This window comes from Cellulomonas denverensis (genome assembly GCF_012396125.1).
GTDB classification, from domain to species: Bacteria; Actinomycetota; Actinomycetes; order Actinomycetales; family Cellulomonadaceae; genus Cellulomonas; species Cellulomonas denverensis.
Genome location: NZ_JAAXOX010000012.1, coordinates 1 through 114,740, shown reverse-complemented (window position 1 = coordinate 114,740; position 114,740 = coordinate 1). Strand labels below are relative to the sequence as shown.

General features: G+C 73.4%; 102 protein-coding genes and 2 tRNA genes (1 of these 104 running past the window's edge). 35 read left to right on the top strand and 69 right to left on the bottom strand.

The genetic code is table 11. The features are described 5' to 3' along the window. From HGA03_RS16120 to HGA03_RS16105, 4 genes are all read left to right on the top strand, one after another. Positions 1-703 carry the 3' portion of an ABC transporter substrate-binding protein gene (locus HGA03_RS16120; protein ID WP_168631321.1) on the top strand. It extends 572 nt beyond the left edge of the window, so the window shows 703 of its 1,275 coding nt (coding positions 573-1,275); its start codon lies off the left edge, out of view; the stop codon is at positions 701-703. Further along, positions 693-1,670, top strand: coding sequence for a carbohydrate ABC transporter permease (locus HGA03_RS16115; protein WP_168631320.1), 978 nt, complete (start codon positions 693-695; stop codon positions 1,668-1,670). The genes HGA03_RS16120 and HGA03_RS16115 overlap by 11 nt, the downstream gene beginning before the upstream one ends. 95 nt (positions 1,671-1,765) lie before the next feature. Then, on the top strand, positions 1,766-2,533 hold the full coding sequence (locus HGA03_RS16110; RefSeq protein ID WP_168631319.1) for a carbohydrate ABC transporter permease: 768 nt from the start codon (positions 1,766-1,768) through the stop codon (positions 2,531-2,533). Next, complete coding sequence (locus HGA03_RS16105; protein ID WP_168631318.1) at positions 2,530-4,695, top strand: hypothetical protein; 2,166 nt, start codon at positions 2,530-2,532, stop codon at positions 4,693-4,695. Before HGA03_RS16110 ends, HGA03_RS16105 begins: the two co-directional genes overlap by 4 nt. Here HGA03_RS16105 and proB read toward each other — a convergent pair whose 3' ends face one another. The 5 genes from proB to HGA03_RS19460 form a co-directional block, all read right to left on the bottom strand. After that, positions 4,696-5,847: a glutamate 5-kinase gene (gene proB / locus HGA03_RS16100; RefSeq protein ID WP_168631317.1), complete on the bottom strand. Its 1,152-nt coding sequence runs from the start codon at positions 5,845-5,847 to the stop codon at positions 4,696-4,698. A gap of 58 nt (positions 5,848-5,905) precedes the next feature. Beyond that, entirely contained in the window at positions 5,906-7,426 is a 1,521-nt protein-coding gene (obgE, locus tag HGA03_RS16095) for a GTPase ObgE (protein WP_168631316.1), read from the bottom strand. Positions 7,427-7,528: 102 nt separating this feature from the next. After that, positions 7,529-7,783: a 50S ribosomal protein L27 gene (rpmA, locus tag HGA03_RS16090; RefSeq protein ID WP_168631315.1), complete on the bottom strand. Its 255-nt coding sequence runs from the start codon at positions 7,781-7,783 to the stop codon at positions 7,529-7,531. Positions 7,784-7,839: 56 nt separating this feature from the next. Then, complete coding sequence (gene rplU, locus HGA03_RS16085) at positions 7,840-8,148, bottom strand: 50S ribosomal protein L21 (RefSeq protein WP_203767404.1); 309 nt, start codon at positions 8,146-8,148, stop codon at positions 7,840-7,842. 238 nt (positions 8,149-8,386) lie between these two features. Beyond that, on the bottom strand, positions 8,387-12,025 hold the full coding sequence (locus HGA03_RS19460) for a ribonuclease E/G (protein WP_239073562.1): 3,639 nt from the start codon (positions 12,023-12,025) through the stop codon (positions 8,387-8,389). A 466-nt stretch (positions 12,026-12,491) separates the two neighbouring features. On the opposite strand from HGA03_RS19460, the gene HGA03_RS16075 reads away from it, so the two are divergent. Genes HGA03_RS16075 through HGA03_RS16055 form a run of 5 tightly spaced genes read left to right on the top strand, consistent with a single transcriptional unit; the run spans position 12,492 to position 20,469 of the window. Next, on the top strand, positions 12,492-13,985 hold the full coding sequence (locus tag HGA03_RS16075; RefSeq protein ID WP_168631312.1) for a cytochrome ubiquinol oxidase subunit I: 1,494 nt from the start codon (positions 12,492-12,494) through the stop codon (positions 13,983-13,985). A 16-nt stretch (positions 13,986-14,001) separates the two neighbouring features. Beyond that, positions 14,002-15,057: a cytochrome d ubiquinol oxidase subunit II gene (gene cydB / locus HGA03_RS16070; protein ID WP_168631311.1), complete on the top strand. Its 1,056-nt coding sequence runs from the start codon at positions 14,002-14,004 to the stop codon at positions 15,055-15,057. 17 nt (positions 15,058-15,074) lie between these two features. After that, positions 15,075-16,880, top strand: coding sequence for a thiol reductant ABC exporter subunit CydD (gene cydD, locus HGA03_RS16065; protein ID WP_168631310.1), 1,806 nt, complete (start codon positions 15,075-15,077; stop codon positions 16,878-16,880). Further along, a complete protein-coding gene (gene cydC / locus HGA03_RS16060; protein ID WP_168631309.1) occupies positions 16,877-18,721 on the top strand; it encodes a thiol reductant ABC exporter subunit CydC in 1,845 nt (614 codons plus the stop codon). Before cydD ends, cydC begins: the two co-directional genes overlap by 4 nt. Next, positions 18,706-20,469: a GAF domain-containing sensor histidine kinase gene (locus HGA03_RS16055; protein ID WP_168631308.1), complete on the top strand. Its 1,764-nt coding sequence runs from the start codon at positions 18,706-18,708 to the stop codon at positions 20,467-20,469. The genes cydC and HGA03_RS16055 overlap by 16 nt, the downstream gene beginning before the upstream one ends. Before the next feature lie 61 nt (positions 20,470-20,530). On the opposite strand, the gene HGA03_RS16050 is transcribed toward HGA03_RS16055, so the two are convergent. Beyond that, positions 20,531-21,160: a response regulator gene (locus tag HGA03_RS16050; RefSeq protein WP_168631334.1), complete on the bottom strand. Its 630-nt coding sequence runs from the start codon at positions 21,158-21,160 to the stop codon at positions 20,531-20,533. A 136-nt stretch (positions 21,161-21,296) separates the two neighbouring features. Here HGA03_RS16050 and HGA03_RS16045 point away from each other — a divergent pair, with 136 nt between their 5' ends. After that, positions 21,297-22,247 (top strand): NAD(P)-dependent oxidoreductase, encoded by a 951-nt coding sequence (locus HGA03_RS16045; protein WP_168631307.1) that lies wholly within the window; start codon positions 21,297-21,299, stop codon positions 22,245-22,247. On the opposite strand, the gene mutM is transcribed toward HGA03_RS16045, so the two are convergent. The 11 genes from mutM to HGA03_RS15990 form a co-directional block, all read right to left on the bottom strand. Further along, complete coding sequence (mutM, locus tag HGA03_RS16040) at positions 22,244-23,134, bottom strand: bifunctional DNA-formamidopyrimidine glycosylase/DNA-(apurinic or apyrimidinic site) lyase (protein ID WP_168631306.1); 891 nt, start codon at positions 23,132-23,134, stop codon at positions 22,244-22,246. The two genes, HGA03_RS16045 and mutM, sit on opposite strands and share 4 nt — an antisense overlap. A 13-nt stretch (positions 23,135-23,147) precedes the next feature. After that, entirely contained in the window at positions 23,148-23,849 is a 702-nt protein-coding gene (gene rnc, locus HGA03_RS16035) for a ribonuclease III (protein ID WP_168631305.1), read from the bottom strand. 41 nt (positions 23,850-23,890) lie between these two features. After that, the gene (gene rpmF, locus HGA03_RS16030; RefSeq protein ID WP_168631304.1) at positions 23,891-24,085 is read right to left on the bottom strand and encodes a 50S ribosomal protein L32; all 195 of its coding nucleotides are present in this window, start codon (positions 24,083-24,085) and stop codon (positions 23,891-23,893) included. Positions 24,086-24,087: 2 nt separating this feature from the next. Then, on the bottom strand, positions 24,088-24,669 hold the full coding sequence (locus HGA03_RS16025; RefSeq protein ID WP_168631303.1) for a YceD family protein: 582 nt from the start codon (positions 24,667-24,669) through the stop codon (positions 24,088-24,090). Positions 24,670-24,769: 100 nt separating this feature from the next. Further along, the gene (locus HGA03_RS16020) at positions 24,770-25,243 is read right to left on the bottom strand and encodes a hypothetical protein (RefSeq protein WP_168631302.1); all 474 of its coding nucleotides are present in this window, start codon (positions 25,241-25,243) and stop codon (positions 24,770-24,772) included. A 16-nt stretch (positions 25,244-25,259) separates the two neighbouring features. Further along, complete coding sequence (gene coaD, locus HGA03_RS16015; RefSeq protein WP_168631301.1) at positions 25,260-25,736, bottom strand: pantetheine-phosphate adenylyltransferase; 477 nt, start codon at positions 25,734-25,736, stop codon at positions 25,260-25,262. A gap of 4 nt (positions 25,737-25,740) precedes the next feature. After that, on the bottom strand, positions 25,741-26,316 hold the full coding sequence (gene rsmD, locus HGA03_RS16010; RefSeq protein WP_168631300.1) for a 16S rRNA (guanine(966)-N(2))-methyltransferase RsmD: 576 nt from the start codon (positions 26,314-26,316) through the stop codon (positions 25,741-25,743). Then, positions 26,313-27,917 (bottom strand): DUF6297 family protein, encoded by a 1,605-nt coding sequence (locus HGA03_RS16005; protein ID WP_239073561.1) that lies wholly within the window; start codon positions 27,915-27,917, stop codon positions 26,313-26,315. Before HGA03_RS16005 ends, rsmD begins: the two co-directional genes overlap by 4 nt. After that, a complete protein-coding gene (locus HGA03_RS16000; RefSeq protein WP_168631299.1) occupies positions 27,914-28,606 on the bottom strand; it encodes an ABC transporter ATP-binding protein in 693 nt (230 codons plus the stop codon). The genes HGA03_RS16005 and HGA03_RS16000 overlap by 4 nt, the downstream gene beginning before the upstream one ends. Before the next feature lie 42 nt (positions 28,607-28,648). Next, the gene (locus tag HGA03_RS15995; RefSeq protein ID WP_168631298.1) at positions 28,649-30,880 is read right to left on the bottom strand and encodes an ATP-dependent DNA helicase RecG; all 2,232 of its coding nucleotides are present in this window, start codon (positions 30,878-30,880) and stop codon (positions 28,649-28,651) included. After that, positions 30,877-32,292 carry a DAK2 domain-containing protein gene (locus HGA03_RS15990; protein WP_168631297.1) on the bottom strand — a complete coding sequence of 472 codons (1,416 nt, stop codon included), beginning with the start codon at positions 32,290-32,292 and terminating at the stop codon, positions 30,877-30,879. Before HGA03_RS15990 ends, HGA03_RS15995 begins: the two co-directional genes overlap by 4 nt. A 209-nt stretch (positions 32,293-32,501) precedes the next feature. Here HGA03_RS15990 and rpmB point away from each other — a divergent pair, with 209 nt between their 5' ends. Next, on the top strand, positions 32,502-32,693 hold the full coding sequence (gene rpmB / locus HGA03_RS15985; protein ID WP_168631296.1) for a 50S ribosomal protein L28: 192 nt from the start codon (positions 32,502-32,504) through the stop codon (positions 32,691-32,693). Positions 32,694-32,776: 83 nt separating this feature from the next. Next, positions 32,777-33,295: a GNAT family N-acetyltransferase gene (locus HGA03_RS15980; RefSeq protein WP_168631295.1), complete on the top strand. Its 519-nt coding sequence runs from the start codon at positions 32,777-32,779 to the stop codon at positions 33,293-33,295. Between the two features lie 11 nt (positions 33,296-33,306). Here the strand turns inward: HGA03_RS15980 and HGA03_RS15975 are convergent, their stop codons facing one another. Then, positions 33,307-34,290: a thiamine-phosphate kinase gene (locus HGA03_RS15975; protein WP_168631294.1), complete on the bottom strand. Its 984-nt coding sequence runs from the start codon at positions 34,288-34,290 to the stop codon at positions 33,307-33,309. Positions 34,291-34,326: 36 nt separating this feature from the next. Between HGA03_RS15975 and HGA03_RS15970 the strand changes: the two genes are divergently transcribed. Then, positions 34,327-34,857 (top strand): DUF3515 family protein, encoded by a 531-nt coding sequence (locus HGA03_RS15970; RefSeq protein WP_168631293.1) that lies wholly within the window; start codon positions 34,327-34,329, stop codon positions 34,855-34,857. A gap of 1 nt (position 34,858) precedes the next feature. Here HGA03_RS15970 and HGA03_RS15965 read toward each other — a convergent pair whose 3' ends face one another. Next, complete coding sequence (locus HGA03_RS15965) at positions 34,859-35,989, bottom strand: D-alanine--D-alanine ligase family protein (protein WP_168631292.1); 1,131 nt, start codon at positions 35,987-35,989, stop codon at positions 34,859-34,861. 69 nt (positions 35,990-36,058) lie between these two features. Here HGA03_RS15965 and HGA03_RS15960 point away from each other — a divergent pair, with 69 nt between their 5' ends. Further along, positions 36,059-37,210, top strand: a complete 1,152-nt coding sequence (locus tag HGA03_RS15960; RefSeq protein ID WP_168631291.1) for a trans-sulfuration enzyme family protein — start codon at positions 36,059-36,061, stop codon at positions 37,208-37,210. A 3-nt stretch (positions 37,211-37,213) separates the two neighbouring features. Here the strand turns inward: HGA03_RS15960 and HGA03_RS15955 are convergent, their stop codons facing one another. From HGA03_RS15955 to leuC, 5 genes are all read right to left on the bottom strand, one after another. Beyond that, positions 37,214-38,215 (bottom strand): NAD(P)H-dependent glycerol-3-phosphate dehydrogenase, encoded by a 1,002-nt coding sequence (locus HGA03_RS15955; RefSeq protein ID WP_168631290.1) that lies wholly within the window; start codon positions 38,213-38,215, stop codon positions 37,214-37,216. After that, on the bottom strand, positions 38,212-38,922 hold the full coding sequence (locus HGA03_RS15950) for a lysophospholipid acyltransferase family protein (RefSeq protein ID WP_239073560.1): 711 nt from the start codon (positions 38,920-38,922) through the stop codon (positions 38,212-38,214). The genes HGA03_RS15955 and HGA03_RS15950 overlap by 4 nt, the downstream gene beginning before the upstream one ends. A gap of 32 nt (positions 38,923-38,954) precedes the next feature. Then, a complete protein-coding gene (gene murA / locus HGA03_RS15945; RefSeq protein ID WP_168631289.1) occupies positions 38,955-40,271 on the bottom strand; it encodes a UDP-N-acetylglucosamine 1-carboxyvinyltransferase in 1,317 nt (438 codons plus the stop codon). A gap of 164 nt (positions 40,272-40,435) precedes the next feature. Continuing rightward, positions 40,436-41,101 (bottom strand): 3-isopropylmalate dehydratase small subunit, encoded by a 666-nt coding sequence (gene leuD / locus HGA03_RS15940; RefSeq protein WP_168631288.1) that lies wholly within the window; start codon positions 41,099-41,101, stop codon positions 40,436-40,438. 26 nt (positions 41,102-41,127) lie between these two features. Then, positions 41,128-42,582, bottom strand: a complete 1,455-nt coding sequence (gene leuC, locus HGA03_RS15935) for a 3-isopropylmalate dehydratase large subunit (protein WP_168631287.1) — start codon at positions 42,580-42,582, stop codon at positions 41,128-41,130. A gap of 86 nt (positions 42,583-42,668) precedes the next feature. Here leuC and HGA03_RS15930 point away from each other — a divergent pair, with 86 nt between their 5' ends. Further along, the gene (locus HGA03_RS15930; protein ID WP_168631286.1) at positions 42,669-43,388 is read left to right on the top strand and encodes an IclR family transcriptional regulator; all 720 of its coding nucleotides are present in this window, start codon (positions 42,669-42,671) and stop codon (positions 43,386-43,388) included. 105 nt (positions 43,389-43,493) lie between these two features. Here the strand turns inward: HGA03_RS15930 and HGA03_RS15925 are convergent. The 7 genes from HGA03_RS15925 to HGA03_RS15895 form a co-directional block, all read right to left on the bottom strand. After that, positions 43,494-43,566 (bottom strand) — tRNA-Glu (locus HGA03_RS15925). A 101-nt stretch (positions 43,567-43,667) separates the two neighbouring features. After that, positions 43,668-43,739: transfer RNA gene (locus HGA03_RS15920), tRNA-Gln, on the bottom strand. Between the two features lie 153 nt (positions 43,740-43,892). Continuing rightward, on the bottom strand, positions 43,893-44,666 hold the full coding sequence (locus HGA03_RS15915) for an HAD family hydrolase (protein WP_168631285.1): 774 nt from the start codon (positions 44,664-44,666) through the stop codon (positions 43,893-43,895). Continuing rightward, the gene (gene gltX / locus HGA03_RS15910) at positions 44,663-46,147 is read right to left on the bottom strand and encodes a glutamate--tRNA ligase (RefSeq protein ID WP_239073559.1); all 1,485 of its coding nucleotides are present in this window, start codon (positions 46,145-46,147) and stop codon (positions 44,663-44,665) included. Before gltX ends, HGA03_RS15915 begins: the two co-directional genes overlap by 4 nt. Positions 46,148-46,157: 10 nt before the next feature. Next, positions 46,158-47,636: an alanine/glycine:cation symporter family protein gene (locus tag HGA03_RS15905; protein ID WP_168631284.1), complete on the bottom strand. Its 1,479-nt coding sequence runs from the start codon at positions 47,634-47,636 to the stop codon at positions 46,158-46,160. A 51-nt stretch (positions 47,637-47,687) separates the two neighbouring features. Continuing rightward, positions 47,688-48,470, bottom strand: a complete 783-nt coding sequence (locus HGA03_RS15900; RefSeq protein WP_168631283.1) for a fumarylacetoacetate hydrolase family protein — start codon at positions 48,468-48,470, stop codon at positions 47,688-47,690. A gap of 36 nt (positions 48,471-48,506) precedes the next feature. Further along, on the bottom strand, positions 48,507-49,325 hold the full coding sequence (locus HGA03_RS15895) for a methyltransferase domain-containing protein (protein WP_168631282.1): 819 nt from the start codon (positions 49,323-49,325) through the stop codon (positions 48,507-48,509). A gap of 84 nt (positions 49,326-49,409) precedes the next feature. Between HGA03_RS15895 and HGA03_RS15890 the strand changes: the two genes are divergently transcribed. After that, positions 49,410-50,468, top strand: coding sequence for a heparan-alpha-glucosaminide N-acetyltransferase domain-containing protein (locus HGA03_RS15890; RefSeq protein WP_168631281.1), 1,059 nt, complete (start codon positions 49,410-49,412; stop codon positions 50,466-50,468). Here HGA03_RS15890 and HGA03_RS15885 read toward each other — a convergent pair. From HGA03_RS15885 to HGA03_RS15865, 5 genes are read right to left on the bottom strand one after another with little or no spacing between them, the layout of a single operon-like run. Beyond that, positions 50,437-51,090, bottom strand: coding sequence for a pyridoxine/pyridoxamine 5'-phosphate oxidase (locus HGA03_RS15885; protein WP_168631280.1), 654 nt, complete (start codon positions 51,088-51,090; stop codon positions 50,437-50,439). The genes HGA03_RS15890 and HGA03_RS15885 overlap by 32 nt on opposite strands. Before the next feature lie 42 nt (positions 51,091-51,132). Then, positions 51,133-51,594, bottom strand: coding sequence for a PTS sugar transporter subunit IIA (locus HGA03_RS15880; RefSeq protein WP_168631279.1), 462 nt, complete (start codon positions 51,592-51,594; stop codon positions 51,133-51,135). After that, positions 51,594-51,824 (bottom strand): PTS sugar transporter subunit IIB, encoded by a 231-nt coding sequence (locus HGA03_RS15875; RefSeq protein WP_168631278.1) that lies wholly within the window; start codon positions 51,822-51,824, stop codon positions 51,594-51,596. Before HGA03_RS15875 ends, HGA03_RS15880 begins: the two co-directional genes overlap by 1 nt. A 35-nt stretch (positions 51,825-51,859) precedes the next feature. After that, entirely contained in the window at positions 51,860-52,129 is a 270-nt protein-coding gene (locus HGA03_RS15870; protein ID WP_168631277.1) for a PTS sugar transporter subunit IIB, read from the bottom strand. After that, a complete protein-coding gene (locus tag HGA03_RS15865; RefSeq protein ID WP_239073558.1) occupies positions 52,126-52,881 on the bottom strand; it encodes a GntR family transcriptional regulator in 756 nt (251 codons plus the stop codon). The genes HGA03_RS15870 and HGA03_RS15865 overlap by 4 nt, the downstream gene beginning before the upstream one ends. Positions 52,882-53,000: 119 nt before the next feature. On the opposite strand from HGA03_RS15865, the gene HGA03_RS15860 reads away from it, so the two are divergent. Continuing rightward, complete coding sequence (locus tag HGA03_RS15860; protein WP_168631275.1) at positions 53,001-54,347, top strand: PTS transporter subunit EIIC; 1,347 nt, start codon at positions 53,001-53,003, stop codon at positions 54,345-54,347. Here HGA03_RS15860 and rnhA read toward each other — a convergent pair. Beyond that, complete coding sequence (gene rnhA, locus HGA03_RS15855) at positions 54,344-54,799, bottom strand: ribonuclease HI (protein ID WP_168631274.1); 456 nt, start codon at positions 54,797-54,799, stop codon at positions 54,344-54,346. The two genes, HGA03_RS15860 and rnhA, sit on opposite strands and share 4 nt — an antisense overlap. A gap of 35 nt (positions 54,800-54,834) precedes the next feature. On the opposite strand from rnhA, the gene HGA03_RS15850 reads away from it, so the two are divergent. The 6 genes from HGA03_RS15850 (at position 54,835) to HGA03_RS15825 (ending at position 60,009) form a co-directional block, all read left to right on the top strand. Then, the gene (locus HGA03_RS15850; RefSeq protein WP_168631273.1) at positions 54,835-57,390 is read left to right on the top strand and encodes a DEAD/DEAH box helicase; all 2,556 of its coding nucleotides are present in this window, start codon (positions 54,835-54,837) and stop codon (positions 57,388-57,390) included. Positions 57,391-57,504: 114 nt separating this feature from the next. Further along, positions 57,505-58,083: a VIT1/CCC1 transporter family protein gene (locus tag HGA03_RS15845; RefSeq protein WP_168631272.1), complete on the top strand. Its 579-nt coding sequence runs from the start codon at positions 57,505-57,507 to the stop codon at positions 58,081-58,083. A 23-nt stretch (positions 58,084-58,106) separates the two neighbouring features. Next, positions 58,107-58,604 carry a Cys-tRNA(Pro) deacylase gene (gene ybaK, locus HGA03_RS15840; protein ID WP_168631271.1) on the top strand — a complete coding sequence of 166 codons (498 nt, stop codon included), beginning with the start codon at positions 58,107-58,109 and terminating at the stop codon, positions 58,602-58,604. Between the two features lie 3 nt (positions 58,605-58,607). Then, positions 58,608-59,309: a YggS family pyridoxal phosphate-dependent enzyme gene (locus tag HGA03_RS15835; RefSeq protein WP_168631270.1), complete on the top strand. Its 702-nt coding sequence runs from the start codon at positions 58,608-58,610 to the stop codon at positions 59,307-59,309. Then, positions 59,306-59,671 (top strand): YidH family protein, encoded by a 366-nt coding sequence (locus HGA03_RS15830; RefSeq protein WP_168631269.1) that lies wholly within the window; start codon positions 59,306-59,308, stop codon positions 59,669-59,671. Before HGA03_RS15835 ends, HGA03_RS15830 begins: the two co-directional genes overlap by 4 nt. Beyond that, positions 59,668-60,009, top strand: coding sequence for a DUF202 domain-containing protein (locus tag HGA03_RS15825; protein ID WP_168631268.1), 342 nt, complete (start codon positions 59,668-59,670; stop codon positions 60,007-60,009). Before HGA03_RS15830 ends, HGA03_RS15825 begins: the two co-directional genes overlap by 4 nt. Before the next feature lie 49 nt (positions 60,010-60,058). Here HGA03_RS15825 and lplAB read toward each other — a convergent pair whose 3' ends face one another. The 11 genes from lplAB to HGA03_RS15770 form a co-directional block, all read right to left on the bottom strand. Further along, entirely contained in the window at positions 60,059-61,135 is a 1,077-nt protein-coding gene (gene lplAB, locus HGA03_RS15820) for a lipoate-protein ligase LplAB (RefSeq protein ID WP_168631267.1), read from the bottom strand. Between the two features lie 10 nt (positions 61,136-61,145). Beyond that, positions 61,146-61,955, bottom strand: a complete 810-nt coding sequence (erm, locus tag HGA03_RS15815; protein WP_168631266.1) for a 23S ribosomal RNA methyltransferase Erm — start codon at positions 61,953-61,955, stop codon at positions 61,146-61,148. 228 nt (positions 61,956-62,183) lie between these two features. Continuing rightward, on the bottom strand, positions 62,184-63,836 hold the full coding sequence (cimA, locus tag HGA03_RS15810) for a citramalate synthase (protein ID WP_203767398.1): 1,653 nt from the start codon (positions 63,834-63,836) through the stop codon (positions 62,184-62,186). A 390-nt stretch (positions 63,837-64,226) separates the two neighbouring features. Further along, positions 64,227-65,330 carry a branched-chain amino acid aminotransferase gene (locus tag HGA03_RS15805; protein WP_168631265.1) on the bottom strand — a complete coding sequence of 368 codons (1,104 nt, stop codon included), beginning with the start codon at positions 65,328-65,330 and terminating at the stop codon, positions 64,227-64,229. A 122-nt stretch (positions 65,331-65,452) separates the two neighbouring features. Beyond that, positions 65,453-66,496, bottom strand: a complete 1,044-nt coding sequence (locus tag HGA03_RS15800) for a 3-isopropylmalate dehydrogenase (protein ID WP_168631264.1) — start codon at positions 66,494-66,496, stop codon at positions 65,453-65,455. 43 nt (positions 66,497-66,539) lie between these two features. Continuing rightward, positions 66,540-67,106: a hypothetical protein gene (locus HGA03_RS15795; protein WP_168631263.1), complete on the bottom strand. Its 567-nt coding sequence runs from the start codon at positions 67,104-67,106 to the stop codon at positions 66,540-66,542. 23 nt (positions 67,107-67,129) lie between these two features. Beyond that, positions 67,130-67,750, bottom strand: coding sequence for a hypothetical protein (locus tag HGA03_RS15790; RefSeq protein WP_168631262.1), 621 nt, complete (start codon positions 67,748-67,750; stop codon positions 67,130-67,132). Further along, complete coding sequence (locus tag HGA03_RS15785; RefSeq protein ID WP_168631261.1) at positions 67,747-68,283, bottom strand: ASCH domain-containing protein; 537 nt, start codon at positions 68,281-68,283, stop codon at positions 67,747-67,749. Before HGA03_RS15785 ends, HGA03_RS15790 begins: the two co-directional genes overlap by 4 nt. Positions 68,284-68,453: 170 nt before the next feature. After that, positions 68,454-69,482 (bottom strand): ketol-acid reductoisomerase, encoded by a 1,029-nt coding sequence (gene ilvC, locus HGA03_RS15780; protein WP_168631260.1) that lies wholly within the window; start codon positions 69,480-69,482, stop codon positions 68,454-68,456. 41 nt (positions 69,483-69,523) lie between these two features. Next, complete coding sequence (ilvN, locus tag HGA03_RS15775) at positions 69,524-70,048, bottom strand: acetolactate synthase small subunit (RefSeq protein WP_168631259.1); 525 nt, start codon at positions 70,046-70,048, stop codon at positions 69,524-69,526. A 5-nt stretch (positions 70,049-70,053) separates the two neighbouring features. Then, positions 70,054-71,907, bottom strand: coding sequence for an acetolactate synthase large subunit (locus HGA03_RS15770; protein ID WP_168631258.1), 1,854 nt, complete (start codon positions 71,905-71,907; stop codon positions 70,054-70,056). 332 nt (positions 71,908-72,239) lie between these two features. Between HGA03_RS15770 and HGA03_RS15765 the strand changes: the two genes are divergently transcribed. Further along, positions 72,240-72,905, top strand: coding sequence for an AMIN-like domain-containing (lipo)protein (locus tag HGA03_RS15765; RefSeq protein ID WP_168631257.1), 666 nt, complete (start codon positions 72,240-72,242; stop codon positions 72,903-72,905). On the opposite strand, the gene HGA03_RS15760 is transcribed toward HGA03_RS15765, so the two are convergent. From HGA03_RS15760 to HGA03_RS15745, 4 genes are all read right to left on the bottom strand, one after another. Next, positions 72,894-74,627: a glycoside hydrolase family 13 protein gene (locus tag HGA03_RS15760; RefSeq protein ID WP_168631256.1), complete on the bottom strand. Its 1,734-nt coding sequence runs from the start codon at positions 74,625-74,627 to the stop codon at positions 72,894-72,896. The two genes, HGA03_RS15765 and HGA03_RS15760, sit on opposite strands and share 12 nt — an antisense overlap. A 52-nt stretch (positions 74,628-74,679) precedes the next feature. Then, complete coding sequence (gene ilvD / locus HGA03_RS15755; RefSeq protein WP_168631255.1) at positions 74,680-76,371, bottom strand: dihydroxy-acid dehydratase; 1,692 nt, start codon at positions 76,369-76,371, stop codon at positions 74,680-74,682. 28 nt (positions 76,372-76,399) lie between these two features. Further along, a complete protein-coding gene (gene ilvD, locus HGA03_RS15750; RefSeq protein WP_168631254.1) occupies positions 76,400-78,259 on the bottom strand; it encodes a dihydroxy-acid dehydratase in 1,860 nt (619 codons plus the stop codon). A gap of 102 nt (positions 78,260-78,361) precedes the next feature. Then, a complete protein-coding gene (locus tag HGA03_RS15745; protein ID WP_168631253.1) occupies positions 78,362-79,012 on the bottom strand; it encodes a VOC family protein in 651 nt (216 codons plus the stop codon). A 71-nt stretch (positions 79,013-79,083) separates the two neighbouring features. Between HGA03_RS15745 and HGA03_RS15740 the strand changes: the two genes are divergently transcribed. From HGA03_RS15740 to HGA03_RS15730, 3 genes are all read left to right on the top strand, one after another. Further along, complete coding sequence (locus HGA03_RS15740; RefSeq protein ID WP_203767392.1) at positions 79,084-79,890, top strand: MerR family transcriptional regulator; 807 nt, start codon at positions 79,084-79,086, stop codon at positions 79,888-79,890. A 257-nt stretch (positions 79,891-80,147) separates the two neighbouring features. Beyond that, the gene (locus HGA03_RS15735) at positions 80,148-81,506 is read left to right on the top strand and encodes a cryptochrome/photolyase family protein (RefSeq protein ID WP_168631252.1); all 1,359 of its coding nucleotides are present in this window, start codon (positions 80,148-80,150) and stop codon (positions 81,504-81,506) included. A gap of 247 nt (positions 81,507-81,753) precedes the next feature. After that, on the top strand, positions 81,754-82,332 hold the full coding sequence (locus tag HGA03_RS15730) for a DoxX family protein (RefSeq protein WP_168631251.1): 579 nt from the start codon (positions 81,754-81,756) through the stop codon (positions 82,330-82,332). A gap of 95 nt (positions 82,333-82,427) precedes the next feature. Here the strand turns inward: HGA03_RS15730 and HGA03_RS15725 are convergent, their stop codons facing one another. The 5 genes from HGA03_RS15725 to HGA03_RS15705 all read right to left on the bottom strand — a co-directional run bounded on the left by HGA03_RS15725 (position 82,428) and on the right by HGA03_RS15705 (position 86,842). Further along, positions 82,428-82,973, bottom strand: a complete 546-nt coding sequence (locus HGA03_RS15725; protein WP_168631250.1) for a GNAT family N-acetyltransferase — start codon at positions 82,971-82,973, stop codon at positions 82,428-82,430. A gap of 108 nt (positions 82,974-83,081) precedes the next feature. Next, positions 83,082-84,584 carry an Asp-tRNA(Asn)/Glu-tRNA(Gln) amidotransferase subunit GatB gene (gatB, locus tag HGA03_RS15720; protein ID WP_168631249.1) on the bottom strand — a complete coding sequence of 501 codons (1,503 nt, stop codon included), beginning with the start codon at positions 84,582-84,584 and terminating at the stop codon, positions 83,082-83,084. Continuing rightward, positions 84,581-86,095 carry an Asp-tRNA(Asn)/Glu-tRNA(Gln) amidotransferase subunit GatA gene (gene gatA / locus HGA03_RS15715; protein ID WP_168631248.1) on the bottom strand — a complete coding sequence of 505 codons (1,515 nt, stop codon included), beginning with the start codon at positions 86,093-86,095 and terminating at the stop codon, positions 84,581-84,583. The genes gatB and gatA overlap by 4 nt, the downstream gene beginning before the upstream one ends. Position 86,096: 1 nt before the next feature. Beyond that, positions 86,097-86,393, bottom strand: a complete 297-nt coding sequence (gatC, locus tag HGA03_RS15710) for an Asp-tRNA(Asn)/Glu-tRNA(Gln) amidotransferase subunit GatC (protein ID WP_168631247.1) — start codon at positions 86,391-86,393, stop codon at positions 86,097-86,099. Between the two features lie 35 nt (positions 86,394-86,428). Beyond that, positions 86,429-86,842: a pilus assembly protein CpaE gene (locus HGA03_RS15705; RefSeq protein ID WP_168631328.1), complete on the bottom strand. Its 414-nt coding sequence runs from the start codon at positions 86,840-86,842 to the stop codon at positions 86,429-86,431. 362 nt (positions 86,843-87,204) lie between these two features. Between HGA03_RS15705 and HGA03_RS15700 the strand changes: the two genes are divergently transcribed. Further along, positions 87,205-90,099 carry a helix-turn-helix transcriptional regulator gene (locus tag HGA03_RS15700; protein ID WP_168631246.1) on the top strand — a complete coding sequence of 965 codons (2,895 nt, stop codon included), beginning with the start codon at positions 87,205-87,207 and terminating at the stop codon, positions 90,097-90,099. On the opposite strand, the gene HGA03_RS19650 is transcribed toward HGA03_RS15700, so the two are convergent. From HGA03_RS19650 to HGA03_RS15655, 9 genes are all read right to left on the bottom strand, one after another. Continuing rightward, the gene (locus HGA03_RS19650; RefSeq protein WP_168631245.1) at positions 90,100-90,915 is read right to left on the bottom strand and encodes a GNAT family N-acetyltransferase; all 816 of its coding nucleotides are present in this window, start codon (positions 90,913-90,915) and stop codon (positions 90,100-90,102) included. Then, complete coding sequence (ligA, locus tag HGA03_RS15690; RefSeq protein WP_168631244.1) at positions 90,912-93,317, bottom strand: NAD-dependent DNA ligase LigA; 2,406 nt, start codon at positions 93,315-93,317, stop codon at positions 90,912-90,914. The genes HGA03_RS19650 and ligA overlap by 4 nt, the downstream gene beginning before the upstream one ends. Before the next feature lie 34 nt (positions 93,318-93,351). Then, complete coding sequence (locus HGA03_RS15685) at positions 93,352-93,690, bottom strand: DUF6907 domain-containing protein (protein WP_168631243.1); 339 nt, start codon at positions 93,688-93,690, stop codon at positions 93,352-93,354. A 103-nt stretch (positions 93,691-93,793) separates the two neighbouring features. After that, entirely contained in the window at positions 93,794-94,009 is a 216-nt protein-coding gene (locus HGA03_RS15680; RefSeq protein ID WP_168631242.1) for a helix-turn-helix domain-containing protein, read from the bottom strand. Between the two features lie 300 nt (positions 94,010-94,309). Further along, complete coding sequence (locus HGA03_RS15675) at positions 94,310-94,552, bottom strand: helix-turn-helix domain-containing protein (RefSeq protein WP_168631241.1); 243 nt, start codon at positions 94,550-94,552, stop codon at positions 94,310-94,312. Positions 94,553-94,614: 62 nt separating this feature from the next. Continuing rightward, positions 94,615-95,016: a hypothetical protein gene (locus HGA03_RS15670; RefSeq protein ID WP_168631240.1), complete on the bottom strand. Its 402-nt coding sequence runs from the start codon at positions 95,014-95,016 to the stop codon at positions 94,615-94,617. Position 95,017: 1 nt separating this feature from the next. Then, positions 95,018-96,046, bottom strand: a complete 1,029-nt coding sequence (locus HGA03_RS15665; RefSeq protein WP_239073557.1) for a uroporphyrinogen decarboxylase/cobalamine-independent methonine synthase family protein — start codon at positions 96,044-96,046, stop codon at positions 95,018-95,020. Next, a complete protein-coding gene (gene mnmA / locus HGA03_RS15660; protein ID WP_168631239.1) occupies positions 96,043-97,149 on the bottom strand; it encodes a tRNA 2-thiouridine(34) synthase MnmA in 1,107 nt (368 codons plus the stop codon). Before mnmA ends, HGA03_RS15665 begins: the two co-directional genes overlap by 4 nt. Continuing rightward, on the bottom strand, positions 97,149-98,324 hold the full coding sequence (locus HGA03_RS15655) for a cysteine desulfurase family protein (RefSeq protein WP_168631238.1): 1,176 nt from the start codon (positions 98,322-98,324) through the stop codon (positions 97,149-97,151). The genes mnmA and HGA03_RS15655 overlap by 1 nt, the downstream gene beginning before the upstream one ends. Before the next feature lie 38 nt (positions 98,325-98,362). Here HGA03_RS15655 and HGA03_RS15650 point away from each other — a divergent pair, with 38 nt between their 5' ends. Further along, positions 98,363-99,355, top strand: coding sequence for a phosphotransferase family protein (locus HGA03_RS15650; protein ID WP_168631237.1), 993 nt, complete (start codon positions 98,363-98,365; stop codon positions 99,353-99,355). A 13-nt stretch (positions 99,356-99,368) separates the two neighbouring features. Here the strand turns inward: HGA03_RS15650 and HGA03_RS15645 are convergent, their stop codons facing one another. Then, complete coding sequence (locus tag HGA03_RS15645) at positions 99,369-100,325, bottom strand: electron transfer flavoprotein subunit alpha/FixB family protein (RefSeq protein WP_168631236.1); 957 nt, start codon at positions 100,323-100,325, stop codon at positions 99,369-99,371. Continuing rightward, complete coding sequence (locus HGA03_RS15640; RefSeq protein ID WP_203767389.1) at positions 100,322-101,128, bottom strand: electron transfer flavoprotein subunit beta/FixA family protein; 807 nt, start codon at positions 101,126-101,128, stop codon at positions 100,322-100,324. Before HGA03_RS15640 ends, HGA03_RS15645 begins: the two co-directional genes overlap by 4 nt. Before the next feature lie 78 nt (positions 101,129-101,206). On the opposite strand from HGA03_RS15640, the gene glgX reads away from it, so the two are divergent. Next, a complete protein-coding gene (glgX, locus tag HGA03_RS15635; protein WP_168631235.1) occupies positions 101,207-103,372 on the top strand; it encodes a glycogen debranching protein GlgX in 2,166 nt (721 codons plus the stop codon). Positions 103,373-103,418: 46 nt separating this feature from the next. On the opposite strand, the gene glgP is transcribed toward glgX, so the two are convergent. Continuing rightward, entirely contained in the window at positions 103,419-105,986 is a 2,568-nt protein-coding gene (glgP, locus tag HGA03_RS15630; protein WP_168631234.1) for an alpha-glucan family phosphorylase, read from the bottom strand. A gap of 106 nt (positions 105,987-106,092) precedes the next feature. Here glgP and HGA03_RS15625 point away from each other — a divergent pair, with 106 nt between their 5' ends. The 5 genes from HGA03_RS15625 (at position 106,093) to glgB (ending at position 114,463) form a co-directional block, all read left to right on the top strand. Next, positions 106,093-108,171, top strand: a complete 2,079-nt coding sequence (locus tag HGA03_RS15625) for an alpha-1,4-glucan--maltose-1-phosphate maltosyltransferase (protein ID WP_168631233.1) — start codon at positions 106,093-106,095, stop codon at positions 108,169-108,171. A gap of 29 nt (positions 108,172-108,200) precedes the next feature. Beyond that, positions 108,201-109,943: a maltose alpha-D-glucosyltransferase gene (gene treS, locus HGA03_RS15620; protein ID WP_373307677.1), complete on the top strand. Its 1,743-nt coding sequence runs from the start codon at positions 108,201-108,203 to the stop codon at positions 109,941-109,943. Further along, entirely contained in the window at positions 109,943-111,550 is a 1,608-nt protein-coding gene (locus HGA03_RS15615; RefSeq protein WP_168631231.1) for a maltokinase N-terminal cap-like domain-containing protein, read from the top strand. The genes treS and HGA03_RS15615 overlap by 1 nt, the downstream gene beginning before the upstream one ends. Before the next feature lie 48 nt (positions 111,551-111,598). After that, a complete protein-coding gene (locus HGA03_RS15610; RefSeq protein WP_239073556.1) occupies positions 111,599-112,192 on the top strand; it encodes an SGNH/GDSL hydrolase family protein in 594 nt (197 codons plus the stop codon). Between the two features lie 93 nt (positions 112,193-112,285). Next, positions 112,286-114,463: a 1,4-alpha-glucan branching protein GlgB gene (gene glgB / locus HGA03_RS15605; RefSeq protein ID WP_168631229.1), complete on the top strand. Its 2,178-nt coding sequence runs from the start codon at positions 112,286-112,288 to the stop codon at positions 114,461-114,463. The last annotated feature ends 277 nt before the right edge of the window (positions 114,464-114,740 follow it).

Here is a 114,740-nt window from a genome sequence, read left to right as displayed (position 1 = left end):
GCAGGCCGCCCAGGCGGTCACCGAGCAGACCGACGCGACCGGCACGGTGCTGCTGGACTCGCTGTTCCACATCAGCCAGTACCTGTACGCCTTCGGCGGCGGCTACGACTACGGCCGCACCATCGACTCACCGGAGAACGTCGCCGGCCTGACCTATCTGGTGGACCTGTTCAGCGAGGGCTGGGCGCAGACCGCCAAGCAGCTCGGTGCTACCTGGGACGGCGAGGCCTTTGCCGCCGGCTCCGCCGCTCTGTCCGACGCCGGTCCCTGGTACGTGTCGTTCATGGCGGCCACTGCGCCGGATGTCGACTACGACCTGCTGCCGCTGCCCGGCCCGGACGGCGAGCAGACGGTGGTGACCTACAGCGGTGGGTACTCGATCAACGCGCGATCCGAGAACACGGCTGCGGCTCAGGCAGTCCTGGAGATCCTCACCGACGACCAGGCACAGGCCGACCTGCTCGAGTCGGGCACCCAGGTTCCGGCAATGACCAGCTACATCGATCAGTACCGGGATGCCACGCCCGCCTATGCCGCCTTCACCGACGAACTGATCGAGTCCGGGCGCACGCTCGACTACCCGCTGCAGACCACGGAGTTCGGCAACGCGCTCGTCGCGGGCTTCCAGGACCTGGTGTTCAACCCCGGGAACCAGACGCCGGAGGAGCTGCTCTCGCAGCTCCAGGACACCTATGGGCAGTGACCTGACCGCCCGGCCCGGCAGCACCGCCGGGCCGGGTGGTCCGCCCACGAGCCGGCCCCGGGCCACGGACTGGCGCACCCGGCTGCGCGCCCGGCTGCCGGAGAATCTCACTGCCTGGGCGATGGTGGCTCCGGCGGTGGCCCTGCTGTTGTGGTGGTTCGTCTGGCCGATCGTGCAGTCGGTGCTGCTCAGCTTCCAGCAGGTGAACAAGTTCCACTTCGACGAGCGCGAGTTCGTCGGGCTGGCCAACTACCAGGCGCTGTTCGCCGACCCGGCGTTCGGCCGCTCGCTCGGGATCACCGCCACATTCATCGCCCTGGTGGTGCCGGCGCAGACCCTCCTGGCGATCCTGATCGCCGCGATGCTGGTGTCCGCCAGCAGGGGGCGGACCGCGCTGCGCACGGCGGTCTTCGTCCCGTACATGACCTCCACCGTCGCGGTGACCACGATCTTCATGCAGTTGTTCGTCTCCGGCGGCCCGGTGTCGGCCTCCCTGGAAGCGCTCGGCCTGCCGGGCGGGACCTGGTACGCCGAACCGTCGACTGCGCTGTACTTCCTGGTCCTGGTCTACGTGTACATGTTCGTCGGTCTGTACATCGTCATCTTTGTCGGCGGGATGGAATCCATCGACGCGTCCCTCTACGAGGCCGCCGAGGTCGACGGCGCCGGGGTGCTGCGCCGGTTCTGGTCGGTGACCGTGCCCGGGGTGCGGCCATTCACGGTCTTCGTGGTCCTGACCGGGTTCATCCAGGCGGTGCAGGTCTTCGATCAGGCCTACGTGATCTCGGGTGGCACCACGCTGGGCAGCCCGGCCGGTGCGACCTCCACCATCGTGATCTTCATCTATCAGCAGGCATTCCGGCTGAACGCCGTCGGTCTCGGCAGCGCCGCCACCGTCATCCTGCTGGTCGCGATCGTCGCGGCCGGCATCCTCAGCCGGCTTGCGGCACGGAGGACGAACTCATGAACTCCCCAGGTGCGACCGCCAGGCAGCCAGTACGTGGGCCACGCCGGGGCCGGCGGTCCCGGATCGCCCGCAGCGTCCAGTACACGACACTCACCGTGATCGCCCTGGTGATGGTCGCACCACTGGTCTTCGGGCTGTACGTGTCACTGCTTCCGCCGGAGCGCTATCTCGACCTGGTCGGGCCGGGCGACCTCACGCTGGCGAACTACGCCTACGTCGTGCAGCACGCATCGATCGGCACCTGGTACCGCAACACGCTGGTGGTGACCGCGCTGGTCGTCGGCGGAGCGGTGCTGGTGAACACGCTGGCCGGATACGCACTGGCCCGGTTCCGGTTCGCCGGCCGGCGGTGGCTGCTGCTCGGGGTGATCGCGATCCTGCTGGTCCCGCTCCAGGCCTACCTGATCCCGCTGTACCTGCAGATCGCCTCCTACGGGTGGCTGAACAGCCTGATCGCCCTGGTGGTGCCGTTCTTGGTGAACCCGCTGCTGATCTTCCTGATGCGCCAGACCTTCTCCACCCTGCCCGCCGAACTCGACGAGGCAGCCGCGCTGGACGGTGCGGGGCGGTTCCGGACCTTCCTGCAGATCGGGGTGCCGCTGGCGATGACCGGCATCGCGACCCAGGCGATCCTGGCGGGGACCTGGACCTGGAACAGCTTCCTGATCCCGGTCACGATGGTGAACGATCCGGACAAGTTCGTCCTCACCGTGGGACTGAACAGCCTCCAGGCGCAGAACTACACCCTGCCGACGGTGCAGATGGCGGGGGTGGTGCTGCTGACGATCCCGGTCGTGCTCATGTTCGTGGTGTTCCAGCGGTTCATCGTGCCGAGCCTGGCCAGCTCCGGCATCAAGGGATGAACACCCACGCCGTCGACCGGCGCCCGGTCGCCGACGGCTCCGGGATCGAACTGTCCTGTCCCGCCGGGCGCTGGCGGGCAGCCGCCCCGGTGCAGATCCTCGTCGTGGCACCAGGCCAGGCGGTGCCACGGACCGTCGCCGTGCCGTACACCGCGATCCGCCGGGATCGGGCCGGCGGGATGCACGGCACGGCGACCGTTCGGGTCAGCCCCGGCTGCACCGTGCAGGTCGAGGATCACTGGTCCGGCGGCACCCAGCTGACCCTCCGGCGCTCGGTGCGGGTCGAGGGGACGGCACCCGGTGGTTTCGCGAGCGCGGTCGGTCTGGCCCGTGTCACGGCCGAGGACTGGCCCGAGCTGGAGATCACTGCGCCGGGTCTGGTCTACGGCCACGCCCGCCCGGTGAGCGCCTGGACGCTGGGCGGGCCGGAGGCCCTGTGCTCCGGCCTGCGGGACGTGCTGATCCGGGAGGACCGGCTGTCGGCACCGCACCTGACCGTGCGCTACCCGGACGGCGTCGCCCTCACCGTGCACCGGGAGGGCGGCACCCGCGCCACCGTCGCCGCCGACGGCCTGGACGAGCACGGCGGGATCGTGATCGATCCGCGGGTGGACCTGGTGGCGCTCGGCGGCCGCAGCACCGCCGGCGGTGTCGAGGTCGGTGGCGCCTACCCGGCGGCCGAAGGCGAGTGGTCCTACACCAGCGGTGGCCTGCCACTCACCGGGCTGCCGGGCTGGCGGATGACGCTGCACCCGCTGCGCGACGGCCTGCGCCACGGGGTGACGCTGGCCTGGACCGTCATGCCCCCCGCCGACCGCGCCACCCACCTGGCGCAGGCCCGCGAGGCGGCATGGCGACGGCACCGGCCGACCGCTGAGCCGGTGGCGGCCCGGGAGTACCTGCTCCCGGTCGCGCGGGTGCTGGCCGGCCAGGTGCGCACGGCACCGACCGGAGGCGCCGGCGTCGGGCTGGAGTCCGACCCGCGGACCGGGCTACCGGTGCCCGGCGCGACCGCAGCCGTGATGGGGTTCGTGGGCGCGGGGACCGACGTCGGTGCCTGCCTGCTCCGGATCGCGGACCTGATCCGCGCGGGCGACCTGCCCCGACCGGACGCCACTGGGCCCACTGGACCTGCCGAGGCCGACCTGCTGGCGGCAACCGGCAGCGCCGTGCTCGACACCTTCGCCGCGCTGCCGCTGAATCCACCGGCCGGTGAGGGCTGGGACCTTGCGACCGGAGCCGTCACCACCTACCGCGACCTGAACGGGATCCCCGCCGTGTTCGCCCGTGCCCTGGCCGAGGGTGGCCGCGCCGCGCTCGCCGCCGCTGCCGGACGTACCGGACCGGCGGCCGACCGCTGGCGAGCGTGGGCCCGGTCCGGGGCAGCATTCCTGCGCGGCCAGCAGCGGGCTGACGGTTCATTCCCCAGAGCCTGGCGAGCCGGGACCGGGGACGTGCTGCAATCCTCGCCGACCGCCACCGCGAGTGTGGTGCCGTTCCTGATCGAGGCGGCAGGTCCGGACCCGGCCGGTCTGGAGGCGGCGGTGCGGGCCGGCGAGGAGGTGTGGGCCCGGGTCGGCGAGCGGCTGGCCTATGCCGGAGCGACCCTGGACAACCCGGACGTGGTGGACAAGGAAGGCGCCATCCTCGCGGCCCGGGCGTTCCTGGCCCTGCACCGTCGCACCGGTGAGGACGCCTGGTTGGACCGGGCGCTGCATGCCGGACGGGTGGCCGAATCCTGGGTGCACCTGGTCGATCTGCCGATGCCCGCCGATGCCCCCTGGCCGGACCTGCACTGGAAGCCGGGACGCTCCACTGTCGGCCTGCAACTGATCACGTCGGGGGTGACGATGTCGGACGGGTTCCTGGTCGCGGACGCCGCCACTTTCGCCGACCTGGCGCTGCGATCCGGCCAGGCGTGGCCCGGGCGGGTGGCGCGACTGGTGCACCACGGCTCACTGGCCATGCTGGCGACAGCCGACCGGACCTGGGACCTCGCGGGGCCAGGCTGGCAGCAGGAACACTGGGGGCTGGGCCCGCGCCGGGGCTACGGGCTGAACCGGCACTGGTTGCCCTGGACCGCGGTCGCGGTGCTGGACGGTTACCTGCGCCTGCACGATCTGGGGCCCGCGGCCGAGGCATTGGTCGGCCTGGACGGCTGATCAGTGCGGGCGACGCCGCACCAGCACCAGGTCGTCGCGGTGCACCAGTTCCCGGTCGTAGCCCTTGCCCAGGTCGGCCCGCAGGTCGGAGGTGGACCGGCCGAGCAGGTCGGGCACCTCATCGGCCGAGTAGGCCACCAGCCCGCGGGCGATCACGGCGCCGTCCGGGTCGACCAGCTCCACCGGGTCACCGGCGTGGAAGTCGCCGTGCGCGGCGGTCACCCCGGCCGGCAGCAGCGACTTGCCGCGTTCCAGCACGGCGTGCACCGCACCGGCGTCCAACACCAGCCGGCCCCGGGTGCGCGCGGCGTAGGCCAGCCACAGCAGCCGGGTGGAGGTCCGGCGACCGGTCGCGGCGAACCAGGTGCCGACGTCCTCCCCCGCCAGCGCACCGGCCACCTGGGCCGCGGAGGTCAGCACCACCGGGATGCCGGAGGCGGTGGCGATCGCGACCGACTCCAGCTTGGTCACCATCCCACCGGTGCCGACCCGGCTGCCCCGGGCGGTCACGTCGATGCCCTCCAGGTCCTGCGGGCCGCGCACCTGGGCGATCCGCTCCGATCCCGGGTGGGTCGGCGGGCCGGTGTAGAGCCCGTCGACGTCGGTGAGCAGGGTCATCGCGTCGGCGTGCACCAGGTGCGAGACCAGCGCGGCGAGGCGGTCGTTGTCGCCGAACCGGATCTCGTCGGTGGCGACGGTGTCGTTCTCGTTCACGATCGGCACGATGCCCAGGTCCAACAGCCGGTCCAGGGCGCGCTGGGCGTTGCGGTACTGCCCGCGGCGCATCGTGTCGTCGGCGGTGAGCAGTACCTGCCCCACCCGCAGTCCGTGGTCGGCGAACGCCCGGGTGTAGTGCGCCACCAGCAATCCCTGGCCGACCGAGGCGGCGGCCTGTTGGGTGGCCAGGTCCCGGGGCCGGCGGGACAGACCCAGCGGGTCCATCCCGGTGGCGATCGCACCGGAGGACACCAGCACCACCTGGTGGCCGGAGTTCACCCGGGCGGCCAGCACGTCCACCAGGGCGCGCAGTCGCTGCGGGTCGAGCCGGCCGTCCGGGTCGGTCAGGGACGAGGACCCGACCTTCACCACCACCCGGTGCACCTCGGGCAGCAGACGGCGGTCGGTCAACGGGGCGGCGCTCACGCGGGACATCATCCCGCGTCCGTGCCCCGGGCCGTCACCGGCATCCGGTCGGCGGACGCCCGGGCGGTCACTCCGCCTCGGGGTCGGACCAGTGCCCGGCCTCGCGCTCCTGCCACAGCTCCTCGCGGGCCTCCGCCTTGGCGTCCATCCGCTCCTTGTACTCGCGGCGCTTCTCCCCGCGGGTCGGGCGGCTGTGGTCGTCCAGGCGCATGTCGGTGCCGCGCGGGCCACCGAGCAGCTCGGAGCCGGTGGTCAGGGTGGGCTCCCAGTCGAAGACCACCGCCCGGTCGCCGTCACCGATCACGACCTCGGCACCGGCGACCGCACCTGCCTTGAGCAGCTGGTCCTCCACACCAAGCCGGGCCAGCCGGTCGGCCAGATAGCCCACCGCCTCGTCGTTGGTGAAGTCGGTCTGGCGCACCCAGCGCTCCGGCTTGCTGCCCCGGACCTGGAAGTACTCGTGGTCACCGTCCTGGCGGCGGGTCACGGTGAAGCCACCGGCGTCGACCGCCTTGGGCCGCAGCACCACGCGGGCCGCCTCCGGCTGCGGAGCCTCCCGGCGGGCCTGCTCGACCAGTTCGGCCAGCGCGAAGCTCAGCGGGCGCAGCCCTTCGTGGCTGGCGGTGGACACCTCGAACACCCGCAGGCCGCGGGCCTCCAGGTCGGGACGGACCATCTCGGCCATGTCCCGGGCGTCCGGCACGTCGATCTTGTTCAGCACCACCAGGCGCGGACGCTCGTTCAGCGGCACCCGGCCGCCCTCGATCTGCAGGTCCCCGCTGTACGCGGCCAGCTCGGCCTCGATCACATCCAGGTCGCGGACCGGGTCGCGGTCCGATTCCAGCGTGGCGCAGTCCAGCACGTGCACGATCACCGCGCAGCGCTCGATGTGCCGGAGGAACTCCAGACCCAGGCCCTTGCCCTCGCTGGCGCCCGGGATCAACCCCGGCACGTCGGCGACGGTGTAGCGCGCGTCGCCGGCCTGCACCACGCCCAGGTTCGGCACCAGCGTGGTGAACGGGTAGTCGGCGATCTTCGGCCGGGCGGCGGACATCGCGGCGACCAGGCTGGACTTGCCGGCGCTCGGGAACCCGACCAGCGCGACATCGGCGATCGTCTTGAGCTCCAGCACCACGTCCGCGGCGTCGCCCGGCTCACCGAGCAGCGCGAAGCCGGGGGCCTTGCGCCGCGGCGAGGACAGGGCCGCGTTGCCCAGCCCGCCGTGACCGCCCTCGGCGATCGTGTAGGTGGCACCGACGCCGACCAGGTCGGCCAGCACCTCGCCCTCGGGGCTCTTGACCACGGTGCCGTCCGGGACCGGCAGCAGCAGATCCGCACCGGTGGCGCCGTTCCGGTTGTCGCCCATCCCCTGGGTGCCGGAGGGCGCGTGCCGGTGCGGCGAGTGGTGGTAGTCCAGCAGCGTGGTGACCTGCGGGTCGACCACCAGGATCACGCTGCCGCCGTTCCCGCCGTTCCCGCCGTCGGGGCCGGCCAGCGGCTTGAACTTCTCCCGCCGGATCGAGGCACAGCCGTGGCCGCCGTCACCGCCACTGGCGTGCAGCACCACCCGGTCGATGAAGGCGGCCATCGTTCACTCCTCTGCTCCCCGGGTCGTTGCCCGGGACCTACTGAAACATGCCGAAGGGGCGCACCGCCGACGCGGTACGCCCCTTCGACCGAAGAACCGAGGTCAGTCCGCCGTGACGACGTCGATGACCTTGCGGCCGCGGCGGGTGCCGAACTGCACCGCACCCGGGGCCAGGGCGAACAGGGTGTCGTCCCCGCCACGGCCGACGTTCACGCCGGGGTGGAAGTGGGTGCCACGCTGCCGCACGATGATCTCGCCCGCGCCGACCACCTGGCCGCCGAAGCGCTTGACGCCCAGACGCTGGGCGTTCGAGTCACGACCGTTGCGCGAGGAGCTCGCGCCCTTCTTGTGTGCCATCTCAAGGCCTGCTTTCTAGATCCGGGTTTTCACGACGCGGGCGGACCCGCGGCAGGTCACTTGATGCCGGTGACCTTGAGACGGGTCAGCGCCTGGCGGTGACCCTGGCGACGGCGGTAGCCGGTCTTGTTCTTGTAGCGCAGGATGTCGATCTTCGGGCCCTTCTCGTCCCGGACGACCTCCGCGGTGACGGTGATCTTCGCGAGCGCCGCGGCGTCGGAGGTCACCTTCTCCCCGTCGACGAGCAGCAGCGCAGGCAGCTCGACGGTGGCGCCGGCACCGGCCGCGAGGCGGTCGACCACGACGACGTCGCCAACGGCGACCTTCTCCTGACGGCCGCCGGCCTTCACGATCGCGTACACCACGTTGCTGCTCATCTCTGCTCGTCGAACTACAGGTTCTGGGGCGTGTGCCGGAGCCGACGACCCCCGCACGCGCCGGTTGTCGGCGGCGGACCGGGAGAGCTCAACGGCTTCACACACGAACGGCGCTCTCCGACAGGTCCTGCCGAAACGGGACCACGCGCCAGAGCGCACCGACGTTCAAGGATACGCGGGCCGCTCGGTAGGGGTCAAACCACCGGGCGGCCCGCGCACCCGTCGTTCACTGTTCCGGCTGCTCCGGGGACTCGGTCAGCTCGTCGATCGCCTGATCCGGCATCGGCTCGCCGTCCTCGAACACGCTCGGGTCGACCTGGGCCAGCGCCAGCTCCGGCTCGGCCCCACCGTCCGCACCGGAGGTCTTCTCCCCGGTGCCGAGCTCACCCAGCGCGGCGAACACGTCCAGGTACGGACGCTCACCGCCCTCGGCGGCCGGCGAGGTGACCTCGGCCGCGGCCGGCTCGGCGGTCGGCGCCTCGTCCTCGCTCTGGTGTGCGTGCGCCGCGGCGGCCGCGATCGTCGCCAGGGTGGCGTTCACCTGCTCGCGCGCCTCCGGCAGCACCGGCACTGCGGTCTCCTTCTCCGGCGCCGGAGTGGCCGAACCGGAGCCGCCACGCTTGCGCCGCGACCGCTTCGACTCGCCCTCGCCGGAGGAGGACTTCTCCTGCTGCTGGTGCTGGTGCTGACCGCCACCACCGTTGCCGCCGGACTTCTCCACCGGCTCGGTGTGCACGATGAAGCCGCGGCCGTGGCAGTGCTCGCAGGTCTCGGAGAACGCCTCGACCAGGCCCTGGCCCACCCTCTTGCGGGTCATCTGCACCAGGCCCAGCGAGGTGACCTCGGCCACCTGGTGCTTGGTCCGGTCCCGGCCCAGGCACTCGACCAGCCGGCGCAGCACCAGGTCGCGGTTCGACTCCAGCACCATGTCGATGAAGTCGATCACGATGATGCCGCCGATGTCCCGGAGCCGGAGCTGGCGGACGATCTCCTCCGCGGCCTCCAGGTTGTTCCGGGTGACCGTCTCCTCCAGCGTGCCGCCCGCACCGGTGAACTTGCCGGTGTTGACGTCGACCACGGTCATCGCCTCGGTGCGGTCGATCACCAGCGAACCGCCGGACGGCAGCCACACCTTGCGGTCCATGCCCTTGGCGAGCTGCTCGTCGACCCGGTGGTCGTGGAAGACGTCACCGGTCCCGGTGTACTTGCTCATCTTCTCGACCAGGTCGGGCGCCAGCTCACCGATGTAGCCGGAGATCGTCGACCACGCCTCGTCACCCTGGACCACCAGGGAGCTGAAGTCGTCGTTGAAGATGTCCCGGACCACCCGGATCGCCATGTCCGGCTCACCCTGCAGCAGCGACGGCGCCGAGGCGGTCTTCGCCTTCTTCTCGATCGCCTCCCACTGCGACTGCAGCCGGGCGATGTCCGCACGCAGCTCCTCCTCCGAGGCACCCTCCGCGGCGGTGCGCACGATCACGCCCGCCGAGTCCGGCACGACCTCGCGCAGGATCTTCTTCAGCCGGCTGCGCTCGTTGTCCGGCAGCTTGCGGCTGATCCCGGTCATGCCACCACCGGGCACGTAGACCAGGTAGCGGCCGGCCAGGGTGACCTGCGAGGTGAGGCGGGCGCCCTTGTGCCCGATCGGGTCCTTGGTGACCTGGACCAGCACCGAGTCGCCGGACTTCAGCGCCTGCTCGATCCGGCGGGTCTTGCCGCCCTCGACCCCGGCGGCGTCCCAGTTGACCTCACCGGCGTACAGCACGGCGTTGCGGCCACGGCCCACGTCGACGAACGCCGCCTCCATGCTGGGCAGCACGTTCTGCACCCGGCCGAGGTAGACGTTGCCCACCATCGACGCCTGGGCCTGCTTGGACACGTAGTGCTCGACCAGCACGCCGTCCTCGAGCACCGCGATCTGGGTGCGCCCGTCCAGCTCGCGCACGATCATGCTGCGCTCGACCGACTCGCGGCGGGCCAGGAACTCGGCCTCGGTGATGATCTGGCGGCGGCGACCGGCGTCCCGGCCCTCCCGGCGGCGCTGGCGCTTGGCCTCCAGCCGGGTGGACCCGCGCAGGGCGGTCACCTCGTCCCGGCCGGTGCCACGCCCCGCGGACGACGACGACGAACCGGAGTCCCCGTCGCCACCCCGGGAGCGACGACGGCGGCGGCGGCGACGGCTGCTGCCGGACCCCTCGCCCTCGTCGTCGGAGTCGCCGTCCTCGGCGGACTGGTCCTCGGCCGACTCGTCCTCCGCGGACTCGGCGGAGTCGTCCTCGCCACCGTCCTCGGACTCACCCTTGGCGCGGGAACGACGGCCACGGCCACCACGACGGCGGCGGCGACGGGGCGAACCCTCGCCGTCCTCGGCCTCGTCGCCCTCGGACTGCTGCTCGTCGGTCTGGTCGTCGGCCTGCTCGTCCTCGGCGGGCACCTCCGGCTGCTCCTCGGCGGTCTCCTCCACCTCGGACTGCTGGCCGGAACGCTTGCGACCACCGCGGCGGCCACGGCTGCGGCGACCGCCACCGGTGGACTCCGGCTCGGTGGACTCCGACTGCTCGGCCGGCTCCTCCGCGGCGGGCTGCTCGGCCTCGGCCTCCGCGTGCGCGGCGGCGGCGATCTCCTCCGGCGACCCGGCGGGGGCCTGGGCACGACGGCGGCGACGGGGGGTGGGGTCCGGCGCCTGGAACAACAGCGCGGTGGTGGCCAGGCGGCCGGCACCGGCGGTCGGCTTCTCCGGCTCGGGGGTGACACCGGAGAAGGCGGCCAGCACGTCCAGCGCGGCGCCCTGCCCCTCGGTGGTCTCCTCGGTGGCCTCCTCGTCCTCCTCCGCCTCGTCGGCGGGCTCGGTGGCCGGAGCGGAGGGCTCGGGGGCGGGCGTGGCGACCGGCTCGGCGGCCGCGGCGGCCGGGCGGGTGGCGCGGCGGGACCGGGTGCGGCGGGCCGGGGCGGCGGGGGCCTCGGTGGCGCTGGTGGCGGGCTCGTCGGCCGCGGACCCGGTGGTGGCGGACCCGGTGGTGGCCGACTCGGGGGTGCTCGCGGTCCGGGCAGTGCCGCCGGCGGCCTCGGCCGGTGCGTCAGCGGTGGTCGCAGCAGCGGAGGCCGGCGCGTCGGTGGGCGCGGCGGCCTTGCGGGTGGCGCGTCGGCGCTTGGGTGCGGCGGGGGCGTCGGCCGCGGACGCAGCGGCGGTGGCGTCCGTGGCGGACACGTTCGTGGCGGCGGTCGCGGCAGGAGTCTGCGGGGCGTCGGCCTCGGTACCGGACGGGGCCGGCTCGGTGGTGGCGGCCTTGGCCGGGGCCTTCTTCTTCGCCGGGGCGCGGGTGGCGCGCTTCTTGGGGGCAGCCTGGTCGGCGGGCGCATCGGCGGCCGACGCGGCAGTGTCGGCGGGCGCGCCGGTCCGGTCTGCGGTGTCCGCAGCGGCGGTCCGTGCGGTGGCGGTCCCGGCGCGGGCACCGGTCTCGGCAGCGGCGCTCTCGACGGCCGGGGCGGTCTCACCCTCGACCGGGGCGGCGACCGCCTTCTTCCGGGTGCGGGTGGCCTTCTTCGCCGGGGCCTTCGCCGCGGCGGGCTCGGCGACCGGGGCAGCCTCGGCGGTCGCGGCACCGGCGTCCGGCACCTCGGTGGCCGTCGTGGCGGTCGCGGTCTTGCGGGTCCGGCGGCGCGGGGCGGCGACCGGGGCCTCGGCGGCGACCTCGGGGGCGGCGGTGCCGGTGGTCGGCTCGGTCGCCGGGGTGGCCGAGGGTGCCGCGGCGGTAGCGGGGGCCTCGGCCGGCGTGGCGGCGGGGCGGGTGGCGCGGCGCGGGCGCTTGGCGGGGGTGGTCCCGCCGGTCGCAGCGGTCACGGCGTCGGTGTTCTCGGATGTCACGTGCGTGTGCTCCTGGGTGCCGCGGATCCGCCGGTCACACCGCCGGCGCCCCACGGGCTGTTCGGTCGTCGCTCGCGTCCCCGCGGCGACGGAAGTCGATGTCGGTCGCCCACCCCGTGCGCTCGGCGCCATCGCCTGCCCTCGCCCGCCGTCATCTCGACGGGGGCGCACGGGCGGCGGCTGGCGTGCTCGGCGCGCCGGAGAGGCGTACTCGCAAAAACCAGCGCAGGCCGTGTGAGTTCCTGCTGCCGCAGCGAGTATCGCACAGTGCCCTACGTCACGCGCGGAGGACCGTCCCGGGCCCCGTGTGCGACACATCACCACACGCGACGAAGCGACAGGGTGTCAGATCGCGGGACCTTCGTCCTATGCTTGTGAACACAGGCGCAATAGCGTCGGCGACGGGTCACACCCCCGGACCTTCGGCCCTCCCACACCCGCCTCGCACCTCGGACGGAGCCCCCCAGTGGAAGCCCTCGACCTGGCACGGTGGCAGTTCGGTATCACCACCGTCTACCACTTCATCTTCGTGCCGCTGACCATCGGACTGTCGCCGCTGGTCGCCATCATGCAGACCATCTGGGTGCGCACCCAGAACGAGACCTGGCTCAAGCTGACCAAGTTCTTCGGCAAGCTGTTGCTGATCAACTTCGCGATCGGCGTGGCCACCGGCATCGTGCAGGAGTTCCAGTTCGGCATGAACTGGTCGGAGTACTCCCGCTTCGTCGGTGACGTCTTCGGCGCACCCCTCGCCATGGAGGCCCTGGCGGCCTTCTTCGTGGAGTCGACCTTCCTGGGCCTGTGGATCTTCGGCTGGGACAAGCTGCCGAAGAAGATCCACCTGGCCTGCATCTGGGCGGTCGCCATCGCCACCAACCTGTCGGCCTACTTCATCCTGGCCGCCAACTCCTGGATGCAGCACCCCGTCGGCGCCGAGTTCAACGTCGAGACCGGCCGCGCCGAGATGACCGACATCTGGGCGGTGCTGACCAACAACACCCTGCTCGCCGCGTTCCCGCACACCATCACCGCCGCCTTCCTGACCGCGGGCACCTTCGTCGCCGGCATCGCCGCCTGGTGGATGGTGCGCCTGGTCCGCAAGGGGCAGGAGGACAAGGCCCGCGAGATCTACCGTCCCGCGGTCAAGCTCGGTGTCTTCACCATGCTGGTCGCCGGTGTCGGCCTGGCCATCTCCGGCCACGCCCAGGGCCAGCTGATGTTCGAGCAGCAACCGACCAAGATGGCCGCAGCCGAGGCGTTGTGCGAGACCGAGGACGGAGCGGCGTTCTCGCTGCTGGCCATCGGTGACCTCAGCAACAACTGCGAGGGCGTCACGCACTACCTGCAGATCCCCGGCCTGCTGTCCTTCCTGGCCAACAACGACTTCTCCTCCGAGCTGCGCGGGGTCAACGACCTGCAGGCCGAGTACGAGGCCCGGTACGGCGACGGTGTCACCGACGTCAACTACATCCCCGACCTGACGGTGACCTACTGGTCGTTCCGCCTGATGATCGGCTTCGCCCTCGGCTCGGTCGCACTCGCCCTGACCGCGCTGTGGCTGACCCGCAAGGGCCGGGTCTCCGGCAACAAGTGGCTGGCCCGGATCGGCATCTGGGCGATCCCGACCCCGTTCCTGGCCTCGGCCTTCGGCTGGATCTTCACCGAGATGGGCCGCCAGCCCTGGGTGGTGGCGCCGAACCCGAGCGGCATCGACGAGGTCCGGTTGCTGACCATGCGCGGTGTCTCCGAGGTGGTCAGCCCGACCGAGGTCATCCTGTCGTTGGCGCTGTTCACCCTGCTGTACGGGGTGCTCGCCGTGGTCTGGTTCCGCCTGATGAAGCGCTACGCCTCGGAGGGTGTCGCCGACACCGAGAAGGACGTCTCCCCCGACAACCCGGACAACAAGCCCGACCCGAACGACCCCGCATCGGCCGACCGGCCGCTGTCGTTCGCCTACTGAGGCAGGAGTCAGCGACATGGACCTCTCGATCCTCTGGTTCCTGCTGATCGCGGTGCTCTGGACGGGTTACCTCGTCCTGGAGGGCTTCGACTTCGGCGTGGGCATGCTCCTTCCGTTCCTCGGCCGGAACGAGAAGGACCGCCGCGTCATGATCAACACCATCGGCCCGGTCTGGGACGGGAACGAGGTGTGGCTGCTCACCGCCGGTGGCGCCACCTTCGCGGCCTTCCCGGAGTGGTACGCCACCCTGTTCTCCGGGTTCTACCTCCCGTTGTTCCTGATCCTGCTGGCGCTGATCGTCCGGATCGTCGCCTTCGAGTGGCGGGGCAAGATCAACACCCCCGGCTGGCGGGCCTGGGCCGACCGGGCGATCGTCTTCGGCTCCTACGTGCCGGCGATCCTGTGGGGCGTGGCCTTCGCCAACCTGGTGCGCGGTGTCGAGCTGGACGCCAACTACCAGTACGTCGGCGGGTTCTTCGCCCTGCTGAACCCGTTCGCCCTGCTAGGCGGGCTGTGCCTGGCGTCGATCTTCCTGACCCACGGTGCGGTGTTCCTGGCGCTCAAGACCTCCGGCGACATCCACACCAAGGCCGCCAAGCTCGCCGAGACCTCGTCGGTCGTCACCCTGGTGGTGGCCGCGGCGTGGGCGATCTGGGCCCAGCTGGCGTACTCGGTCGCCTGGACCTGGGCTGCCGTGGCGGTCGCCGCGATCGGACTGCTCGTCGTGGTCATCACCACCCGGCAGCGGCGTGAGGGCCGGGCGTTCGTCGCCTCGGCCGTGGTGATCGTGGCGGCGGTGGTGCTGATCTTCGGCTCGATGTACCCCGACGTCATGCCCGCCCTCAACCCGGACTACTCCCTGAGCATCGCGGCGGCGTCCTCCACGGACTACACGCTGACCGTGATGACCTGGGTGGCCGTGATCCTCACCCCGATCGTCCTGCTCTACCAGGGCTGGACCTACTGGGTGTTCCGCAAGCGGATCTCCGCCGACCACATCCCGGAGCACACCGGTCTCACCTTCGCGCAGGTCACCGCGCGCAAGGACGAGGCCGGCGCCGCTCAGGTCTGAGGGAGACACTCTCCTCCGTGAAGCCGCTCGATCCGCGTCTGCTGCGTTATGCCCGTGCCGCCCGGGGCTATCTGGCCCTGACGGTCGCGCTCGGGCTGGTCACCGCCGGACTCGTCATCGCCCAGGCGATCCTGCTCGCGCAGGTGCTCGCCGAGGCCGCCCATGACGGTGTCCCGCTGGCCGACCTGCTGCCGCGGATCGGGTGGCTCGCGGTGGTGATCGCCGCCCGTGCGCTCGCCACCGGGGTGCAGGAGCGGTACGCGCACCGCGCGGCCACCCGGGCGGTGACCGAACTGCGCGAACAGGTGGTGGCCCGGGCCGCGGAGCTCGGGCCGCGCTGGCTGGCCGAGGGTGCCGGTCCCCGGGTGGTCACGCTGGCCACCCGGGGGCTGGACGCCCTGGACGCCTACTTCGTGAAGTACCTGCCGCAGCTGGTGCTGTCGGCGACGGTCACCCCGGCCACGCTGGTGGTGATCCTGCGGCTGGACTGGGTCAGTGCTGCGATCGCCGCCGGCACCCTGCCGCTGATCCCGATCTTCATGGTGCTGATCGGCCAGCTCACCCAGGGCCGTTCCGAGCGCGGGCTGACCGTGATGCAGCGGCTCGGCTCCCAGGTGCTCGACCTGATCGCCGGGATCGCCACACTGCGTGCCTTCGGCCGGGAGCGCGGTCCGGCCCAGCGGGTCCAGGCGCTCGGCGACGCGCACCGCAAGGCCACGATGGGCACGCTGCGGATCGCCTTCCTGTCCGGCATGGTGCTGGAGCTGCTGACCACGCTGTCGGTCGCCCTGGTCGCGGTCAGCATCGGTCTGCGGCTGGTCTACGGCCAGATGACCCTGGTCGACGGGCTGGCGGTGCTGATCCTGGCGCCCGAGGTCTACTGGCCGCTGCGCCAGGTCGGTGCCCAGTTCCACGCCTCCACCGACGGGGTCGCCGCGGCGGAGCAGGTCTTCGAGGTGGTGGAGACGCCGCTGCCCGCCACCGGCACCCGCCCGGCCCCCGACCTGCGCCGGACCACGATCCGGCTCACCGACGTCACGGTCCGGGCACCCGGCCGCGACCAGCTGGCCCCCGCGCACCTGGACCTGGAACTCCCGCCCGGCAGCACCGTCGCCGTCACGGGTCCCAGCGGCGCCGGCAAGTCCACCACCGTCGACCTGCTGCTCGGCCTGCTGCGGCCCGACTCCGGGGCCGTGGAGTTGGTGCCGCAGGGCGAGGACCCGGTGCCGCTGGCCGAGATCGACCTGCACGGGTTCTGGCCGCAGATCGCCTGGCTCCCCCAGCGGCCGGTGCTGGAACCGGCCGCCCTGGACCAGCTGGTCCGCGGCGACGGCACCGATCCCGCTCGCCGGGACGAGGCCGCCCGGCTGACCGGCCTGGACGCGGTGGTCGCCGGGCTGCCGCAGGGCTGGGACACCGACCTGGGCCGCGGCGGCGCCGGGCTGAGCGTCGGACAGCGCCAGCGGGTCGCTCTGACCCGAGCGCTGCTGTCCCCGGCGCCGCTGGTGGTGCTGGACGAGCCCACCGCCCACCTGGACGCCGCCGGTGAGCGGGTGGTGCTGGACACCGTGCGCCGGCTGCGGGCCGACGGCCGGACCGTGCTGCTGGTCGCCCACCGCCCGTCGCTGATCGCGCTGGCCGACCGGGTGGTGACCGTCCGGGCGGAGAACGTCCCGGCAGCCCTCACCCCCTCGGAGACCACCCCGCCGGACACCGTGCCCACCGGAACCGCCTCGGCCGACCCGGACGGCTCGGACGGCTCGATCCCCTCGGCCGGCCCGGACGGCACCATCCCCTCGACCAGCCAGGAGGCCGGCCGATGAGCGCCACCCGCACCGCACCGGCCGCTGCCGCGGGCACCCTGACCCCCGCCGGTCGCCGCCAGGACCCGCTGTGGCGGGCGGTCGCCCTGCTGGACGTGGACCGGCGCCGGTTCGCGCTCGCCGCCCTGCTCGGCACCCTGGCCCTGGGCTGCGCGGTCGCCCTCGCCGCGGTCTCCGCCTGGCTGATCACCCGGGCGGCCCAGATGCCGCCGGTGCTGCAGCTGTCGGTGGCGACGGTGGGGGTGCGCGCCTTCGGCATCGGCCGCGGGCTGTTCCGCTATCTGGACCGGCTGGTCTCGCATGATGTGGCGTTGCGCGGGATGGCCACCCTGCGCACCACGCTCTACACCCGGCTGGCCGGCGGCCGTCCGGAGGCGACGCTGTCGGTGCGCCGCGGCGACCTGCTGGCCCGGGTCGGCGCGGATGTCGACGCGGTCGGCGACGTCGTGGTCCGTGGCCTGCTGCCCGCGACGGTGGCGCTGGCGCTCGGGGTCGGCACGGTCGCCGCGATGTCCGCCTTCCTGCCGGTGGCCGGGGCGATCCTGGCCGCCTGCCTGGTGCTCGCCGGCGTGGTCGCCCCCTGGCTGGCCCAGCGTGCCGCCCGGGCGACCGAGGAGCGCGCCGCCGACGCCCGGGGCCGGATGGCGGCCGCCGCCCTGGGGCTGCTGGACGATGCCGGGCCGCTGGCGGTGCAGGGCCGGACCGGTGCGGAGCTGGCCCGGCTGCGGGAGGCCGACGCCGACCTGGCCCGTGCGACCGATGCCGGGGCCGGACCGGCCGCGGTGGCCGCCGCCCTGGGCAATCTGGCGATCGGGATCGCGGTGCTGGGTGCGCTGCTGACCGGCATCCCGGCACTGGCGGCCGGGCAGTTGGCCGCGGTGGAGCTGGCGGTGATCGTGCTGACCCCGCTGGCCGCGTTCGAGGCGACCAGCGTGCTGCCGGCCGCCGCGATCCAGGTGCACCGCTCCCGCACGGCGGCCCAGCGGCTGATGGCCCTGCTGGACGCCGCCGACGCCCCCGAGGACGACGCCGCCGCGCGCCCCGCCCCGGTGGCCGACCCGGTCGACATCCCCGCCTGCGGCCCGGTGATCACCGCCCGCGGGCTGGCGGTCGGCTGGCCGGGCCGGGCGCCGGTGCTCACCGGGTTGGACCTGGAACTGCGGCCGGGCCGGTCGCTGGCCGTGGTCGGACCGTCCGGCATCGGCAAGACCACCCTGCTGCTCACGCTGTCCGGCTTCCTGCCGCCCCGCGGCGGCGAGCTGCTGCTGGACGGTGTGCCGCTGACCGACACCGATCCGGGCGCCCGGCTGGCCCGGCTGTCACTGACCACCGAGGACGCGCACGTCTTCGAGACCACCGTGCTGGAGAACCTGCGGGTCGCCCGCGGCGACGCCACCCCGGAGGAGGCCCGGGCGGCGCTGGTCACCGCCGGGCTGGGCGACTGGCTGGCCGGGCTGCCCGACGGGGTGGACACCGCCCTGGGCGCCGACGGCCGGAGCGTCTCCGGTGGCGAGCGCCGACGGCTGCTGCTGGCCCGGGCCCTGCTCTCCCCCGCCCCACTGCTGCTGATCGACGAGCCGGCCGAGCACCTGGACCCGGGCACCGCCGACCGGCTGGTGGCCGATCTGCTGGACCAGTCCGAGGACACCACCCGCGGCGTGCTGGTGGTGACGCACCGACTGGCCCCGCTGGCCGCCGCGGACGAGGTCCTGTTGCTCGATCGGGGCACGGTCGCGGCACGCGGCACCCACCAGCAGCTCCTGGCGGCCGATGCCCAGTACCGTGAGGCGCACGCCGCAGAGCTCGACGAGGGTGGGAACGACGAATGGCCGACAACCTGACGAACCGGCATCCCGGGCACGGCGTCACGACCACGATCCACCTGACCGACCCCGACGGTCGCCCGCGGGTGGAGATCGGCGCCGAGGACGAGTTCGGCGACCACCTGAGCGATCTGCTGGACGCGGTGCTCTCGGTCGCCTCCGACCTGGAACTGCCGACCGTGCTGGAGCGGTTCGTCCGGGTCTCGGTGGAACTGACCGGGGCCACCTACGGCGCGATCAACGTGCTGGACTCCCGCGGCGAGTCGACCACCTTCGTGCAGGCCGGGGTCCCGGCGGAGCTGGCCGCGATGATGGGCCACCCGCCACACGCCCGCGGGGTGCTGAGCAAGATCCCGGACCACGGGGTGCTGCACCTGGCCGACCTCACCGAGCACCCGGCGTTCGAGGGCTGGCCGAACAACCACCCGTCGATGGGCTCGTTCCTGGGTGCGGCGGTCCGGGTCCGCGAGCAGGTCTACGGCTACCTGTACCTGGCGGACAAGGCGGGCGGCTTCACCGAGCAGGACGACAACACCGTGATCGCGCTGGCCGCCACCGCCGGTGTGGCGGTGGCGAACGCCCAGCTGTTCTCCGAGGGCGCCCGGCGCGAGCACTGGCTGCGGGCCGGCCAGGAGATCACCACCATGCTGCTGTCCGGTGCGGACGAGGAGGAAGCGCTGGCGCACATCGCCGCCACCGCCCGGGACGTCGCCGACGCCGACGCCGCGGCCCTCGCGCTGCCCGGGCTGGGCGGGGAGTTGCTGGTCGAGCTGGCCGACGGGCACCGGGCGGACGAGCTCATCGGGTCCGTCCTGCCCCAGTCCGGCAGCTCCTGGTCCGTGATGACCGAGGGCTCCGGGATGCTGGTGGAGTCGATCTCCGCCTCCCGGCAGGTCAAGGTCCCCGCGATGCGCGCCTTCGGCTCCGGCATCTTCGCGCCGTTGCAGACCTCCGGCCGCGGGGTCGGCGTGCTGATCCTGCTCCGGCGGGTCGGGGCACCCGTGTTCGCCCCGCACGACCTGGCCACCGCCGAGTCCTTCGCCTCCCAGGCCGCGCTGGCCTTCGTGCTCGCCGAGGCCCGGCACGCCCAGGACGTCGCCGCCCTGCTGGACGAGCGGGAGCGGATCGCCCGGGACCTGCACGACCTGGCGATCCAGCAACTGTTCGCCACCGGCATGCAGCTGGAGACCGTGCGCCGCCGGGCCGCGCGCGGGGTGGATCCGGCCGAGCTGACCAGCATCGTCGAGGAGGCGCTGGACAACGTCGACGAGTCGGTCCGCCAGATCCGGCAGATCGTCTACGCGCTGCGCGACCCGGACGCCGCCACCGGCATCATCGAGCGGCTGCGCCGGGAGGCCTCGCTGGCCCGCACCGGGCTGGGCTTCGCCCCGTCGCTGGTGGTGGAGCTGGACGGGGAGACCGTCTCGGACGGCGACTACATCGTCGCGGACCTGGTGGACGAGCGGATCGGGCCGGACAAGACCGACGACGTGGTCGCGGTGGTGCGCGAGGGTCTGGCGAACGCCGCCCGGCACGCGCACGCCTCGTCGGTGTCGGTGAAGGTCAGCGTCACCGGGCAGGGCCCGACCGGCACCGTGCAGGTCGAGGTCCGCGACGACGGCCTGGGGCTGCCCGTGGTGCGGGACCGGCGCTCGGGCACCGGCAACCTGGCCACCCGGGCACGGCAGCACGGCGGGACGTTCTCGCTGGGGGCGGCTCCGGACGGGCCGGGCACGCTGCTGAGCTGGGAAGTCCCGCTCGGCTGAGAACGGCGGGACGGCCCCGACCGGGAGGTCCGGTCAGGGAGCCGGGGTCAGGCAGCCGGGGTCAGGAGTGCTGGCCGGTGTCGGCGCGCCAGCTGGAGTGCCGGCGGGCCGCCACCCAGGCCGCGACCTGGGTCCGTCGCTGCAGGCCCATCTTGGACAGCAGCGAGGTGATGTGGTTCTTGACGGTCTTCTCCGCCACGCCCAGCTTCTCGGCGATCTCCCGGTTGGACATGCCGTCGCCGATCAGATCCAGCACCTTGAGCTCGCTCGGGGTGAGGTTCTCGGTCGGGTCCTCATGCCCGGCGCGGCGGCGGGTGACCGTGCGCTCGTCCAGCAGGGTCCGGCCGGCGTGCACCGCGCGGATCACGTCGGTGATCTCCGCGCCGCGGACACTCTTGAGCAGGTAGGCGGCGGCACCGGCCTCCAGCGCGGCGGCCAGCGCGTCGTCGTCGAAGCTGGTCAGCACGATCGCCCGCGCCTCCGGCAGCAGCGACTTGACCTGGGTCATCAGGTCGATGCCGGTGCCGTCGGGCAGCTGCAGGTCGACCAGCAGCACCTGGGGGTGCACCAGTCCGGCCCGGCGGACGCCGTCCGCCACCGACCCGGCTTCGGCCACCACCTTCATCCCGTCGGCCCGCTCGACCACCTCGGCGATGCCCCGCCGGACGACCTCGTGGTCGTCGACGATCATCACGGAGATCGGCGCGGTGCGTGCGGGCTCAGGGGCGGCATTCGTCGCGGACACCTGGTCATCGTAGCCACTGTCCGGGACCAAAAGCCCGAACCTGCCACTGGCGTCCCGAACCCGGCTGCGCCAGTCTCCTGCCATGACGCTGGTGCTGCTCCCCGACACGATCCCGTTGGACCCCCGCCTGCCCGAGGGTGTTCGTGCCGCCCGGTACGACGTGCACCAGCCGATCCCGCCCGAACTGCGCGGCGCCGAGGTGCTGGTGGCCTGGGGCAATCCCGCCGACCGATTGGCCGAGGCCGCCCGCGACCTGACCGCCCTGCGCTGGGTGCAGTCTCTGGCGGCGGGGCCGGATGCGGTGCTGGCGGCGGGCTTCGATCCCGCGGTGGTGGTGACCTCGGGCCGCGGGCTGCACGACGGGCCGGTCGCCGAACACACCCTGGCCCTGCTGCTCGCGCTCGCCCGGCGGTTGCCGGAGGCGGTACGGGCCCAACAGCGCCGGGAGTGGTCCAGCGAGATCGGCGGGCTGCAGCCGATCCCGGGCAGTGACGGTGCCGGCTTCGGGTCGCTGTCCGGGGCGCGGGTGCTGATCTGGGGCTTCGGGTCGATCGCCGCCCGGCTGGCCCCGGCGCTGACCCTGCTCGGCGCCGAGGTGGTCGGGATCGCCTCCACGGCCGGACGCCGGGCCGGCTACCCGGTGGTGACGCTGGACGAGGCGCTGGACCTGCTCCCCCGCACCGACGCCCTCATCGACATCCTGCCCGCCACCACCGCGACCCGGCGGGTGGTGGACGACGGCATCCTGCGCCGGCTGCCGGCCCGCGCGGTGTTCGTCAACGTCGGCCGGGGCAGCACCGTCGACGAGGGTGCGCTGCTGCGCGCGTTGCAGGAGGGCCGGCTGGCCGCGGCCGCGGTGGATGTGACCGCCACCGAGCCGCTGCCCCCGGACTCGCCGCTGTGGGACCTGCCAAACCTGCTGATCACCCCGCACGCCGCCGGTGGCCGGCCGGTGGGCGCGGACACCCTGCTGGCGGACAACCTGGCCGCGTTCCAGCGCGGGGAGCCGCTGCGGAACACCGTGACCCGCTAGCGCGGCTGGCACACCGGGCAGAAGTGGCTGGACCGGTTCATGAACTTTTCCCGCACCACCGGCGCCCCGCAGCGCGGGCAGGCCCGGCCGCCCTGGCCGTAGACCGCCAGCGACCGGTCGAAGTACCCGCTGGCGCCGTTCACGTTGACGTACAGCGCGTCGAAGCTGGTCCCGCCCTGGCGCAGCGCGTCGCGCATCACCTCGGTGACGCCGTCCAGCACCCGGTGCGCCTGCTCGGCGGTCAGGTCGGGGGTCGGGTGCTCGGGGTGCACCCGGGCGCGCCACAGGCCCTCGTCGGCGTAGATGTTGCCCACCCCGGACATCAGGGTCTGGTCCAGCAGCGCCCGCTTGACCACGGTGCGCTTGCGGCGCAGGGCCCGGGCGAGCGCCTCCCGGTCGAGGGCGGGGTCGAGCAGGTCGCGGGCGATGTGCGCGGCCGGGCCGGGCACCAGGGCGGCAGCGGAGCCGGCGCCACCCGGGCGTCCGTCGGCGGTCGGTTCCAGGTCCACCACCGCCAGGTGCCCGAAGGTGCGCTGGTCGACGAAGTCCAGCGCTCCCCCGTCGTCCAGCAGCAGCCGCACCCGCAGGTGCCGGTGGTCGCCGCCCTCGGCCGGGTCGGCGCGGACCAGCAGCTGGCCGCTCATGCCGAGGTGGGCCAGCAGCGCGTCGTCGGACTCCGGGGCGCCCAGCGGCAGCCAGAGGAACTTGCCGCGCCGGACCGCGGCGGTGAACTCCCGGCCGACCAGGCGGCCGGTCAGGTCGGCGGCACCACCCAGGTGGCGGCGGATGCTGGCCGGCCGGCGCACCTCGACCCCGGTGACCCGGCGGCCGACCACATGGCGCTCCAGGCCGTCGCGGACGGTCTCGACCTCGGGCAGTTCGGGCACGGAGGTCTCCGGCTCAGTCGACGGGGGCGGTGGCCTGCTCGGACAGCGTGGTCCAGGCGCGCTCGGCGGCCTGCTGCTCGGCGAGCTTCTTGGCCGACCCGGTGCCGGTGCCACGGACCTGGTCGGCGACCACGACCTCGGCGGAGAACACCCGCGCGTGGTCCGGCCCGTCGCTGGTCACGTGGTAGCTGGGCGCACCGAGTCCGAGGTGGGCGGTCAACTCCTGCAGGCTGGTCTTCCAGTCCAGCCCCGCACCCAGGTGCGAGGCGGCGGTCAGCGTCGGGCCGACCAGGCGGAGCACCAGCTCCCGCGAGGGCTCCAGCCCGTGCGCCAGGTAGACGGCGCCGAACAGCGCCTCCAGGGTGTCGGAGAGGATCGAGTCCTTCTCCCGGCCGCCGGTGGCGATCTCACCCTTGCCGAGCAGGGTGTACGAGCCCAGGTCCAGGGTCCGGGCGACCGCTGCCAGGGCGCGCTGGGACACCGAGGCGGCGCGCATCTTCGCCAGCTCGCCCTCGGAGAGGTCGGGATACCGGCGGTACAGCTCCTCGGTGACCACCAGTCCGAGGACGGTGTCGCCGAGGAACTCCAGCCGCTCGTTGGTGGGGATGCCACCCGCCTCGTGGGCGAAGGAGCGGTGGGTCAGGGACAGCACGAGCAGCTCGGGGTCCAGATGGATCCCGAGCTGCTCGGCAAGCTGTGCTGCGGTGGTGCTCATGCGGTGCTACGACCGTGCGGGCACGGTCGTCGACGGGGCAATCAGCCCGCGTGCTCGGTCCGCATGGCGTCCGCGTACACCCGGCCCTTGTAGGTGCCGCAGGTGGGGCAGGCCTGGTGGGGCCGGTTCACCGCGTTGCAACGGGGGCAGGTGCTCATCGTCGTGGCAGTGGTCTTCCACTGCGACCGACGCGCACGGGTGTTGCTGCGCGACATCTTGCGCTTCGGAACAGCCACGGCTAGCTCTCTTTCTGATCGTCAAGCGTGCTCTGCAGGCCGCCAAGCGCAGCCCACCGAGGGTCTAGGGTCTCATGCCCGTGGTCCGGGTCATCAGCCAGGTGCGCACCACAGATGGAGCACAAGCCCGGGCAGTCGTCCCGACACAACGGCTGGAACGGTAGCGCAACCACCACCGCATCCCGCAATGCGGGCTCGACGTCGATCAGCTCGCCGTCCAGCTCGCGCAGGTCCTCGTCCTCCTCGTCCCCGGCGTCCGACGCGGCCTGGGCACGCTCGGGGTAGACGTAGAGCTCCTGGATGGCGACGTCGACGTCCTCGACGACCTCATCCAGGCAGCGCACGCACTCCCCGACCGCCCGGGCCTTGGCGGAGCCGGACACGAACACCCCCTCCATCACGGCCTCGAGCTGGAGGTCCAACTCGACATCCGATCCGGTGGGAACGCCGATCACCTCGGTGCCGAGATCCTCCGGGGCCGCGACCGTGCGCTGGACACGACGCATCGATCCCGGACGTCGGCCGAGCTCGTGGGAATCGAGCACGAACGGCGAACGGGGATCGAGGTGAGTCGCGCGCTCCACGGTCCACGGTCCTTTGACGAGGGGGTCTCGGTCCGCGGTAACCCGGCAGGACCAGCGACCAATGCTACGGCACCCGGGGCGGGTTACCGAATCGAGTGCGTCACACCCCGTCGTCGAGCCGGTGCGCCAGCTTGGCCCGCCCGGCCTGGACCTGGGCGACCAGCTTGCCCAGGTCGATCTCGAAGTCGGCCAGCCGCCGGTCGCAGTAGTCGTCGGCCTCCCGGCGCAGCTCGGCGGCCCGGTCCTCGGCGGCGGCGACGATCTCGGCCGCACGCTGCTCAGCCTGGGCCACCACCGCCTGCTCGCCGACCAGTTCCTCGGCCCGGCGGCGGGCGGCTGCCTCGATCCGCTCGCCCTCCTCCCGGGCGGCGGCACGTGCCTGGGCGGCCTCGGCCAGCACCCGCTCCGCATCGGCGATCTCGGTGGGCACGGCGGCGCGGGCCTGGGCGACCAGGTCCAGCAGCTCGGCGCGGCTGACCAGCACCGAGGACGACATCGGCATCGGCCGGGCATGGGTGATCGCCTGCTCCAGGGCGTCCAGCACCCCGGTCAGGCCGTCGGTCCGTTCGGTCATCGGGCCCCTCCTGTGCTCAGTTGCTCAGTGCCTCGCGCACGGCGTCCCCCACGCCGGCCGGCACCAGGTCGTCGATCGGGCCGCCGTGCCCCGCCACGTCCTTGACCAGCGAGGAGGCCACGTGCGCCAGCGCCGGGTCACCGGGGACGAACACGGTCTCCACCCCGGACAGGTGCCGGTTCATCAGGGCCATCGGCAGTTCGGCGTCGAAGTCGGCGCCGCCACGGATGCCCTTGACCACCAGATCCGCACCCAGGTCGCGCAATGCGTCGGCCAGCAGCCCGGAGGTCGCCTGCACCCGCACCCCGTCCAGGCCGGCCACCGCCGACCGGATCAGCTCCACCCGCACCTCCACCGGCAGCAGGGCGCGCTTGGCGGCGTTGTGCGCCACCAGCACCACGACCTGGTCGGCCAGCGACCGGGCGCGGCGGAAGACGTCCAGGTGCCCGAGGGTGACCGGGTCGTAGGAACCGGGGCAGACGGCGAGGGTCACGCCCTCAACCTACCGTCGCCGGCTCCGTCGGCATCCGCTCGGCCAGGTGCACCACGGTCTCGCCGTAGGTCTTGGCGCTCAGCTCGGCCAGCCCGTCCGGCCAGGTGGGTGCCGCGCTGCGGGCGGAGCGTTCCACCACCACCACCGCCTCGGCGGCCAGTGCGGGCACCAGGTCGGCCAGGATCCGGTCCACCGTCTCGCCCGGCACGTCGTAGGGCGGGTCGAGCAGCACCAGGTCCCACCCCGCGGCCACCGGCCGGGTCACGAAGGTCTCCACCCGGTCTTTGACCACCTGCACCCGGTCCCGCAGGCCGAGCTGGGCGACGTTGCGGCGGCACACCTCGGCGGCGGCCTTGCCGAGCTCCACCAGGGTCACCGACGCCGCACCCCGGCTGGCCGCCTCCAGGCCGAGCGCACCGGAACCGGCATACCCGTCCAGCACCCGGGCACCGGCCACCACGCCCAGGTGGTCCAACCGGGAGAACAGCGCCTCCCGGACCCGCTCCGAGGTCGGCCGGGTGCCCGCGGGCGGCACGGCCAGCACCCGGCCACCGAGCGACCCGGCGACGATCCGGGTCACCGCTGCGCCTCCAGGGCCTTCTGCTGGTCCAGCATCCGCTCCATCAACGGCTTGGTGTTGGTGCTGGCACCGACCGTCCAGGCGATCAGCGAGAACACCAGCTGCACGGCGAGCACCGGCAGCAGCACCCGGCCGAGCGCGACCGAGATGATCACCGGGATCAGGCCCAGCACCGCGACGTCCGGGCCGCGGGCCAGCACCGCCAGCACACCACCGGGCAGCGCACCGGCCGGGGTGGAGACCAGCGGGCCCTGCCAGTTCGGCGCCGGGCGGAACGCACCGCGCAGCGCGGCACCCGCCCACACCGGGGTCGACGCCACGCCGAGGGCGATCCAGCCGGCCGGGTCGCCGTGCCAGAGCCCGATCGCGGTGAAGGCGACCAGCGACCAGAGCAGCATCGCCAGCGCCGGCACCAGCAGCCGGGTGCGCCGGGTGGCCTGGGCGGACATCGGCAGCAGCCGGTCCAGGATCGGGGCCATCTCCGCCCGCCGGGCGCCCTCCGCGGTGGCCAGCATGCCGACGTAGCCGCTGACCAGCACCGCCAGGCCGACGCCCAGCGCCCCGGCCAGCCGTGGCGTGATCACCACCAGCACCGGCACCAGGGCCGAGACCACCAGCTGCACCAGATGCCGGGGCGAGCGCACCAGCACCGTCAGGTCGGCTATCACGATCGCCGACTTCGGGCCGCGGACCGCGCGCAGCCGCCGCGACCGGCGCCGGCGCTGCCGGGCCGCGGCGTCGGAGAGCGCACGGCCGAGTTCGCGGGAGTCCAGCGAGACCACCGCACCGGCGGCCTGGGAGGCGACCGAGCCGCTCTCACGCAGGTCCCGGCCGCGGATCCGGCCCAGTCGCCGGTCCTGGGTCCAGCCGAGGGCCAGCACCGCGAGCGCCAGCAGCACCAGCGCCCACTCCGGCAGGTCCGGCAGCGCGGACAGCCGCCAGCCGGTGAGCGCTGCGACCAGCGCCAGCAGCGGGGCCAACGCGATCACCAGGTCGCCGATCAGCGCCACCGAGCGGCGCGGGAACTGCACGGTCTGCGCCAGTCCGGCCAGCAGCACCACCGCCGCACAGCACAGCGCCGCCAGCGCCCCGAGCCGGAGCACGTGCCCGATCCCGTGGTCGGCCAGCAGCCCGCCGTCCAGCAGTGCGAGCAGCACCCCACCGACCAGAGCCGCCAGCACCGGGATGCGCAGCGAGGCGGGGCGCAGCAGTCCGCGGCGGTCCACCGGCAGCCCGAGCCACCAGGTGGCCTCCGCGCCCTCTGCGCCCACCGGCCCCAGCCGTCCGGCCAGGGAGAGCACCGCGCCGAGCACCGCCACCGCGCACACCGCGACCACGGTGGGCAGGCTGATCCCTTCACCCAGTGAGGCGGCGTCCTGCGGCGGCAGCGACGAGCGCAGTTGCCCGGCGACACCGAGGGCCACGCCCATCCCGATCGCCATCATGATCACGGCGTAGTAGGCGTCGTTCAGCACCGAGCCCAGGCTGGCGCCGGCCTTGGTCCGGGCGACCGCGGCGGTGAACCGGCGGATCGAGCGCGGTCCGGGGATCGAGCCGATCCCCTCCCCGGGTTGCAGGACCGGGGCGTCCAGGGTGGTCACAGCACCCCCGGACGCAGGGCCTCGGCGGCCTGGTCCGGGCTGAGCAGGCGGCACACGTCGTCGGCGATCAGCACCGCGCGGTCGGCACAGGCCCGCAGCAGGTCGGGGTCGTGGGTGGCCAGCAGCACCGAGCCGCCGGCCTGCTTCTCCGCGACCAGGCGGTCGGCGAGCCGGTCGCGCATCGCCACGTCCAGCCGCTGCTCCGGCTCGTCCAGCACCAGCAGCGAGCGCGGCCGGACCAGCCCGGCGGCGAGCAGCAGGCGGCGGCGCTGCCCGGAGGACAGGGCGACCGGCAGCGAGTCGGCGTGCTCGGTCAGCCCGAACTCGGCCAGCAGGTCGGCGACCACCTCGTCCGCACCGGCGACGCCGTGCCCCCGGGCGGTCAGGTACAGGTGCTCGGCGACGGTCAGTGCCGGGAAGTAGGCGTCGTCGTCCAGCACGCTGGACACCCGGGTGCGGAAACCGATCTCGCGCTCGTCGACCTCGCGGCCCAGCACCTGCAGGCTGCCGCCGGCCGGTTCGAGCAGGCCGAGGCAGGCGCGCAGCACGGTGGACTTCCCGGAGCCGTTGGCGCCGACCAGGGCGAGCACCCGTCCGGGCGGGAGGGCGAAGGACACCGGGGCGCACACCGGCTCCCCGCCGTACCCGACGAGCAGATCGACGGCACGGATGACAGGCGGCTTGGACACGGGGGTCAGCCTACGCACGCCGATCGGGGCCGGCGTACGACCTCAGGTCCGGTCCAGGAACTCCTCGCGCTCGCCGTCCAGCAGCAGGTCGATCGCCACCCGCAGGTCGGGGTGACGCTCCAGCTCCGGGTCCTCCCGCACCACCGCACGGGCCTCGGCGCGGGCCTCGGTGATCACGTCGGCGTCCCGGGTCACCCGCAGCAGCCGCAGCGAGGTCGCCCCGCCGGACTGGGCGGCGCCGAGCACATCGCCCTCCCGGCGCAGCTCCAGGTCGACCGCCGCCAGCCGGAAGCCGTCCCGGGTCTCGGCCAGCGTGCTCAGCCGTACCTCGGCGGGGCTGCCCGGGAACACGTCCGCCACCAGCAGGCACACCCCCGGCTTGGTGCCACGCCCGATCCGGCCGCGCAGCTGGTGCAGCTGGGAGACCCCGAACCGGTCGGCGTCCAGCACCACCATCACGGTGGCGTCCGGCACGTCCACGCCGACCTCCACCACGGTGGTGGACACCAGCACCGGCACCGTCCCGGCCGCGAACTCGGCCAGGGCGCGCTCCTTCTCCTCCGGGGTCATCCGGCCGTGCAGCACCCCGACCGGCAGCCCGCCGAGCTCCGGGGCGGCGGCCAGCTCCTCGGCGACCTCGAGCACCGCGCGCAGCGGGCGCTTGGCCGGGCCCTCGTCGGCGACCAGCTCGGCGCCGTCGTCGTCCTTGGCATCCGGGTCGATCCGGGCGCAGACCACGTAGGCGCGGCCCCCGGCGGCGACCTCCTCCCGGACCCGCTGCCAGGTGCGCCGCAGCCACCGGTCGTTCCCGGCCGGCACCACGTGGGTCACCACCTCCGCCCGGCCGGCCGGCACCTGGTCCAGCACCGAGGTCTCCAGATCGCCGAACACGGTCATCGCCACGGTGCGCGGGATCGGGGTGGCGGTCATCACCAGCAGGTGCGGGGTGCTGCGGCCCTTGGCGCGCAACAGGTCGCGCTGTTCCACCCCGAACCGGTGCTGCTCGTCGACCACCACCAGCCCGAGATCGGCGAACTGCACGTGCGCGGACAGCAGCGCGTGGGTGCCGACCACGATCCCGGCCGCACCGGAGGCCGCCTCGGCCAGCGCCTGGCGCCGGGTCGCTGCGGACTGGGAGCCGGTGAGCAGGGTGATCCGGGTGGCGTCCTGGGCGGCGCCGAGCATCCCGGCCTCGGCCAGGTCGCCGAGCAGGGCACGCAGGGTGCGCTCGTGCTGGGCGGCCAGCACCTCGGTCGGGGCGAGCAGCGCGGCCTGACCGCCGGCGTCCACCACCTGCAGCATCGCCCGCAGCGCGACCACGGTCTTGCCCGAACCGACCTCGCCCTGCAACAGCCGCTGCATCGGGCGTTCACCGGCCAGCTCGGCGGCCAGCTCCGCGCCGACCCGCTTCTGCCCGTCGGTCAGGGTGAACGGCAGCCGGGCGTCGAAGGCGTCCAGGATCCCGCCGGGCCGGGCGGGCCGGGCGACCGCGCCCTCGCGGGCCACCCGGGCGCGCCGCCGGGCCAGCTCGGTCTGCAGGACGAAGGCCTCCTCGAACTTCAGCCGGTCCTGCGCCCGGCGGATCTCGGCGTCGTCCTCGGGGCGGTGCAGCTCGCGCAGGGCGCCCAGCAGCTCCGGCATCCGGCGGCGGGCCAGCAGCTCGGCGGGCAGCGGGTCCGGCACGTCGGCGGGGGTCAGCAGCGGGAACAGCGCCTCGACCGCCTTCTGGATCTTCTCGGTGGGCATCTGGGCGCTGGCCGGATAGAGCGGGATCGGCCGCCGGGTCGCCTCGACCCCCTCCGCCTCGTCCTCGACGTCGACGCCGATCAGCCGGTAGGTCGGGTGGGCCAGCTGAAGGCGGCGGTTGCGCGGGTCGATGCCGACCTCGCCGGAGAACAGGCCCTCCACCCCGGGCTTGAGCCGGCCCTCGTGGTAGCGCAGTGCGCCCTTGCGCTTGGCGAAGAACACCAGGCTGAGCGTGCTGCGGCCATCGGTGATCTCGACATTCATCAGTGCCCCGCCGGTGCGGGTGGTCCGGACGGTGGCCTGCGCCACCCGGGCCATCACCGTGACGTGCTCCTTGGGGGTGAGCGAGGCCAGGTCGGTCATCTCGCCCAGGTGGGCGTAGCGCCGCGGGTAGTGCCGCAGCAGGTCGCCGACGGTGTGCAGGCCGAGCTTGTCCAGCTTGGCGCCGGTGGCCGCACCGAGCACCGACGCCACCGGCCGGCCCAGCAGCGGCCCGGGCCGCACCACCGCGTCCTCCAGCCCGGTCATGCCGGCACCTCCCCCGCCAGGGCGCGCACCACCGCGAGCACCCGGTCCTCGTCATCCGCCTCGGCGATCAACGTGGCGCCCGGCGGCAGGGCTGCGGCACACTCGCCGGCCCACGCGCCGGGGAGCACCGGCACCGGGTCGGCCCCCGGGCCCGGGTCATGGGCGGGCGCTGGGTCGGGAGCGGAAGCTAGGTCGCGGGCGGGCGCTGGGTCGTGGGCGGGCGCAGCGTCGCCGCCGTGGACCGCGTCGGGCACCCGATGTGCACCCCCGGCCCGCGCATCCCGCACCGCCCGGTCCAGCGTGGGCCGCCACCGCCCGGCGGGCACTCCCGGCCCGGCGACCAGCACCACGGCACCGCACCGGGCCAGCTCCGGCACCCGCTCCGGCGATCCGGTCACCGCCACCGCGGTCGAGGTCCGGCCGTCCAGGGCCTCCACGACGACCAGCACCGGCTCCGGGTCGGCCGCGCCCTGCACCACGGCCACCGCGGCGGCCGGATCGGCGGTGTGCACATGGGACTGGCGCAGCCGCCCCGGGCCGTCACCGGGTTCGGCGACCACCGCCACCGAGTCACCGATCGAGGCCAGCCGGGCGCGCAGGGCGTCGTCATCCCCGGCGGGGAGCACGGCCATCACCTCGAAGCCGGACATGCCGCGCTCCGGGAGGGCGGCGGGGGCCGACTCGGGCAGCCAGCTCAGGTCCAGGGCGGTGGCGAGTCGGAGGTCACCAGTGGCGTCTGGGCCCTCGGCCCCGAGAGTCCCGGGAGCCCCGAGCGTCTCATCCGCGGCGGCCACCCAGGCGGCGAGCACCACCAGCAGCGCACAGGCGCCCGCGTCCAGCACCCGGGCATCCCGCAGCACCGGGTGCCGACCACTGATCGCGGCCAGGGCATCCTGCCCGGCGGCCAGGGCGGAGGCCAGGGCCTCGCGGTCCTCGTCAGCGGCCGCGCCGGCCGGGAGTCCTCCGGCATCGCCGTCCTCACCCCGCCGGGCATCCCCGGCGGCGCGCGCCACCTCCGCCGCCAGGTCCAGCACCGTCCCGTCCTCCGGGGCCAGCACCGCCGACCGGGCCGACCGGGCCGCGGCCGCCAGCGCGGGCACCACCCCCTCCGCGGCGCCGCGGGCCAGCCCGGCGAACCAGTGGCTGAGGATCATCCCGGAGTTGCCGCGGGCGGCGAGCAGGGAGCCACGGGTCGCGGCGGCCAGCACGGCCGGGCCGTCGGCGGCGGGGTCCAGCGCGGCGACCTCCTCGACCGCACCGCGCAGGGTGAGCAGGCAGTTGGTGCCGGTGTCCTGATCGGCGACCGGGAAGACGTTCACCGCGTCGATCCGCGGCCCCGCCTGCTCCAGCGCCTGCGCCGCGCGCACCAGCCACCGGCGCAGCACCGGCCCGTCCAGCAGTCGACCCACCACGTCCCTCGACAATTCCTCTCGCCTGTCACGCCGGGGTCTACTGTGCCGTACCGGGCCCGTTTGGGTCCTGACCCGCTCGTGGGCTAATCTGTCCCGGTTGCCCGACCGCGATCCGTCGCGTGCGAGCACAGGTGGCAGCTCCGCCCCGGCCCCGGGCCAGCGGTGCGGACCGCCCCAACCGACGCCTCATGAGATTTCAGGAGAAGACCGTGGCTGCCAACTGCGAAGTCTGCGCCAAGGGCCCGTCCTTCGGGCACAGCATCTCGCACTCGCACGTGCGCACGAAGCGGCGCTGGAACCCGAACATCCAGCGCGTGCGCGTGGTGGTGGCGGGGACCCCGAAGCGGATGAACGTCTGCACCTCGTGCCTCAAGGCCGGCAAGGTGCAGCGCGCCGTCTGACGCGACAGATGTGACGAAGGCCCGCCCGGATCCGTCCGGTGCGGGCCTTCGCGCTGTCCAGGGGCTGTGGCACGCTGGTCGGCATGTCCGATATGCGCCCGGAGTTCACCGTCCGCCCCGCCACCGTCGCGGACGCCGACGCGATCGCCGGGGTCCACATCCGGTCCTGGCAGAGCGCCTACCGCGGGATGCTGCCCGACGAGTACCTGGACACCCTGGACCCGGCCGAGCGGGCCACCCGCTGGCGGCGTCAGCTCGAGCACCCGGACTGGGGCACCACCTGGGTGGCGGTGGAGGGCGACACCGTGGTCGGTTTCCTCTCGATCGGGCCGTCCCGGGACGAGGACGCCGACTCCCGGACCCTGGAGATCTACACGGTGTACCTGGAGCCCGCGGTGCTCGGCAGCGGCGCCGCCCGGGCCCTGATGCGCACCGCCCTGGCCGAGGTCCCGCCGCGCAGCACCGTCACGCTGTGGACCGCCACCGGGAACGAGCGCAGCCGGCACTTCTACCGCCGGCACGGATTCGCCCCGGACGGCACCGAGCGCACCGAGGACATCGGCGGCACCGAGCTGCCCGAGGTCCGCTACCGCCGGGGCTGACCGCCCGGGTCTCAGCCCCGGAAGTGGTCCCAGCCGGGGCTGATCGCCTCCGGCGGCATGCCGTCGACCAGCACGCCGGGCTCGCCCGCCCGCACCCGGCCGATCACCCGGAACCCCTCCGGCACCGGCCCGCCGAAGGTGGCCAGCAGCCCGTGGTCCTCGCCGCCGGTCAGCAGCCAGCGCACCGGGTCGGCGCCGAGCTGGTCGGCGGCCTGCGCCACGGCCGCCAGATCGTCCGCCAGCGCCTCCCGCGGCCGCCCCAGGTCGATCTGCACCCCGGAGGCCCGGGCGATCCGGCCCGCGTCCCGCAGCAACCCGTCGGAGACGTCCAGCATCGCCGTGGCACCCGCGTCGGCGGCGGCCGGTCCCGCGGCCAGCGGCGGGCGCGGCGACCGGTACAGCTCGACCAGCTCGGCCGGCCCGTCCTGCCCGGCGGCCAGCAATGCCCAGCCCGCCGCGGACCGGCCGACCGTCCCGGCCAGCGCGACCAGATCGCCGGGCCGGGCACCGGAGCGCAGCACCGGGTCGCGCCCGGCCAGGTCGCCGTGCACGGTCACCGCGACCACCACCGCGTCCCCGCCGGACAGGTCGCCGCCGACCACCCCGGCACCCACCGGCCCGGTCAGATCCGCCAGTCCGCGCGCCAGGTCCTCCACCCAGGCCACCGGCAGCGTCCCGGGCACCACCAGCGACACCACCAGCGAGGTCGGCCGGGCGCCCATCGCGGCCACGTCCGCCAGGTTCTGCGCGGCGGCACGCCGGCCCACCGCCCGCCCGTCGGACCAGTCCAGCCGGAAGTGCCGGTCCTGGACCAGCACGTCGGTGGACACCACGAACCGGCCGTCCGGCGCCGCCACCACCGCCGCGTCGTCGCCCGGGCCGAGCAGGGTGTCCTGCCCGGCGGGCAGCAGCGGGAAGATCCGGGCGAGCAACCGGTCCTCGCCCAGATCGGCGACCGTGGGTGCTGCGGGGGTGGTGGGTGTGGCGTCATTCACGCCGGTCACGGTAGCCGGTGCGGTTAGCGTGGTCGGGTGAGTCCCGCCGCCACCGCCCGCCTGTCCGCCCTCGCCGTCGCCGTGCTGGCGGTGGCGGGCTGCGCCTCCTCGGTCGGGGTGCCCGCCGCCCCGGACGCACAGGACCCGGACTGTGCCCGGGTGATCCTGGCGCTGCCGCAGAGCCTGGGCGACGGCCTGGAACGCCGGCAGACCACCAGCCAGGCCACCGCCGCCTGGGGCACCGGCGACCAGGTGGTGGTGCTGCGCTGCGGGGTGGAGCCGCCCGGTCCCACCACCGAGCAGTGCGTGACGATGGAGACCGCCTCCGGCGCCACGGTGGACTGGCTGGTCCGGGCCGAGTCGACGCCGGCGGGCGATCCCACACCGGCCGCCACCGACCCGGCGCTGGACCCGGGCGGGTCGGACTGGACCTTCCTCACCTACGGCCGGGACCCGGCGATCGAGGTGCAGGTGCCGGCCGCGGTGGTCGCCGAACGGTCGACGACCTTCCTGGACGCCCTGGTGCCCGCGGTCTCCCAGATCGCCGCCGACCGGTCCTGCGTCTGAGTCAGCGCAGCCCGGTGGGGCGCTCCAGCGCGAGCTGCAGCAGCTCGTCCAGCAGGTCCGGGTAGCTGATCCCGGACTCCTGCCACATCCGCGGGTACATCGAGTACGGGGTGAAGCCGGGCATGGTGTTGATCTCGTTCACGATCACCTCACCGGCGTCGGTAACGAAGACGTCCACCCGTGCCAGGCCCTCGCAGTCGATCGCCTCGAAGGTGCGCACGGCCACGTCCTGCACCCGGGCGGTCACCTCGGCCGGCAGGTCGGCCGGGCAGCGCAGCGACACCGCCTCCTCGTCCAGGTACTTCGCCTCGAAGTCGTAGAACGTGTGCTCGGCGTCGGTGACCACGATCTCGCCCGGCAGCGAGGCCCGGGCACGCGCTCCGCCCCGGCCGCCGAGCACCGCGCACTCGATCTCCCGTCCGGCGATCCCGGCCTCGATGACCACCTTCGGATCGTGGCGCTGCGCCTCGGCGATCGCGGCGGGCAGGTCGGCCGGGTCGGTCACCCGGGTGATGCCCAGGCTGGAGCCGGCCCGGGCGGGCTTGACGAACAGCGGCAGGCCGAGGGCGGCCACCCGGTCGCGGATCCCGCCGCGGTCGGCCGCCCAGTCGTCGCCGCGCAGGGTGGCGAACGGCCCGATCGGCAGACCCGCCGCCGCCAGCGCCACCTTCATGAAGTGCTTGTCCATCCCGACCGCGGAGGCCAGCACCCCGGCGCCGACGTAGCGCACGTCCGCCAGTTCCAGCATCCCCTGCAGGGTGCCGTCCTCGCCGTAGGGCCCGTGCAGCAGCGGCAGCACCACGTCCACGGTGCCCAGGTCCGCGGCGGGCAGCCCGGGCTCGATCACCCGGACCTCGCGCGCACCGGCCTCCTGGGGCAGCAGGACCCGCTCCGGCAGCTCGGCCACCTCGGGCAGCGTCCCGTCCGTGATCCGCCACAGGTCCGGGTCGTCGTCCACCCGCACCCACCGGCCCTGCGGGGTGATCCCGATCGGCAGCACGTCGTAGCGCTCCCGGTCGATCGCCCGCAGTACCCCACCGGCGGTGGCGCAGCTGATGGCGTGCTCCCCTGAACGGCCCCCGAACAGGACCAGGACGCGGGGACGGGGTGCGGAAGCGGCTGAAGTGGACATCGCGGACGAGCCTACCGATCCGTGGAACGTGCATCCGCCACCCGAATCGGCGGGTTTAGTGTGCGATCCGTGACCCAGGACCACGATCCGCGCCAGCTCTCCCCCGCGACCGTCGCCGTGTCCGCCGGCCGCCCCGCCCGGGTGCAGGGCGCCCCGGTGAACCCGCCGGTGGTGTTCTCCTCCACCTACGTGTCGCAGGGCACCCCCGGCCCCGCGCCCGAGCTGCTCTACGCCCGCGGCGGCACCGAGACCTGGCTGCCGTTCGAGGAGACGCTGGCCGCGCTGGAGGGCGCCGAGCTGCCCGCGCTGGTCTACGGGTCCGGGATGGCCGCGATCGCCGCGGCGCTGTCGCTGATCCCGCACGGCGGCCGGGTGGTGGTCCCGCGGCACGCCTACCAGGTGCTGCACGGGTACCTCGCCGATCTGGCCGATCGCTCCCGGGTCGAGGTCGAGGTGGTGGACATCGCCGACACCGACCAGGTGGTCGCCGCCCTGCGGCCCGGCACCTCCATGCTCTGGATCGAGTCGCCGACCAACCCGATGCTGGAGGTGGCCGACCTGCCCGCGCTGGTCGCCGCCGCCCGCGAGGTGGGTGCGCTCACCGTGGTGGACAACACCTTCGCCACCCCGCTGGTGCAGCGGCCGCTGTCCCTGGGTGCGGACGTGGTGGTGCACTCGGTGACCAAGTACCTGGCCGGGCACTCGGACGTGGTGCTGGGTGCCGCGCTGTCCGACGATCCGGAGCTGCACGCCCGGCTGCTGGCCTACCGCACGCTGCACGGGGCGATCGCCGGGCCGGCGGAGGTCTACCTGGCGCTGCGCGGGGTGCGGACCCTGGCGCTGCGGGTCGAGCGCGCCCAGGCGAACGCCCTCGACCTCGCCCACCGGCTGGCCGAGCACCCGCGGGTCGCGGAGGTCCGGCACCCCGGGCTGCCCACCGACCCGGGTCATACCCGAGCCACCGCCCAGATGGCCGGCTACGGGGCGATCATCGGGCTGCGGCCCACCGGCGGCCCCGAGCGCGCCGACGCGGTGGTCGCGGCCCTGCGGCTGTGGGTCCCGGCCACCAGCCTGGGCGGGGTGGAGTCCAGCATCGAGCGGCGACGGCGGTTCGGCACCGAGTCGGTGACCGTGCCGGAGGATCTGCTGCGGCTCAGCGTCGGCATCGAGGACGTCGAAGACCTGTGGGCCGACCTGGACCGGGCGCTGCGGGAGAGCTGACGCTCAGACGCCCTCGGCCTTGCGCGGCCGCTCCAGCAGCAGCGGGGCCAGGGCGTCCACCGGCAGATCCTCGTACAGCACCCGGACCACCGCGGCGGTGATCGGCATCTCCACCCCGACCCGCTCGGCCAGATCCAGCACCGACCGGGAGGTCTTCACGCCCTCCGCGGTGCCCCCGGTGGCCACGATCGCCTCGTCCAGCGTGAGGCCCTGCCCGATGTGCACCCCGAGGCGGTGGTTCCGGGACTGCGGCGAGGCGCAGGTGGCCATCAGGTCGCCCATCCCGGCCAGCCCGCCGAAGGTCTCCGCCCGGGCACCGAGCGCCAGCCCCAGCCGGGTGATCTCGACCAGGCCGCGGGTGATCACCGTGGCCATCGTGTTGTAACCGAAGCCGCGCCCCTGCGAGATGCCCACCGCCAGGGCGATCACGTTCTTGACCGCGCCGCACAGCTCCACGCCGACCACGTCGTCATTGGTGTACGGCCGGAAGTACGGGTTGGCGCAGGCCTGGGCGACCTTCTCCGCGGTGGCCGGATCGCCCGAGGCCACCACGGTCGCGGTGGGCTGCCGGACCGCGATCTCGTCCGCCAGGTTCGGGCCGGACAGCACGGCGACCCGGCGCTCGGGCAGGTCCAGCACCTCGGCCAGCAGCTGGCTCATCCGCTGCTGGGTGGCCAGCTCCACGCCCTTCATCAGCGAGACCGCCACCGCCTGGTCACCGAGCCGGCCGCCGAGCGGGGCCAGTGCGGTGCGGGCGGACTGGGCCGGCACCGCGACCGCGATCACCTCGGCGCCGTCCACCGCACGCAGCAGATCGGCCTGGCCGCTGATCCCGGCGGGTAGCTCCACCCCCGGCAGGTAGCGCTCGTTGCGGCGCTCGGCGGTGAGCTGGGCACAGACCGCGGCGTCCCGGCCCCAGACCGTGACCTCGCACCCGGCGTCGGCCAGCACCGCGGCGAACGTCGTCCCCCACGCCCCGGCACCCAGCACGGCGGCCCGGGTCATGCCGACTTCTTCCGCATGTCGAAGACCTCCGCCGGCGGCTGCTCGCCCCGGATCTCGGCCAGCTGGGCGGTGATCGCGGCCATCACCCGGGCGGTCGCCTCCCGCAGGGTCGCGGCGTCCCGGGGCTTGTCGTACAGATCCGACAGGTCGACCGGCGGACCGGCCACCACGGTCACCCGCTTGGGCGGGATGGGCTTGAACACCTTGCCGTAGCGGGCCAGCAGGTCCTGGGCGCCCCACTGGGCGATCGGCACCACCGGCACCCGGGTGTCCAGCGCGAGCCGGGCCACCCCGGTCTTGGCCAGCATCGGCCACAGGTCGGGGTCCCGGGTCAACGTCCCCTCGGGGAACACCGCCACGCACTCGCCCTCCGCCAGCGCCACCTCCGCCGCCTCCAGCGACCGGCCGGCGTCCGAGGTGCCCCGATACACCGGGATCTGCCCGGTCGTCCGGAGCACCCAGCCGAGCACCGGCACCGAGAACAGCGAGGACTTCGCCATGATCTTGGGCGCGACGCCGCTGTCGTACAGGTAGTGCGCGAAGGTGACCGGGTCCAGGTTGGTCAGGTGGTTCCCGGCCGCGATGAACCCACTGTCGGTGGGCAGGTGCTCCTGACCCCGCCAGTCACGGCGCTGGATCGCATAGAGCAGCGGCCGCAGCAGTCGGGCGACGTTGCGGTAGGCACGGTTCGATCGGGCGGGATGCACGGGAAGGGATGCTACCCGGGACGGTCCGGCGCTCAGCCGCGATCGAACTCGGCGCCCAGGGCGGTGAGCTTGTCGGTGAAGTGCTCGTAGCCCCGGTCGATCAGGCTGATCCCGCGCACCTGCGAGGTGCCCTTGGCGGTCAGCGCGGCGATCAGGTGGCTGAATCCGCCCCTCAGGTCCGGGACCTCGATGTTCGCGGCGGACAGCGGCGACGGGCCCGAGATCACCGCCGAGTGGTAGAAGTTCCGCTGCCCGAACCGGCACGGCCGCCCGCCCAGGCACTCCTTGTAGACCTGGATCGTGGCGCCCATCCCGCGCAGCGCGTCGGTGAAGCCGAACCGGTTCTCGTACACCGTCTCGTGCACGATCGACAGGCCCTTGGCCTGGGTCAGCGCCACGACCAGCGGCTGCTGCCAGTCGGTCATGAAGCCCGGGTGCACGTCGGTCTCCAGCACGATCGACCGCAGGTCGCCGCCGGGGTGGAAGAACCGGATCCCGTCGTCGTCGATCACGAACTCGCCACCGACCTTGCGGAAGGTGTTGAGGAAGGTGGTCATCTCCGGCTGGGTGGCGCCGCGTACGTAGATGTCGCCGCCGGTCGCCAGGGCCGCGGACGCCCAGGAGGCCGCCTCGATCCGGTCGGCCAGGGCGGTGTGCTGGAAGCCGGTCAACCGGTCGACGCCCTCGATCCGGATCACCCGGTCGGTGTCGACGGAGATGATCGCGCCCATCTTCTGCAGCACGTTGATCAGGTCCATGATCTCGGGCTCGATCGCGGCGTTACTGAGCTCGGTGATGCCCTCGGCCCGGACCGCGGTCAGCAGCAGCTGCTCGGTGGCGCCCACGCTCGGGTACGGCAGGGTGATCTTGGTGCCCTGCAACCGCCGGGGCGCCCGGATGTGGATGCCGGCCTCACGCTTGTCCACCACCGCGCCGAACTGGCGCAGGATCTCCAGGTGGTAGTCGATCGGCCGGTCACCGATCCGGCAGCCGCCCAGGTCGGGGATGAACGCCTCGCCGAGCCGATGCAGCAGCGGTCCGCAGAACAGGATCGGGATCCGGCTCGACCCGGCATGCGCGTCGATGTCGGCCACGTGCGCGGACTCCACGGCGGAGGGGTCCAGGTGTAGCACCCCGGCCGCCGGATCGGCCTGCACCCGCACGCCGTGCAGCTCCAGCAGCCCGGAGACCACGCCGACGTCCCGGATCTGCGGCACGTTGCGCAGCACGCTCGGGGTCTCCCCCAGCAGCGCCGCCACCATGGCCTTGGAGACGAAGTTCTTGGCCCCCCGCACGGTGATCTCCCCGGTCAGCGGAGTCCCACCGTTCACGTACAGCAGATCGCTCATCCCCCCATCGTCCCGCACCGCCGGCCCCACTCACCGCCCAACGCGCGGGACACGCTCCCGCCGAGAGTGCACGAATGCCGCTCTCCCGGGCTGGGAGGCGTGCATTCGTGCACTCTCGGCGCTACCGGACGCGCGGGGCGGGCGCGCGCGGGCGCGCGGGCCGGTCAGGCCCCCGGGCGACGGCCGAGGGTGAGCTCGACCGGCCGGGCCGGGCGGACCGGGGCCGGCGGCAGGTGCTTGGCCGGAAGGGTCTTCGGCCGCCAGGCGGCGCGGGTCTGCTCGAAGGCGGTGATGTCCTGCTCGTGCTGCAGGGTCAGGCCGATGTCGTCCAGCCCCTCCATCAGCCGCCAGCGGGTGTAGTCGTCGACGTGGAAGGGCACCACGACGTCCTCGCAGGTGGCGGTGCGGGTGCCCAGGTCCACGGTCACCTCGGCGCCGGGGTGGGTCTCCAGCACCTTCCAGATCAGCTCGATGTCCTCCTGGGCGACCTGCGCGGCCAGCAGCCCCTGCTTGCCCGAGTTGCCGCGGAAGATGTCGGCGAACCGGGCGGACAGCACGGCCTTGAAGCCGTAGTCCTTCAGCGCCCAGACCGCGTGCTCACGCGAGGAGCCGGTGCCGAAGTCGGGCCCGGCGACCAGCACGGAGCCGGAGCGGTAGGCGTCCTGGTTGAGCACGAACTCGGGGTCGTTGCGCCAGGCGGAGAACAGCGCGTCCTCGAAGCCGGTCCGGGTGACCCGCTTGAGGTACACGGCCGGGATGATCTGGTCGGTGTCGACGTTGCTGCGCCGCAGCGGGACCCCGACGCCGGTGTGCTGAGTGAACTTTTCCATCACGGACTCGATTCGGTGGGGGTCGGTCAGGCGGGCTGCAGGTCGGTGAGCGGGGAGCCGTCCGGCACCTCGACGCCCTCACCGAGGTCGGACACCGAGGACAGCGTGCCCCGGATGGCGGTGGCGGCGGCGACCAGCGGCGACACCAGGTGGGTGCGCCCGCCCTTGCCCTGCCGGCCCTCGAAGTTGCGGTTCGACGTGGAGGCCGACCGCTCGCCCGGCGCCAACTGGTCCGGGTTCATCCCCAGACACATCGAACACCCGGCATTGCGCCACTCGGCCCCGAAGTCCAGGAAGATCCGGTCCAGGCCCTCCTCCTCGGCCTGCAGCCGCACCCGGGCGGAGGACGGGACGACCAGGACGCGCACCGAGTCGGCCTTCCTCTGGCCACGCATCAGCTTGGCGGCGGCCCGCAGGTCCTCGATCCGGCCGTTGGTGCAGGAGCCGATGAACACGGTGTCCACCGCGATCTCGCGCAGCGGCTGACCGGGGGTCAGGCCCATGTACTCGATGGCCCGCTCGGCGGCGACTCGCTCGTTGGCGTCGGCGATCTGCTCCGGCACCGGCACGCTGCCGGACAGCGGCAGGCCCTGGCCGGGGTTGGTGCCCCAGGTGACGAACGGCTCCAGCTCGGCGGCCTCGATGATCACCTCGGCGTCGAAGGTGGCGTCGTCGTCGCTGCGCAGCGTCGACCAGTACTCCACCGCGGCGTCCCAGTCGGCACCCTCGGGGGCGTGCGGGCGGCCCTTGAGGTAGTCGAAGGTGGTCTGGTCCGGGGCGATCATCCCGGCCCGGGCACCGGCCTCGATCGACATGTTGCAGATCGTCATCCGGCCCTCCATCGACAGCGACCGGATCGCCTCGCCGCGGTACTCCAGGACGTAGCCCTGACCACCACCGGTGCCGATCTTGGCGATCACCGCGAGGATGATGTCCTTGGCGGTCGCGCCCAGCGGCAGGGCGCCGTTGACCGTGATCGCCATCGTCTTGAACGGGGCCAGCGGCAGGGTCTGGGTCGCCAGCACGTGCTCGACCTCGGACGTGCCGATGCCGAAGGCCAGCGCACCGAAGGCGCCGTGGGTGGAGGTGTGCGAGTCGCCGCAGACCACGGTCAGGCCGGGCATGGTCAGCCCCAGCTGCGGGCCGACCTGGTGCACGATGCCCTGGTCGGCGTCACCCAGCGAGTGCAGCCGGACACCGAACTCCTTGGCGTTGTTGCGCAGGGTGTCGATCTGGGTGCGGCTGGTCTCGTCGGCGATCGGGAGATCGATGTCGAGCGTGGGAGTGTTGTGGTCCTCGGTGGCCAGCGTCAGGTCCGGGCGGCGCACCTGCCGTCCGGCCAGCCGCAGGCCCTCGAACGCCTGCGGGCTGGTGACCTCGTGCACCAGGTGCAGGTCGATGTAGAGCAGGTCCGGGGCGCCGTCCGTGCCTCGTCGCACGATGTGGGCGTCCCACACCTTCTCCGCCAGGGTGCCGGCCATGTCTGGTCCTCTCGCGTGGGGGCTCGCTGAGATGTTTCTCGGGTGTCGCACTTGCGTCTCAGCGGCTGAGACGCCAATATCGACCTATGGACAACTCTAGCGGAGTCGGCGTTCTGGACAAGGCCGCGGCCGTCCTCAACGCTCTTGAGGCGGGCCCCGCCACCCTCGCGCAGCTGGTCAACGCCACTCATCTGGCCCGGCCGACCGCGCACCGTCTGGCCGTCGCGCTGGAGCATCACCGCCTGGTGGGCCGCGACATGCAGGGCCGGTTCGTGCTCGGCCCGCGGCTGAGCGAGCTGGCCAGCGCCGCCGGCGAGGACCGGTTGCTGGCCGCCGCGGGCCCGGTGCTGACCGCGCTGCGCGACCACACCGGGGAGAGCGCCCAGCTGTACCGGCGCCAGGGCGATCAGCGGATCTGCGTGGCCGCCGCCGAGCGCCCGATCGGCCTGCGGGACTCGATCCCGGTCGGCGCCACCCTGACCATGACCGCCGGCTCGGCCGCGCAGATCCTGCTCGCCTGGGAGGAGCCAGACCGGCTGCACCGGGGCCTGCAGGGGTCGAAGTTCACCGCCACCATCCTGTCCGGCGTCCGCCGCCGCGGCTGGGCGCAGTCGGTGTCCGAGCGCGAGGTCGGCGTGGCGTCGGTCTCTGCGCCGGTCCGGGGCCAGTCCGGCCGGGTGGTCGCCGCGGTGTCCATCTCCGGGCCGGTGGAGCGGCTGTCCCGCCAGCCCGGCCGGCTGCACGCCGCCGCGGTGGTCTCCGCCGCCAACCGGCTGACCGAGGTGCTGCGCCGCACCTCGGAGTGAGACGCCCACCGGCCGGGTCGCCCACGGGTGGCCCGGCCGGTGGTCATTCCTGGCCAGAGAGCCAGAAAGGCCCGATCACATTTCTGTGACCGGGCCTTTCCTCTGTACCCCCAAGGGGATTTGAACCCCTGTTACCGCCGTGAGAGGGCGGCGTCCTAGGCCGCTAGACGATGGGGGCCTAGTGATCAGACCCGTGCGGGCTTGACCGGGAACTACTCTACAGCATCCTGCGCGGCCTGCGAAATCCGCCCCGAGGGGCTTCCTCCACCAGATCGTGCGCTGGGGTACCAGGACTCGAACCTAGACTAAGTGAACCAGAATCACTCGTGCTGCCAATTACACCATACCCCAATGGCGGGCATTTCCCCTGGTCCGGGCCGCTTTCCATCGCGGCGACCGGCGCCACGAGGGAGAGGAGGACCGGCGCTCAGTGGACGCCGTACCGACCGGGAACACTACCGGACCGGCGGCCCGGGTACCAAACCGGCCCCGGTGTGCCGCCGGTCACGCGCCCGGTCCGGGCCGATCGCCCGGTCGGTCCAGGCCGAGCAGCCCCGGCAGCTCCGCGAGCGAGCGGATCACCCGGTCCGACTCCCCCGCCGTCACCACCCGGCCGGCGTGCACCGCCGATCCGGCACCGCTGCGGTCCAGCCAGATCCCGGTCAGGCCCGCCGCGGTCGCCGCCCGGGCGTCCACATCCAGCTCATCGCCCACGTAGGCGGTCCGCTCCGGTGCGGTGCCCAGCCGGGCGCAGGCCTCGGTGAACACCCGGGGGTCGGGTTTGCCGAAGCCCAGGGTGTCCACGCCGACCAGCATCGGCACCCGGTCGATCAATCCGGCGCCGGTCAGCTTGCGCACCTGGTACGCGGTGCCGGCATTCGACAGCGCCCCGACCTTGATCCCGGCCGCCAGCAACCGGTCCACCAGCACCGAGGCGTCGGCGTGCGCGGCCCAGGAACCGGAGAACGTCCGCTCGAACAGCGCGTTCCACTCGGCATAACCCTGCTCGTCCAGCTGCGGCCCGCCGAAGTCCCGGTGCAGGTCGTTGGCCCGGTCCATCCGCTGTTGGTCGTAACCGACCTCGCCGCGGGTGTACTGGCGGTACCGGCCGTGCACGTCGGCACGCCAGTGCGCCAGCACCTCCCCGGCACGCTCCGGCGCCAGGCCCGGCAGCCACACCGCCGACACCGCGGCCAGCGCCAGGGCGAACGCGCCCCGGGTGTCGACCAGGGTGTCGTCGATGTCGAACAGGACCCCGTCGATGGTCCCCGCGGTCACAGCGTGGCGCGCAGGGCGGCGATCCGGGCCAGGGCGGAGTCCTTGCCCAGCAGCTCCAGGGACTCGAACAGCGGCGGCGAGACCCGGCGGCCGGAGACCGCCACCCGCAGCGGGGTGAAGGCGAATCGCGGCTTGAGGCCCAGGCCGTCCACCAGGGCGGCCTGCAGTGCCTGCTCGACGGTGGCGGTGCTGAAGTCGGTCAGCGGCTCCAGGGCCGCGGTGGCGGCGTCCAGGGCGGCGGCGGGCTCGCCCTTGAGCGCGGCCCGGGCGTCCTCCTCGACCACCAGCGCGGCGTCGTCGACGAACAGGAAGCCGAGCATGTCCGGCGCCTCGCCGAGCAGCTTGATCCGGGTCTGGATCAGCGGCGCGGCGGCATCCAGCAGCTGCCGGTGGGCGGCCTCCAGGTCGGCGTAGGAGTCCGCGAGCACCAGGCCGGCCCGGTGCAGGTAGGGCACCAGGCGGTCGCGGAAGTCGTCGGGGGCCAGCATCCGGATGTGGTCGGCGTTGATCGCCTCTGCCTTCTTCAGGTCGAAGCGGGCCGGGTTCGGGTTCACGTCGTGGATGTCGAAGGCCTCGACCAGCTCCGGCACGGTGAAGATGTCCCGGTCCGGGCCGATCGACCAGCCGAGCAGCGACAGGTAGTTCAGCAGGCCCTCCGGGGTGAAGCCGCGCTCCCGGTGCAGGAACAGGTTCGACTCCGGGTCGCGCTTGGACAGCTTCTTGTTGCCCTCGCCCATCACGTAGGGCAGGTGGCCGAACTCCGGCATCACACTGGCCACACCGAGCTCCAGCAGCGCCCGGTAGAGCACCACCTGGCGCGGGGTGCTGGACAGCAGGTCCTCGCCGCGCAGCACATGGGTGATGTTCATCAGCGCGTCGTCGATCGGGTTGACCAGGGTGTAGAGCGGGTGGCCGTTGGCCCGCACGATCACGTAGTCCGGCACCGAGCCGGCCTTGAAGGTCACGTCGCCGCGGACCAGGTCGGTGAAGGTGATGTCCTCGTCCGGCATCCGCAGCCGCAGCACCGGCTCACGGCCCTCGGCGCGGTAGGCGGCCTTCTGCTCGTCGGTCAGGTCGCGGTCGTGGCCGTCGTAGCCCAGCTTCGGGTCCCGGCCGGCGGCACGGTGCCGGGCCTCGACCTCCTCCGGGGTGCTGAACGACTCGTAGGCGTAGCCGCCCTCGACCAGGCGCCGGGCGACGTCGGCGTACAGGTCCATCCGCTGCGACTGCCGGTAGGGCTCGTGCGGCCCGCCGACCTCGACCCCCTCGTCCCAGTCCAGGCCGAGCCAGCGCAGCGCGTCCAGCAGCTGCTGGTAGCTCTCCTCGGAGTCGCGGGCCGGGTCGGTGTCCTCGATCCGGAACACGAACGTGCCGCCGACGTGCCGGGCGTAGGCCCAGTTGAACAGGGCGGTCCGGATCAGGCCGACATGCGGCGTACCGGTCGGGGACGGGCAGAAACGAACGCGGATGTCGGAGCTCACACCCGCCAGCCTAGCGAGGCTCGGCCGCGCCCTCCGCCGCGAGCGCCACGATCCCGTCCCGGGCGCCCGGTGCCCAGACGTCGCCCGGGACGTCGCCGGGCAGCAGTGGGTTGCCGTGGCCGACGAACCGGTCGTCCCGCCCCGCCGCCCGGGCGGCCCGGAAGTCCGCGAGCGCACCCAGCGCCCACCTCGACAACAGCACGATCGCCACCAGGTTCACCGTCGCCATCAGCGCCATCGCGATGTCCGCGATCGCCCACACCGTGTTCAGCGCGGCCAGCGAGCCGAGCCCGACCGCCGCCAGCACCGCGGTGCGCAGCAGGGTCAGCGCCCGGCCGCGCACCCGGAGGAAGGTGAGATTGACCTCGGCGTAGGCGTAGTTGCCCAGCACCGAACTGAACGCGAAGACGAAGACGATCACGGTCATCAGCACCGCGGTCCAGCCGCCCAGCTCGTGCACCACGGCGTCGGTGGTCAGCACGGCGCCGGCGCTCTGCTCGGTGCGGCCCGGCAGGTACACCTCGGGCCCGGCGCACAGCACGATGAACGCGGTGGCGGTGCAGACCAGCATGGTGTCGACGAACACGCCGAGCGACTGCACCAGGCCCTGCTTGACCGGGTGGGTGACGGTGGCGGTGGCGGCGGTGTTCGGCGCCGAGCCCATCCCCGCCTCGTTGGAGAACAGCCCACGCCGGGCACCGTTCAGCACCGCCGCGAGGATGCCGCCCGCCGTGCCGGCCAGCGCGGTGTCCAGCCCGAAGGCGCCCCGCACGATCTGGCTCAGCACGTCCGGGACCGCCGACAGGTTCAGCGCGATGATCACTGCGGCCAGCAGCAGGTAGGCGCCGGCCATCAGCGGCAGCATCCACTCGGCCACCCGGGCCACCCGGCGCACGCCGCCGAACAGCACCGGCGCCGCCAGCACCATCAGCAGCACCGCGGTCAGCCCGACCGGGACGCCATGCGAGGAGTCGAGGGTGCTGGCGATGGTGTTCGCCTGCACCATGTTGAACGCGAAGCCGAAGGTGAAGACCAGCAGCACCGCGAAGACGATCCCCCACCGCCGCGAGCCCAGGCCGCGCTGGATGTAGTACGCCGGGCCGCCCCGGTAGGAGCCGTCCGGGTCCCGGACCTTGAAGATCTGCGCCAGGGTGGCCTCGACCAGACCGGTGGCCATCCCGACCGCGGCGACCACCCACATCCAGAACACCGCACCCGGCCCGCCGAGGGTCAGCGCCACCGCCACCCCGGCGATGTTCCCGGTGCCGACCCGCGAGGCGAGCCCGACCGCGAAGGCCTGGAAGGAGGAGATGCCGCCCTCGGCGCCGGTGCGCGAGCTGGACAGCTGACGCAGCATGGCGGGAAACATCCGCACCTGGACGAAGCCGGTGCGCAGGGTGAACCACAGGCCCACGCCGATCAGGACGTAGATCAGCCAGTGGCTGTAGAGGGTGTCGGTCACGGTGTCGAGCACGGACTGCAGGTCCATGGCGCTCCTGTCGTCGTGCTGGCGCGGTGCCCGCCGACCCTAGCGGGGTCGTCAGCCCCGGCGCAGCACCGGGTTCCGCAGCACGCCGATCTCCTCCACCTCGACCTCGACCACGTCGCGCGACTCCAGCAGCCCGACCCCGGCCGGGGTGCCGGTCAGGATCACGTCGCCGGGCAGCAGGGTCATCACCTCGGAGATGTACGAGATCAGGGCCGGCACGTCGAAGATCAGCTGCGAGGTGCGCCCGTCCTGCTTGGTCTCGCCGTTCACCCGGGACCGCACCGCCAGATCCTCCACGTCCAGCCCGGGGACCACCCAGGGGCCGAGCGGGCAGGAGCCGTCGAAGCCCTTGGCCCGGACCCACTGGGAGTCGGTGCGCTGGGCGTCCCGGGCGGTGATGTCGTTGGCGACGGTGTAGCCGAAGACGTAGTGCAGGGCGTTCTCCGGGGTGACGTCCTTGGTGACCTTGCCGATCACCACCGCCAGCTCGGCCTCGTAGGAGACCTCCTCGGTCCAGTCCGGCAGCACGATCGGGTCGTCCGGGCCGACCACGGAGGTGTTCGGCTTGAGGAACAGCAGCGGGGAGACCGGGACCTCGTTGCCCATCTCCGCGGCGTGGTCGGCGTAGTTGCGGCCGACCCCGACGATCTTGGAGCGCGGGATCACCGGCGCCAGCAGCCGGACGCCGTCGCCCAGCGGGATGCGCTCTCCGGTGGGCTGCACCGGGGTGTAGATCGGATCGCCGGTGATGACCACCAGCTGCTCCTGGCCGGGCTCCCCCTCCACGAGGGCGTAGCGGGGGTCGTCTCCGGTGGTGAATCTCGCAATCCGCATGGCCCCGAGCCTAATCGCCGGGCCGGTGCCGCACGCTCAGACCCGGGCCAACACCTCGCCGTGCAGCACCGCGAACCAGCCGCCGGGCTGCTCGCCCCACTCGCGCCACCCGGCGGCGAGCTGCTCCAGGCCGACCTCGTCGGCGAGCCCGTGCTCCACCGCCTGCCGGGCGAAGTCCGACTCGGTGCAGCGCTCGGCCCACAGCCCGGACCACCAGCGCCGGTCCTCCGGTGAGGCATAGCACCAGACACCGGCGGTGCTGACCACGTTCTCCGGGTCGAAGCCGGCCTCCAGTGCCCAGGAGTGCAGTCGCCGGCCGGCGTCCGCCTCGGCTCCGTTGGCTTGGGTGACCTCGTGGTAGAGCGCGGACCACTCGTCCAGGGCCGGGTCCTGCGGGAACCAGGTCATCCCGGCATAGTCGGCGTCCCGCACCGCGACCACGCCGCCGGGGCGGACCACCCGGCGCAGCTCGACCAGCGCGGCGACCGGGTCCTGCAGGTGCTGCAGCAACTGGTGGGCGTGCGCGACGTCGACGCTGTCGTCCTCGACCGGCAGGTGGTAGGCGTCACCGGTCTGGAACTCGACGTTGGTGGCGCCGGCGCGGCGGGCCTCGTCCCGGGCCAGCTCGATCACCGCCTCGGAGCGGTCGATCCCGATCACCTCGCCCGGCGCGACCCGGGCGGCCAGGCCGAGGGTCAGGGTGCCGGGGCCGCAGCCGACGTCGAGCAGCCGCTGCCCCGGCTCCAGGGCAGGCAGCAGGTAGGCGGCGGAGTTCTCGGCGGTGCGCCAGCGGTGCGAGCGCAGCACGCTGTCATGGTGTCCGTGGGTGTAGACCTCGGGTGCAGGGGTGGTCACGGGTCCACGCTAGATCCGCTGCCCAGGTTTCGGGACCGGGTGTCTTGCCCTCTGAGACCTGGGCCGCACCGCTACCGTGACCGCATGCGACGGATCGAGGGGATCGACCTCGCCCGCGGGCTCGCCGTGCTGGGCATGGTCACCGCGCACGTCGGGCCGCAGTGGTGGCTGCTGGAGGTCGCCGACGGGCGGTCGGCCGCGCTGTTCGTGCTGCTGTCCGGGGTGTCGGTGGCGCTGATGTCCGGCGGTGCGGAGCCGGTGGCGGGCATCCGGCGGGTGCAGGCCCGGACCCGGATCCTGGTCCGGGCGTTCGTGCTGCTGGCGCTCGGGGTGGTGTTGGCCGCGCTGAACACCCCGGTGGTGGTCATCCTGCCGACCTACGCGCTGCTGTTCGCGGTGGCGGCCTGCCTGCTGCGGACCTCGCCGGCCCGGCTGCTGGTGGCCGCGGGGCTGGTGGTGCTGATCGCCCCGCAGCTGCGGCCGCTACTGGCCGACCTGGTCCAGCCGACCTGGAACGGCGGCGGCATCGTCGACCTGGTGCTGGGCGAGTACTACCCGGCGCTGGTCTGGATCGCCTATCTGCTGGTCGGGCTGGCGGTGACCCGGGCGGACCTGGGCAGCCCGGTCACCCGGCGGCGGCTGCTGATCGGCGGCGCGGCCGCGGCGGTGCTGGGCTACGGGTCGGCGGCGGTGCTGACCCGGGTGCTGCCGGTCACCACGCCGGTGCTGCCCGGGGTGACGCTCGAGCAGCTGGTCACCTCCGAGCCGCACAGCTCCAGCACGCCGGAGGTGCTGGGGAACATCGGGGTCGGGCTGCTCACGCTGGTGGCGTGCCTGTGGCTGGCCGGACGACTGCCCCGGGCGACCGCGCCCCTGGCGGCGACCGGGCAACTGGCGCTGACCGCCTACGCCGGGCACATCCTGGTGATCTGGTTCGCCGGTGCCGGGGTGGTCTGGGAGCCGACCGCCGTGGTCTGGCTGGTGTTCCTGGTGGTGATCGTGGCGGCGTGCTGGGACTGGCGGCGCCGGTTCGGCCGCGGGCCGGCCGAGCGGGTGCTGCACCGGATCGCGCAGCGCTCGGCGGACATCGCCCCGGACGTGCTGCCCCCGGTCACGGGGAGATCAGGCGCCGATCCCACCTGACGCCGTCCCACCGGTACAGCAAGCGCATGTGCGCCCGGTCCGAGACGCCCTGCCAGAACTCGACCTCCTCGGCGCGCACCGCCCAGACCTGCCAGTCCTCGGCGACCAGCCCCGGCTCCCGGTCCACCCGGTCCCGGGCCCGGCGCACCTGGGCCTGCATGTCCTCCACCGACGCCAGCGGCTGCCCAGGCACCCCGGCCAGCAGTGAGGCCCGGGCACTGGGCGACCGGGCCAGGAAATCGGCCCGCCGATCGGCCTCCGGCACCTGCTCGGCCCGGCCGACGATCCGGACCTGACGGCCCAGCGGCTGCCAGTACACCGTCAGCGCGCACCGCGGGTCGGCCATCAGGTCCAGGGCCTTCTGCGAGCGACCGTCGGTGGCGAACCGCCAGCAGCCGTCCACCACGTCGGTCAGCAGCACCACCCGGGAGCGGGGCTGCCCGTCGGCGTCCACCGTGGACACCCCGAGCGCGTGCGGCTCCGGCACCCCGACGTCGATCGCGGCCTCCAGCCAGTCGACGAAGGCGGTCGCCGGGTCCGCGGACAGGCTGAACGGGTCGACCTCGGGCAGGTCGCCGGTCAGGGCGGGCAGGGTGCGCAGTCGCGCGGCGATCGAGGACACGTGACCAGTATCACGTCGTCCCCGACCGCCCGCCCGGGACCGTCAGCCGATCGCGAGCAACGGGTCGCCCGGGGCGATCGCCGTCCCGGGGGCCGCCAGCCGCTCGACCGCGGACGGGTCGGCGTCCAGCGCGATCACCGGGCACACCGCGGGCCGGCCGGAGGCGGTCACCGCCGCCGGGTCCCACTCGACCAGCACCTGCCCGGGCTCGACCCGGTCCTGCTCGGTCGCGTGCAGGGTGAAGCCCTCGCCGCCCATCTGCACCGTGTTGATCCCCAGGTGCACCAGGACGCCCTTGCCGTCGTCGGTGGCCAGCACGAAGGCGTGCGGATGCATCTTGACCACGGTGCCCGCCACCGGCGCGACCACCCGGCCGCCGGCCACCGGGTCCGGCTCGATCGCCAGACCCGGGCCGACGATCTCGCCGGAGAACACCGGGTCGTCGACATCCGCGAGCGCGACGACCGTGCCCGCCACCGGGGCCAGGACGGACAACGCCGCCATCAGCGCAGGTCCTCGATGTCCGAGGCCAGCGTGTCCGCCTCCGGGCCGACGATCACCTGCACGCCGTCGCCGCCGAAGACCACCGCGATCGCACCCGCGGCCTTGAGACCGGCCTCATCGACCTGGGACGGGTCGTTCACCTCGACCCGCAACCGCGTGATGCAGGGCTCGAGGTCGACGATGTTGTCGTCGCCACCGAGGGCGGCGAGGATCTGGGCTGCCTTGCTCATGGGTCTCTCCTTCGTGGGTGGTGCAGGTTCGTGGGTCAGAGCAGGTCGTCGAGGTCGGAGGCCAGCGTGTCGACCTGCGGGCCGATCACAATCTGGACCACCCGGCCCTGGGTCATCACGCCGAAGGTCCCGGCTGCCCGCAGTCCGGGCAGATCCACCCGGGACGGATCGGTCACCAGGCAGCGCAGCCGGGTGGTGCAGGGCTCGATCTCGACGATGTTCTGCACACCGCCCAGTCCGGCCAGGATGTCGGCGGCCTGCGTGCTGCCGGAGGTCGCGGCGACTCGGAGTCGTCGGCTGGTCATGCGCTCACCTGCTCGTCGTTGCGCTGTCGGGGGGTCAGCACGGCGCCGGGCGCGCGCAGCGGCACCCAGACGCTGTAGCGATCACTGCGGTAGGTGGCCTGGGAGAACATGCACGGCCCGAGGTCGGCATAGGTCCGGCGTTCGGCGCGCATCACGACCCGGCGGCCGGGGGTGAGGCCGAGCAGCTCGGCCTCCTGATCGGTGGCCTCGCCGGCGGACAGGGTGTCCTCACCCCAGGACGGGGCACACCCGGCGTCGCGCAGGGCGCCGTACACGCTCTCCGGCACGCCGTCGTCGAACAGCTCGGGCACCAGGGCGACCGGCACCCACAGCCGCTCGACGCTCATCGGCTCGCCGTCGGCGCTGCGCATCCGGGCCAGGTGGTGCAGCGGGTCGCCGACCTCGATCTGCAGCGACTCGGCGATCGCCGGCGTGGCGGGCACCCGGGCGGCCGTGAGCACCCGGCTGGCGGGTTCCATCCCCCGGGCGCGCATCTCCTCGCCGAAGGTGGTCAGGCGCATCTCGAAGTCGATCAACCGCGGCGCCACGAATGTCCCGCGGCCCTGCTCGCGCCGGAGCACTCCCTCGGCGACCAGGGCGTCCACCGCCTGGCGGACGGTCATCCGGGACACGCCGAACCGGTCGCAAAGCGCCCGTTCGGACGGGATCGGGTCGCCGACGCCCAGCTCGTCCACCAGGGCGGCCAGGTAGGCGCGCACGGCCTGGTGTTTGTAACCAGCTGGTTGCGTCATCGCGTGTCCTTTCGGGCGGTCTTGACACATCCTGCTGGTCCAGACCACTCTGGCGCAACTGGTCCAGACAAGTTATCCACGTCACACAGCGGACTGACCCGCACGCAACGAGGAGTGCCATGACCACCACCACAGCGGACGCCCGCGGCGCCGCGAAGCAGAAGCGCGGATTCCCCGGCTTCGCCCAACTCCAGCGGATCGGCCGCTCGCTGATGCTGCCGATCGCCTCCCTGCCCGCCGCGGCGCTGCTGCTCCGGCTCGGCCAGCCGGACATGCTCGGCGCCGACGGGCTCGCCGGGACCTGGTCCTGGATGCAGCCGGTGGCGGATGTCTTCGCCGCCGCAGGAAATGCCCTGATCGGCAACCTGCCGATCCTGTTCGCGCTGGGTGTGGCCATCGGCTACGCCCGCAAGGCCGACGGCTCCACCGGCCTGGCCGCCCTGGTCGGCTACCTGGTGTTCAAGGGCGTCACCGACGCCCTGTCCCCGTCCATCCTGGGCAAGGCTCCCGAGGGCGAGACCCAGGAACTGATCAACTACGGGGTGCTCGGCGGCATCGTGATCGGCCTGACCGCCGCGCTGCTGTTCCAGAAGTACTCCCGGATCAAACTGCCGACCTATCTGGCGTTCTTCGGCGGGCGGCGGTTCGTGCCGATCGTCACCGCCGGTGCCTCGCTGATCATCGGCGTGGTGTTCTCGCTGATCTACCCGGCCTTCGACACCGTGTTCACCGCCGCCGGCGACTGGGTCACCGGCTCGACCGTGCTCGGTGGCTTCATCTTCGGCACGCTGAACCGGCTGCTGCTGCCCTTCGGCCTGCACCACCTGCTGAACTCGCTGCCGTGGTTCCAGTTCGGCGAGTACACCAACGCCGCCGGTGAGGTCTTCCACGGCGACATCCCGCGGTTCCTGGCCGGCGACCCGACCGCCGGGGCGTTCACCACCGGGTTCTTCCCGATCATGATGTTCGCCCTGCCGGCCGCCGCGCTGGCGATCATCCACACCGCGAAGCCGAAGAACCGCAAGGTGATCGCCGGTGTGATGGGCTCGGCGGCGCTGGTCGCCTTCGTCACCGGTGTGACCGAGCCGCTGGAGTTCAGCTTCGTGTACGTGGCCTACCCGCTGTACGCGATCCACGCGGTGCTGACCGGCACCTCGCTGGCCCTGGTCAACGCTCTCGGCATCCGGGACGGCTTCGGCTTCTCCGCCGGCGCGATCGACTACGTGCTGAACTTCCGGATCGCCGAACAACCGCTGTGGCTGATCGCGATCGGACTCGGCTACGCGCTGGTGTACTACTTCCTGTTCCGGTGGGCGATCGTGAAGTTCAACATGAAGACGCCCGGCCGGGAGGACGACCCGGCGACCGAGGCCGCCGACGAGCAGCGGATCGAGACCGCTGCCGCGGTGGCCGGTGACACCGGCGTCGGCGAGGGTGGCGCCACGGTGGTCGAACCGAAGGGCTAGCCCGCGGCCCGCACCTGGTCGACACCCTTGTTCGCGAGCTGATCGGCCCGCTCGTTGCCGGGGTCGCCCGCATGCCCCTTCACCCACTTCCAGGTGATGGCGTGCCGGGCGACCTCGGCGTCCAGGGCCTGCCACAGGTCCTGGTTCTTGACCGCCTTCTTGTCCGCGGTGCGCCAGTTGTTGCGCTTCCAGCCGGCGATCCACTTGGTCACGCCCTGCATCACGTACTGCGAGTCGACGTGCAGGGTGACCCGGCAGGGCTGGTTCAGCGCCCGCAGTCCCTCGATCACCGCGGTCAGCTCCATCCGGTTGTTGGTGGTGAGCTCCTCGCCCCCGAACAACTCGCGCTCATGGCTGCCGGCGCGCAGCAGTGCCCCCCAGCCGCCGACGCCCGGGTTGCCCTTGCAGGCGCCGTCGGTCCACATCTCGACCGTGGGGGTGTCCTCACTCATGGGCTGCACCCTAATCGGCATGACAGGATCGCTCGGTGCTCTCCCTCGCCGACCGGATCCCCGCCGACCCCACCGACGCCGACGCCCTGGTGGCGGCCTTCACCGGGTGGGCCGAGGACCGGGGCCTGAGCCTCTACCCGCACCAGGAGGAGGCGATCCTGGAACTGGTCACCGGCGAGCACGTGATCCTGGCCACCCCCACCGGCTCGGGCAAGTCGCTGGTGGCGACCGCCGCGCACTTCATCGCGCTGGCCCAGGGCCGCCGCACGTACTACACCGCCCCGCTCAAGGCGCTGGTGTCGGAGAAGTTCTTCGCCCTGGTCGAGGCGTTCGGCTCGGCCAACGTCGGGATGATGACCGGCGACTCCGCGGTGAACCCGGACGCCCCGATCATCTGCTGCACCGCCGAGATCCTGGCGAACCAGGCGCTGCGCCAGGGCCCGGAGGCCGACATCGGCCAGGTCGTGATGGACGAGTTCCACTTCTACGCCGACCCGCAGCGCGGCTGGGCCTGGCAGGTGCCACTGCTGGAACTGCCCCGCACCCAGTTCCTGCTGATGAGCGCCACCCTCGGCGACGTGTCGTTCTTCGTCGAGGACCTCCAGCGGCGGACCGGCACCCGGGTGGCGGTGGTCGCCGGGGCCGAGCGGCCGGTGCCGCTGACGTTCAGCTACGTGGCCGAGCCGTTGCACGAGCTGGTCGAGGAGCTGGTCACCACCCACCGCTCGCCGGTGTACCTCGTGCACTTCACCCAGAAGGAAGCCGTCGAGCGGGCACAGTCGCTGCTGTCCATGACGCTGACCTCCAAGGACCAGAAGGCCGCCATCGCCGAGGAGCTGGGCGACTTCCGGTTCGGCAGCGGCTTCGGCAAGACGCTGTCCCGGCTGCTGCGGCACGGGGTCGGGGTGCACCACGCCGGGATGCTGCCCAAGTACCGCCGGGTGGTGGAGCGGCTGACCCAGAAGGGCCTGCTGCGGGTGGTCTGCGGCACCGACACCCTGGGCGTCGGGATCAACGTGCCGATCCGCACCGTGCTGCTGACCAGCCTGGTCAAGTACGACGGGGTGAAGATGCGCCACCTGACCGCCCGGGAGTTCCACCAGATCGCCGGGCGGGCCGGGCGGGCGGGCTTCGACACCGTCGGCGAGGTGCTGGTGCTGGCGCCCGAGCACGTGATCGAGAACCGGCGCGCGCTGGCCAAGGCCGGTGACGACCCGAAGAAGCTGAAGAAGATCGTCCGCAAGCAGGCGCCGCCCGGATCGGTGAACTGGACCGACAAGACCTTCGAGCGGCTGCGCGACGCCGACCCCGAGCCGCTGACCTCCTCGTTCACCGTCTCGCACGCCATGGTGCTGAACGTGCTGGCCCGGCCCGACGGCGACCCGGTGGCCGCGATGCGCCACCTGCTGCTGGACAACCACGAGCCGGAGGGTGCCCGCGGCCGGCTGGTCCGGCAGGCGATCGCGATCTACCGCTCGCTGCGCACCGCCGGGGTGATCGAGCGGGTGACGCTGCCGGACGGCCGGCGCACGGTGCGGCTGACCCTGGACATCCCGCCGACCTTCGCCCTGAACCAGCCGCTGTCGCCCTTCGCCTACGCCGCCCTGGACCTGCTCGACCCGGAGGACCCGGGCTACGCGCACGACGTGGTCAGCGTGATCGAGGCGACCCTGGACGAGCCCCGCCAGGTGCTGTCCGCCCAGCTGAACAAGGCCAAGGGCGAGGCGGTCGCCCAGATGAAGGCGGACGGCCTGGACTACGACGAGCGGATGGCGCTGCTGGAGGAGATCAACTACCCGCAGCCGCTGGCCGAGCTGCTGACCGCCGCCTTCGTCACCTACCGGAAGTCCAACCCCTGGGTGGCCGACCACGAACTGTCGCCCAAGTCGGTGGTCCGGGACATGCACGAGCGGGCGGCGACCTTCACCGAGTACGTCTCGCTCTACCAGCTGGACCGCACCGAGGGCGTGCTGCTGCGCTACCTGGCCGACGCCTTCCGGGCGCTGCGCCAGATCGTGCCGGAGGAGGCCCGCACCGAGGACCTGCGCGACCTGATCGAGTGGCTGGGCGAGGTGGTCCGCGGCACCGACTCCTCGCTGCTGGACGAGTGGGAGCGGCTGGCGCACCCGGAGGACCTGGACGACGCCACCGTCACCGAGTCCCGGCCGGAGGACGACACTCCCCCGCCGATCACCACCAACCGCCGGGCGTTCCGGGCGCTGGTCCGCGGCGCGCTGTTCCGCCGGGTCGACCTGGCCTCCCGGGAGGACTACCGGGCACTGGGCGCTCTGGGCGACCTGGATGCGGACGACGTGCCCTGGGACGCCGACCGCTGGGGCGACGCGCTGGACCCGTTCTACGACGACCACGACGAGATCCTGACCGCCCCCGCCGCCCGCGGCCCACTGCTGTTCCAGGTGGACGAGCGCCCGGAGGAGCACGGCGGCCGGGGCGACCTGTGGACGGTGCGCCAGATCCTGGACGACCCGGAGGGCGACCACGACTGGCGGATCGACGCGCTGGTCGATCTGCCGGCCTCGGACGCCGCCGGGGAGGTGCGGCTGCGGGTGCTCGCGGTCGGCCCGCTCTGAGCCGATCGGTGTGGCAAGGCTGGCCTGCCTGAGGGAAGGCTGACCTACGTTTGCGCAGGTCAGGTGAGGTTTTCCTTCGATGACAGCCGGTGATTCCCGGCCTACCGTGGCGGTATGAGCACACTGTCGGAGCACCTGATCGGACGCCGGGAACCCACGCCCACGCTGCCGACCGCCGAGCGGCTGAACTGGCTGCGCGCGGGGGTGCTCGGCGCGAACGACGGCATCGTCTCGGTGGCCGCCACCGTGGTCGGGGTGGCCGGCGCCGCCTCCGATGCCCGCAGCCTCGTCGTGGCCGGAGTGGCCGCCCTGGTCGCCGGGGCACTGTCGATGGCGGCCGGCGAGTACGTCTCGGTCAGCAGCCAGCGCGACGCGGAACTGACCATGCAGGCGCACGGCGTCATGGCCGAGGATGCCGGACTGACCAACCCCTGGCACGCCGCCTTCGCCTCGCTGCTGGCCTTCATCGCCGGTGGTGCGATCCCGATGCTGATGGTGCTGGCCCCGCTCGGCGGGCTGCGGGTCCCGGCGACGTTCGGCGCCGTTGCGCTGGCACTGGTGCTCACCGGCGCGGTGTCGGCGAAGCTCGGCGGTTCCCCGGTCCCGCGGGCGGTGCTGCGCAACGTGGTGGGCGGTTCGCTGGCGATGGCGGTGACCTTCGGGATCGGCAACCTGGTGGGGCTCGCGGTCTGACCTCGGCTGGCTACCCTGAGGGCGTGAGCCGCGCCAAGCAGCACCCCACCGGCACCCCGGCCCTGGTCGCGCTGGCCGCCGCCGGGGTCGCGCACACCGTGCACCCCTACGAGCACGACCCGTCCTCCACGCTCGGCTACGGCCTGGAGGCGGCGGCGGTGCTGGGGGTGGAGCCGGAGCGGGTGTTCAAGACGCTGATGACCTCCGTCGACGGCACCCTCACGGTCGCGGTGGTGCCGGTCACCGCCAAGCTCGATCTCAAGGCGCTCGCCCAGGCGGCCGGAGGCAAGAAGGCGGCGATGGCCGACCCCGCGGCGGCCGAACGCGCCACCGGGTACGTGGTCGGCGGCATCTCCCCGCTCGGCCAGAAGACCGCCCACCCGACCGTGCTGGACGAGACGATCTGGCTGTTCGACACCGTGTTCGTCTCCGGCGGGCGGCGCGGCCTGGATGTGGAGCTGGCCCCGGACGACCTGGTGCGGCTGACCGGGGCCGTCGTCGCACCGATCGCCCGGGACTGACCGATGAGCCTGGACCAACGCCTGGCCCGGGTGCGCGCCCGGATCGCCGCCGCCGAGTCCGCCGCCGGGCGCTCCCCCGGCTCGGTGCGCCTGCTGCTGGCCACCAAGACCCAGGATGCCGCCGCGATCCGCGCCGCCCTGCTCGCCGATGCCGCCGCCTCGGCCACCACCGCCGGCGCCGCCCACCGGATCCTGATCGGGGAGAACCGGGTCCAGGAGCTGGTCGCCAAGGCACCGGAACTGATCGATCTGGCCCCCGAACTGCACCTGATCGGCCCGCTGCAGTCCAACAAGGTCAACGCCGCCCTGCGCTGGGCGAGCTGCGTGCAGAGCGTCGACTCCACCGCCCTGGCCGAACGCCTCGACCGGCGCTGTGCCGCCGAGGGCCGCACCCTGGACGTCATGGTGCAGGTGAACGTCTCCGGCGAACCGACCAAGAGCGGAGTGTCCCCGGCCGACGCCGAGGCGCTCGCCGACCGGGTGCGCGCCCTGGACCGGCTGCGGCTGCGTGGCCTGATGACCATCGGCGCGAACTCCCCCGACCAGGACCTGGTCCGGGCGGGCTTCGCCCGGCTGCGCGACCTGGGCGCACGGATCGGCACCACCGAGCTGTCGATGGGGATGAGCCGGGACCTGGAGGCGGCCGTGCAGGAGGGGGCGACCATCGTCCGGGTCGGCACCGCGGTGTTCGGGGCCCGGGGATGAGCGGCGACCGCCGGTTCCCCCGCTCGGTGTTCGACCGGGGCCAGGAACCCGACGCCCGGTTCTCCCTGGCCAACGAGCGGACCTTCCTGGCCTGGATCCGGACCTCGCTGGCGCTGCTCGCCGGTGGCGTCGCTCTGGAGGCCCTGGACCTGCCGGTGCAGCCGCAGTGGCGGCTGGCGGCCTCGCTGCTGCTGATCGCGCTCGGCATCGTCGCGCCGGTCCAGGCCTGGGTCGGCTGGGCGCGCGCCGAGCGGGCGATGCGGGAACGCCGGCCGCTGCCCGCCCCGGTGCTCAGCAGCCCGCTCGCCGCCGGGGTGGCACTGGCCGGGGTGCTGGTCCTGATCGGACTGCTGCTGCGATGACCGGGCCGGCCGCCGGTGACGCCGCCCCGCCCGGGGTGCAGCCCGAGCGCACCGCCCTGGCCTGGCGCCGCACCTCGCTCGGCCTGGCGACCGGTGCACTCGCGGCGGGCAAGGTGCTCGAACCGCTGACCGGCCCGGCGATCTGGCTGCTCGCGACCGCCGGTGTCCTGGCCGCCCTGGCCCTGGCGCGCGCCGGTGACCTGCGCGCCCGGCGCTGGGCGGCGGTGATCGACCGGGAACCGGACCGGGTGCCGGGCCCGGGCGGGCGGACGCCGGCCCTGTGTGCGGGCGGGGCGTTGCTGCTGGGCGTCGCCGCGCTGGTGGTCGTGCTGAGCTGACGGCACCGTCCTGCCTGTCGGGGCCGGTGGGTCAGCCGGGGCCGGTGGGTCAGGGCACCCGGGCGGTCCACTCCGGGTTGCCGAACTTCTCCGCCACCAGCTGCTCGGCCCGGGCGATCTCCTCCGGCCGGAGCTCGGAGTCCACCGCGCGGTACCGGCTGCGGAAGTAGGCGTCGAAGGCGGCGATCACGTCCTCGCGCGCCATGCCGGTCTGCGAGCGCACCGGGTCCACCCGCTTGTTCGCGCTGGTGGTGCCCTTGTCGGACAGCTTTTCCCGCCCGATCCGCAGCACCTCCAGCATCTTCGCCGAGTCGATGTCGTAGGCCATCGTCATGTGGTGCAGCACCGCACCGCCGGCCAGCCGCTTCTGCGCCGACCCGGCGATCTTGCCCGCCGGGGAGGCGATGTCGTTCAGCCCCGCGAAGGTGGCCGTCACGCCCACCTCGGCCAGTGCGCCGATCACCCAGTCGTCCAGGAACCGGTAGCTCTGCTCGAAGGACAGTCCGTCCACCAGCGATGCGGGCACCACCAGCGAGAACGTGATGCAGTTGCCGGCCTCCATGAACATCGCCCCGCCACCGGAGATCCGGCGCACCACCGTCACGTCGTGCTTGGCCACCCCCTCCGGGTCGACCTCGTTGCGCAGCGACTGGAACGACCCGATGAACACCGCGCGCTCGTTCCACTCCCAGAACCGCAGGGTCGGACCACGACGACCGGCGGCCAGTTCCTCGGTCAGCACTTGGTCCAGCGCGCCCAGCGTCGCCGGCGGCAGCGGACCCGGGTGGATCACCTCGAAGGTGTGGTCCTGCCACCCCGTCGCGTGCCCCAGCGCCCGGCGCACCGCGATCGCCACCGCCTCGGCGGTGAAGCCGACCATGGTCACCGGCTCCGGCAGGCTGCCGTCCGACTCGGCCCGGGCCAGCGCGGTGTCGATCGCCTCGGTCAGCTCCGCCACCCGGGCATCGGCCGGACGTCCGGTGAGCGCCGCGTCGATCACCTCCAGCGCGGTGTCCGGCTCCAGGAAGAAGTCGCCGCTGATGTGGACCGTGGACAGCCGGCCATCGGTGACCTCGACCTCTGCCGCCACGAGCTTGCCGCCGGGAACCTTGTACTCGCCTCGCACGGGATCGATCCTAGGCCCGCCACCCGCCCCGCGGTCGCCCCCGCTCCCCTGGCCGGCCGCGGGCCGCCCCGACGGGAGCCGCTCGTCGTCCCACCGCTGCCCAGAGCCCCGCCCACTGCTCCGGCGTCAACTCCCGCGGCAGCGCCGACGACGGCACCCCGAGCCGCCGGAGCTCGCCCCCGGCGCGTCCGCCCAGGATCTGCCCGATCCCCCGGCCGCGGCCCTGGAACACCTGCCGGACGAACTCCCGGTACCGCCGCCGCTCGGACACCGGCACCAGGGGCCGCTCGCGCCGCCGCAGCACGAGCAGCCCGCCGTCCACCCCGGGTCGCGGCCGGAACGCCTCCGCGGGCACCCGGCCGTGCAGGGACGCGGCCACCCAGGGGTCGGACTGGGCGGTGAGCAGGGTGCGCCCGCCCACCCCGGCGCGTTTGCGGGCCACCTCCCACTGGGTGAGCAGGACGGCGTGCTGCCAGGAGTCGTCATCGAGCAGCCGGCGCAGGATCGGCGTGGTGAGGTGGAACGGCACGTTGCCGACCACCACCGGCGCGTCGAGCGGCACGGTGAGAGCGTCGGCACGCCGGACCCGAACGGCGGGCAGCCGTGCGGCCAGGCGCCGGGCGCGGTGCTCGTCGAGCTCGATCGCGGTCAGCGGGCGGCCGAGCCGGCTCAGCGGGACGGTGAGGGCGCCATCCCCCGCGCCCAGTTCCAGGATCGGGCCGCAGGCGTCGGCGACCAGGTCGACGACGCGCCGGACGGTGGGCGGGTGGTGCAGGAAGTTCTGGCCGAGTTCGTGTCGGCCGCCGTGATCGGATCGCATGGCTGGGCTCCGGTCGCCGAGGCGGGAGCACCGGTGGGGACGCTGGCGCCCCGCCGTCCGGTGCCGTGGGCATCGGGTGGCGGCGCGGGCCGAGCGGATGAACCGGTCCGCGCGCTCAGGCGCGCCGGATCCGGATCATCGCGAAGGGGCCCGGCGTCGCCGAGCCGCTGTTCAGCGTTCCCATGCGGGGGACGGTACTGCGGCACCTCAGCTGGGCGCCGCTTGTTTTCAGCGCGGGTCGACGCCCCGGTTGCGCAGACCCCAGATCGCCGAGTCGGTCAGTGCCTCCCAGGCGGCCTCGATCAGGTTCGGCCCGACCCCGACCGTGCTCCAGGCCGTGGTGCCGTCGGTGGTCTCGATCAGCACCCGGGTGATCGCGTCCGTGCCGTGATTGGTGTCGAGGATCCGGACCTTGAAGTCGATCAGCTCGAACTCGGCCAGCTCCGGGTACACCCGCAGCAGGGCCAGGCGCAGCGCGGCGTCCAGGGCGTTGACCGGGCCGTTCCCCTCGCCGGTGGCGACGATCCGCTCACCGCCGGCGTGCAGCTTCACCGTCGCCTCGGCGGTCGCCGGGGTGCCGCGGGATCCGGCGCGCTCGACGATGGTGCGCCAGCTCTCCACCCGGAAGTATCCGGGCCGGCCGCCCTCGACCTCCTCCAGCAGCAGCAGCTCGAACGAGGCATCGGCGGCGTCGTAGGTGTAGCCCTGCGCCTCGGCGTCCTTGACCCGCTGGGTGACCCGGCCGAGCAGATCGTGCTGCCCGGTCAGGTCCAGGCCGAACTCGCGGCCCTTGAGCTCCACCGACGCGCGGCCGGCCATGTCGGAGACCAGCATCCGCATGTCGTTGCCCACCGCGGTCGGGTCGATGTGCTGGTACAGATCCGGGTCGACCTTGATCGCCGAGGCGTGCAGCCCGGCCTTGTGCGCGAAGGCGCTGGCGCCGACGTAGGGCTGCCGGGCGAACGGCGCGATATTGGTGATCTCGCTGATCTGGTACGCGATCCGGGTCAGCTCGGCCAGACCGCCGGTGCCGTCCGGGGGCGGGGCCAGCACATGACGACCGGTCTTGAGCTCCAGGTTGGCGACCGTGGCGAGCAGGTCGGCGTTGCCGGTGCGCTCGCCGTAGCCGTTCACGGTGCCCTGCAGGTGGACCGCCCCGGCCTCGACCGCCGCGATGCTGTTCGCCACCGCGCAGCCGGAGTCGTTGTGGGCGTGGATGCCGAGCCGGGCGTCCGGCACCTGCTCGCGCACCGCGGTCACCGTGGCGAACACCCCGGCGGGGAGCATGCCGCCGTTGGTGTCGCACAGCACCACGGTCTCCGCGCCGGCCTCCACCGCGGTGCGCAGCGCGCTGAGCGCGTACTGCGGGTCGTAGGCGTATCCGTCGAAGAAGTGCTCGGCGTCGACCACCACCCGGCGGCCCTCCCGGCGCAGCACCGCGACGGTGTCGGCGATCATCGCGAGGTTCTCTGGGCCGTCGGTGCGCAGCGCCCGCTCCACGTGCCGGATGTCGCTCTTGGCCACCAGGGTCACCACCGGCGCCTCGGAGTCCAGCAGCGCCCGCACCTGCGGGTCGTCCCAGGCCCGGACGCCCGGCTTGCGGGTGGCGCCGAAGGCCGCGAGCACGGCGTGCCGCAGCCGGAGCTCCTTGGCCGCCCGGGCGAAGAACTCGGTGTCCTTCGGGATCGCCCCCGGCCAGCCGCCCTCGATGTACCCGACGCCGAGCTCGTCCAGCAGCGGCGCGATCGCCAGCTTGTCGGACACCGAGAGGTTCATCCCCTCCTGCTGGGCGCCGTCGCGCAGCGTGGTGTCGTAGACGTCGAAGGCGCCGGGACGCTCGCCGGCGCCGCGCGGGGCGTGTGCCCAGCCGGTGGGGGGCAACGGGGTGGTGCTCACGGTGACTCTTCTCGGCAGGGATCCGGGCGACGGACCGGGATGCTCGGTGCTGGTCGGCGTGGATGGTGCGACGGGGCTGCGGCCGCAGGCGAGTGCAGCAACAAAAAGACCCCCCGGGATCGGGAGGTCGGCGCGTCCGCGGGGATGATGCGGACGCGCTAGGCAATGAGCGACAGTGTGGTCACGGCCACATGGTGGCACACCCCGGGCCGCCCGTCACGCACGTCCGCGGACCGGACGATCCGCCTGCACCGCCCCGCGCGCCCGCAGCCACCACGCCGAGAGTGCACGAATGCACGCCTCCCGGGTGGAGAGACGTGCATTCGTGCACTCTCGGTGGAGCGGTGGAGCGGTGCGGCGGTGGGCCGGGGCGAGTCAGACCAGGCGGTGCATCCAGCCGTGCGGGTCGGCGGCCCGGCCGTACTGGATGTCGGTCAGCTGGCGCCGGATCGACATCGTGGTCGTCCCCGCTCCGCCGTCGCCGACGGTCTGGTCGAAGCCCGCACCGGCCAGTCGGCCGATCGGGGTGACCACCGCGGCGGTGCCGCAGGCGAAGACCTCCGCGATGCTGCCGTCGGCCAGGCCGGCCAGCAGCTCGGTCAGCGGGATGTCGCGCTCCTCGATGGCGTGGCCCTGCTCGGACAGCAGGGTGAGGATCGAGGAGCGGGTGACGCCCTCCAGGATGGTGCCGGTCAGCCGCGGGGTGACCACGGTGCCGTCCGCCCGGACCAGGAAGACGTTCATCCCGCCGAGCTCCTCCAGCAGGGTGTTGGTCGCCCCGTCCAGGAAGCAGACCTGCTCGCAGCCCTTGGCGTAGGCCTCCTGCTGCGGGAGCAGGCTGGCCGCGTAGTTGCCGCCGCACTTGGCGTTGCCGGTGCCGCCGGGACCCGCCCGGTGGTAGTCCTCGGCCACCCAGATCGACACCGGTCGCACACCCCCGGCGAAGTACGACCCGACCGGGCTGGCGATCACCAGGTACTCGGCCTCCAGGCTGGCCCGCACGCCCAGGAACGGCTCCGAGGCGTACATGAACGGCCGCAGGTAGAGGCTGGTCTCCTCGCCGGAGGGCACCCAGTCAAGGTCGGTGCGGACCAGCGCCTGGATCGAGCCCAGGAAGTCCTCGACGCTGAGCTCGGGCAGGGCCAGCCGGCGCGCGGACCGCTGCAGGCGCTCGCCGTTGGCCCAGGGGCGGAAGGTCCACACCGAGCCGTCGTCGTGCCGGTAGGCCTTGAGACCCTCGAAGATCTCCTGGGCGTAGTGCAGCACCGCGGTGGCCGGGTCGAGCTGCAGCGGGCCGTACTTCTCCACCCGGTGGTCGTGCCACCCGGCGTCCTGGCTCCAGGAGATCCGGGCCATGTGGTCGGTGAACACCGAGCCGAACTTGGGCGCCGCGAGCAGTGCCTCGAGGTCGGCACCGGTGGTCGGGGTGTCGGTGGGGTGCACCTGGAAGGTGCGGGGGGTCGTGTCGGAGATGCTCATCGCGCGGGGCCTTTCACCTGGCGTTCGCCTGGAACAGCATGACGGTACCCGGGGCGACGGCCGGACGGACAGCGCAGGCCGGGACGCGGTCGGCCGGGTGGCCGGACCTGCCCGGTGGGGCCTCAGCCGGCGATGCGCGCGGCGAGGTCCTTGCCCACCTCGGCCGTCGTGCGTACTCGCCCGGACCGCTCCAGCACGTCGGCGGCCACCGCGGCCTCGACCTTCGCCGCGGCGTCGGGCAGCCCGAGGTGGTCGAGCAGCAGCGCCACGGACAGCACGGTCGCGGTCGGGTCGGCCTTGCCCTGCCCGGCGATGTCCGGGGCGGAGCCGTGCACCGGCTCGAACATGCTCGGCGCGGTGCGGTCCGGGTTGATGTTCGCGGAGGCGGCCAGCCCGATCCCGCCGACCACCGCGCCGGCCAGGTCGGTGAGGATGTCGCCGAACAGGTTGTCGGTGACGATCACGTCGAACCGGGACGGGTCGGTGACCAGGAAGATGGTCGCCGCGTCGACGTGCAGGTAGTCGACGGTGACCTGCGGGAACTCGGCATTGACCGCCTCGACGGTCCGGCGCCACAGGTGACCGGCGTGCACCAGCACGTTGTGCTTGTGCACCAGGGTGAGCTTCTGGCGCGGACGGGCCGCGGCGCGGGCGAAGGCGTCCCGGACCACCCGCTCCACCCCGAAGGCGGTGTTGACGCTGACCTCATTGGCGACCTCGTGCGGGGTGCCGACCCGGATCGCGCCGCCGTTGCCGACGTACGGGCCCTCGGTGCCCTCCCGGACCACCACGAAGTCGATCTCGCCGGGGTCCGCCAGCGGGGAGGACACCCCGGGGAACAGCTTGGCCGGGCGCAGGTTCACGTAGTGGTCCAGGGCGAACCGCAGCTTGAGCAGCAGCCCGCGCTCCAGCACGCCGGAGGGCACGCTCGGGTCGCCGATCGCGCCGAGCAGGATCGCGTCGTGGGTCCGGATCGCGGCCAGGTCGTCGTCGGTGAGCGTCTCACCGGTGGCGTGCCAGCGGCGGGCGCCCAGGTCGAAGTCGGTGGTGCGCAGCGTGCGACCGGTGCCGGTGAGGGCGGCCTCCAGGGCGAGCAGCCCCTGCTCGACCACCTCGGTGCCGATGCCGTCGCCCGCGACGACTGCCAGATCGATCTGCTGCGCCATGGGTCGAGGGTAGCGGGTCGTCCCACTCTGCGGGACCGGGTGATCACATCATGGACGACTGCGGGGCGCCCAGCTCGGCCAGCGCCCGGGCCAGATCGGCCCGCGACCCGACGATCGTGCCCCGCAGCGCCGCATAGGCCGGGGCCAGCGTGACCTGCGCCCGGCCGTCGGTCAGCCGCAGCGACGGCGGACGCCGCACCCCGATCGACCCGCGCACCGCCATCGGCGCGAACTCCGGCCGGCGGAGCACCACCCAGCGCGGTCGGTCCTCGCCCCGCGCCCAGACCTCGAACCGGTCCGGCAGCGCCGCGATCACCACCGGCGTGCCGCCCATCTCGTTCCAGCCGCGTTCCGGTGCACCCAGCAACCGGGCCTCGACCCGGGTCTCCGCGGTGGTGTACCCGGGGATCACCACCGCCCCGGGGCGCAGCCGTGCGACCTGCGCCGCCCACCGCCGCAACCGGCCGGCCACCGCCAGCATCACCGCCCCGATCAGCAGCACCGAGAGCACGACCGCGACCAGGACCAGGCCGCGCGCCTGCGGATCGACCAGCGCACCGCCCAGCCGGATCACCGCGACCAGCCCGACCACGACGGCGACCGCCCGCACCGCCCGGACCACGCCCGACGGCGTCACTGCCCGGCCGGCCCGGTGAACGGCACGCCCAACTCCGCCAGCGCCCGCTGCACCGCCGCCATCGCCCGCGCCGGGGCCGACACCCCGAACGCCGAGTACACCGGCAGCACCGTGACCCGGGAGACGCCGTCGGTGAACTGCAGCGCCGGGGTCGGCTGGACCCGCACCACCCCGGACAGCGGCATCGTGCCCAGCACCGCCGCGGGCGGGAACTCCGGTCGCCGGGTGATCGCCCACCGCGGCCGGTCCTCCCCCGCCGCCCAGACCTCCACCCGGTCCGACAGCACGGCCAGCGCCACCGGCGACCCGCCGAGTTCGTCCCAGCCCCGCTCCACCGCACCGGACACCCGCGCATCCGCCCGGGTCTCGATCGTGGTCACCGCGGCGATCACCGGCGCGCCGGGGCGCAACCGGGCCACCCGCCGGGCCAGCAGCCGGGGCCGGCCGGCCAGCAGTACCACTAACCCGGCGGCCAGCAGCAGCGCGACCGGCAGCCCGGCCAGGATCCAGACCCGCAGGCCATCGGGCGCGACGACCGACAGCAGCCGGATCGACACCAGCCCCACCAGGAGCACGCTGAGGACCCGGACCGCCACCGACAGCCGGGACGTGCTCATCCGCGGTCGCCCGGGCGCGGGTACAGCAGCTCGAACCGCTCGGTCACCACCGGCAGGTCGTCGCTGAACTGCTCGCCCAGCGGCTCCAGCACCCGGCGCCAGTACTTCTCGTGCTCGCGGCGCCAGCTCGCCAGCGTCCGATCGTCCTCACCCTCGGCGGCGGCGTGCTCCTCGGACACCTCGGAGAACGGCACCGTGGCGACCTCGGTGGTGCGCAGCAGGGCGCGCGGACGGCCCGCCGAGTCCAGCACGATCGACAGATCACCCCGGACCGGCATCGGCTCGTCGGCGTGCGTGAACTCGGCCAGCGCGGTGGCGGTGCCGGTCTTCTCCCCGGACAGCACCAGGTCCAGCAGTTGCTCGGCCAGCTCCGGGTTGTCACCGAAGGACCAGGTCTGCGGCACCATCGCCGCGCTCACCCCCAGGCCGGTGACCACCGAGGTGCGGACCACCCCGGCGCGGTGCCGGGCGGCCTCCCAGAAGGCCAGGATCTCGGCGGCGTGCTCGTCGGGGGTGGGGGTGGGGTCGGTCATGGGGGTTGATCCTGCCAGGTGGACGGGGACGGGCCCCACCCCCTGGTCGAGGGGGTGGGGCCCGTCGTGGTCGGGTTGGGTGCGGACGGGGCCGAACCCGCTGTTCTTGTGGTCGGGTTCGGCTCCGCGCTGAGCTACGGCAGGGGCTCGTTCCTCGCCCCTACCTCTGCTCAGCGCTGCGCCGAGCCCTCGGTGTAGTCGGTGTCCGAGGGCTTGACCCAGGCGAACAGCTTGCGCAGCTCGCGGCCGACCGGCTCGATCGGGTGGTTCTGGCCCTTGGCCCGCAGCTCCTGGAACTCCGGCGCACCGGCGTCCTGGTCACCGATGAACCGCTCCGCGAACGCGCCGTTCTGGATGTCGGCCAGCACCGCCTTCATGTTCTCCTTCACCCGCGGGTCGATCACCCGGGGGCCGGAGACGTAGTCGCCGTACTCGGCGGTGTCGGAGACCGACCAGCGCTGCTTGGTGATGCCGCCCTCGTAGATCAGGTCGACGATCAGCTTCAGCTCGTGCAGCACCTCGAAGTAGGCCACCTCGGGCTGGTAGCCGGCCTCGGTCAGGGTTTCGAAGCCGTACTGGATCAGCTGGGAGACACCGCCGCACAGCACGGCCTGCTCGCCGAACAGGTCGGTCTCGGTCTCCTCGGTGAAGGTGGTCTTGATCCCGGCGGCACGCAGGCCACCGATGCCCTTGGCGTAGGACAGCGCCAGCGCCCAGGCCTGACCGGAGGCGTCCTGCTCCACGGCGACGATCACCGGCACGCCACGGCCGTCGACGTACTCGCGGCGGACCAGGTGGCCCGGGCCCTTCGGCGCGACCATGACGACGTCGTGCCCGGCGTCCGGGGTGATGTAGCCGTAGCGGATGTTGAAGCCGTGGCCGAAGACCAGGGCGGCACCCTCGTTCAGGTTCGGGGCGATCTCGTCCCGGTACAGGTGCCGCTGCACCTGGTCCGGGGCGAGGATCACGACGACGTCGGCCTCCTTGACCGCGTCGGCGACGGCGAGCACCCGCAGGCCCTCGTTCTCGGCCTTGGCCCGGGACGCGGACCCCTCACGCAGGCCGATCCGGACGTCGACACCGGAGTCGCGCAGGTTGAGGGCGTGCGCGTGCCCCTGGCTGCCGTAGCCGATGACGGCGACCTTCTTGGACTGGATGACGGACAGGTCGGCGTCGTCGTCGTAGAACAGCTCGGCCACGATGGGTCTCCTCTGGGTTGATGCTGCGGATTCGGGGAAGGTCAGGCGGAACGGGTGACCCGCTCCAGGGCACGGTCGGTGATCGACCGGGAACCGCGGCCGATGGCCACGATGCCGGACTGCACGATCTCCCGGACACCGTAGGGCTCCAGGGCGGCCAGCAGGGCGGCCAGCTTGGCCGGGCTGCCGATCGCCTCGATCGTGACGGTGTCCGGCACCACGTCCACGACATGGGCGCGGAACAGGTCGACGACCTCCAGCACCTGGGTGCGCTGGGCACCCTCGGCCCGGACCTTGATCAGCGCGAGCTCACGCTGCACGGAGGCGGCGTCCTCGAGCTCGACGATCTTGATCACGTTGATCAGCTTGTTCAGCTGCTTGGTCACCTGCTCCAGCAGCACCGGGTCGACGTCGACCACGACGGTGATCCGGGAGATCTCCTCGTGCTCGGTCGGGCCTACGGCCAGGGAGTGGATGTTGAAGGACCGGCGGGCGAACAGTCCGGCGACGCGGGTGAGCACGCCGGGCTTGTTCTCCACCAGGACGGAGAGCGTGTGTCGGGTCATCGTGATCAGTCCTCGCGATCCCAAGCCGGGCTGATGCCCCGGGCGTACTGGATGTCGTCGTTGCTGACGCCGGCGGCCACCATCGGCCACACCATCGCGTCGCGGGAGACGGTGAAGTCGACCACGACGGGCTGGTCGTCGATCTCCATCGCCCGCTTGATCGTCGCGTCCAGGTCGGCGGGCGACTCGCAGCGCAGACCCACGGCGCCGTACGCGTCGGCCAGCTTCACGAAGTCCGGGACCCGGCGGGTGCCGTGCCCGGTGTGCAGGTCGGTGTTGGAGTAGCGCTGCTCGTAGAACAGGGTCTGCCACTGCCGGACCATGCCGAGCGAGGAGTTGTTGACCACCGCCACCTTGATCGGGATGTCGTTGATCGTGCAGGTGGCCAGCTCCTGGTTGGTCATCTGGAAGCAGCCGTCGCCGTCGATCGCCCACACCGTGCGGTCTGGCTCGCCGACCTTGGCGCCCATCGCGGCCGGCACCGAGAAGCCCATCGTGCCGAGGCCACCGGAGTTGATCCACGAGTTCGGCCGCTGGTAGCGGATGAACTGCGCGGCCCACATCTGGTGCTGGCCGACGCCGGAGACGAAGATCGACTCCGGCCCGGACAGTTCGCCGATCCGGCTGATCACCTGCTGCGGGGCCATCAGGCCGTCGGCGGTGTCGTCGTAGCCCAGCGGGAAGGTCTCGCGCCAGGTGTCCAGCTGGCTCCACCACGCGGCCAGGTCCGGCTTGCCGTGCTGGGCGTGGGCGGCCTCCAGCTCGGGCAGCAGGTCGGCGATCACCTCGCGCAGGTCGCCGACGATCGGCACGTCCACGGCCTTGTTCTTGCCGATCTCCGCCGGGTCGATGTCCGCGTGCACCACGGCCGCGTTCGGGGCGAAGGAGTCCAACCGGCCGGTGACCCGGTCGTCGAACCGCGCGCCAAGCGCCACCACCAGGTCGGCCTTCTGCAGGGCGGCCACCGCGGCCACCGTGCCGTGCATCCCGGGCATGCCCAGGTGCTGGGGGTGGGTGTCCGGCAGTGCGCCGCGGGCCATCAGGGTGGTGGTGACCGCGGCACCGGAGGCGTCCACCAGGCGGCGCAGCGCATCGGCGGCACCGGCCCGGATGATCCCGCCACCGGCCAGGATCACCGGGCGGCGGGCGGTGGCCAGCAGCCGGGCGGCCTCGCGGATCTGCTTGGCGTGCGGCTTGGTGACCGGGTGGTAGCCGGGCAGGTCGAGCTGCTGCGGCCAGGAGAACGTGGTGTTCGCCTGCATCGCGGACTTGGCGATGTCGACCAGCACCGGACCCGGGCGGCCGGTGGCGGCGATGTGGAACGCCTCGGCGATGGTGCGCGGGATCTCGGCCGGGTCGGTCACCAGGAAGTTGTGCTTGGTCACCGGCAGCGTGATGCCGACGATGTCCGCCTCCTGGAAGGCGTCGGTGCCGATCAGCGGGGCGGCGACCTGGCCGGTGATCGCCACCAGCGGGATCGAGTCCATGTTGGCGTCGGCGATCGGCGTGACCAGGTTGGTCGCGCCCGGACCGGAGGTGGCCATGCAGACGCCGACCTTGCCGGTGGCGTGGGCGTAGCCCTGGGCCGCGTGGCCGCCGCCCTGCTCGTGCCGGACCAGGATGTGCCGGATCCGGGTGGAATCCATCAGCGGGTCGTAGGTCGGCAGGATCGCGCCGCCCGGGATGCCGAAGACGACCTCGGCCCCGGCCTCCTCGAGCGAACGGACGATCGACTGGGCGCCGGTCACCTGCTCGGTGACGGGCGCAGTGCGCAGCGGCTGGGCGGTGGCGAGTCGCGGCTCGGCGGCGGCCGGTGTGGCCGGGCGGCGGGGCGGAGCCGGGTGGGGGCCCTGGACCATCGAATCTCTCCTGGCTTCGGGGGGCGGGGTGGTGCGGCCGATCGGATGTGCCGCCGGGGGTCCGTCGGCAACAAAAAACCCCTCGGGTCCTCCGGGGAGAACCGTTCGAGGGGTGCGCGCTGACGAGACCTCGCGGGGCTTCAGCCAGCGCGCCCGGGAAGTACTACGAGGGAGATCGTCTGCATGTCCGGCACGTTACGCCGAAGCCCGTCGGGTGTCACGCCTCGGCTCCGGTCGTCTCACATGGTGGTTCGCGAGTCCGTTTCATGGACGATCGGGCCTGACGCCGCCGACCGGCTGGCGGACCGGCCCGGGGACGCTACGGTCGGGCCATGGGAGCCCGTCCGAGTCAGCACCACCCGCACCGCACCGCCGCCCGCACCGCGCTCGCCGCCGTCGCGATCGCCACCCTGATCGCCGGCTGCGGGGGGAACGACCCCGAGCCGGGCGCCCCGACCTCCACCAGCACCGGCCCGGCACCCACCGCGACCACCGCCCCGGCTCCGGAACCGTCGGACACCGCATCGCCCGGCGACCTGCCGTCCGACGAGGCCGCCGACTCCGCGGCGCCCTGGGACGACCCCACCGGCGCGGCATCGTCGGCCGACGCCCAACTGACCGCCACCGCCCTGCGCACCGGCGCCCAGGTCGGCTACGACCGGGTGGTGCTGGAGTTCACCGGACAGGGCACGCCGGGCTGGACCGCCCACCGCAGCAACACCGCCGTCGAGGACCCCACGGGCGAGCTGGCGCCGATCGAGGGCGAGGGCTACCTGCTGATCGTCGCCTCCGGACTGCTCACCCCGCCGGATGGTGGGCTGCCCGCCGGGAGCACCGCCCCCGGCATCTCGGTGGTCACCGGTGCGTCATTCACCGGGGTGTTCGAGGGCGAGTCCCAGCTCTGGATCGGGCTGACCGCCCCGGACGCGCCCTACCGGGTGTTCACCCTCACCAACCCGACCCGCCTGGTGATCGACGTGCAGCGGTCAATGGCCTGAGCGCACCGCCCGCACCACCCGCGCCTCCCAAGGCCGCAGCACGGTCGGCTCGCCACCCTGCTCCGGGTGGGTGCCCAGCACCAGCTCGCCCCACCCGCCGTCGACCAGCGGCCAGTCCGCGCCCAGATCCACCGCCCGGGACTCGCCGGACACGTTGACCACCACCAGCAGCGCGTCGTCGTCCAGGGTCCGGGTGAAGGCGTAGACCTGCTCGTCCTCCGGCAGCAGCATCCGGAACTCGCCCAGCGCCACCGTGGCGTCCCGGTGCCGCAGCTCGATCAGCCGGCGGTAGTGGTGGAACACCGAGTCCGGGTCGGCCCGCTCCGCCTCGGCGTTGATCTGCACGTGGTTCGGGTTCACCGCCAGCCACGGCGTGCCGGTGGTGAACCCGGCCTGCGGTCCGGCATCCCACTGCACCGGGGTGCGCGCGTTGTCCCGGGACATCCAGGCCAGGCCGGCCAGCAACTGCTCGTCGGTGGCGGTGCCCAGTGTGCGGGCCTCGGCGACGTGCCGGATCGACTCGATGTCCCGGTACTGGTCGAAGCGGGCGAAGTGGGCATTGGTCATGCCCAGTTCCTCGCCCTGGTAGACGTACGGCGTCCCGCGGTGCAGGTGCAGCAGCGTCGCCAGTGCCTTCGCCGACTCCCGGCGGTACACCCCGTCGTCGCCGAACCGGCTGACCACCCGCGGCTGGTCGTGGTTGTCCCAGTACAGGCTGTTCCAGCCGGTGTGCGCCAGCCCGGCCTGCCACCGGCCGAAGGTCGCCTTGAGGTCGGTCAGCTTCAGCGGGCGCGGGTCGAACTTCCCGCCCGGGCCGTGGTCCAGACCCACGTGCTCGAACTGGAACACCATGTCCACCTCGGCCCGCGCCGGGTCGGTGTACTTCAGCGCCTCCTCCAGCGTGACGCCCGGGGTCTCGCCCACGGTCAACAGCTGGGCGTCCCGGCCGGCGAACACCTCGCGGTGCATCTCCTGCAGGAACTCGTGCACCCGCGGCCCGTCGACGTAGTGCGGGCTCCCGTCGCCCCAGATCCCGGCCACCACCGCGCCGTCCGGCAGCGAGGTGTCCTTGGAGATCAGGTTGATCACATCCATCCGGAAGCCGTCCACCCCGCGGTCCAGCCACCAGCGCATCATGGCGTAGACCGCCTGCCGGACCTCCGGGTTCTCCCAGTTCAGGTCGGGCTGCTTCACGCTGAACAGGTGCAGGTAGTACTCCCCGGTCGCCGGGTCCGGCTCCCAGGACCCGCCGGAGAAGAACGAGTGCCAGTTGGTCGGCTCGGCGCCGGGCTGCCCCAGCTCCATCCCGTCCCGCGGGGGCCGCCACCAGTACCAGTCCCGCTTCGGGTCGTCCACGCTCGACCGGCTGGCCACGAACCACGGGTGCTCGTCCGAGGTGTGGTTCACCACCAGGTCCATCACCAGCTTGATCCCGCGCTCGTGCAGCCGCGCGATCAGCTCGTCCAGATCGGCCAGGGTGCCGAACGACGGGTCGACATCCTGGTAGTCGCTGATGTCGTAGCCGTTGTCGTCCTGCGGCGACCGGTAGATCGGCGACAGCCAGACCACGTCCACGCCCAGCGCGCTCAGGTGGTCCAGGTGCTCGATGATCCCGCGCAGGTCACCGATCCCGTCACCGTCGGAGTCCGCGAAGGACCGGGGGTAGATCTGGTACACGGTGGCGCGGGTCCACCAGGGGGCGTCCTCGACGGTGAAGCTCATGGTCACGAGCCTGGCAGATCACCGGAGCGCGGGCCAGGCGGAGGTGCGTCACCTAGATCAGCACGGCCCCCTTCGACGCCGACTGCACCAGCTTCGCGTACTTCGCCAGCACCCCACGGGTGTACTTCGGGGTCAGCGGCGACCAGCCCTCCCGGCGGGCCGCCAACTCCTCGGCGTCGACCAGGACGTCGATGGTCGCCGCGGCCACGTCCAGCCGGATCCGGTCACCGTCCCGGACGAAGGCGATCGGGCCGCCGTCCACCGCCTCGGGGGCGATGTGGCCGACGCACAGGCCGGTGGTGCCACCGGAGAACCGGCCGTCGGTGAGCAGCAGGACGTCCTTGCCGAGGCCGGCGCCCTTGATCGCGCCGGTGATCGCCAGCATCTCGCGCATGCCGGGGCCGCCCTTGGGTCCCTCGTAGCGGATCACGACCACGTCGCCGGCGGTGATGGTGCCGTCCTCCAGGGCGTCCAGGGCGGCGCGCTCGCGCTCGAACACCCGGGCGGTGCCCTCGAAGACGTCGGAGTCGAAGCCGGCCGACTTCACCACGGCGCCCTCGGGGGCCAGGCTGCCGGACAGGATGGTGATGCCGCCGGTGCGGTGGATCGGGTTGTCCAGGGCGCGCAGGATCTTGCCGTCCGGGTCGGGCGGGTCGATGTCGGCCAGGTTCTCGGCGACGGTGCGGCCGGTGACGGTGAGGCAGTCACCGTGCAGCAGTCCGGCGTCGAGCAGCGCCTTCATCACCACCGGGACCCCGCCGATCCGGTCGACGTCGTTCATCACGTACCGGCCGAAGGGCTTGAGATCGCCCAGGTGCGGGACCTTCGCGGCGACCCGCTTGAAGTCGTCCAGGGTGAGGTCGACCTCGGCCTCGTGCGCGATCGCGAGCAGGTGCAGCACGGCGTTGGTGGAACCGCCGAAGGCCATCACGACCGCGATGGCATTCTCGAACGCCTCCTTGGTCATGATCTGGCGGGCGGTGATCCCCTGGCGCAGCAGCTCGACCACGGCCTGGCCGGACAGGTGGGCGAAGTGGTCCCGGCGGCGGTCGGCGCTGGGCGGGGCGGCGGAACCGGGCACGGACATGCCCATCGCCTCGGCCACCGACGCCATGGTGTTGGCGGTGTACATCCCGCCACAGGCACCCTCGCCCGGACAGATCGCGCGCTCGATCCGGTCCAGGTCGCCCTTGCTCATCAGGCCGCGGGCACAGGCACCCACCGCCTCGAAGGCGTCGATCAGCGTGACGTCCTTCTCGGTGCCGTCCTCCAGCTTCACCCAGCCGGGCATGATCGAGCCGGCGTACAGGAACACGCTGGCCAGATCGAGCCGGGCGGCGGCCATCAGCATGCCGGGCAGCGACTTGTCGCAGCCGGCCAGCAGCACCGAGCCGTCCAGCCGCTCGGCGGACATCACGGTCTCGACCGAGTCGGCGATGATGTCCCGGCTGACCAGGGAGAAGTGCATCCCCTCGTGGCCCATCGAGATGCCGTCGCTGACCGAGATGGTGCCGAACTCGAGCGGGTAGCCACCCGCGGCGTGCACCCCGCCCTTGACCGCCTGGGCCAGGCGTTGCAGCGACAGGTTGCAGGGCGTGATCTCGTTCCAGGACGAGGCGACGCCGATCTGGGGTTTGCCCCAGTCCTCGTCGCCCATCCCGACCGCCCGGAGCATGCCCCGGGACGCGGTGGCCTCGATGCCGTCGGTGACCTGCCGCGACCGCGGCTTGATGTCCGGGTTCATGCGCCGACTGTAGGCGCGTGTGCGCCGATCAGCGACGGATGCGGCTCACATCCCGGACGGCACCCCGGTCGGCGCTGGTGGCCATCGCGGCGTAGGCCTGCAGCGCGGGCGAGACCACGCGGTCGCGGTCGCGCGGCTGCCAGGGGTTCTCACTCGCCTCCATCTTGGCCCGGCGCTCGGCGAGGACCGCGTCCGGCACGTTGATCCGGATCAGCCGGGTCTCGACGTCGATCTCGATCTCGTCGCCGTCCTCGATCAGGCCGATCGCGCCACCGGCGGCGGCCTCCGGGCTGACGTGGCCGACCGAGATGCCGCTCGACCCGCCGGAGAACCGGCCGTCGGTGATCAGCGCGCAGACCTTGCCCAGGCCACGGCCCTTGATGAACGAGGTCGGGTACAGCATCTCCTGCATGCCGGGGCCGCCGGCCGGGCCCTCGTAACGGACGACCACCACGTGGCCGGGCTCGACCTGCTTGGTGAGGATCTTCTCCACCGCCTCGTCCTGGGACTCGCAGACCAGGGCCGTCCCGACGAAGTGGAAGACGTCCGGGTCGATGCCGGCGGTCTTGATGATCGCGCCGTCCTCGGCCAGGTTGCCGCGCAGCACGGCCAGGCCGCCCTCGACGGTGTAGGCGTGCGCCACATCGCGGATGCACCCGGTGGCGGCGTCGGTGTCCAGCGACTCCCAGACATTGGAGGTGGAGAACGCCTGGGTGGTGCGCACCCCGCCGGGCGCGGCGTGGAACAGCTGCTGGGCCCGCTCGGTGGCGTGGCCGCCGCGGATGTCCCAGTCGTCCAGCCAGGCGCGCAGGGTCGGGGTGTGCACGCTGGTCACGTCGTGGTCGAGCAGCCCGGCACGGTCCAGCTCGCCGAGCAGCGCGGGGATGCCACCGGCCCGGTGCACGTCCTCCATGTGGTAGTCGGGGTGGTTCGGCGCGACCTTGGCCAGGCAGGGCACCCGGCGGCTCAGGGCGTCGATGTCGGCCAGGGTGAAGTCGACCTCGGCCTCCTGCGCGGCGGCCAGGATGTGCAGCACGGTGTTGGTCGAGCCGCCCATCGCCACGTCCAGCGCCATCGCGTTGCTGAACGCGGCCCGGGTGGCGATCCCGCGCGGCGCCGCGGTGTCGTCTTCGTCGTCGTAGTACCGGCGGGCCAGGTCGACGATGGTGCGGCCGGCCTCCAGGAACAGGTCCCGGCGGGCGGAGTGGGTCGCCAGGGTGGAGCCGTTGCCCGGCAGGGACAGCCCGAGCGCCTCGGTCAGGCAGTTCATCGAGTTGGCGGTGAACATCCCGGAGCAGGACCCGCAGGTCGGGCAGGCGTTCTCCTCCACGGTGGCCAGCGCCTGGTCCGAGACGTTGTCGTCGGCGGAGTAGTTGATCGCGTTGATCAGGTTGAGGTGGGTCTTCGCCACACCGTCGGCGACCACGGCCTTGCCGGCCTCCATCGGCCCGCCGGAGACGAAGATGACCGGGATGTTCAGCCGCAGCGCCGCGTTGAGCATCCCCGGGGTGATCTTGTCGCAGTTGGAGATGCAGACCAGTGCGTCGGCGCAGTGCGCCTGCACCATGTACTCCACCGAGTCGGCGATCAGGTCGCGGCTGGGCAGGGAGTACAGCATCCCGGCGTGGCCCATCGCGATGCCGTCGTCCACCGCGATGGTGTTGAACTCCTTGGCGACCCCGCCGGCCTCCTGGATCGCGGAGGCCACCAGGTCGCCCATGTCCTTGAGGTGCACGTGGCCGGGCACGAACTGGGTGTAGGAGTTCGCGATCGCGATGATCGGCTTGCCGAAGTCCTCCGAGCCCATGCCGGTGGCACGCCACAGCGCGCGGGCGCCGGCCATGTTGCGGCCGTGGGTGGATGTACGGGAGCGCAGCGGACGGCTCACGGGGAACTCCTTAGCAACCGGTGTCGACGGTCACGGTACGTCCAGCGCGCCGGTGCTGGTGACGGCGTCCGTCCACTGATCGACCAGGGGGCGAGACGCCGGTCAGTCCCGGGCCTGCCAGGTGCAGATGCAGGCCTCGTTCCCCTCCGGGTCGGCCAGCACCCAGAACGCCGGGGCGCGCAGGTCGCTCAGCAGGATGCCGCCGGCCGCCAGGGCCGCAGCGATCCGCGCCTCGGCCTGGTCGTGCGGCACGGTGACGTCCAGGTGGATCCGGTTGCGCTGCGGACGGGGCTCGTCCATCTGCTGGAACCAGTAGGCCGGTCCGGCGCCGTGCGGGTCGGTCAGGGCGTCGTCGCCGTCGTCGACGTAGCCGAGCACCGCCCGCCAGAACGGCCGGACCGCGGGGATGTCCAGGGCATCGATCGCGACCTCCTGGACGCTCAGCGTCTCCGGCGCGCCGGGAATGCCCATCCGGTCGGCCAGGTCGGTGATCGCCGCAGCCAGCCGCAGGTCGCGGACGGTCAGCCCGCCGGCGTCGTGGCTGGTCAGCTCGATCCGGACCCGGCCCCAGGCCAGCGTGAGGTCCGGGTGATGCTGGTGCGCCTCGGCCAGCGCGGCGACCTCGGCGGCGAAGCTCGCGCCGGTGGCGTAGTCGGCCGGGCGGAACGCGGCCACCAGGCGGCGCAGCAGCACCCGCCAGTGACGCTGGTCGGCGTGCCGGGTGGCGGTGGCGGAGTCGATGCGCTCGGTCATGGCCCCACTGTGACACCGGCCGCCCACACCCGCTTGCGCTTGACGTAACGTCAACTGGAACGGTGCTGTCCATGGCCGCGGAGAGCCCGCGGCCGGCATCGAGGGAGCGCGAGCAGATGACGGTCGACGGCGGCCCGTGGACCACCGCGGAGGTGGTCCGATTGTCCGGGGTGACCTCCCGGACGCTGCGGCACTACGACGCGATCGGCCTGCTGGTCCCGGCGGGGAACGCCCCCGGCGGGCAGCGGGTCTACGGCGCCGCGGAGCTGCTGCGGTTGCAGGAGATCCTGGTGCTGCGCGAGCTCGGCGTGCCACTGGCCGCCGTGGCCGAGGCGCTGCGGTCCACCGCGGACCGCGCCGCCGCCCTGCGCGAGCACCACGACCGGTTGCTGACCGAGCGGGACCGGCTGGACCGGTTGGCCCGCACCGTGGCCGCCACCCTCGATGCCCTGGAGGAAGGGAGCACCATGTCCGCCGACGATCTGTACGCGGGCTTCGACCACCGGCAGTACGAGCAGGAGGCCCGCGAGCGCTGGGGCGACCCGGCCGTCGACCGCAGCACCGCCCGGTGGGAGACCATGTCCGAGGACCAGCGCCGTGATCACCTGGCCGAGGGCGAGGCCCTGAACCGTGCGCTGGCCGACCTGATGACCGCCGGGGTCGCGCCCGGCGATCCGGCCACCCGGGACGCGGTCGCCCGGCACCACCGGTGGGTCAGCCTGTTCTGGACCCCGGACGCGGAGGCGTACCGCAGCCTCGGGTCGATGTACGCCGACGACCCACGGTTCGCCGCCACCTATGACGCGGTCGCGCCGGGCCTGGCGGCCTACCTACGGGACGCGATCGACACTCACGCCGCCGCGGTGACCGGCAGCTGAGCCCGGTCGGCCGGGTGCGTCCAGGGACCAACGGCCCGGGACGCCCTCAGGCCCCGGGGGCACGCTGTCTCACGCGAGCCAGCGGCCGACCGCCCGGGCTCGCACGCTCCCGGGGCGCCGACCCGCTCCCGGGGAACGAACGTCGGGGCACCATCGGCTCATCGCCCGGGCCGGTGGTGCCCCGGCTCGTTCCCGGGCCCGGCACCGCCGCACCCGCCCGGTCGCCCCCGGTGTCCTCGCTGGCTAGCGTGACCGCGATGACCACCCTGCACTGGTTCCGCCGCGATCTGCGACTCGGCGACAACCCCGCCCTGATGGCCGCCGCCGACCAGGGCGATGTCCTGCCCGTCTTCGTCCTGGACCCGGCGCTGTGGCACTCGGCGGGCGATCCGCGACGGGCCTACTTGCTGCGCAGCCTGCGGGCGCTGGATGAACAGCTGGACGGCGGCCTGCTGATCCGGCGCGGCGACCCGTGCACGGTGATCCCGGACCTGGCCCGGGAGGTGGCCGCCGAGGCGGTGCACATCACCGCGGACTCTGCGCCGGCCGGCCGCCGCCGGGACGAGCAGGTGGAGCGCGCGCTGGACGTGCCGCTGGTCGGCACCGGATCGCCGTACGCCGTGACGCCCGGCCGGGTCCGGACCAAGGGCGGCGACGGCTACCAGGTGTTCACCCCGTTCCGGCGCGCCTGGCAGGACCACGGCTGGCACTCCCCCGCCCCCGGCCGGCACGCGGCCCGCGAGCGCCTGCGCCTGGTGGACGCATGTCGCTCCGACCCCCTGCCCGAGGCCGAGCCGCCGGCCGGGATGCAGTTGCCCGAGGCCGGTGAGGTTGCCGCCCTCGACCGCTGGGCGGCGGTGCTGGACGGACCCCTCGCGCACTACGACACCGAGCGCGACCGGCCGGATCTGGACGGCACCTCCCGGCTGTCGGTGCCGCTGAAGTGGGGCGAGGTGCACCCCCGCACACTGTTGGCCGATCTGGCCCGGCACCGGTCGGCCGGGGCGGACACCTTCCGCGGGCAGTTGGCCTGGCGCGACTTCCACGCCGACGTGCTGTTCCACAGCCCGTCCGCCCGGGACACCTCGCTGACCCCGGTGCTGCCGGAGGACTCCTGGGCCGAGGGCGCCGAGGAGGACGCAGCCCTGACGGCGTGGGCGGAGGGCCGCACCGGCTATCCGCTGGTGGACGCCGGGATGCGGCAGTTGCGCGGCGAGGGCTGGATGCACAACCGGGTCCGGATGGTGGTGGCCTCGTTCCTGGTGAAGGATCTGCACGTGCGCTGGCAGCGCGGGGCCGCGCACTTCATGACCTGGCTGGTGGACGGTGACGTGCCGCAGAACCAGCTCAACTGGCAGTGGGTGGCCGGCACCGGCCGGGACGCGGCGCCGTACTTCCGGGTGTTCAACCCGGTGCGCCAGGGCCTGACCTACGACCCGGAGGGCCGCTACGTGCGGCGCTGGGTACCGGAGCTGCGGGACATCCCCGGCCGGGCGGTGCACGAACCGTGGAAGCTGCCCCGGTCGGCGGCGCCGGACTACCCCGCCCCGGTGGTCGACCACTCAACCGAGCGGGCCGCGACGCTGGCGGCCTACCAGGAGCAGCGCCGCCGCTGAGTGGCGCCGGGACAAAGGTCCCAGATTCCGCCCGCCCTCACCGCCGATCTGACCGGCTTGGCCGCTGTCCACTCACTTCAACCCGGGACTTCAGTCCCAGCCGAATCGCCCGAGCCACCCGGATTCACTCTCCCGGGTGTCCGATCGGGACCACTCCGGGACCTTTGACCCGGTTGAACCCCGATCCGATGGAGCACATTGGGAAAACCATCACAAAGATGGCACCGACGATTCGGAGAGCCGACACATGACCGCCACCACCGCACCCAGCGCCGCCGCCACCGCTGCCGCCGCGCCGGCCATCCGCACCCAGGAGGACGTCATCCTCTCGGTGCCGGTCCGCCGGACCCTGGCCGTGCTGCGGTACGCCACCGGCTTCATCTTCCTCTGGGCCTTCCTGGACAAGACCTTCGGCCTGAACTTCTCCACCGCCTCGGCGGATGCCTGGATCCACGGCGGCAAGCCGAGCCAGGGCTTCCTGACCTTCGCGGCCACCGGTCCGCTGCAGGGCTTCTTCAACGGCATCGCCAGCCCGGCCTCCGACGTCCTGTTCATGCTCGGCATGCTGGCCATCGGCCTGGCGGTCATGCTCGGCATCGGCACCCGGGTCGCCGCGGTCTCCGGCACCCTGGTGATGGCGATGATGTGGCTGGCCGAGTGGCCGGTCGGCGCCAGCGGCAGCGGCACCAACCCGTTCGTCGACTACCACGTGATCTACGCGATCGCCCTGATCCTGTTCGCCTACGCCTACGCCGGCGAGACCTGGGGCCTGGGCAAGTGGTGGCGGAACCTGCCGATCGTGCAGAAGTACCAGTGGCTGCGCTGATCGACACCACCTCCGCCGGCTGATCCCGGCGGAGCCCTCCACGACAGGAGGGCCGGTGCCCCGCCCGGGGAACCGGCCCTCCTGTTGTGTCCGGATCAGACGCCGCGACCCGCGCGGTACTCCTCCTCCAGCATCGACATCACGATCGCGTCGCACCAGCCCTCGCCGTCGCGGTAGGCGTCCCGGCGGCGGCCCTCGTGCCGGAAGCCGATGTTCTCGTACAGCGAGTGGGCACGGGCGTTGATGCTCAGCACGTCCAGCTCCACCCGGTGCAGTCCGATCCCGTCGAACGCCAGGCCCAGCACCAGCTCGATCGCCTCGGTGCCGTACCCGCGACCGCGGTACCCCGGTCGCATCACCAGGCGTAGGTTCGCGCTCTTGAGCACCGGGTCGATGTCGTTCAGCACGATCTCGCCCAGGTACTCGTCCGAGCCGTTCGCGGTGATCGCCAGGTCGATCCGGTCCGGCTCGCCGGAGATGGTGGCGCACCAGCGCTCGATCTGCTGGCGGGTGAAGGTCGCGGTGGTGCCGGTGGTGCGCATCGCCTCCGGGTCGTTCACCATCTCCCACATCCCGTCGGCGTCGTCGGCACGCACCGGCCGCAGCCGGACCATCTCCCCTTCGAGGGTCGGCTTGTCCATGGGTCCTCCTGTGTCCGTCCCGGCGATGCTAGGCCGGGGATGTTTCCGGGACATGGCAACGGCGCGGGCGATCCGTGCTCGCCCGCGCCGTCGTCCCGTGTCTGCGGGTCAGCCGTTCACGCGCTCCAGCACCAGCTCCCGCACTCGGCCGGCATCCGCCTGACCACGGGTGGCCTTCATCACCGAGCCGATGATGGCGCCCACCGGGCCGAGGTTGCCGGAGCGGATCTTCTCCGCGATGTCCGGCTGGGCGGCCAGCGCCGCGTCGATCGCCTCCAGCAGCGGGCCGTCGTCGGAGACCACTTCCAGACCACGGGCCACCACCACCTGCTCCGGATCGCCCTCACCGGCCAGCACGCCCTCCAGCACCTGCCGGGCGAGCTTGTCGTTGATCCGGCCGGCGTCGACCAACTGCTGCAGCTGGCCGATCTGGGCCGGGGTGATCGGCAGCTCGGCGAGCTCGACCTCCTGGGTCTTGGCGGTGCGGGCCAGCTCGCCCATCCACCACTTGCGGGCGGCGGCCGGGCTGGATCCCGCGGCGACGGTGGCCTCGATCAGCTCCACCGCACCGGCGTTGATCACGTCCCGCATCTCCGGGTCGGAGTAGCCCCACTCGGCCTGGAGCCGGCGGCGACGGGCGGCGGGCAACTCGGGCAGGTTGGCCCGGATCTCCTCCACCCACTCCCGGGACGGGGCGACCGGCACCAGGTCCGGCTCCGGGAAGTAGCGGTAGTCCTCGGCATCCGACTTCACCCGGCCCGAGGTGGTGATGCCGGTGTCCTCGTGCCAGTGCCGGGTCTCCTGGATCACGGTGCCCTGCTCGTCCAGCACGGCGGCCTGGCGGCTGATCTCGTACCGGACCGCTCGCTCCACCGAGCGGAACGAGTTGACGTTCTTGGTCTCGGTGCGGGTGCCCAGCGGCGACTCGGGAGTCGGCCGCAGCGAGACGTTCACGTCGGCGCGCACATTGCCGCGCTCCATCCGGGCCTCGGAGACCTCCAGGGCCCGGAAGATGTCCCGCAGGGTCTGGACGTAGGCCCGGGCGACCTCCGGTGCCCGCTCGCCGGCACCGACGATCGGCCGGGTCACGATCTCCACCAGCGGGATGCCGGCCCGGTTGTAGTCGACCAGGGAGTACTCGGCGCCCTGGATCCGGCCGGTGGAGCCACCGACGTGGGTGTTCTTGCCGGCGTCCTCCTCCATGTGCGCCCGCTCGATCTCGACCCGGAACACCGTGCCGTCCTCGAGCTCGACGTCCAGGTGGCCGTCGAAGGCGATCGGCTCGTCGTACTGGGAGGTCTGGAAGTTCTTCGGCACGTCCGGGTAGAAGTAGTTCTTCCGGGCGAAGCGGCAGGTCTCGGCGATCTGGCAGTTCAGCGCCAGGCCGATCCGGATCGCGTACTCCACCGCGGTGCCGTTCACCACCGGCAGGGCGCCCGGCAGGCCCAGCGACACCGGGGTCACCGCGGTGTTGGGCTCCGCGCCGAAGGTCTGCGGGGCGGCGTCGAACATCTTGGTCCGGGTGCCGAGCTCGACGTGCACCTCGATGCCGATCACCGGGTCGAACCGGCGGACCGCCTCGTCGTAGTCGACCAGGTCCACGGTGCTCACTTGCCCACCTCCAGTTCGGGCGCCTGCGCCAGCAGCGGGCCACCCCAGGACTTCTCCAGCAGCGCCTCGAGGGCGGCGCCCACCCGGTAGAGCCGGTCGTCGGCCTTGGCCGGGGCCAGCACCTGGAACCCGGAGGGCAGGCCATCGTCGGACAGGCCGCTCGGCAGGGACAGACCGGGGATGCCGGCCAGGTTCGCCGGGATGGTCGCCACGTCGTTCAGGTACATCGCCAGCGGGTCGTCCAGCTTCTCGCCCAGCTTGAACGCGGTGGTCGGCGTGGTCGGCGAGACCAGCACATCCGCGGCGGCAAAGGCGTTCGCGAAGTCGCGCTGGATCAGGGTCCGGACCTTCTGCGCGCTGCCGTAGTAGGCGTCGTAGTACCCGGCGGACAGGGCGTAGGTGCCCAGGATCACCCGGCGCTTGACCTCGTCGCCGAAGCCGGTGCCACGGGTGGCGGCCATCACGCGCTCGGCGGTGACCGGCCCCTGCTCCGGCTCCACCCGCAGGCCGAAGCGCATGCCGTCGAACTTCGCCAGGTTGCTGGACGCCTCGGACGGCATGATCAGGTAGTACGCGCCCAGGGCGTACTCGAAGTGCGGGCAGGAGACCTCGACGATCTCGGCGCCCGCGGAGCGCAGCAGCTCCAGCGACTCGTGGAACCGGGCCAGCACGCCGGGCTGGTAGCCCTCGCCCTGCAACTCGGTGACCACGCCGACCCGCAGACCGGACAGGTCCCCGGTGGCACCCTGGCGGGCCGCGGCGACCAGGCCGGGCAGCGGGTCGGGGATGGAGGTGGAGTCGCGCGGGTCGTGCCCGCCGATCAGCTCGTGCAGCAGCGCCGAGTCCAGCACCGTCCGGGTGACCGGGCCGGCCTGGTCCAGGCTGGAGGCCATCGCGATCAGGCCGTAGCGGGACACCGAACCGTAGGTCGGCTTCACCCCCACGGTGCCGGTGACCGCGGCCGGCTGGCGGATGGAGCCACCGGTGTCGGTGCCGATCGCCAGCGGGGCCTCGAAGGCGGCGACCGCGGCCGCCGAACCACCACCGGACCCACCGGGGATCCGGTCCAGGTCCCAGGGGTTGTGGGTGTCGCCGTAGGCCGAGTGCTCGGTGCTGGACCCCATGGCGAACTCGTCCATGTTGGTCTTGCCCAGGATCGGCAGGCCGGCGGCCTTGATCCGCTCCACCAGGGTGGCGTCGTAGGGCGGCACCCAGCCCTCGAGGATCTGCGACCCCGCCGTGGTCGGCAGGCCCCGGGTCACCACGACGTCCTTGACCGCGATCGGCACGCCGGCCAGCGGGTGCAGCTGCTCGCCCGCGGCCCGGCGGGTGTCCACGTCGGCGGCGGTGGCCAGCGCCTGCTCCGCGGCCACGTGCAGGAAGGCGTTCACCGCGGGCTCGACGGCGGTCATCCGGTCCAGGTGGGCCTGGGTGGCCTCGACGCTGGACACCTCGCCGGCGGTGAGCTTGCCCGCCAGGTCGGCCGCGCTCAGGCGGGTCAGGTCGGTCATCTCACTCCTCCCCGAGGATCTGCGGGACCAGGATCTTGCCGTCCTCGGCCGCGGGGGCACCGGCCAGCACGTCCGCCTGGGACAGCGGCTGCTCGGGCACGTCGGCGCGGAAGACGTTGGTCATCGGCAGCGGGTGGCTGGTGGCCGGGACATCGGGGGTGGCGACTTCGCCGACCCGGGCGACCGAGTCGACGATCACCTGGAGTTCGCCGACCAGCCGGTCGACCTCCTCCGGCTTCAGGTCGATCCGCGCCAGGCCCGCGACGCGCGCGACCTCATCACGAGAAAGAGAGGACATGCCGGGAAGTCTAGTCGGCGGGTGCTCCCCCGGTGTCAGACCCGCGCGGCCGACACCAGCGCGAGCACCGCGTCGGCGTAGGCGTCGGCCGCCTCGTCCGCGGCGAAGGACCGTTCCGGCTGCCCGGGCAGCTCCACCACGACCAGGTAGCGCCCGTCCAGCGAGCGGGCCAGCGACCGGAACGTCCCGCCGAGCAGCTCGCGCAGCTGGTCCTCGCGTGGCAGCCAGATCGCCTCGTCCTGGGTGACCGAGTCCAGCGCCCACTCGGTGGTGCCGTTGAAGCCGAGCACCGTGCCGGTCGGGTAGTGGTGCGGTTCGATGGTCATCTCACTGATGGTGAACACCTCCCCGGCCATCGCGGGCTGGCGGAGCGCGAACCGGTCACCGGCCCGTGGCGTCCAGCGCAGGCCTGCGGCCTGCAACACCTCGGCGCGGTCCAGTGACAGCATGCCGCTCATCGGCCCCTCCTCACCCCTCGCCGGGTCACGACCTCAGCCTGCACCGGCGGCCACCTCAGCACCACCTCAGTGTGCGCCCCGTTCCCGGCGGCGCCCGATGCTGCCCGGCTGCCCGATCCCCCGCCCGCCCCCTCAGCCCGAGGCTGGAGAGCAGCCGGAAGGACCGGCCCGGGTTCGAGGGAGAGCGTCATGGACATGATCTGGGGACCGGCGCTGGACGCCGAGATCCGTTACCGCCAGTCGGTGGTGCGCGACACCGCCCACGACGTCGGCCTGCACTGGCGCTGGCACCACCGCCGGTGACCGCGGCCGAACGCGCGCGACTGTGGGCGGCGCCTGTCACCATCGACGCCATGAGCTGGTCGGCGGCGCGGGTGCCCTTCATCGCACGGGAGACCGAGCTCGCCGCGCTGCGGGCCGCGGTGGCACGCGCCGCGGCGGGCGAACCGGGCCTGGTGCTGCTGGGCGCCGACGCCGGGGTGGGCAAGACCCGGCTGCTCGACCAGCTGGGCGACCGGGTGGCCGAGGACGGCGCCACCGTGGTCACCGGCCACTGCGTGGACCTGGGCGAGATCGGGCTGCCCTACCTGCCCTTCGTCGAGGTGCTGCGCCGGTTGACCGACGGCCGGCCCGAGGTCGCCGCGGTGCTGGACGACCGTCCGGCGCTGCGGCGGCTGCTGCCCGACGGCGCCGCACCCGCCGAGCCGGCCGAGCGCCTGCAGCTGTTCGATGCGGTGGCCGCCCTGCTCGCCGCCGCCGGGGCGCCGGGGCGGCCGCTGGTCGTGGTGCTGGAGGACCTGCACTGGGCGGACGCGTCCAGCCGCGACCTGTTGCGCTTCCTGGTGGCCCGGCTGCGGACCGAACCGGTGCTGCTGATCGGGTCCTACCGGGCGGACGACCTGCACCGGCGGCACCCGCTGCGCCCGGTGCTGGCCGAGCTGGGCCGCCACCCGCGGGTGCAGCGGATCGAGCTGGCGCCGTTCGGCACCGACGAGCTGCGGGCCTTCACCACCGCGCTGACCGGTGCCCCGCTGCCGGAGGACGTGCTGCGCCGGATCGAGGACCGCTCGGAGGGGAACGCCTACTTCGCCGAGGAGCTGACCGAGGCCCGGGGTGCGGGCGCCGACCTGCCGGAGACCGTGGCGGACGCCCTGCGGGCCCGGTTCGAGCAGCTCGGTCCCGCCGGGCAGCGCCTGGTGCGTGCCGCCTCCGCCGCCGGCCGCCGGGTGACCGAGCCGCTGCTGCGCGCCGTGGTCGCCGGCGACGGGATCGACGTGGACGAGGCGCTGCGGGACGCGATCGCGCACCACGTGCTGGTCGGCGACGAGGACCGGTTGGCGTTCCGGCACGCGCTGCTGGCCGAGGCGGTCTACACCGACCTGCTGCCCGGCGAGCAGATCGCCCTGCACCGGGGCTACCTGCTCGCCGCCGACGCCGACCCGGGCCTGGCCACCGCCGCCGAACGCGCCCACCACGCGCTGCTGGCCCGCGACGACCGGCGCGCGATCCTGGCCGCCCGGGAGGCCGCCGCCGAGGCAGCGCGCCAGCTCGCCCCGGACGAGGAACTGCGCCACCTGGAGACGGTGCTCCGGCTCTGGCCCGGGGTGCCCACCGCCGCCGACGACCTCGGCACCGACCGGGTCGCCCTGCTGATCGCCGCCGCGGCCGCCGGTGGCCGCGCCGGACTGGGCACCCGGGCGGTGGCCCTGGCACAGGACGCCCTGGCCCCGGCCCGGGAGCACGGTGGGGTCCGGGCCGCCGAGGCGCACGTCGCCCTGGCCCGGCACCTGCTGGCGGTGGAGCGGATCGAGGACGCCCTGGCGCAGACCACGCTGGCCGAGCAGGCCCTGGGCGCCGACCACCCGGAGGACGACGGCCCGGTCCTCGCCTGGGTGCTGGCGACCCGCGCCCGGGCCGCCCTGAACGCCGATCAGGACGAGCTGGCCGCGCGCGCCGCCACCGCTGCGGTCGACCAGGCCCGGGCGGCCGGTGCCGCCGATGCCGAGGCGGACGCCCTGATCTCCCTGGCGGTGCTGGTGGTCGACGACCCGGAGCGCGCCGCCACCCTGCTGCACGAGGCGCTGCTGCGTGCCCGCGAGTCCGGCGACGTCGGCACCGAGCTGCGCTGCGCCTACAACCTGGCCGCCAACCGCTTCTACGCCGGACAGCTGCCCGAAGCCACCACGGTCGCCACCGACGGACTGGCCCTGGCCCGGCGCACCGGCCTGACCTGGAGTCCCTACGGCGTCGAGCTGCGGCTGTTCCTGGACCTGATCCGCTTCACCCGCGGCGACCTGTCACCCGCCACCCCCACCGGGGACGCCGGCCCGCCACCGGCCGCCGCCGCGCTGGAGTCGGTGCAGTTGTACGCCGCCGTCGCCCGGGGCGATGCCGGGGTGGCCGAACACGCGCTGGCGCTGGTGCACGGTGCCCACGAGGACACCCAGATCACCATGATCGCGGGCGGTTGCACGGTCGACGCCCTGACCTGGGCCGGCCGCCCCGAGGAGGCGCTCGCCCTGGCGCTGGACCTGATCGAGGAGATCGGCCGGGCCTGGACCGACTCGTTCCTGGGCGGGATCTGGCTGTCCGCGCTCGGCATCGCCGCCCTCGCCGACCTGGCCGCCACCGACCGGATCGCCGGGCGCGACCCCGCGGACCGGCTGGCCGCGGGCTCCGAGCTGCTGCGCCGTGCCGTGGACACCGCCGGACGCGGCCGCCCCCGTGGTGGCCCGCTCGGACCCGAGGGCCGGGCCTGGCTGGCCCGCGCCCACGCCGAACACACCCGGCTGACCGGCGACCCGGACCCCGCGCTCTGGGCCGCCGCCACCACGGCCTTCGGCTACGGCTACCGCTACGAGGAGGCGCGCACCCGCTGGCGCTGGGCCGAGGCGATGCTGGCCACCGGCGACCGGGACGGCGCCCGCACGCGGGCCGCCGAGGCACTGGCCACCGCCCGGGCGATCGGTGCCGCACCGCTGGCGACCGCGGTGGCGGACCTGGCGCGGCGCGGCCGGCTGGACCTGCCCGGGGTCGCCAGCACCGGCGGCGACCTGCTCACCGCACGGGAGTCGGAGGTCCTGATGCTGGCCGCCACCGGGCTGAGCAACCGGCAGATCGGCGAACGGATGTTCATCAGCGCCAAGACCGTCTCGGTGCACATGTCCCGGGTGCTGGACAAGCTCGGGGCCTCCGGCCGCGCCGAGGCGGTGTCGATCGGTCACCGGCGCGGGCTGATCGAGGGGTAGTCAGCGCTCCCGGTACACGTAGCGCTCCACCGGGACGAAGCCGAGCTCCCGGTACAGCCGCTGGGCCGGGGTGTTGTGCACCTCGACCTGGAGGAACGCCCGCTCGGCGCCGTGCGTGACCGCCGCGCGCAACCCCGCCAGGGTGAGCGCGCGACCGGTGCCCCGGCGACGGGCCGCGGGGGTGACGGCCAGGCAGGACAGCCCGGCCCACTCCCCGGCCGGCGCGACCCGGAGCACCCCGAGCGCGGTGCCGTCCGGTGTCCGGGCGGACAGGTAGCGGGCCGGGCTGCCGGTGAGCAGGCGGGCGGCGAGCTCGCGCTCCGCGGCCCCGGGGCGGGCACCGTTCTGCTTCACCCCGAGCCAGCCGGCCAGCCAGTCGTCGTCCGGGCGGTCGGCGTCGGCGATCACCGGCCCGGCGGGAGCCGGCCGGGGTGCCACCGGCGCGGCCTCCCGTGCCCCGGTCGATAGCGCTTCGACGCCGGACGACCCGGTGTCACCGGGCTCGGTGCCGTTCAGCTCACGCGCCCAGACCTCGGTCACCGACGCCTCGGCGTAGCCGCGATCGGCCAGGCGGCGGTCCAGCCCGGCGGGCGCCGCGGAGCAGATCCGGAACACCGCCGGCTGTCCCACCGCGGCGTAGCGGGCCTCGATCCGCTCCAGGTCGTCCTCGCCCAGTGCGGCACCGGGGGTGGCGGGCACGGCGCTGTTCGCCCGCTTGGTGAGCCCGCCGGTGAAGCCGAGCAGCCAGTCGCCGATCCGCTCGGTGCGGGCCGGCAGCCAGGTCGCGCGTTCGACCGCCAGTCCCGGACCGCTCACTCCCCCGCCTCGTCCGAGCCCCCGTCGCCCGGCCGGTCGCCCAGCGCCTCCGGCCCGCCGGCCAGCAGCGCGGCGAACCCGTCCTCGTCCAGGATCCGCAGCCCCAGCTCGCGCGCCTTGGTCTCCTTGGACCCGGCGTTCTCCCCGACCACCACGTAGTCCGTCTTCTTGGACACGCTGCCGGCCGCCTTGCCGCCCCGGGCGAGGATCGCCTCCTTGGCACCGTCCCGGCTGAACCCGGCCAGGCTCCCGGTGACCACCACGGTCACACCCGCCAGGGTCAGCGGCACCGACTCGTCCCGCTCGTCGCGCATCACGACCCCGTCCGCGGCCCAGCGGTCGACGATCTCCCGGTGCCAGTCCTCGGCGAACCAGTCCCGGATCGACTCGGCGATGGTCGGGCCGACGCCCTCCACCTCGCTGAGCCGGGCCACCGCGTCCTCGCGGTCCAGCGCCTCGCGCAGCGCCGCCATCGACCCGAACTCCTGTGCCAGCGCCCGGGCCGCGGTGGGGCCGACGTTGCGGATGCTCAGCGCGACCAGCACCCGCCACAGGTCCTTGGTCTTGGCCAGCTCCAGCTCGTTCAGCAGCTTGATCGCCTGCTCGGAGGGCTCGTACTCCGGCAGCGTGCGGCCCTCGGCGGCGGCCTCGGCCTGCTGCTTCTTGGTCCACTTCAGGGCGCGGCGGAACGGTGCCCGGCGGCGGACCACCCCGTCCTCGTCGGCCTTCGGCTCACCGGTCTCGGCGTCCCGGACGATCGCCTCGACCTGCATCAGCGTGGCCAGGCTGCGCTCGCGGACCGCGCGGCGCTCCTGCTCCGGGGCGTCCAGCCCGTAGCCGACCAGGGAGAACAGGTCGGCCTCGTTCACCAGCGGCGGCTGCTCGGGGATCTCCGGCTGGGTCAGCGCGGCGGCGGTCACCTCGCCGAGGGCGTCGATGTCCAGCGCCCCGCGCGAGCCGATGTGCTCGACCCGGCCGCGCACCTGCGCCGGGCAGGTCCGGGCGTTCGGGCACCGCAGGTCGACCTCGCCCTCACGCATCGGGCGCAGCTCGCTGCCGCACTCCGGGCAGTGGGTGGGCATCACCCAGTCGGTGCGGGGGTAGCCGTCGTCCGCCAGCGCCGCCACCGGCCCGACGATCTCCGGGATCACGTCGCCCGCCTTGCGCAGCACCACCATGTCCCCGGGCCGCACGCCCTTGGCCGCGACCACGTCCTTGTTGTGCAGGGTGGCCATCGACACCGTCGACCCCGCCACCCGCACCGGTTCCATCACGCCGTACGGGGTGACCCGTCCGGTCCGGCCGACGTTGACCTCGATCGACAGCAGCCGGGTGTTCACCTCCTCCGGCGGGTACTTGTAGGCGATCGCCCACCGCGGTGCCCGGCTGGTCGCGCCGAGCCGCCGCTGCAGGGCGATCTCGTCCACCTTGACCACGATGCCGTCGATCTCGTGCACGACGTCGTGCCGGTGCTCGCCGTAGTGGTCGATCATCTGCTGCACCCCGGCCAGCCCGGAGACCACCTGGCTGTACGGCGAGACCGGGACGCCCCAGCCCTCGAGCAGCCCGTAGATCTCGGACTGCCGCTCCACCCCGGCGCCACCGGTGCCGTCGCCCCAGCGCAGCGCGCCGATCCCGTGCGCGAACATCCGCAGCGGCCGCGAGGCGGTCACCTTCGGGTCCTTCTGCCGCAGCGACCCGGCGGCGGCGTTGCGCGGATTGGCGAACGGCGCCTTGCCGAGCGCCACCTGCGCCGCGTTCAGCTTCTCGAACTCGGCGACCGGGAAGAACACCTCGCCGCGAACCTCGATCTGTTCCGGGTGGGTGGCCGGGTCGCCGCCGAGCTCGTGCGGGATGACGCCGATGGTGCGCACGTTGGCGGTCACGTCCTCGCCGGTGCGCCCGTCGCCGCGGGTGGCCGCCCGGACCAGCCGCGCCGGGCCGTCGCCCTGCCGTTCGTACAGCAGCGCGATCGCCAGCCCGTCGATCTTCAGCTCGGTCAGGTAGTGCAGCCCCGCGTCGTCCGGGAGCTCCAGGTCACGGTGCACCCGCAGCGCCCAGGCGGCGATCTCCTCGGCGGAGAAGGCGTTGTCCAGGGACAGCATCCGCTCGACGTGGTCGACCGACCGGAACCCGCCCGCCACCGAGCCACCCACCGTGCCGGTCGGCGAGTTCGGCCCGATGTAGCCGTACTCGCGCTCCAGTGCCTCCAGCCGCAGCATCAGCCGGTCGTAGGCGGCGTCGTCCACCACCGGGGCGTCCTGCACGTAGTAGGCGTCGCGCAGGTGCCCGATCTGATCCGCGAGCATCGCCCAGCGCTCGGCGACCTCATCGGCGCTCAGGCCACGGTCGGCGGGGTCCAGGTCGCGGCGGTTCTCCGGCGTCGCATTCACGCGGCTCATCATGCCGTCACCTGCCGACATCCACCGCCCGGGATCAGGTCCGCCCGACCGCGATCAGCCGGTCCAGTCCCGGGACCACCCGCGACCAGGAGGCCACCGACAGCTCCAGGCCCTGGTTCCGCCCGTCCCCGACGTACAGCCAGGTCTCGTCGTCGCCGACCCGGCGGTGCAGCACCAGGGCCAGGTCCTCGCCGGTCACCTCGTCCTCCTCGGGCGGCAGGGGTTCGCCGACGCCGCGCAGGGCGAGCACCGGGACGGAGAGTGAGGCGCTGACGTGCCGGCGGTCGCGCTCGTGGTCGGCGACCTCGTGCAGCACCACGCACCAGGGCGGGCAGGTCTCGGTCAGCCACGGGGGTGGGGTCTGGGTCTGCACGGCATCCTCCTGGGGTCGGTCACGAGGGGGCTGTCCCCCGCTGGCGACACATTCACCAGGGGCACCGACACCGGCCCGGAGTTATCCACAGGGCCCGGCCGGCTCAGGAGAATCCGAGCAACTCCCGCGGGTCGACCTCCAGGTCGTCGGCGAGCTGTTCCACCGACTGCAGGGTCAGGTTCCGCTCGCCGCGCTCGACCCCACCGATGTAGGTCCGATGCACACCCAGGCGGTCCGCCAGCGCCTCCTGGCTCAGCCCCTGCTCCTCGCGCAGTCGTCGCAACTCCTGACCGACCCGGCGCTGCAGCTCTCCTCTCACGCGGTCAACGGTCGATCCTCGCTACTGATCCGTCTACAGACTCATGAGTAGCACAGGGCAGGTCGCAGGTCGATCAGGCGGGCGGCAGGAGGGAGCCGAGCGGCGGAAATGAGGTGGCCGGGGCGCCGGGACGAGGGGTGGCGGGCGCCCGACCGGGTAGCACCCGCGGCACGAGGACTCGCGCAACCGGGCCCGGCGCGGGACGGCTGAGTGAGCGCGCCGCCGGTCGCGGGACAGCTCAGCCGGCGGGCCGCCGTTCGCGGAGCAGCTCAGCTCGCGGGCCGCCGGTCGAGCGGCGACTCAGTGCGCCGAGCCGGAGGCACCCGCCCCGGGCCCGCACAGCAGCTCCCGCCACCCGACCCCGAGCCGATCCGCCAGCTCGGTGAGGGTGCTCAGCGTGAGATTGCGCTCGCCGCGCTCGACCGCCCCGATGAACGTGCGGTGGTACCCGATCGCATGCGCCAGTTGCTCCTGGCTCAGACCGCGCTCCTGCCGGATCCGCCGCAGGGCGAGGCCCAGCGTGCGGTGCAGTTCCCGATCCATGCCTGCCAGCGTGAACCCGCGCTACCTATCCGTCGACAGCTCGATGAGTAGCACGCTGCAGCTCAGCGCCCATTTCGCCCGGACCGTGACGATCCCGGCATCCGGCGTTCCCGCCACACCGACAACCCGACCACGGCCAGCAGCACCACCCCGGCCAGCACCGCGCCGGCGGCGATCCAGCTCACCGCGGCGGGTGCGGCATCCAGCGGCACCACCTCGGCGGTCCCGTCCGGCGCCCACCGGCACTCGGCCGCGGGGGGCAGCACCGAGTAACGCACCTCGGCGGAGTCGGTGCCCGCGGCGGCGGCCGCCACACAGGGCTGTTCCTGGCCGGCACCGGTCAGCATCGACCCGGTGGCGACCTGCACCCAGAGCACGATCAGGGTGATCAGGCCGGCCAGCGCCAGCCCCGATCCGGTCAGCAGCAGCACCGCCCGCCGGATCGCGGTCCGTCGTCCGGTCACGTCAGTCCTCCGCCCGTTCGGCGACCAGCTCGGCCGCCCGTGTCACGGTGGCCAGGGTGGCACGGGCGACCCGCGCCGCGTCCGGGACCCCGGTGTCCGGCGCCGGGGCGAGCAGGCCGACCTCACCGAGTCCGGCGGTGGCCAGTCCCACCCGGCGCCAGCCGTCGATCAGCGGCCGCGCGACCCCCTCGACGTCCGGCCCCGCGCACTGGGACGTGCGCGGTGGTTCGAGCTCGGCCCACAGCCGCAGCCCGGACTCGACCACCTCGGCCACCGTCTCCCACCGGCGTTCGTCCAGGGTCGACAGCCGCACGCCGATGCCGTCCGCACCGGAGCGCCCGGCCACCGGGGCCAGGCCGGCCCCGGCACCCAGGTGCACCACCACCCGGTGCGCCCCGCCGTCCCGCAGCAGCCCGACCGCCCGGGTCAGGCGCTCGGCGACCTCCCCGGCCGGGACGGACCGCAGCCGGGCGTAACCGGAGAACGTGGGCAGCGTCCCGCCGACCACCGCGGCCAGCAGCGGCTCGTGCAGCAGCACGGTGGGTTCGGCGCCGGGCAGCACCCGGGTGATCGCCGCCAGGTACTCCCCGACCCCGGTGCCCAGCGACTCGACCAGCTCGGTGACCGCGCCGTGGTCGGCCACCGCGCGGTCGCCCCGGGCCAGGTACACCGAGGCGGCCAGGGTCAGCGGGCCGCAGACCGGCACCAGCAGCGGCCCGGTCCAGCCGTGTGCGGCCACCGCCAGGGCGTCCACCGTCTCCCGGCGGGCCGCGTCCAGGCGGGCCGCGTCGTGTCCGGGCCGGTCGGCGAGCCGCCAGCCGTGCGGGCCCAGTTCGGCGGGCAGATCGACCAGCAGCCCCAGCCCGGCCGCCACCGCGGAGTGCTCCGGCCCGCGCTCGGGCAGCCGCACCACCCAGGGCACGCCCACCGCCGGTGCCGGGGTCTCGGCGACCTCACCGGTCACCGCACTCTGCGCCTCCAGCGGATCGACACCGGGCCAGGGGCCGGTGCCGGAGACCTCGATGCTCACGCGATCCGGGCCCGTCCGGCGCGGACCGCCGCCGCCACCGTCGCCTGGCCCAGCACCCGGTCACCGCGGTAGAGCACCGCCGACTGCCCGGGGGCCACGCCGCTGAGCCGGTCGTGGTCGATCTCCACCCGCAGCCCGTCCTCGCCCACCGCGCGTGCCCGCACGGGCACCGGGTCGCCGTGCGCCCGCACCTGGAGCAGGCAGTCGGTCCAGTCCTCGGGTGCGGGAGCGAACCAGACCGCGTCCTGACCGTCCAGCGCGTGCACGGTCAGGTCGTCGGCCGAGCCGACCACCACCCGGTTGCGCACCGGTTCGATCTCGAGCACGTAGCGCGGCTTGCCGTCCGGCGCGGGGCGGCCGAGCCGCAGTCCCTTGCGCTGTCCGACGGTGAAGCCGTACGCACCGTCGTGCTCGCCCAGCACCTCGCCGCCGGCGTCCACGATCTCGCCCGGGCGGGAGCCGAGCCGGTCGCGCAGGAAGCCCTGGGTGTCGCCGTCGGCCACGAAGCAGATGTCGTAGGAGTCCGGCTTGGCCGACACGCTCAGCCCGCGGGCGGCGGCCTCGGCCCGCACCTCGTCCTTGGACGGCACGTCGCCGAGCGGGAACATCGCCCGGGCCAGCCGCTCCGGGCCCATCACCGCGAGTACGTAGGACTGGTCCTTGGCCAGGTCGGCCGACCGCCGCAGCACCGGCAGCCCGTCCTCCGCCAGCCCGGCCCGGGCGTAGTGCCCGGTGCAGACCGCGTCGAAGCCGAGGGCGAGCGCCTTGTCCAGCAGCGCGTCGAACTTGATGTGCTCGTTGCACCGCACACACGGGTTGGGGGTGCGCCCGGCCTCGTACTCGGACAGGAAGTCGGCGATCACGGTGTCCTCGAACCGCTCGGACAGGTCCCACACGTAGTACGGGATCCCGAGCACGTCGGCGGCCCGGCGGGCGTCCCCGGCGTCCTCGATCGAGCAGCAGCCCCGCGATCCGGTGCGCAGCTGGGCCCGATTGCGGGACAGCGCCATGTGCACCCCGACCACGTCGTGCCCGGCGTCCACCGCCCGTGCGGCGGCCACCGCGGAGTCCACCCCGCCGGAGAGTGCAGCCAGCACCCGCATCAGCGCACCCCCACCAGTCCGGCGGCCCGCGCCCGCTGCACGGCCCCGGGCAGGGCGGCCAGCAGGGCGGTCACGTCCTCCTCGGTGGAGGTCCAGCCCAGGGTGAACCGCAGGGCGCCCCGGGCGGTCGGCTCGTCCAGCCCCATCGCCAGCAGCACGTGCGAGGGCTGCGGCACCCCGGCCTGGCAGGCCGACCCGGTCGAGCACTCCACCCCGGCGCTGTCCAGCAGGAACAGCAGCGAGTCGCCCTCGCAGCCCGGGAAGGTGAAGTGGGCGTTGCCGGGCAGCCGGTCCGGCCCGGTCGCGCCGCGCAGCACCGCATCCGGCACCGCGGCGCGCACCCCGGCGACCAGGCGGTCGCGCAGCGCCGCCAGCCGGGCGGTCTGGGCCTCCCGCCCGGTCACCGCCTGCTCCACCGCCACCGCGAGCGCCGCGATCCCGGCCACGTCCAGCGTGCCCGAGCGGACCCCGCGCTCCTGCCCGCCGCCGTGCAGCACCGGGGTCAGGTCCAGCCCGCGCCGGGCCAGCAGCGCGCCGGTGCCGACCGGGCCGCCGACCTTGTGCCCGGTCAGGGTGAGCGCGTCCAGCCCGGACCCGGCGAAGTCGACCGGCAGCTGACCGACCGCCTGCACCGCGTCCGAGTGCACTGGCACCCCGTGCTCGGCGGCCAGACGGGTGATCTCCGTCACCGGCTGCACCGTGCCGACCTCGTTGTTCGCCCACATCACCGACACCAGCGCGGTCTGCGCGCCGTGCTCGGCCAGCTCCGTCGCCAGGGCCTGCGGATCGACCCGGCCCTCGCCGTCGACCGGCAGGAACACCAGCTCGGCACCCTCGTGCTCGGCCAGCCACTGCGCCGGGTCCAGCACCGCGTGGTGCTCCACCGCGGAGACGATCACCCGGCGTCGTTGCTGGTCAGCGTCCTGCCGCGCCCGGAACAGGCCCTTGATCGCCAGGTTGTCCGCCTCGGTGCCACCGCTGGTGAAGATCACCTCGGAGGGCCGGGCGCCCACCGCGGCGGCCAGCCGTTCCCGCGATTCCTCGACCACCCGCCGGGCCGCCCGGCCCGCGGTGTGCAGGGACGACGGATTCCCCGCGGCCAGGTGCGCGGTCATCGCCGCCACCGCCGCCGGGGTCATCGGCGTGGTCGCCGCGTGGTCCAGATAGGCGTTCACGGCCACGAGTCTACGAAGGCGTTTGGCAGGATGTGCGCGTGAGTGCCGACGACGCGATGACGCCAGCCCCGGCTCCGATGGCCTTCAGTGGGCAGCGCCTGGACTGGCGTGACCTGCCGCGCGCGGTACGGACCCGGATCCAAGAGCTCGCCGGCGCCCAGGTCAGCGCGGAGACCAGCGCGACCACCGGGTTCAGCCCGGGCTTCGCCGCGGTGCTGGAGCTGGCCGACGGCCGCGGGGTGTTCGTCAAGGCGGTCTCCCCGGAGCAGAACCCGCAGTCGCCGGAACTCGCCCGGGCGGAGGTGCGGGCGGCCCAGGCGATCCCGGCGCAGGTCCCGGCGCCCCGGCTGCTGTGGCACGACGACGACGGCGACTGGGTGCTGCTCGGCTTCGAGGTGGCCACCGGCCGGCCGCCGCTGGTGCCGTGGCGTCCGGTGGAGCTGCGGCGGGTGCTGGACGCGATGGCCGTGCTGGCCGAGGCCCGGCCGGTCGAGGGGCACCGGCTGCCCGCGACCTCCGAGCACTTCGCCGAGGAGTTCCGCGGCTGGCAGCTGCTGGCCGCCGGGCCGGGCGCCGACCTGGACCGCACCGCCGACTGGGCCGAGGGCACCGGCGACTGGCTACGCGCCCACCTCGGCGACCTGACCACCTGGGCCGCGGACGCCCCGGCCGCGCTGGCCGGCGACCGGCTGGTGCACGGGGACCTGCGGGCGGACAACGTGATGATCGACGCCGAGCACGTGGCACTGATCGACTGGCCGCACGCCAGCGTCGGCGCCGGCTGGGCCGATCTGGCGTTCATGCTGCCCAGCGTCGCGATGCAGGGCGGCGGCTGCCCGCAGGAGATCTTCTGGGCCGAGCCGATGGCCGCCGGGGTCGAGCCGGAGCGGCTGCGCGCCGTGGTCGCCGGGCTGGCCGGGTACTTCACCCACGGTGCGCTGCAGCCGCCCCCGCCCGGCATCCCGAACCTGCGCCGGTTCCAGCGGGCCCAGGCCGAGCAGGCGCTGCGCTGGCTGGCCACGCTGGCCTGAGCAGCCGGGGCGGTCAGCCGCGTTCGCGCAATGCTTCGGTCAGCGCCGGCACCACCTCGAACAGGTCGCCGACGATCCCGTAGTCCGCGATCTCGAAGATCGGCGCCTCCGGGTCGGGGTTGATCGCGACGATCGTGCCGGAGGCCTGCATGCCGCCGCGGTGGTGCACCGCCCCGGACACCCCCGCGCCGATGTACAGCCGCGGGGTGACGGTCACGCCGGTCTGCCCGATCTGCGCCTCGTGGCCGATCCAGCCCTCGTCGGTGGCCACCCGGGTCGCACCGACCGCGGCGCCGAGCACGTCGGCCAGCTCCTCCAGCGGACCAAAGTCGCCGTCGGTGCCCCGGCCGCCGACCACCACCACCTGCGCGGAGCCGAGCTCCGGCCGGTCGGAGGGCGCGGTCGGCGTGTGCTCGACCACCCGGATCCCCCGGACCGCGGCCGCGGCGGACACCTCGTGCTCCTGCACCCGGGCCGGCGGGCCGTCGACGGAGGTCGCAGTGACCGCACCCGCCTTCAGCGTCACGGCGGCCCGCTCCGCGGTCACCGCGCACCGGGTGTTCCAGGTGCCGGCCAGCACGGACTTGTCCGTGACCACCCGGCCCTGCTCGTCCCGGGTGACCGCCACGGCATCGGCGATCAGCCCCGCGCCGGTGGCGACCGCCAGGTGGGCGAGCACCTCCTTGGCGTCGAAGCCGGAGGTCGCCAGCACCACCGGCGCGTCGGCGACCGCCGCCAGGGCCGCACCCTGCACCGCGGCCAGCCGGGGATCGGCGTCGGTGACCTGGACCCGGTGCAGCACACTCACCCCGTACCGGCCCAGCTGGGCGGGCACGTCGTCGTCCATCGGCGCGCCGATCCAGACCGCGTGCACCTCCCCGAACACCCGCGCGGCCGTGACCGTCTCCAGGGCAGCCGGACGCAGGGCGCCCTCCTCGGTGTGATCCACCAGGACCAGCACGTCGCTCATCGGTCGCCCTCCCGCACCAGGCCCTGCTCGATCAACCAGTCCGCCAGCGCTCGGCCGGCCTCCGCCCCGCCGGTCACCAGCACCTGTTCGGTTCGCGGCGGCCGGGGTGCGGCGGCCAGCACCTCGGTCCGGGAGCCGGCCTGGCCGACGGTGGCCGGGTCCAGGCCCAGGTCCGCGAGCGCCAGGGAATCCACCGGTCGCTTGCGGGCCGCCATGATCGCCTGGAAGTTCGGGTACCGCGGCTCGTTGGCCCCGTCGGTGACCGACACCAGCGCGGGCAGCGGCGCGGCCAGCACCTCGGTGGCGTGGTCGAGGTCGCGGCGCACCGTGACGTTCCCGCCGTCGACCCGGACGTCGGCGGCCAGGGTGAGCGCGGGCAGGTCGAGCAGGTCGGCGAGCACGGCGGGCAGCAGCGAGGTGAGCCCGTCCAGCCCGGCCATCCCGGTCAGCACCAGGTCGACGTCCCCGATCCGGCGGATCGCGGCGGCCAGCACGGTGGCGGTGGCGATCACGTCCGACCCGGCAATGTCGTCGTCCAGCACGTGCACCGCGGCGTGGGCGCCCAGTTGCAGTCCGCGGCGGGCGGCGTCCTCGGCGTCGTCCGGTCCGACGGTCAGGGCGACGACCTGCACCCCGTCGGAGTCCTCGGCGGCCTCGGCGATCCGGGCGGCCGCCTCCAGGGCGTTCTCGTCCAGCTCGTTGATCGTCCCGTCACCACCGTCGCGCACCATCCGGTGATCCGTTCCGAGGGCACGTTCACCCTGGATGTCGGGCACATGCTTCACGCACACCACGATCTTCACCCGCTCCACGGTACCCGTAGTGGTGAGGTCACCCTCACCGACACCTGAGCAGTACCCAGCAGGCCCCAGAATGGTCGGGTGAGTGCCCCCATCCCGACCCGCCTCGGCGTCCACCTGGCCGGCGACGGCATCGAGGTCGCCGTCCTCGCCCCGCACGCGGAGGCGATCGACCTCTGTCTGTTCGACGCCGCCCCCGACGGCGGGTGGTCCGAGCGCCGGATCCGCCTGGACGGTCCCGAGCTCGGAGTGTTCTCCGCCCGGGTCCCCGGGGTGGGTGCCGGCCAGCGCTACGGCCTGCGCGCGCACGGGCCGTGGGACCCGGTCAACGGACTGCGGTACAACCCGGCGAAGCTGCTGGTGGACCCGTACGCCGTCGGCCTGACCGGGGAGCTCGGCTACGGACCGGAGACCTACGGGCACCGGGTGGACGACACCCTGGCCGGCGATCCCTACGGCCCGGCCGACGACCGGGACTCCGCCGCCCACGTCCCGCACGGTGTGGTGCTCGACCTGCGCCAGGACCCGGAGGCCGACCCGACCGGCAACCGCCCCCGGGTGCCCTGGGCCGACACGGTGGTGTACGAGGCGCACGTCCGCGGCCTGACCGCCCGGCACCCGGAGATCCCCGCCGAGGAGCGCGGTACCTACGCCGCCCTCGGCCACCCGGCACTGATCCAGCACCTGCAACGGCTCGGCGTCACCGCGGTGGAGCTGCTCCCGGTGCACGCCTGCGCCCCGGAGCCGCACCTGGTCGACCGTGGGATGACCAACTACTGGGGCTACAACACCCTCGGCTTCTTCGCCCCCGACCCGCGCTGGGCGAGTGCCGCCGCCCGGGCCGCCGGACCCGCCGCGGTGCTGGCCGAGCTGCGCACCGCGGTGCACCGGTTGCACCAGGCCGGGATCGAGGTGCTGCTGGACGTGGTCTACAACCACACCAGCGAGGGCGGCCTGGGCGGCCAGCACGTCAGCCTGCGTGGGCTGGACTCGGCGGTGTACTACCTGCACGACGGTGGGCACCCGGCCGCGCTGGCCGACGTCACCGGCTGCGGCAACTCGCTGGACTTCCGGCGCACCGAGGTGGTCCGGCTGGCGCTGGACTCGCTGCGGTTCTGGGTGCAGCAGGTCGGCGTGGACGGGTTCCGCTTCGACCTGGCGGTCACGCTGGGCCGCGGGCACACCGGCTTCGACCCGGACCACCCGTTCCTGGTCGCCACCGCCACCGATCCGGTGCTGCAGGGAATCAAGCTGATCGCCGAGCCCTGGGACCTGGGACCGGGCGGCTGGCGGACCGGGCAGTTCCCGCCGCCCTGGTCGGAGTGGAACGACAAGTTCCGCAACTCGGCCCGGTCGTTCTGGCTGGCCGACCCGGCCCGGGCCACCCACGGCGACGCCGGCCACCGGGTGCGCGACCTGGCCACCCGGTTGTCCGGCTCGGTGGACCTGTTCGGGCACACCGATCCCCCGCTGCTGCGCGGCACCCGCTCCTCGGTCAACTACGTCACCGCCCACGACGGCTTCACCCTGGCCGACCTGGTCGCCTACGAGCACAAGCACAACGAGGCGAACGGCGAGGGCAACCGGGACGGCACCGACGACAACCGGTCCTGGAACCACGGCGTGGAAGGCCCGGTGGAGGCCACCGCCGTCGCCGCCGACATCCTGCCGATCCGCCGCCGCTCGATCCGCAACCTGCTCGGCACCCTGCTGCTGTCCGCCGGCACGCCGATGCTGACCGCCGGGGACGAGATGGGCCGCACCCAGCACGGCAACAACAACGCCTACTGCCAGGACGGCGAGCTGTCCTGGTTGCCCTGGGAGCTGTCCCCCTGGCGGCAGGACCTGCTGGCCACCGCCCGGCACCTGACCGCCCTGCGCCGCGCCCACCCCGCCCTGCGCGGGCAGGCGTTCTACACCGGCCGCCCGGTCGGTGCGGACCAGCTGCCGGACCTGTCCTGGTACGACCCGCAGGGCGAGCCGTTCACCCACGACCGCTGGCACGACGGCGATCTGCGCACCCTGCAGATGCTCCGGGTGCACGGCGAGGACCGGGCGCTGCTGGTGCTCAACGGGTCGCTGGAGCCGCAGTCGGTCACGCTGGCGCCCGGCGGCCGCTGGCAGCTGGCCTGGGACTCCGCCTGGGAGCACCCGGACGACGCCCGCAGCGCCGCGATCGAGGGTGAGCTGCACCCCGGCGGCCCGGTGCTGATGGAGCCGCTGAGCCTGCGGCTGTACACGCACTGACGCCGGGCACCCCGGTGTGGGGTGCCCGGCGTCAGGGTCGGTCGGGTCAGCCGGCGTTCGCGACCAGGCCCACCTCGGCCACCGAGCTCAGCCCGTCGTGCCGCGGCACCACCCGGACGCTGTAGCCGAACGGCCCGGAGGCCTCCAGCGTGACGTCCCCGGCGAAGGCGTGCCGACCCGCCTCGTAGCTCTCCACCAGGGCTAGGGAGTCGGTGCTGAACGCGTCCAGCTCGTCGCTCTCCGACACCCGGCCGTGCACCACCTGGACCTCGACGTCGGCCGGGTCCAGCTCGCCGAGCGAGACATAGGCCCGCACGTGCAGGGTGTCGCCGACCTGCGGCACCTCCCCCACGCCGCCGGACTCCACATGGTCCACCCGCACGCCCTGCCAGCCGGCCCGGACCTTGCCCTTCCAGGCGGCCAGTTCGCGGGCGCCGGTGAAGCCGGCCGGAGCGCCGAGCTCGCGCCCCGCGGTCGCGGCCGGGGTGTAGAGCCGGTCCACGTACTCGGCGACCATCCGGGTGGCCTGCACCTTCGGGCCGAGGGTGGCCAGGGTGTGCCGGACCATCGACAGCCAGCGCTGCGGCAGGCCGGCCTCGTCCCGGTCGTAGAACCGCGGGGCGACCTGGTTCTCGATCAGGTCGTACAGCGCGGCGGCCTCCAGGTCGTCCCGGCGGTCGGTGTCCTCCACCCCGTCGGCGGTCGGGATCGCCCAGCCGTTCTGGCCGTCGAACCACTCGTCCCACCAGCCGTCCAGGATGGACAGGTTCAGCCCGCCGTTCAGCGCGGCCTTCATCCCGGAGGTGCCGCACGCCTCCAGCGGGCGCAGCGGGTTGTTCAGCCAGACGTCGCAGCCCGGGTACAGCGACTGCGCCATCGCGATGTCGTAGTTCGGCAGGAAGACGATCCGGTGCCGGACCTCCGCCTGGTCGGCGAACCGGACCAGCTGCTGGATCAGCCGCTTGCCCTGCTCGTCCGCCGGGTGCGACTTGCCCGCGATCACCAGCTGGATCGGCCGCTCCGGGTCGGTCAGCAGCCGGGTCAGCCGCTGCGGGTCACGCAGCATCAGGGTCAGGCGCTTGTAGGTCGGCACCCGCCGGGCGAAGCCGATCGTCAGCACCTCCGGGTCGAGCACGCCGTCCACCCAGCCGAGTTCGGCCGGGCTGGCGCCCCGCTCGCCCCACGACTTGCGGACCCGGCGGCGGGCCTCGGTGACCAGTGCCTCGCGCAGGGTGTGCCGGATGCCCCACAGCTCGGAGTCCGTGATCGCGTCGGAGCGCAGCCAGTCGGCGTCCTCGCCCAACCGGGCGGCGGCCAGGTCGCTGAGCCGGCGGTCCACCCAGGTCGGCGAGTGCACGCCGTTGGTGACCGAGGTGATCGGCACCTCGCTGTCGTCGAAGCCCGGCCACAGCCCGTCGAACATCCCGCGGGAGACCTCGCCGTGCAGCAGGGAGACCCCGTTCGCCCGGCCGCCGAGCCGCAGGCCCATCACGGCCATGTTGAACACCAGCGGGTCGCCGCCGGGGTAGTCCTCCGCCCCGAGCGCGAGCACCCGGTCCACCGGCACCCCCGGGTCGGCGTTCGCGCCACCGAAGTACTGCTCGATCAGCCCGGTCTCGAACCGGTCGATGCCGGCCGGCACCGGGGTGTGGGTGGTGAACACCGTCGCGGCGCGCACCGCCTCCAGCGCCTCGTCGAAGCCCAGCCCGGCCTCGGTGACCAGCTCGCGGATCCGCTCCACGCCCAGGAATCCGGCGTGCCCCTCGTTGGTGTGGTAGACCTCCGGCGCCGGGGCCCCGGACAGCCGCGACCACACCCGCAGCGCCCGCACGCCGCCGACGCCGAGCAGCAGCTCCTGCTGCAACCGGTGCTCGCCGCCACCGCCGTACAGCCGGTCGGTGACCTTGCGGGCCATGTCGTCGTTCTCGGGCACGTCGGAGTCGAGCAGCAGCAGCGGCACCCGGCCGACGGTGGCCACCCAGATGTGCGCGTGCAGGGTCCGGTCGCCGGGCAGGCCGATCCCGATCGTCGCCGGGGTGCCGTCCTCCTCGCGCAACAGGGTCAGCGGCATGCCGTCCGGGTCGAGCACCGGGTAGCTCTCCACCTGCCAGCCGTCCCGGGTCAGTGCCTGCTTGAAGTAGCCGGCGCCGTACAGCAGGCCGACCCCGATGATCGGCACGCCCAGGTCCGAGGCGCTCTTGAGGTGGTCGCCGGCCAGGATGCCCAGGCCGCCGGAGTACTGCGGCAGCACCGCGGTGATCCCGAACTCCGGGGAGAAGTAGGCGATCGTCGACGGCAGCGCGGACTCGGTCTCCTGACGGCGCTGGTACCAGCGCGGCGCGGTGACGTACTCGCGCAGGTCGGCGGCGGCGGCCCGCACCGCGGCGACCACGTCCGGGTCGGCGGCCAGCTCGGCCAGCCGCTCCGGGGCCAGCGCGCCCAGCAGCGCCACCGGGTCGCCGTGCACCCGGTCCCAGGTCTCCGGGTCGATGCGCGCGAACAGGTCGCGGGTCGGCGGGTGCCAGGACCAGCGCAGGTTGTGCGCGAGCTCGTCCAGATCGGCGAGTTCGGCGGGCAGCGAGGTACGGACGGTGAATCGACGGATCGCTCTCACCCGCGAGAGCCTACGCATGTGACCGGGCTCACTGCACCCGCCGGAGGTCCCGGACGCGAAGAATTCACATCCGGTGCCACGTCCCGGATGCCTGACGGGGGTCGCAATGGATAGGTTCGCGGATGTGACCTCGACGACTCCGTCCGCCCGCCGACCTCGCCGTACCCCGGCCAAGGCGGCCATCCCCGCAGCTCAGCTCGGCCACCCGCCCATCGGCCGGATCCCGGTGGTCGACGTCTCCCCGGTGGTGGACGCCGGGCGCTGGCCCGCCAAGGCCGCCGTGGGCGAGGCGGTGCCGATCCGGGCGACCGTGTTCCGCGAGGGGCACGACGCGGTGGCGGCGACCGCCGTGCTGGTCGACCCCGAGGGCCGGGACCACGCACACGGGGCGATGGTCGACATCGCCCCCGGGCTGGACCGCTACGAGGCGCGGCTGGTCCCGGACCGCCCGGGCCGGTGGGGTTTCCGGGTCGAGGGCTGGTCCGACCCCTACGGCACCTGGTCGCACGACGCGCCGCTCAAGGTCGACGCCGGGGTGGACGTCGAGCTGATGCTGGCCGAGGGCGCCCTGCTGCTGGAACGGGCCGCCGAGCCGCTGACCGGCGCCCCGGCCCGGACCCTGACCGACGCCGCGAGCGCCCTGCGGGACGGCGCCCGGCCCGCCCAGGTGCGGCTGGCCGCCGGGCTGACCCCGGACGTGCGGGCCGTGCTGGCCGCCCACCCGGTGCGCGAGCTGGTCAGCTCGTCCCCGACCTACCCCCTGGTGGTGGACCGCACGCTCGCGCTGTCCGGCGCCTGGTACGAGATCTTCCCGCGCTCGATCGGCGCCACCTACGACGAGGCCACCGGCGAGTGGACCTCGGGCACCCTGCGCACCGCCGCCCGGGACCTGCCCCGGATCGCCGGCCTGGGCTTCGACGTGGTGTACCTGACCCCGATCCACCCGATCGGCGCCACCCACCGCAAGGGCCGCAACAACACCCTGGATCCGCGGCCCGGCGACCCGGGCTCCCCCTACGCGATCGGGTCGGCCGAGGGCGGGCACGACGCCATCGACCCCACGCTGGGCACCTTCGAGGACTTCGACGCCTTCGTCGCGGACGCCAAGGAACTCGGGCTGGAGGTCGCGCTGGACCTGGCGCTGCAGTGCTCGCCGGACCACCCGTGGGTCACCGAGCACCCGGAGTGGTTCACCACCCGGCTGGACGGCACCATCGCCTACGCCGAGAACCCGCCGAAGAAGTACCAGGACATCTACCCGCTGAACTTCGACAACGACCCCGAGGGCATCTACGCCGCGGTGCGGGCCGTACTGCAGGTGTGGATCGACCACGGGGTCACCGCGTTCCGGGTCGACAACCCGCACACCAAGCCGCTCAGCTTCTGGGAGCGCCTGCTCGCCGACGTCCGGGCCGCACATCCGGAGGTGATCTTCCTGTCGGAGGCGTTCACCCGCCCGGCGATGATGCTCAACCTGGCCCGGATCGGCTTCCACCAGTCGTACACCTACTTCACCTGGCGCAACACCAAGGAGGAGCTGGCCGAGTACCTGGCCGAGGTCTCCGGTGAGCAGGGGTCCTGGATGCGGCCGAGCTTCTGGCCGACCACCCACGACATCCTCACCCCGTTCATGCAGACCGGTGGCGTCGCCGGCTTCGCGATCCGGGCGGTGCTGGCCGCGCTCGGGTCGCCGACCTGGGGCATCTACACCGGCTACGAGCTGGTCGAGGACGTGCCGCGCCCCGGGGTCGAGGAGCAGATCGACAATGAGAAGTACGAGTTCAAGCCCCGCGACTGGTCCCAGGCCGACCGGATCGGCATCGCCCCGCTGCTCGGCGCGCTGAACACCATCCGCCGCGAGCACCCGGCGCTGCGCCAGCTGCGCAACCTCACCGTGCACGCCACCTCCGACCCGAACCTGCTGGCGTTCTCCCGGCACCTGCCGGCCGACCTGTCCCCGACCGGCCGGGCCGACACCGTGCTGGTGGTGGTCAACCTCGACCCGCACGGCGCCCACGACGCCACCCTCGACCTCGACCTGCCCGCCCTCGGCCTGGAGCCGGGTGCCCGGTTCGTCGCCCACGACGTGCTCTCCCAGGAGGTCTACGCCTGGGACGCCCACCCGTGGGTCCGGCTCGACCCGTACCAGCGGGTGGCGCACGTCATCCAGGTGGAGCGGGTGTGAGCCGCGCGGGCGGGACGGGCGGTCAGCCGGTGCCGCCCGCCGACCCGGTCGCGCCCAGCACCCAGGCGATCGCGCTGACCGCCCTGCCCCGCCGCCGCCAGCCCGAGGTCCCCGAACGCCCGGACGCCTCCGGGCTGGCCGACGACCCGCAGTGGTACCGCACCGCGGTGTTCTACGAGGTGATGATCCGGTCGTTCTCGGACTCCGGCGGCGCCGGCTCCGGTGACCTGCGCGGGCTGACCGACCGGCTGGACTATCTGCGCTGGCTGGGAGTCGACTGCCTGTGGCTGCCGCCGTTCTTCCCCTCCCCGCTGCGGGACGGTGGCTACGACGTCGCCGACTTCACCGCGGTCGCCTCGCAGTACGGCAGCATCGACGACTTCACCGCGCTGGTGCAGGCCGCGCACGACCGCGGCATCCGGGTGGTGGTCGACCTGGTGATGAACCACACCAGCGACCAGCACCCGTGGTTCCAGGCCTCCCGCTCCGACCCGGACGGGCCCTACGGCGACTTCTACGTCTGGAGCGACGACAACACCCGCTACCCGGACGCCCGGATCATCTTCGTGGACACCGAGTCGTCGAACTGGACCTTCGACCCGGTGCGCCGGCAGTACTTCTGGCACCGGTTCTTCAGCCACCAGCCGGACCTGAACTTCGACAACCCGCGGGTGGCCGAGGCGATGATCGACGTCGCCCGGTTCTGGCTGCGGCTGGGGGTGGACGGCTTCCGGCTGGACGCGGTGCCCTACCTGTTCGAGCGGGACGGCACCAACGGGGAGAACCTGCCGGAGACGCACCAGTTCCTGCGCCGGCTGCGCGCCACCATCGACGCCGAGTTCCCGGGGCGGATCATGCTGGCCGAGGCGAACCAGTGGCCCGAGGACGTGGTCGAGTACTTCGGCACCGAGGACGAGCCCGAGTGCCACATGTGCTTCCACTTCCCGGTGATGCCGCGGATCTTCTACGCCCTGCGCGACCAGCGGGCCACCGCCATCGTCGACATCCTGGCCGACACCCCGCGGATCCCGGCCGGCGCGCAGTGGAGCACCTTCCTGCGCAACCACGACGAGCTCACCCTGGAGATGGTCTCCACCGAGGAGCGCGCGTCGATGTACGGCTGGTACGCCCCGGACTCCCGGATGCGCGCCAACATCGGCATCCGGCGCCGGCTGGCCCCACTGCTCGACGACTCGCGCAAGGAGATCGAGCTCGCGCACGCCCTGCTGCTGTCCCTGCCCGGAAGCCCGTGCCTCTACTACGGCGACGAGATCGGCATGGGCGACAACATCTGGCTGCCGGACCGGGACGCGGTGCGCACCCCGATGCAGTGGACCCCGGACCGGAACGCCGGGTTCTCCACCTCCGACCCGGGCCAGCTGTACCTGCCGGTGATCCAGTCGCTGGTGCACCACTACAACAACGTCAACGTCGAGGCCCAGCTCGCCCAGACCACCTCGCTGCTGCACTGGGTCCGGGGCATGCTCGCCGTCCGCCGCCGCTACCCGGCCCTCGGCCGCGGCGACTACCGGGCGGTCCGCGGCGACAACGACGCCGTGCTGGCCTTCAGCCGCACCGACGGCGACCAGACGCTACTGGTGGTCGCGAACATGGCCGCCACCGCCCGCTCCGCCACGCTCACCGCCCCCGACCTGGCCGGACACCGGCTGCGTGACGTCTTCGGCGGCAGCGACTTCCCCACCGTCGCCGAGGACGGCACCGTGACCCTCACCCTGGGATCGCGCGACTTCTACTGGCTGGCGGTGGAGTGATGTCCGACCGACAGGTCGCCCGCGAGCCGCGCGACGACGCGCTGGCCGCACTGCTCGGTCCCTGGCTGCCGCACCGGCGCTGGTTCCCGGCCAAGGGCACCAGCGCCCGGGTCAGCGCCGTGGGCGGCACCACCCTGGTCGATCCGCACGGTGAGGCCGAGGTGCGGGTGCTGCTGCTGCGGGTGGAGTCCGGCTCCGGGGAGTCGGTGCTGCAGGTCCCGCTCACGCTGCGGCCGGGTGCGGTGCCGGGTGCGGTGCCGGATGTGGCCCCTCCGGGTGGGACCGACCCGGACCCGGGCGTGGCGGGCTCGGCCTCAGGCACCGGGGCTCCGGCCTCTAGCACCGGGGCTCCGGCCTCGGCGCCGCCGGACTCACCCGCCCCGCGGGGCTCCCTCGCCGACCCCGCCGCCCTGGTCGGCACCCTGCCGGACGGCACCCTGGTCCGCGACGGAGCCGGAGACCCGGCCTTCCTGCGCGCCTGGCTCGCCTGCGCCGAGGTCGACCCCGGATCCCCGGTCCGCCCCGAGGACCTGGGCGACCCGAGGGTGATCTCCGGCGAACAGTCCAACACCTCGGTGATCCTGCCCGGCGCTGGTCCGGACGGCCGCACCGCCATGCTCAAGGTCTTCCGCGGCCTGTCCGCCGGCGAGAACCCCGACGTGGACGTCCCGCGCGCCCTGGCCCGGGTCGGCTGGGAGCACGTGCCACGCCCGCTGGCCTGGATGTCGGCCCGCTGGCCGGACGGGCAGGGCGTGGTGCACGGCCATCTGGAGGTGCTCAGCGCCTTCGTACCAGGCGCCCAGGACGGCTTCGAGCTCGCCTGCGCGATGGCCGGCCGCGGCGAGTCCTTCGACGAGCTGGCCCGGGAGCTGGGCGAGGTGATCGCCCAGATGCACGCCGCGCTGGCCGAGGCGCTACCGGTGACCGACGAGGACATCGCGGACGGCCCTGGCCCCGACGGCGGGCGCGCCGGGGGTCCGGCGCCCGCGGGGTCCGAGGCTGCTGGGGCGGAGGTCGCCGGGTCTGAAGGCGCTGAACCTCAGGGTGCCGGGACCGACGCGGCGGAGCAGGCCGGCTGCCCGGCCGCGCACGCCCTGGCCGACGCCCTGATCGCGCGCTTCGCCTGGGCCAGCGGCATCGTCCCCGAGCTGCGCGACCACCACGGCCGGGTGCACGCCCTGGCCGAGCGGGTCCGCCTGCTCACCGGCTTGCCCGCGCGGCAGCGGGTGCACGGCGACCTGCACCTGGGTCAGGTGCTCCGCGGCGACGGGACCTGGTACGTGCTCGACTTCGAGGGTGAGCCGCTGCGACCGGTCGCCGAACGCACCCGCCCGGACCAGCCGCTCCGGGACGCCGCGGGCATGCTGCGCTCCTTCGACTACGCCGCCGCGGTCGGCAAGGCGCCCGACGCCTGGACCCGGGTCGCCCGGGACGCCTTCTGGTCCGGGTACACCGCGGCCGCTCCGGCGCTGGACCCCGGACTGGCCTCGGTCTTGCTGCGCACGCTGGAACTGGACAAGGCGCTCTACGAGGCGGTCTACGAGGCGCGCAACCGCCCCGACTGGTTGGTCATCCCGCTGCACGGCGTCGAGCGCCTGCTGGACTGACCCGCCCGGGTTTGTCCCCGGCCCGGGTGACCGTCCATGCTGGCCACCATGCGAATCGTCGTGACCGGTGACAGCGTGACGGACTGCGGCCGACGGCAGGACCCGCAGGCGCTCGGCCACGGCTACGTCCGGTTGCTCGCCGAGGGGCCGCTGTCCGGACAAGAGGTGCGCAACACCGGTATCAGCGGCAACCGGCTCGCCGACCTCGCCGAGCGCTGGGCCGACGACGTCCTGGCCGCCGAGCCCGGCCTGGTCAGCGTCCTGATCGGGGTGAACGACACCTGGCGCCGCTACGACGCCGGGCTGCTCTCCCCGGTCGACGACTTCGAGCGCCGCTACCGCGACCTGCTCGCCACGCTGCCGACGGCCACCCGGGTTGTGTTGCTCGAGCCGTTCCTGCTCCCGGTCACCGAGGAGCAGCAGCAGTGGTGGACCGAGGACCTGGCGGCCCGGGTGGAGGCCGTGCGCCGGATTGCCGCCGATCACGACGCCGTGCTCGTCCCCACCCATCAGGCACTCACGGCCGCGGCCGGCGACCTCGGAAACGCGGCGCTGGCCGCCGACGGGGTGCACCCGACCGCCGAGGGACACCGCGTGATCGCGGACCTCTGGTGGCACACGGTCGCCCCCACCCTGGCCTGACCTGGGGCGGCGGCGCCCACGTCCGCCCGGCGCGGCCACCCACCAGGGACCGATGTCGCTGCACGATTGGTCCGGTGGTGGTTGGGTAGGGCCATGGAACGCGGACCGTCGCCCGTCACCGTCGACCCCGGCACGCTGCGCGCCGTCGCAGCCGGCACCTATCACGAACCGCATGCCGTCCTGGGCCCGCACCGCACCCCGCACGGTGTGGTCGTGCGTACCCTGCGCCCGCTCGCCGATGCGGTGGTGATCATCACCCCGAGCGGCCGGGCCCCCGCGGAGCACGAGCAGGACGGGATCTGGACCGCCGTGCTGCCGGACACCGAGGTCCCGGACTACCGGATCGAGGTGACCTACGGCGAGGACACCACCACCGTCGACGACCCGTACCGCTTCCTGCCCACCGTCGGCGAACTGGACCGGCACCTGATCAGCGAGGGCCGCCACGAGCAGCTCTGGCAGGTGCTCGGCGCCAACGTCAAGCACTACCCCGGCACGCTCGGCGCGGTCGAGGGCACTGCCTTCGCCGTCTGGGCGCCCAACGCCCGGGCCGTGCGGGTGATCGGCGACTTCAACCTCTGGCAGGGCGCCTCGCACGCGATGCGGTCCCTGGGCAGCTCGGGCGTCTGGGAGCTGTTCATCCCCGGCGTCGTGGCCGGTGCCCGGTACAAGTTCGAGGTGCTCGGCCCCGACGGTCACCTGCGCCAGAAGGCCGACCCGCTCGCCAAGGGCACCGAGATCCCGCCGGCCACCGCCTCCGTGGTGGTCGAGTCCGGCTACGAGTGGGCCGACGACGACTGGATCACCCGCCGAGCCGCCACCGACCCGCACGCCGGCCCGGTGAGCATCTACGAGGTGCACCTGGGCTCCTGGCGCAAGGGCCTGTCCTACCGCGATCTGGCCAGCCAGCTGACCGAGTACGTGCAGGACCTCGGCTTCACGCACGTGGAGTTCCTCCCGGTCGCCGAGCACCCGTTCGGCGGGTCCTGGGGCTATCAGGTCACGTCCTACTACGCCCCGACTTCCCGGTTCGGACACCCGGACGACTTCCGCTACCTGGTCGACGCCCTGCACCAGGCCGGGATCGGCGTGATCCTGGACTGGGTGCCCGCGCACTTCCCCAAGGACGAGTGGGCGCTGGCCCGGTTCGACGGCACACCGCTGTACGAGCACCCGGACCCGATGCGGGGCGAACAGCTCGACTGGGGCACCTACGTGTTCGATTTCGGTCGCAACGAGGTGCGCAACTTCCTGGTGGCCAACGCCACCTACTGGCTGGAGGAGTTCCACGTCGACGGCCTGCGGGTCGATGCCGTCGCCTCCATGCTTTACCTGGACTACTCGCGCGAGTCCGGTCAGTGGCGGCCGAACGTCCACGGCGGCCGGGAGAACCTGGAGGCGATCGCGTTCCTGCAGGAGACGAACGCGACCGCCTATCGCCGTACCCCCGGCGTCATGATGATCGCCGAGGAGTCCACGGCCTGGCCCGGCGTCACCGCCCCCACCGATGCGGGCGGACTCGGCTTCGGGCTGAAGTGGAACATGGGCTGGATGAACGACACCCTGCGCTATCTGGCGGAGGAACCGATCAACCGGCGCTACCACCACCACGAGGCCACGTTCTCCCTGGTGTACGCCTTCTCCGAGCACTTCGTTCTGCCGCTGTCCCACGACGAGGTCGTGCACGGTAAGGGCTCGATCATGCGCAAGATGCCCGGTGACGACTGGCAGCAGCGGGCCGGTGTACGCGCCCTGCTCGGCTACCAGTGGTCGCACCCGGGCAAGCAGCTGCTGTTCATGGGCACCGAGTTCTCCCAGGGCACCGAATGGGCGGAGTCCCGGTCGCTGGACTGGTACCTGCTCGACCACCAGGAGCACCGCGGAGTGCAGTCCACCGTCCGCGACCTGAACGCCCTGTACCGGCGCCACCCCGCGCTCTGGGCACTGGATCACAGTCCGCAGGGCTTCGAGTGGATCGACGCCAACGACGCGGACAACAACGTCCTCGCCTACCTCCGGCGCGACGACCAGGGCGACATGGTCGCAGTGGTGATCAACTTCTCCGGCGTTCCGCACGAGAACTACCGCGTCGCGCTCCCCCAGGGCGGCACCTGGACCGAGGCCCTGAACACGGATGCGCAGGAGTACGGCGGATCCGGCGTCGGCAACCTCGGCCAGGTCGAGGCCCGTCCGGAGCCGCACCACGGCCGCGCGTTCTCCGCCGTGCTCCGGGTGCCTCCGATGGGCGCTCTGTTCCTCACCCCGGCCTGACCCCGACGCCGACGTCCGCTGCCCCGTCCCACCCAGGGTGGGACGGGGCAGCGCTCTGTCCGGGCAGCCCAGTGCGCGGCGGTGCGGGGCGGTGGCCGGGACCAGCTCACTGCGCATCGCCGGCGACCCGACCTCGACATAGCGCCGTGCCACACAAGTCCGGAAACGACGAAAGGCCACCCCATCAGGGGTGGCCTTTCGTGAAAGGTGTCCGGCGGCGTCCTACTCTCCCACACCCTGGCGAGTGCAGTACCATCGGCGCTGAAGGGCTTAGCTT

Bases quoted from the DNA above. Each gene is read 5' to 3' on its own strand.
- HGA03_RS15770 (WP_168631258.1), bottom strand. From the start codon at position 71,907: ATGGTCCAGGGCCCCCACCCGGCTCCGCCCCGCCGCCCGGCCACACCG.
- ligA (WP_168631244.1), bottom strand. From the start codon at position 93,317: ATGAGCCGCGTGAATGCGACGCCGGAGAACCGCCGCGACCTGGACCCC.
- HGA03_RS15730 (WP_168631251.1), top strand. From the start codon at position 81,754: ATGACCGCCACCACCGCACCCAGCGCCGCCGCCACCGCTGCCGCCGCG.
- mnmA (WP_168631239.1), bottom strand. From the start codon at position 97,149: ATGCGGGTGCTGGCTGCACTCTCCGGCGGGGTGGACTCCGCGGTGGCC.
- HGA03_RS15865 (WP_239073558.1), bottom strand. From the start codon at position 52,881: ATGACGCAACCAGCTGGTTACAAACACCAGGCCGTGCGCGCCTACCTG.
- HGA03_RS15905 (WP_168631284.1), bottom strand. From the start codon at position 47,636: ATGGACCTGCAGTCCGTGCTCGACACCGTGACCGACACCCTCTACAGC.
- HGA03_RS15785 (WP_168631261.1), bottom strand. From the start codon at position 68,283: ATGACCGACCCCACCCCCACCCCCGACGAGCACGCCGCCGAGATCCTG.
- HGA03_RS15860 (WP_168631275.1), top strand. From the start codon at position 53,001: ATGACCACCACCACAGCGGACGCCCGCGGCGCCGCGAAGCAGAAGCGC.
- rnhA (WP_168631274.1), bottom strand. From the start codon at position 54,799: ATGAGTGAGGACACCCCCACGGTCGAGATGTGGACCGACGGCGCCTGC.
- obgE (WP_168631316.1), bottom strand. From the start codon at position 7,426: ATGGCCGCCTTCATCGACCGGGTGGTGCTGCACGCCAGTGGCGGTGAC.
- HGA03_RS15765 (WP_168631257.1), top strand. From the start codon at position 72,240: ATGGGAGCCCGTCCGAGTCAGCACCACCCGCACCGCACCGCCGCCCGC.
- HGA03_RS15625 (WP_168631233.1), top strand. From the start codon at position 106,093: ATGGATAGGTTCGCGGATGTGACCTCGACGACTCCGTCCGCCCGCCGA.
- HGA03_RS15800 (WP_168631264.1), bottom strand. From the start codon at position 66,496: ATGGCGCAGCAGATCGATCTGGCAGTCGTCGCGGGCGACGGCATCGGC.
- gatA (WP_168631248.1), bottom strand. From the start codon at position 86,095: ATGACCGACCTGACCCGCCTGAGCGCGGCCGACCTGGCGGGCAAGCTC.
- HGA03_RS15955 (WP_168631290.1), bottom strand. From the start codon at position 38,215: ATGACCCGGGCCGCCGTGCTGGGTGCCGGGGCGTGGGGGACGACGTTC.
- rnc (WP_168631305.1), bottom strand. From the start codon at position 23,849: ATGAGCACCACCGCAGCACAGCTTGCCGAGCAGCTCGGGATCCATCTG.
- HGA03_RS16105 (WP_168631318.1), top strand. From the start codon at position 2,530: ATGAACACCCACGCCGTCGACCGGCGCCCGGTCGCCGACGGCTCCGGG.
- leuD (WP_168631288.1), bottom strand. From the start codon at position 41,101: ATGGAAAAGTTCACTCAGCACACCGGCGTCGGGGTCCCGCTGCGGCGC.
- HGA03_RS15700 (WP_168631246.1), top strand. From the start codon at position 87,205: ATGAGCTGGTCGGCGGCGCGGGTGCCCTTCATCGCACGGGAGACCGAG.
- HGA03_RS15610 (WP_239073556.1), top strand. From the start codon at position 111,599: ATGCGAATCGTCGTGACCGGTGACAGCGTGACGGACTGCGGCCGACGG.
- HGA03_RS15995 (WP_168631298.1), bottom strand. From the start codon at position 30,880: ATGACCGGGCTGGAGGACGCGGTGGTGCGGCCCGGGCCGCTGCTGGGC.
- ilvD (WP_168631255.1), bottom strand. From the start codon at position 76,371: ATGAACCCGGACATCAAGCCGCGGTCGCGGCAGGTCACCGACGGCATC.
- murA (WP_168631289.1), bottom strand. From the start codon at position 40,271: ATGAGCGATCTGCTGTACGTGAACGGTGGGACTCCGCTGACCGGGGAG.
- HGA03_RS16050 (WP_168631334.1), bottom strand. From the start codon at position 21,160: ATGATCGTCGACGACCACGAGGTCGTCCGGCGGGGCATCGCCGAGGTG.
- HGA03_RS15790 (WP_168631262.1), bottom strand. From the start codon at position 67,750: ATGAGCACGTCCCGGCTGTCGGTGGCGGTCCGGGTCCTCAGCGTGCTC.
- HGA03_RS15965 (WP_168631292.1), bottom strand. From the start codon at position 35,989: ATGTCCACTTCAGCCGCTTCCGCACCCCGTCCCCGCGTCCTGGTCCTG.
- HGA03_RS15890 (WP_168631281.1), top strand. From the start codon at position 49,410: ATGCGACGGATCGAGGGGATCGACCTCGCCCGCGGGCTCGCCGTGCTG.
- HGA03_RS15615 (WP_168631231.1), top strand. From the start codon at position 109,943: ATGTCCGACCGACAGGTCGCCCGCGAGCCGCGCGACGACGCGCTGGCC.
- HGA03_RS16055 (WP_168631308.1), top strand. From the start codon at position 18,706: ATGGCCGACAACCTGACGAACCGGCATCCCGGGCACGGCGTCACGACC.
- HGA03_RS15725 (WP_168631250.1), bottom strand. From the start codon at position 82,973: ATGGACAAGCCGACCCTCGAAGGGGAGATGGTCCGGCTGCGGCCGGTG.
- HGA03_RS15980 (WP_168631295.1), top strand. From the start codon at position 32,777: ATGTCCGATATGCGCCCGGAGTTCACCGTCCGCCCCGCCACCGTCGCG.
- HGA03_RS15875 (WP_168631278.1), bottom strand. From the start codon at position 51,824: ATGAGCAAGGCAGCCCAGATCCTCGCCGCCCTCGGTGGCGACGACAAC.
- HGA03_RS15930 (WP_168631286.1), top strand. From the start codon at position 42,669: ATGGACAACTCTAGCGGAGTCGGCGTTCTGGACAAGGCCGCGGCCGTC.
- HGA03_RS15880 (WP_168631279.1), bottom strand. From the start codon at position 51,594: ATGGCGGCGTTGTCCGTCCTGGCCCCGGTGGCGGGCACGGTCGTCGCG.
- HGA03_RS15740 (WP_203767392.1), top strand. From the start codon at position 79,084: ATGGCCGCGGAGAGCCCGCGGCCGGCATCGAGGGAGCGCGAGCAGATG.
- HGA03_RS15745 (WP_168631253.1), bottom strand. From the start codon at position 79,012: ATGACCGAGCGCATCGACTCCGCCACCGCCACCCGGCACGCCGACCAG.
- cydC (WP_168631309.1), top strand. From the start codon at position 16,877: ATGAGCGCCACCCGCACCGCACCGGCCGCTGCCGCGGGCACCCTGACC.
- proB (WP_168631317.1), bottom strand. From the start codon at position 5,847: ATGTCCCGCGTGAGCGCCGCCCCGTTGACCGACCGCCGTCTGCTGCCC.
- glgB (WP_168631229.1), top strand. From the start codon at position 112,286: ATGGAACGCGGACCGTCGCCCGTCACCGTCGACCCCGGCACGCTGCGC.
- cydB (WP_168631311.1), top strand. From the start codon at position 14,002: ATGGACCTCTCGATCCTCTGGTTCCTGCTGATCGCGGTGCTCTGGACG.
- HGA03_RS16115 (WP_168631320.1), top strand. From the start codon at position 693: ATGGGCAGTGACCTGACCGCCCGGCCCGGCAGCACCGCCGGGCCGGGT.
- HGA03_RS16045 (WP_168631307.1), top strand. From the start codon at position 21,297: ATGACGCTGGTGCTGCTCCCCGACACGATCCCGTTGGACCCCCGCCTG.
- HGA03_RS15735 (WP_168631252.1), top strand. From the start codon at position 80,148: ATGACCACCCTGCACTGGTTCCGCCGCGATCTGCGACTCGGCGACAAC.
- leuC (WP_168631287.1), bottom strand. From the start codon at position 42,582: ATGGCCGGCACCCTGGCGGAGAAGGTGTGGGACGCCCACATCGTGCGA.
- HGA03_RS16020 (WP_168631302.1), bottom strand. From the start codon at position 25,243: ATGACCGAACGGACCGACGGCCTGACCGGGGTGCTGGACGCCCTGGAG.
- HGA03_RS15835 (WP_168631270.1), top strand. From the start codon at position 58,608: ATGAGCCTGGACCAACGCCTGGCCCGGGTGCGCGCCCGGATCGCCGCC.
- HGA03_RS15805 (WP_168631265.1), bottom strand. From the start codon at position 65,330: ATGAGCATCTCCGACACGACCCCCCGCACCTTCCAGGTGCACCCCACC.
- HGA03_RS15760 (WP_168631256.1), bottom strand. From the start codon at position 74,627: ATGAGCTTCACCGTCGAGGACGCCCCCTGGTGGACCCGCGCCACCGTG.
- HGA03_RS15645 (WP_168631236.1), bottom strand. From the start codon at position 100,325: ATGAGCGACGTGCTGGTCCTGGTGGATCACACCGAGGAGGGCGCCCTG.
- gatC (WP_168631247.1), bottom strand. From the start codon at position 86,393: ATGTCCTCTCTTTCTCGTGATGAGGTCGCGCGCGTCGCGGGCCTGGCG.
- erm (WP_168631266.1), bottom strand. From the start codon at position 61,955: ATGCGATCCGATCACGGCGGCCGACACGAACTCGGCCAGAACTTCCTG.
- HGA03_RS15845 (WP_168631272.1), top strand. From the start codon at position 57,505: ATGAGCACACTGTCGGAGCACCTGATCGGACGCCGGGAACCCACGCCC.
- HGA03_RS15675 (WP_168631241.1), bottom strand. From the start codon at position 94,552: ATGGATCGGGAACTGCACCGCACGCTGGGCCTCGCCCTGCGGCGGATC.
- HGA03_RS15830 (WP_168631269.1), top strand. From the start codon at position 59,306: ATGAGCGGCGACCGCCGGTTCCCCCGCTCGGTGTTCGACCGGGGCCAG.
- rpmA (WP_168631315.1), bottom strand. From the start codon at position 7,783: ATGGCACACAAGAAGGGCGCGAGCTCCTCGCGCAACGGTCGTGACTCG.
- HGA03_RS15900 (WP_168631283.1), bottom strand. From the start codon at position 48,470: ATGCGGATTGCGAGATTCACCACCGGAGACGACCCCCGCTACGCCCTC.
- HGA03_RS15705 (WP_168631328.1), bottom strand. From the start codon at position 86,842: ATGCTGTCACTGGACCGCGCCGAGGTGTTGCAGGCCGCAGGCCTGCGC.
- HGA03_RS15825 (WP_168631268.1), top strand. From the start codon at position 59,668: ATGACCGGGCCGGCCGCCGGTGACGCCGCCCCGCCCGGGGTGCAGCCC.
- HGA03_RS15870 (WP_168631277.1), bottom strand. From the start codon at position 52,129: ATGACCAGCCGACGACTCCGAGTCGCCGCGACCTCCGGCAGCACGCAG.
- ilvN (WP_168631259.1), bottom strand. From the start codon at position 70,048: ATGACCCGACACACGCTCTCCGTCCTGGTGGAGAACAAGCCCGGCGTG.